This is a genomic window from Enterococcus sp. DIV2449a (genome assembly GCF_051711225.1).
Classification (GTDB): domain Bacteria; phylum Bacillota; class Bacilli; order Lactobacillales; family Enterococcaceae; genus Enterococcus_D; species Enterococcus_D casseliflavus.
Genome location: NZ_JBIOME010000001.1, coordinates 2803381 through 2918723, shown reverse-complemented (window position 1 = coordinate 2918723; position 115343 = coordinate 2803381). Strand labels below are relative to the sequence as shown.

The 115343-nt window shown below is 43.0% G+C and carries 103 protein-coding genes and 1 other annotated feature (1 of these 104 running past the window's edge); of the genes, 82 read left to right on the top strand and 21 right to left on the bottom strand.

All coding sequences use genetic code 11. The features are described 5' to 3' along the window. Positions 1–11 precede the first annotated feature (11 nt). Complete coding sequence (gene dapA / locus IGI76_RS13895; RefSeq protein ID WP_008380503.1) at positions 12–893, bottom strand: 4-hydroxy-tetrahydrodipicolinate synthase; 882 nt, start codon at positions 891–893, stop codon at positions 12–14. Positions 894–1115: 222 nt separating this feature from the next. On the opposite strand from dapA, the gene IGI76_RS13890 reads away from it, so the two are divergent. The 8 genes from IGI76_RS13890 (at position 1116) to IGI76_RS13855 (ending at position 8708) form a co-directional block, all read left to right on the top strand. Next, a complete protein-coding gene (locus IGI76_RS13890; RefSeq protein WP_008380505.1) occupies positions 1116–2285 on the top strand; it encodes a M20 metallopeptidase family protein in 1170 nt (389 codons plus the stop codon). A gap of 4 nt (positions 2286–2289) precedes the next feature. Then, positions 2290–3606 (top strand): diaminopimelate decarboxylase, encoded by a 1317-nt coding sequence (gene lysA / locus IGI76_RS13885; RefSeq protein ID WP_010749977.1) that lies wholly within the window; start codon positions 2290–2292, stop codon positions 3604–3606. A gap of 23 nt (positions 3607–3629) precedes the next feature. After that, positions 3630–4463, top strand: a complete 834-nt coding sequence (gene dapF / locus IGI76_RS13880; protein ID WP_005228261.1) for a diaminopimelate epimerase — start codon at positions 3630–3632, stop codon at positions 4461–4463. Positions 4464–4555: 92 nt separating this feature from the next. Further along, positions 4556–4790: a binding site (T-box leader), on the top strand. Positions 4791–4840: 50 nt separating this feature from the next. After that, entirely contained in the window at positions 4841–5698 is an 858-nt protein-coding gene (locus IGI76_RS13875) for a MetQ/NlpA family ABC transporter substrate-binding protein (RefSeq protein ID WP_060791470.1), read from the top strand. A 14-nt stretch (positions 5699–5712) separates the two neighbouring features. After that, entirely contained in the window at positions 5713–6738 is a 1026-nt protein-coding gene (locus IGI76_RS13870) for a methionine ABC transporter ATP-binding protein (RefSeq protein ID WP_060791469.1), read from the top strand. Further along, positions 6731–7390 carry a methionine ABC transporter permease gene (locus IGI76_RS13865; protein WP_016609383.1) on the top strand — a complete coding sequence of 220 codons (660 nt, stop codon included), beginning with the start codon at positions 6731–6733 and terminating at the stop codon, positions 7388–7390. Before IGI76_RS13870 ends, IGI76_RS13865 begins: the two co-directional genes overlap by 8 nt. 183 nt (positions 7391–7573) lie before the next feature. Continuing rightward, the gene (locus IGI76_RS13860; RefSeq protein WP_010749972.1) at positions 7574–7906 is read left to right on the top strand and encodes a zinc ribbon domain-containing protein YjdM; all 333 of its coding nucleotides are present in this window, start codon (positions 7574–7576) and stop codon (positions 7904–7906) included. A gap of 94 nt (positions 7907–8000) precedes the next feature. Next, positions 8001–8708: a zinc metallopeptidase gene (locus tag IGI76_RS13855; RefSeq protein WP_005228270.1), complete on the top strand. Its 708-nt coding sequence runs from the start codon at positions 8001–8003 to the stop codon at positions 8706–8708. 71 nt (positions 8709–8779) lie between these two features. Here IGI76_RS13855 and IGI76_RS13850 read toward each other — a convergent pair whose 3' ends face one another. Together IGI76_RS13850 and IGI76_RS13845 are read right to left on the bottom strand one after the other, a co-directional pair. Next, entirely contained in the window at positions 8780–9472 is a 693-nt protein-coding gene (locus IGI76_RS13850; protein WP_010749970.1) for an HAD family hydrolase, read from the bottom strand. A gap of 2 nt (positions 9473–9474) precedes the next feature. Further along, complete coding sequence (locus IGI76_RS13845; RefSeq protein WP_010749969.1) at positions 9475–10260, bottom strand: DeoR/GlpR family DNA-binding transcription regulator; 786 nt, start codon at positions 10258–10260, stop codon at positions 9475–9477. Between the two features lie 238 nt (positions 10261–10498). Here IGI76_RS13845 and lacG point away from each other — a divergent pair, with 238 nt between their 5' ends. The 5 genes from lacG to IGI76_RS13820 all read left to right on the top strand — a co-directional run bounded on the left by lacG (position 10499) and on the right by IGI76_RS13820 (position 17707). Further along, positions 10499–11899: a 6-phospho-beta-galactosidase gene (gene lacG, locus IGI76_RS13840; RefSeq protein WP_060791468.1), complete on the top strand. Its 1401-nt coding sequence runs from the start codon at positions 10499–10501 to the stop codon at positions 11897–11899. Between the two features lie 24 nt (positions 11900–11923). Then, positions 11924–12241, top strand: coding sequence for a PTS lactose/cellobiose transporter subunit IIA (locus IGI76_RS13835; RefSeq protein WP_010749967.1), 318 nt, complete (start codon positions 11924–11926; stop codon positions 12239–12241). A gap of 12 nt (positions 12242–12253) precedes the next feature. Then, positions 12254–13927 carry a PTS lactose transporter subunit IIBC gene (locus IGI76_RS13830; protein WP_010749966.1) on the top strand — a complete coding sequence of 558 codons (1674 nt, stop codon included), beginning with the start codon at positions 12254–12256 and terminating at the stop codon, positions 13925–13927. A gap of 15 nt (positions 13928–13942) precedes the next feature. Then, the gene (locus tag IGI76_RS13825) at positions 13943–15574 is read left to right on the top strand and encodes a glycoside hydrolase family 53 protein (RefSeq protein WP_438781638.1); all 1632 of its coding nucleotides are present in this window, start codon (positions 13943–13945) and stop codon (positions 15572–15574) included. Positions 15575–16099: 525 nt separating this feature from the next. Next, a complete protein-coding gene (locus IGI76_RS13820; RefSeq protein ID WP_060791466.1) occupies positions 16100–17707 on the top strand; it encodes a CTP synthase in 1608 nt (535 codons plus the stop codon). Positions 17708–17970: 263 nt separating this feature from the next. Here IGI76_RS13820 and IGI76_RS13815 read toward each other — a convergent pair whose 3' ends face one another. Beyond that, positions 17971–18426, bottom strand: a complete 456-nt coding sequence (locus IGI76_RS13815) for a YehR family lipoprotein (RefSeq protein ID WP_005233973.1) — start codon at positions 18424–18426, stop codon at positions 17971–17973. 368 nt (positions 18427–18794) lie between these two features. Between IGI76_RS13815 and IGI76_RS13810 the strand changes: the two genes are divergently transcribed. From IGI76_RS13810 to IGI76_RS13785, 6 genes are all read left to right on the top strand, one after another. Further along, the gene (locus IGI76_RS13810; protein ID WP_005228297.1) at positions 18795–19664 is read left to right on the top strand and encodes a class II fructose-bisphosphate aldolase; all 870 of its coding nucleotides are present in this window, start codon (positions 18795–18797) and stop codon (positions 19662–19664) included. A 173-nt stretch (positions 19665–19837) separates the two neighbouring features. After that, the gene (locus tag IGI76_RS13805; protein ID WP_060791464.1) at positions 19838–21097 is read left to right on the top strand and encodes a UDP-N-acetylglucosamine 1-carboxyvinyltransferase; all 1260 of its coding nucleotides are present in this window, start codon (positions 19838–19840) and stop codon (positions 21095–21097) included. Between the two features lie 2 nt (positions 21098–21099). Continuing rightward, a complete protein-coding gene (gene rho / locus IGI76_RS13800) occupies positions 21100–22395 on the top strand; it encodes a transcription termination factor Rho (RefSeq protein ID WP_005228301.1) in 1296 nt (431 codons plus the stop codon). 99 nt (positions 22396–22494) lie between these two features. Continuing rightward, entirely contained in the window at positions 22495–22758 is a 264-nt protein-coding gene (locus tag IGI76_RS13795; protein ID WP_005233979.1) for a type B 50S ribosomal protein L31, read from the top strand. 490 nt (positions 22759–23248) lie between these two features. Continuing rightward, the gene (locus IGI76_RS13790) at positions 23249–23875 is read left to right on the top strand and encodes a restriction endonuclease (protein ID WP_005228410.1); all 627 of its coding nucleotides are present in this window, start codon (positions 23249–23251) and stop codon (positions 23873–23875) included. Positions 23876–24102: 227 nt separating this feature from the next. Next, positions 24103–24348, top strand: a complete 246-nt coding sequence (locus IGI76_RS13785) for a hypothetical protein (protein WP_333718713.1) — start codon at positions 24103–24105, stop codon at positions 24346–24348. A gap of 27 nt (positions 24349–24375) precedes the next feature. On the opposite strand, the gene IGI76_RS13780 is transcribed toward IGI76_RS13785, so the two are convergent. Beyond that, positions 24376–25149, bottom strand: coding sequence for a MurR/RpiR family transcriptional regulator (locus tag IGI76_RS13780; RefSeq protein ID WP_060791463.1), 774 nt, complete (start codon positions 25147–25149; stop codon positions 24376–24378). Positions 25150–25329: 180 nt separating this feature from the next. On the opposite strand from IGI76_RS13780, the gene IGI76_RS13775 reads away from it, so the two are divergent. The 4 genes from IGI76_RS13775 (at position 25330) to IGI76_RS13760 (ending at position 29965) form a co-directional block, all read left to right on the top strand. Further along, entirely contained in the window at positions 25330–26901 is a 1572-nt protein-coding gene (locus tag IGI76_RS13775; protein WP_016612789.1) for an alpha-glucoside-specific PTS transporter subunit IIBC, read from the top strand. 28 nt (positions 26902–26929) lie between these two features. After that, positions 26930–28261 (top strand): 6-phospho-alpha-glucosidase, encoded by a 1332-nt coding sequence (locus tag IGI76_RS13770; protein ID WP_010749959.1) that lies wholly within the window; start codon positions 26930–26932, stop codon positions 28259–28261. 65 nt (positions 28262–28326) lie between these two features. Then, entirely contained in the window at positions 28327–29493 is a 1167-nt protein-coding gene (locus tag IGI76_RS13765; protein WP_201705288.1) for an MFS transporter, read from the top strand. 13 nt (positions 29494–29506) lie between these two features. Then, positions 29507–29965, top strand: a complete 459-nt coding sequence (locus IGI76_RS13760) for a PTS sugar transporter subunit IIA (protein ID WP_016612787.1) — start codon at positions 29507–29509, stop codon at positions 29963–29965. A gap of 55 nt (positions 29966–30020) precedes the next feature. Here IGI76_RS13760 and IGI76_RS13755 read toward each other — a convergent pair whose 3' ends face one another. The 3 genes from IGI76_RS13755 to IGI76_RS13745 are packed head-to-tail and all read right to left on the bottom strand — an operon-like array spanning position 30021 to position 32574. Beyond that, positions 30021–30794 carry an ABC transporter permease gene (locus tag IGI76_RS13755; protein WP_086295692.1) on the bottom strand — a complete coding sequence of 258 codons (774 nt, stop codon included), beginning with the start codon at positions 30792–30794 and terminating at the stop codon, positions 30021–30023. 5 nt (positions 30795–30799) lie between these two features. Next, positions 30800–31603 (bottom strand): ABC transporter permease, encoded by an 804-nt coding sequence (locus IGI76_RS13750; protein WP_005228415.1) that lies wholly within the window; start codon positions 31601–31603, stop codon positions 30800–30802. Next, positions 31600–32574 (bottom strand): ABC transporter ATP-binding protein, encoded by a 975-nt coding sequence (locus tag IGI76_RS13745; protein ID WP_060791460.1) that lies wholly within the window; start codon positions 32572–32574, stop codon positions 31600–31602. The genes IGI76_RS13750 and IGI76_RS13745 overlap by 4 nt, the downstream gene beginning before the upstream one ends. Positions 32575–32972: 398 nt before the next feature. Here IGI76_RS13745 and IGI76_RS13740 point away from each other — a divergent pair, with 398 nt between their 5' ends. After that, complete coding sequence (locus tag IGI76_RS13740) at positions 32973–33641, top strand: CPBP family intramembrane glutamic endopeptidase (RefSeq protein ID WP_151196525.1); 669 nt, start codon at positions 32973–32975, stop codon at positions 33639–33641. A gap of 48 nt (positions 33642–33689) precedes the next feature. Here IGI76_RS13740 and IGI76_RS13735 read toward each other — a convergent pair whose 3' ends face one another. After that, a complete protein-coding gene (locus IGI76_RS13735; protein ID WP_151196523.1) occupies positions 33690–34481 on the bottom strand; it encodes a helix-turn-helix domain-containing protein in 792 nt (263 codons plus the stop codon). 233 nt (positions 34482–34714) lie between these two features. Between IGI76_RS13735 and IGI76_RS13730 the strand changes: the two genes are divergently transcribed. The 3 genes from IGI76_RS13730 (at position 34715) to IGI76_RS13720 (ending at position 37493) form a co-directional block, all read left to right on the top strand. Continuing rightward, positions 34715–35728, top strand: coding sequence for an acyltransferase (locus tag IGI76_RS13730; protein WP_333718710.1), 1014 nt, complete (start codon positions 34715–34717; stop codon positions 35726–35728). Positions 35729–35905: 177 nt separating this feature from the next. After that, positions 35906–36970 carry a DUF1002 domain-containing protein gene (locus IGI76_RS13725; protein ID WP_201688392.1) on the top strand — a complete coding sequence of 355 codons (1065 nt, stop codon included), beginning with the start codon at positions 35906–35908 and terminating at the stop codon, positions 36968–36970. Between the two features lie 151 nt (positions 36971–37121). Continuing rightward, positions 37122–37493 (top strand): YccF domain-containing protein, encoded by a 372-nt coding sequence (locus tag IGI76_RS13720; protein ID WP_010749951.1) that lies wholly within the window; start codon positions 37122–37124, stop codon positions 37491–37493. 255 nt (positions 37494–37748) lie between these two features. On the opposite strand, the gene IGI76_RS13715 is transcribed toward IGI76_RS13720, so the two are convergent. Beyond that, positions 37749–38600, bottom strand: a complete 852-nt coding sequence (locus IGI76_RS13715; protein ID WP_333718709.1) for a MurR/RpiR family transcriptional regulator — start codon at positions 38598–38600, stop codon at positions 37749–37751. 152 nt (positions 38601–38752) lie between these two features. Here IGI76_RS13715 and gnd point away from each other — a divergent pair, with 152 nt between their 5' ends. The 11 genes from gnd (at position 38753) to IGI76_RS13660 (ending at position 48041) form a co-directional block, all read left to right on the top strand. After that, entirely contained in the window at positions 38753–39652 is a 900-nt protein-coding gene (gnd, locus tag IGI76_RS13710; protein WP_333718708.1) for a phosphogluconate dehydrogenase (NAD(+)-dependent, decarboxylating), read from the top strand. A gap of 11 nt (positions 39653–39663) precedes the next feature. After that, on the top strand, positions 39664–40665 hold the full coding sequence (locus IGI76_RS13705) for a D-isomer specific 2-hydroxyacid dehydrogenase family protein (RefSeq protein ID WP_010749950.1): 1002 nt from the start codon (positions 39664–39666) through the stop codon (positions 40663–40665). A gap of 15 nt (positions 40666–40680) precedes the next feature. After that, the gene (locus tag IGI76_RS13700; protein WP_005228431.1) at positions 40681–41784 is read left to right on the top strand and encodes an iron-containing alcohol dehydrogenase family protein; all 1104 of its coding nucleotides are present in this window, start codon (positions 40681–40683) and stop codon (positions 41782–41784) included. An 11-nt stretch (positions 41785–41795) separates the two neighbouring features. Next, positions 41796–42629 carry a PTS mannose/fructose/sorbose/N-acetylgalactosamine transporter subunit IIC gene (locus tag IGI76_RS13695; protein ID WP_005228432.1) on the top strand — a complete coding sequence of 278 codons (834 nt, stop codon included), beginning with the start codon at positions 41796–41798 and terminating at the stop codon, positions 42627–42629. Positions 42630–42648: 19 nt separating this feature from the next. Next, a complete protein-coding gene (locus IGI76_RS13690) occupies positions 42649–43506 on the top strand; it encodes a PTS system mannose/fructose/sorbose family transporter subunit IID (RefSeq protein WP_074535421.1) in 858 nt (285 codons plus the stop codon). Positions 43507–43524: 18 nt separating this feature from the next. Then, on the top strand, positions 43525–44031 hold the full coding sequence (locus tag IGI76_RS13685; RefSeq protein ID WP_005228434.1) for a PTS system mannose/fructose/N-acetylgalactosamine-transporter subunit IIB: 507 nt from the start codon (positions 43525–43527) through the stop codon (positions 44029–44031). A 103-nt stretch (positions 44032–44134) separates the two neighbouring features. Continuing rightward, positions 44135–45010, top strand: coding sequence for a hypothetical protein (locus tag IGI76_RS13680; RefSeq protein WP_005228435.1), 876 nt, complete (start codon positions 44135–44137; stop codon positions 45008–45010). A gap of 24 nt (positions 45011–45034) precedes the next feature. Then, complete coding sequence (locus IGI76_RS13675) at positions 45035–45490, top strand: PTS sugar transporter subunit IIA (RefSeq protein ID WP_289229944.1); 456 nt, start codon at positions 45035–45037, stop codon at positions 45488–45490. A gap of 20 nt (positions 45491–45510) precedes the next feature. Then, the gene (gene uxuA / locus IGI76_RS13670) at positions 45511–46608 is read left to right on the top strand and encodes a mannonate dehydratase (protein ID WP_087627934.1); all 1098 of its coding nucleotides are present in this window, start codon (positions 45511–45513) and stop codon (positions 46606–46608) included. After that, positions 46605–47222 (top strand): bifunctional 4-hydroxy-2-oxoglutarate aldolase/2-dehydro-3-deoxy-phosphogluconate aldolase, encoded by a 618-nt coding sequence (locus IGI76_RS13665; RefSeq protein WP_077452043.1) that lies wholly within the window; start codon positions 46605–46607, stop codon positions 47220–47222. The genes uxuA (IGI76_RS13670) and IGI76_RS13665 overlap by 4 nt, the downstream gene beginning before the upstream one ends. A 96-nt stretch (positions 47223–47318) precedes the next feature. Next, positions 47319–48041 carry an HAD family hydrolase gene (locus IGI76_RS13660; protein WP_333718707.1) on the top strand — a complete coding sequence of 241 codons (723 nt, stop codon included), beginning with the start codon at positions 47319–47321 and terminating at the stop codon, positions 48039–48041. Positions 48042–48303: 262 nt separating this feature from the next. Here IGI76_RS13660 and IGI76_RS13655 read toward each other — a convergent pair whose 3' ends face one another. Then, positions 48304–49098 carry a helix-turn-helix transcriptional regulator gene (locus IGI76_RS13655; protein WP_005228440.1) on the bottom strand — a complete coding sequence of 265 codons (795 nt, stop codon included), beginning with the start codon at positions 49096–49098 and terminating at the stop codon, positions 48304–48306. A gap of 266 nt (positions 49099–49364) precedes the next feature. Here IGI76_RS13655 and IGI76_RS13650 point away from each other — a divergent pair, with 266 nt between their 5' ends. From IGI76_RS13650 to IGI76_RS13635, 4 genes are all read left to right on the top strand, one after another. Beyond that, on the top strand, positions 49365–50981 hold the full coding sequence (locus IGI76_RS13650; RefSeq protein WP_333718706.1) for a glycoside hydrolase family 43 protein: 1617 nt from the start codon (positions 49365–49367) through the stop codon (positions 50979–50981). Then, positions 50978–52303 carry an ABC transporter substrate-binding protein gene (locus IGI76_RS13645; protein WP_333718705.1) on the top strand — a complete coding sequence of 442 codons (1326 nt, stop codon included), beginning with the start codon at positions 50978–50980 and terminating at the stop codon, positions 52301–52303. The genes IGI76_RS13650 and IGI76_RS13645 overlap by 4 nt, the downstream gene beginning before the upstream one ends. A gap of 128 nt (positions 52304–52431) precedes the next feature. Further along, positions 52432–53343 (top strand): carbohydrate ABC transporter permease, encoded by a 912-nt coding sequence (locus IGI76_RS13640; RefSeq protein WP_034858631.1) that lies wholly within the window; start codon positions 52432–52434, stop codon positions 53341–53343. Then, positions 53344–54177 carry a carbohydrate ABC transporter permease gene (locus IGI76_RS13635; RefSeq protein ID WP_005228444.1) on the top strand — a complete coding sequence of 278 codons (834 nt, stop codon included), beginning with the start codon at positions 53344–53346 and terminating at the stop codon, positions 54175–54177. Between the two features lie 55 nt (positions 54178–54232). Here IGI76_RS13635 and IGI76_RS13630 read toward each other — a convergent pair whose 3' ends face one another. Further along, positions 54233–55411 carry an ROK family transcriptional regulator gene (locus IGI76_RS13630; protein ID WP_015510297.1) on the bottom strand — a complete coding sequence of 393 codons (1179 nt, stop codon included), beginning with the start codon at positions 55409–55411 and terminating at the stop codon, positions 54233–54235. 250 nt (positions 55412–55661) lie between these two features. Between IGI76_RS13630 and xylB the strand changes: the two genes are divergently transcribed. The 10 genes from xylB (at position 55662) to IGI76_RS13580 (ending at position 71001) form a co-directional block, all read left to right on the top strand. Then, entirely contained in the window at positions 55662–57158 is a 1497-nt protein-coding gene (gene xylB / locus IGI76_RS13625; protein ID WP_333718704.1) for a xylulokinase, read from the top strand. Positions 57159–57275: 117 nt separating this feature from the next. Beyond that, on the top strand, positions 57276–58583 hold the full coding sequence (gene xylA / locus IGI76_RS13620) for a xylose isomerase (protein ID WP_333718703.1): 1308 nt from the start codon (positions 57276–57278) through the stop codon (positions 58581–58583). 140 nt (positions 58584–58723) lie between these two features. Continuing rightward, a complete protein-coding gene (locus IGI76_RS13615; protein ID WP_333718702.1) occupies positions 58724–60190 on the top strand; it encodes a glycoside hydrolase family 1 protein in 1467 nt (488 codons plus the stop codon). A gap of 36 nt (positions 60191–60226) precedes the next feature. Beyond that, complete coding sequence (locus IGI76_RS13610; protein WP_333718701.1) at positions 60227–61633, top strand: response regulator; 1407 nt, start codon at positions 60227–60229, stop codon at positions 61631–61633. A gap of 362 nt (positions 61634–61995) precedes the next feature. Further along, positions 61996–62826, top strand: coding sequence for a BglG family transcription antiterminator LicT (gene licT / locus IGI76_RS13605; RefSeq protein ID WP_010749938.1), 831 nt, complete (start codon positions 61996–61998; stop codon positions 62824–62826). Between the two features lie 111 nt (positions 62827–62937). Beyond that, the gene (locus tag IGI76_RS13600; protein ID WP_438781629.1) at positions 62938–64788 is read left to right on the top strand and encodes a beta-glucoside-specific PTS transporter subunit IIABC; all 1851 of its coding nucleotides are present in this window, start codon (positions 62938–62940) and stop codon (positions 64786–64788) included. Between the two features lie 10 nt (positions 64789–64798). Further along, on the top strand, positions 64799–66226 hold the full coding sequence (locus IGI76_RS13595) for a 6-phospho-beta-glucosidase (RefSeq protein ID WP_438781627.1): 1428 nt from the start codon (positions 64799–64801) through the stop codon (positions 66224–66226). A gap of 144 nt (positions 66227–66370) precedes the next feature. Next, positions 66371–67270, top strand: a complete 900-nt coding sequence (locus tag IGI76_RS13590) for an ROK family protein (protein WP_333718698.1) — start codon at positions 66371–66373, stop codon at positions 67268–67270. After that, positions 67267–69537: an alpha-xylosidase gene (gene yicI / locus IGI76_RS13585; RefSeq protein WP_430615817.1), complete on the top strand. Its 2271-nt coding sequence runs from the start codon at positions 67267–67269 to the stop codon at positions 69535–69537. Before IGI76_RS13590 ends, yicI begins: the two co-directional genes overlap by 4 nt. After that, complete coding sequence (locus IGI76_RS13580; protein ID WP_430615815.1) at positions 69538–71001, top strand: family 43 glycosylhydrolase; 1464 nt, start codon at positions 69538–69540, stop codon at positions 70999–71001. 58 nt (positions 71002–71059) lie between these two features. On the opposite strand, the gene IGI76_RS13575 is transcribed toward IGI76_RS13580, so the two are convergent. Both IGI76_RS13575 and IGI76_RS13570 read right to left on the bottom strand, forming a co-directional pair. Further along, entirely contained in the window at positions 71060–72856 is a 1797-nt protein-coding gene (locus IGI76_RS13575) for a sensor histidine kinase (protein ID WP_333718694.1), read from the bottom strand. Continuing rightward, positions 72853–73458 carry a YesL family protein gene (locus tag IGI76_RS13570; RefSeq protein ID WP_333718693.1) on the bottom strand — a complete coding sequence of 202 codons (606 nt, stop codon included), beginning with the start codon at positions 73456–73458 and terminating at the stop codon, positions 72853–72855. Before IGI76_RS13570 ends, IGI76_RS13575 begins: the two co-directional genes overlap by 4 nt. A gap of 235 nt (positions 73459–73693) precedes the next feature. Between IGI76_RS13570 and IGI76_RS13565 the strand changes: the two genes are divergently transcribed. From IGI76_RS13565 to IGI76_RS13540, 6 genes are all read left to right on the top strand, one after another. After that, complete coding sequence (locus IGI76_RS13565; RefSeq protein ID WP_333718692.1) at positions 73694–74635, top strand: ABC transporter permease; 942 nt, start codon at positions 73694–73696, stop codon at positions 74633–74635. Positions 74636–74650: 15 nt separating this feature from the next. Further along, the gene (locus tag IGI76_RS13560) at positions 74651–75583 is read left to right on the top strand and encodes a carbohydrate ABC transporter permease (protein WP_005228460.1); all 933 of its coding nucleotides are present in this window, start codon (positions 74651–74653) and stop codon (positions 75581–75583) included. 21 nt (positions 75584–75604) lie between these two features. Beyond that, the gene (locus tag IGI76_RS13555; RefSeq protein ID WP_333718691.1) at positions 75605–77353 is read left to right on the top strand and encodes an ABC transporter substrate-binding protein; all 1749 of its coding nucleotides are present in this window, start codon (positions 75605–75607) and stop codon (positions 77351–77353) included. A 142-nt stretch (positions 77354–77495) separates the two neighbouring features. Then, positions 77496–78152, top strand: coding sequence for an SGNH/GDSL hydrolase family protein (locus IGI76_RS13550; RefSeq protein WP_016608390.1), 657 nt, complete (start codon positions 77496–77498; stop codon positions 78150–78152). Next, positions 78149–79615, top strand: coding sequence for an alpha-L-fucosidase (locus IGI76_RS13545; protein WP_438781622.1), 1467 nt, complete (start codon positions 78149–78151; stop codon positions 79613–79615). The genes IGI76_RS13550 and IGI76_RS13545 overlap by 4 nt, the downstream gene beginning before the upstream one ends. Positions 79616–79625: 10 nt before the next feature. Beyond that, the gene (locus IGI76_RS13540) at positions 79626–80435 is read left to right on the top strand and encodes an alpha/beta hydrolase (protein WP_016608388.1); all 810 of its coding nucleotides are present in this window, start codon (positions 79626–79628) and stop codon (positions 80433–80435) included. 82 nt (positions 80436–80517) lie between these two features. Here the strand turns inward: IGI76_RS13540 and IGI76_RS13535 are convergent, their stop codons facing one another. Beyond that, complete coding sequence (locus IGI76_RS13535) at positions 80518–81735, bottom strand: amidohydrolase family protein (protein ID WP_231434927.1); 1218 nt, start codon at positions 81733–81735, stop codon at positions 80518–80520. A gap of 175 nt (positions 81736–81910) precedes the next feature. On the opposite strand from IGI76_RS13535, the gene IGI76_RS13530 reads away from it, so the two are divergent. The 13 genes from IGI76_RS13530 (at position 81911) to IGI76_RS13470 (ending at position 98594) form a co-directional block, all read left to right on the top strand. Beyond that, on the top strand, positions 81911–84052 hold the full coding sequence (locus IGI76_RS13530) for a glycoside hydrolase family 65 protein (RefSeq protein ID WP_311902593.1): 2142 nt from the start codon (positions 81911–81913) through the stop codon (positions 84050–84052). A 172-nt stretch (positions 84053–84224) separates the two neighbouring features. Then, complete coding sequence (locus IGI76_RS13525) at positions 84225–86105, top strand: BglG family transcription antiterminator (RefSeq protein ID WP_231434925.1); 1881 nt, start codon at positions 84225–84227, stop codon at positions 86103–86105. Between the two features lie 3 nt (positions 86106–86108). Further along, positions 86109–86894, top strand: coding sequence for a tyrosine-protein phosphatase (locus tag IGI76_RS13520; RefSeq protein WP_015510270.1), 786 nt, complete (start codon positions 86109–86111; stop codon positions 86892–86894). Between the two features lie 15 nt (positions 86895–86909). Further along, the gene (locus IGI76_RS13515; RefSeq protein WP_142968698.1) at positions 86910–88175 is read left to right on the top strand and encodes a PTS sugar transporter subunit IIC; all 1266 of its coding nucleotides are present in this window, start codon (positions 86910–86912) and stop codon (positions 88173–88175) included. 28 nt (positions 88176–88203) lie between these two features. After that, complete coding sequence (locus IGI76_RS13510) at positions 88204–88503, top strand: PTS sugar transporter subunit IIB (protein ID WP_010749922.1); 300 nt, start codon at positions 88204–88206, stop codon at positions 88501–88503. 1 nt (position 88504) lies between these two features. Beyond that, entirely contained in the window at positions 88505–88846 is a 342-nt protein-coding gene (locus IGI76_RS13505) for a PTS lactose/cellobiose transporter subunit IIA (protein WP_010749921.1), read from the top strand. Positions 88847–89002: 156 nt separating this feature from the next. Next, complete coding sequence (locus IGI76_RS13500) at positions 89003–90343, top strand: hypothetical protein (RefSeq protein WP_231434924.1); 1341 nt, start codon at positions 89003–89005, stop codon at positions 90341–90343. Positions 90344–90560: 217 nt separating this feature from the next. Next, positions 90561–91916: a guanine deaminase gene (guaD, locus tag IGI76_RS13495; protein WP_438781619.1), complete on the top strand. Its 1356-nt coding sequence runs from the start codon at positions 90561–90563 to the stop codon at positions 91914–91916. A 49-nt stretch (positions 91917–91965) separates the two neighbouring features. Continuing rightward, the gene (locus IGI76_RS13490; protein ID WP_231434931.1) at positions 91966–93249 is read left to right on the top strand and encodes a uracil-xanthine permease family protein; all 1284 of its coding nucleotides are present in this window, start codon (positions 91966–91968) and stop codon (positions 93247–93249) included. Positions 93250–93577: 328 nt separating this feature from the next. Further along, entirely contained in the window at positions 93578–94192 is a 615-nt protein-coding gene (locus tag IGI76_RS13485) for a LysM peptidoglycan-binding domain-containing protein (protein WP_005228480.1), read from the top strand. Positions 94193–94481: 289 nt separating this feature from the next. After that, a complete protein-coding gene (locus IGI76_RS13480; RefSeq protein ID WP_010749917.1) occupies positions 94482–94883 on the top strand; it encodes an MmcQ/YjbR family DNA-binding protein in 402 nt (133 codons plus the stop codon). Positions 94884–95112: 229 nt separating this feature from the next. Further along, a complete protein-coding gene (locus IGI76_RS13475; protein WP_060791424.1) occupies positions 95113–96822 on the top strand; it encodes an ABC transporter ATP-binding protein in 1710 nt (569 codons plus the stop codon). Positions 96823–96824: 2 nt separating this feature from the next. Then, a complete protein-coding gene (locus IGI76_RS13470; RefSeq protein WP_074535446.1) occupies positions 96825–98594 on the top strand; it encodes an ABC transporter ATP-binding protein in 1770 nt (589 codons plus the stop codon). 260 nt (positions 98595–98854) lie between these two features. Here the strand turns inward: IGI76_RS13470 and IGI76_RS13465 are convergent, their stop codons facing one another. The 3 genes from IGI76_RS13465 to IGI76_RS13455 all read right to left on the bottom strand — a co-directional run bounded on the left by IGI76_RS13465 (position 98855) and on the right by IGI76_RS13455 (position 100665). Beyond that, entirely contained in the window at positions 98855–99730 is an 876-nt protein-coding gene (locus IGI76_RS13465; RefSeq protein ID WP_317726542.1) for an IS3 family transposase, read from the bottom strand. Next, complete coding sequence (locus IGI76_RS13460; RefSeq protein ID WP_016249835.1) at positions 99700–100266, bottom strand: helix-turn-helix domain-containing protein; 567 nt, start codon at positions 100264–100266, stop codon at positions 99700–99702. The genes IGI76_RS13465 and IGI76_RS13460 overlap by 31 nt, the downstream gene beginning before the upstream one ends. An 81-nt stretch (positions 100267–100347) precedes the next feature. Continuing rightward, entirely contained in the window at positions 100348–100665 is a 318-nt protein-coding gene (locus IGI76_RS13455; protein ID WP_170927546.1) for an RNHCP domain-containing protein, read from the bottom strand. A gap of 513 nt (positions 100666–101178) precedes the next feature. On the opposite strand from IGI76_RS13455, the gene IGI76_RS13450 reads away from it, so the two are divergent. From IGI76_RS13450 to nfsA, 3 genes are all read left to right on the top strand, one after another. Further along, a complete protein-coding gene (locus tag IGI76_RS13450; protein WP_196043954.1) occupies positions 101179–101505 on the top strand; it encodes a hypothetical protein in 327 nt (108 codons plus the stop codon). 136 nt (positions 101506–101641) lie between these two features. Continuing rightward, positions 101642–102223, top strand: coding sequence for a TetR/AcrR family transcriptional regulator (locus IGI76_RS13445; protein WP_196043953.1), 582 nt, complete (start codon positions 101642–101644; stop codon positions 102221–102223). Positions 102224–102350: 127 nt separating this feature from the next. Then, positions 102351–103091 (top strand): oxygen-insensitive NADPH nitroreductase, encoded by a 741-nt coding sequence (gene nfsA, locus IGI76_RS13440; protein WP_231434922.1) that lies wholly within the window; start codon positions 102351–102353, stop codon positions 103089–103091. Positions 103092–103297: 206 nt separating this feature from the next. On the opposite strand, the gene IGI76_RS13435 is transcribed toward nfsA, so the two are convergent. Further along, positions 103298–104089 carry an L-threonylcarbamoyladenylate synthase gene (locus tag IGI76_RS13435; protein WP_034859003.1) on the bottom strand — a complete coding sequence of 264 codons (792 nt, stop codon included), beginning with the start codon at positions 104087–104089 and terminating at the stop codon, positions 103298–103300. A 322-nt stretch (positions 104090–104411) separates the two neighbouring features. Here IGI76_RS13435 and IGI76_RS13430 point away from each other — a divergent pair, with 322 nt between their 5' ends. Then, a complete protein-coding gene (locus tag IGI76_RS13430) occupies positions 104412–105332 on the top strand; it encodes a cation transporter (RefSeq protein ID WP_015510258.1) in 921 nt (306 codons plus the stop codon). Between the two features lie 58 nt (positions 105333–105390). Beyond that, complete coding sequence (locus IGI76_RS13425) at positions 105391–106227, top strand: YitT family protein (protein ID WP_015510257.1); 837 nt, start codon at positions 105391–105393, stop codon at positions 106225–106227. Positions 106228–106324: 97 nt separating this feature from the next. On the opposite strand, the gene IGI76_RS13420 is transcribed toward IGI76_RS13425, so the two are convergent. After that, a complete protein-coding gene (locus tag IGI76_RS13420; RefSeq protein ID WP_231434921.1) occupies positions 106325–106993 on the bottom strand; it encodes a GntR family transcriptional regulator in 669 nt (222 codons plus the stop codon). 188 nt (positions 106994–107181) lie between these two features. Here IGI76_RS13420 and IGI76_RS13415 point away from each other — a divergent pair, with 188 nt between their 5' ends. The 5 genes from IGI76_RS13415 (at position 107182) to IGI76_RS13395 (ending at position 112432) form a co-directional block, all read left to right on the top strand. Beyond that, complete coding sequence (locus IGI76_RS13415; protein WP_333718690.1) at positions 107182–108777, top strand: mannitol dehydrogenase family protein; 1596 nt, start codon at positions 107182–107184, stop codon at positions 108775–108777. 3 nt (positions 108778–108780) lie between these two features. Next, entirely contained in the window at positions 108781–109857 is a 1077-nt protein-coding gene (gene uxuA / locus IGI76_RS13410) for a mannonate dehydratase (protein ID WP_231434919.1), read from the top strand. Positions 109858–109873: 16 nt separating this feature from the next. Continuing rightward, on the top strand, positions 109874–111262 hold the full coding sequence (gene uxaC / locus IGI76_RS13405) for a glucuronate isomerase (protein ID WP_016608895.1): 1389 nt from the start codon (positions 109874–109876) through the stop codon (positions 111260–111262). Between the two features lie 139 nt (positions 111263–111401). After that, entirely contained in the window at positions 111402–111728 is a 327-nt protein-coding gene (locus IGI76_RS13400) for an MGMT family protein (RefSeq protein WP_005228493.1), read from the top strand. Further along, positions 111725–112432: a GntR family transcriptional regulator gene (locus tag IGI76_RS13395; RefSeq protein ID WP_005228494.1), complete on the top strand. Its 708-nt coding sequence runs from the start codon at positions 111725–111727 to the stop codon at positions 112430–112432. The genes IGI76_RS13400 and IGI76_RS13395 overlap by 4 nt, the downstream gene beginning before the upstream one ends. A 96-nt stretch (positions 112433–112528) precedes the next feature. On the opposite strand, the gene IGI76_RS13390 is transcribed toward IGI76_RS13395, so the two are convergent. Continuing rightward, on the bottom strand, positions 112529–113728 hold the full coding sequence (locus IGI76_RS13390) for an enolase C-terminal domain-like protein (protein ID WP_005234111.1): 1200 nt from the start codon (positions 113726–113728) through the stop codon (positions 112529–112531). A gap of 290 nt (positions 113729–114018) precedes the next feature. Here IGI76_RS13390 and IGI76_RS13385 point away from each other — a divergent pair, with 290 nt between their 5' ends. Then, positions 114019–115343, top strand: the 5' portion of a protein-coding gene (locus IGI76_RS13385; protein ID WP_231434918.1) for a glucose PTS transporter subunit IIA. 505 nt of this gene lie beyond the right edge of the window; only the first 1325 of its 1830 coding nucleotides appear in the window; the start codon lies at positions 114019–114021; the stop codon falls past the right edge of the window.

The following is a 115343-nucleotide window of genomic DNA, read 5'->3' as shown; positions in this document are numbered from 1 at the left end:
AAAACTCCTCCTTACAGCAATCCGTAATTGGTCATTTCTTCTTCTAAATGAACGAGGGTCGCATCTTCCGGGACACCCAAAGGCAAACGATAATGCAATTCGCATTTGCCTAGCAAGGAGACCGCTGCTTTGATCGGCACAGGATTTACTTCACTGAAAATCGCATCGATCAACGGTTTTTGTCGCAACTGCTCTTTGATGGCTGCTTTTACATCACCATTTAAGAAATCAGCAACGAGTTGTGCCGTTTGTTTCGGAGCGATATTGCCGATCGTTGAAATCACGCCAGAGCCACCTAAAGCTAAAATTGGGGTTACTTGATCGTCATTTCCTGAATAGATCGCAAAGTCATCATCCGCAAGACGAGCGATTTCTGCGATTTGCGAAATATCACCGCTGGCCTCTTTGATGCCTTTGATATTAGGGATTTTTTTTAGTTCTGCCACGGCTTCAGGTGTTAAATTTAAGCCGGTTCTTGAGCTGACGGAGTATAAGATCACTGGCAGCTCAACGCTTTGACAGATTGCTTCATAGTGAGCGACTAAACTTTTCTTGGTCGCTTTGTTGTAGTAAGGTGTTACAACCAATAATGCGTCAGCACCAACGCGCTGTGCTTCTTTTGAAAGATGGATCCCATGTTGGGTATTGTTGGAGCCTGTTCCTCCGATAACGGGGATTCGACCAGCAACTTGTTTTACCACCGCTTCGATCACCGCGATATGTTCTTCATCGTCTAACGTGGATGCTTCACCGGTCGTACCGCATGCAATGATTGCATTCGTTCCTTGCTGCACATGCCACTCCGCTAACTCCTTCAGCTTATCGAAATCCACCGAACCATCTTGAAGCATAGGGGTAATCAACGCAACGCCAGAACCTTTGAATATTGTCAAACTACGACACATCCTTTCAACCAATTTATTTTTCGTTACTCTACGTATAAGTGTACCAAAACGAGGGGTAAAATTTTCAATAAAAATCGAAACATTTCGACAATTTATACTATAGATTATTCGAATTATATACTATAATATTAAACAATATCAATGAAAAACTGAATATTCGCTGGTTTTTATGGATATTTTTAAAAGGAATGTATAGAAAGGTGTTTTAACATGCAAGTATCGCAAACAGTCACAGAATTAACCGAAGACGTGGTTCGTTTTCGTCGTGAATTACATACAATCCCTGAATTAGGGTTAACTGAGTTCAAAACAAAGGAATACTTGCTGCGTCAGTTGCAATCCTTTGGGATCAAAGAAATCTATCCAGTGATTGAAACCGGCTTGATTGCTGTCTTTCGCAGTGAGCGTCCAGGAAAGACACTGGCCTTTCGAACGGATATCGATGCACTACCGATCAAAGAAGAGACCGGTGTTTCTTTTGCTTCCAAACATGAAGGAAAAATGCACGCCTGCGGGCATGATGGCCATATGGCAACGATGCTAGGGTTTGCCAAATACTTAGCGACGCATCCTGAAGTGATTCGTGGAACGATCGTTTTGATTTTCCAACCAGCCGAGGAAAGCCCCGGTGGCGCTCAACTGATGATCGATGAAGGCATCTTACGAGATTTTGGCGTGGAAAAAATCGTGGGGCTGCATGTCTTCCCAGACTTTCCCGAAGGAGTCATTGCGAGTCGGAAAGGTCCGATGATGGCCCGTAACGGCGAGATCAATCTAACGATCAACGGCACGAGTGCCCATGGTGCCCAGCCTCATCAAGGACATGATGCCATTTTAGCCGCGGCTGCGATTATTCAAGGATTGCATTCGATCATTTCACGCAATATCAGCCCGCTTTCTGCTGGGGTCATCACTTTTGGGAAGATCCATGGGGGAGATGCGGAAAATATCATTCCCGGCAAGGTCGTTTTAAAAGGAACGATGCGGGCGTTTGAAGATGAAGTCTATGAAACGATGACGCGCAGAATCACCACCGTCGCACAAGAAATCGCCAAAGGATATGATTGCACGGCGGATGTCGAATTCGAGCACCTTTATCGTGTCGTGGACAATGATCCTGAGATGGTGGAAGTGTTGGAAAAAGTGGTCGGGGAGAGCTACCGAGAAACACCGCCATATATGTTGGCAGAGGATTTTTCGATGTACCAAAAGGAAATCCCCGGTGTCTTTTTCTTTGTCGGCACCCGAAATGAAGAAAAAGGCTATGTCCACCCTTTACACAGCAGCAAAATGAATTTTGACGAAAAAAATCTATTGCAAGGCATCGAATGCTACGTTCGTTTGATCGAGGCGTTGAACGAGCCGACAGACAAGGAGTAAAGCGATGGCAAAAGAAATCAAGAACAATCACTTATACATTGACGGTTGTGATACCGTTGAGCTGGCAAAAACCTTCGGAACCCCCCTTTACGTGTATTCCGTTTCGGAGATTCGCGAAGAATGCCAAAAGATTCAGGCGCAGTTTTTGACGCGCTACAGCAAGACACGGGCAGCCTATGCCGCTAAAGCTTTCTGCACCACAGCAATGCTGCAAGTGATCAAGTCAGAAGGACTCTCATTAGACGTGGTTAGCGGTGGAGAGCTGTATACAGCGATCCAAGCTGATTTTCCAGCAGAACACATCGAGTTTAACGGCAATAATAAATCGATTGAAGAATTAGCAGCCGCCCTTGATTATGGCGTAGGACGGATCATCGTTGATGGCATTCAAGAAGTCGGCTTGATCCGCGCGTTATGTCAAGAAAAGCAAGTCGTTGCTAAAATTTTGTTGCGCATCACACCCGAGGTTTCGGTCAGCACCCATCAATTTATCTCGACCGGACAAAAAGATTCGAAATTCGGGATTCCTTTAGATGAAGAAATCTTATTTCCGTTAGTGGAAGAAGTGATTCAAGCACCTGAATTGGATTTCTATGGCCTGCATTTTCATGTCGGCAGTCAATTGTCGGACAATCGCTCACATCTAGCGGCAGTTGATGCGGCTTTGGCCCTTGTCCAAACCATTCATGAACGCTTTGATTATTGGATCAAAGAACTAAATGTTGGCGGCGGCTTTGGCGTTCGATACACAGATGCAGATATTCGCCAACCCTACAGCTACTTTTTAGATCCTGTGATGGAAAAAATCGACGCCTTTTATGCGCAGCACCAGAGCGAACGTCCGACCATCGTTATTGAACCTGGGCGTAGTATCGTCGCAGAAGCAGGTATCAGTTTGCACACCATCGGCAGTATCAAGACATTGCCAGGAATCAGAACATACGCCAGCATTGACGGTGGCATGACAGACAATATTCGTCCAGGTCTTTATCAAGCAACATACACTGGAATCTTAGCCAACCGCGCTTCCGAAGCTGCGACACAAAAGATCACCATTTCTGGCAAAGCTTGTGAGAGCACGGACATCTTAGTAAAAGATCTTGCATTACCGCCCGTTGAAACTGGGGATCTGTTTGCTACGTTCGCAACAGGAGCTTATGGCTATTCGATGGCCAGCAGCTACAATAATTTACAGATTCCTGCAGTCGTCTTTGTGGAAAACGGCCAAGCGGAATTAGCCGTTAAACGCCAGTCCTACGAGCAAATGCTGCAAAATGAAGTGGTTCCTTCGTTTCTAAAAGAGGGAGCTTCCAGCAAGTAAAATTTTGAAAAGCAGGTGACAACATGACGATTCCTTATACAAAAATGCAAGGTGCAGGAAATGATTTTATCGTAATCGATAACCGCACATTGAAATTCTCCCATGAACAACTGTCGCAATTTGCTGCTCAGGTTTGCCATCGGAAATTTTCTGTTGGCGCGGATGCAGTCATGGCAGTGGATTTTCCCACAGGAACCGCTGATTTTCGGATGCGGTTTTACAATGCTGATGGGACCGAAGCAGAAATGTGCGGCAACGGCGCTCGCTGTATTGCCCGCTATGCCTTTGAGAAGGGAATTGCTGGCGAGCAGATGACCATCGAAACAGTTGCTGGCGATGTCCCCGCATGGCGCTTGTCGGCAAAACACTACAAAGTAACCTTGAATCCACCGACCGTGACTACATTTGATCAAGCGTACCCGAATCCAATGGTTTCTTTCGTGGACTATGTGGAATTGGGTGATCCAGGAATTCCTCATGCGGTGGTTCACTATCCTGGTCTGGCAGAAACTGAGTTGGAACAGCTGGCTGAACTTGCCAAAGAGATACGCTATTGGGAGGTTTTCCCCAAAGGGGCGAATGTCAATTTCTATGAAGAAGATGACAAGGGTGATCTGATCGTTCGCACGTATGAACGAGGGGTGGAAGGTTTTACCTATGCGTGCGGCACAGGTTCTGGTGCCACTGCGTATGTCGTGACCAAACGTCACCAGCAAGCGGCAGCGAATGTCTTGCTGCACGTGTTAGGTGGCGAGTTAACGGTAGAAGTTGATGTTGATCAGGGCGCATTAGAATTGATCGGTGATGCGGTTATGGTCTCTGAAGGCTTGATTTTAGATGAGAATTTGACTGTATAAACGCCGTGAAAATCATTGTAAAAAGATGGTTTTTTCGTGAAAAAAAGAATTGACATTCATTTGAGGCTATCGTATAGTTAAACACAACTTAAAAACACGCGATGATAAGAAGAGTAAGTCAGTTTCGATTGGATCAGAGAGCTCGGATTGGTGAGAAAGAGCACAGCCGTTTGACTGAAGATGGCCTTGGAGCGTTTGGACGTGAGCAAAAGCAAGCGTGCAGCGGGATTGCCCGTTACAGCAAAGCAGTTGATAAACTGATAAGGTTGGCAGCTTGTGCCAATGAATTAAAGGTGGTACCACGAACATGGTTGTTTCGTCCTTTCTCTATGATGGAGAAAGGACGTTTTTTTATTATAAAAAGGGGGAACTAAAAAATGAAACAGTTGAAAAAGGGAATCGTTGGGTTAGTTGCTGCTGCTGTCTTAATTACATTGGCAGCTTGTAGCAATACTAGCAGCACGGAGGATACACAGTCTGGTGAAAATAGTGTAGATGCAGTGGAAGAAAAAGTCGTTGGAGTGGCACCTGGACCATATGGGGATATGGTGACAGAGGTGATCTCTCCATTACTGGAAGAAAAAGGGTATCAACTAACGACCAAAGTGTTTAATGATTATATTCAGCCGAACAATGCCTTGGCGAATGGACAAATCGATGCCAATTTGTTTCAGCATACGGCCTATCTAGAAAAATTTTCGGCAGATAACCAGTTATCTCTTACGGCATTACAAAAAGTGCCAACATTGGGAATGGGCATCTATTCGAAGCAACTGTCCAGCTTGGATGAGTTAGCAGACGGGGCGACTGTTTCGATTGCCAATGATGCCTCAAATTTAGCTCGGACCTTGCAACTGTTAGCTGCCAATGAGTTGATCACCATCGCAGACAATATCGACGAAACGAAGGCAACGGTGAATGATATCGAAGAAAATCCGAAGAATCTGACATTTAAAGAATTAGACGCAGCCCAATTGGCTCGTTCGTTAGATACAGTCGATTTAGCTTTAGTACCAGGAAACTTCGCTTGGGCGGCTTCTCTTGATCCTGCAGATGCTTTGGCGTTGGAGTCGTTGAAAGAAGAATATAAAAATGTCTTTGTGGTGTCCACCGAAGAAGAAGACAGTGATTTTGCTAAGGCAGTTACGGAAGTATTAGAAAGTGACGCATTTAAAGAAGCGATTGCCGAATCACCGTTCAGCAACTTTGATCAACCGAAATTTTGGACTGAGTAAGAAGGGCATACCTTATGGCAAAAATAGAAGTAAAACAAGTATCAGTGACATTCACTCATAAAAAACAAATCAAAAAAGCAGTGGATTCCGTTGATTTTTCCGTTCAAGCTGGAGAAGTATACGGGATCGTCGGATTGAGCGGGGCTGGGAAAAGTACCTTGGTTCGTACGTTGAATCTACTGCAGGTGCCCTCTAGCGGTCAAATTCTGATTGATGGTCAAGACATCACGCAAGCCAAAGGCAAACACTTGCGTGAAGTACGACAAAAAATCGGGATGATCTTTCAGCATTTCAATCTGATCCATAATCGAACCATCAAGGAAAATTTAGCCTTTGCTTTGCGCGCTGGTGATTATCCGAAAGATCAGCAAGAAGCGAGGATCAAGGAACTGTTGGAAATGGTGGATCTGCCTCACAAAATTCACGAGTATCCGAATAATTTGTCTGGGGGAGAAAAGCAACGGATCGGCATTGCACGAGCGATTGCCAACGAACCTGAGATTTTGTTGTGTGACGAAGCTACCAGTGCGTTAGATGTTGAAACGACTGAAGAAATTTTGAAATTGTTGATCCGAATCAAGGAACAGACAGGCATCACCATCGTCTTTATCACTCATGAATTGGATGTTGCCCGTAAGTTTTTTGATCGGGTGGCAGTGATGGAAAAGGGGCGCATTGTTGAAGAACAAACGACCTATGGCTTGTTCAGTCAGCCTAAACAGCCTATTACAAAAAAACTGGTAGGCCGCTACTTGGATCTGACGCTTCCTGAAGAGATTCTAGCATCTTTCACGCAAGGCGACTTGCTGGAATTGCGCTACCAAGGTGAGTATACGTTAGAACCGCTGATTTCGACTGTAGCGAAAGCCTACGATGTGTCGATCAATATCATCCATGGGAAAATTGAGTATATCAAAAAAGATGTGATCGGTATTTTGTATATCTATTTGACGGGACCCGACGAAGAAGCAGCAAAAGCCCGAGAACACTTAGCTGCGAACGTCTTTTCTCTAAGAAAGATAGGTGAGAAAAATGGCTGAAACGATTGAGATTTTAAAAACAAACCTGCCTCAAGCACTATGGGAAACATTCTTTATGGTGGGGACCTCAGCAATTATAGGAGTAGTTTTCGGCTTATTGATTGGATTAGTCCTGTTTTTAGTCGGCAGTAACCTTTTTCATAAAAATATTTTCTTGCATCATCTGGCCGATTTTGTCGTCAATGCAATCCGTTCGCTGCCATTTTTGATCTTATTGATTACGCTGATTCCGTTATCAGCGATGCTGATCGGTGATCCTTATACCCCAGCGGGTGGTGCGATTGCTTTATCGATTGCCGCGATTCCTTTTTACGCCCGAATCGCTGAATCCGCATTTGCCGAAATCGACTATGGCGTCCTTGAAGCCAGCGTCGCTTCTGGAGCATCGACGAGACAGATCGTTCGCGAAGTGATTTTACCAGAAAGTCTGCCAGCTTTGATTCGCGGATTTGTGCTAACTTTGATCAGTCTTTTAGGCTACTCAGCGATGGTGGGAACAATTGGCGCAGGCGGCATTGGCGATTTAGCAATTCAGTATGGTTATTATCGCTATGAAACGGCGATTTTGATTGTGGTGATTCTCCTGCTGATTCTTCTGGTACAAATCATCCAGTGGGTCGGCGATGCTTGTGCGAATCATTTCTCAAAATAATACCCAACGCTTTGTAGTTCCTTTTCGAATACACTTGAGTTATCGCTTCTGTTATTACTCTACAGAAGCGATTTTTTTTACTTACAGGTCACTGATTTTTGGTTGCACCGCTAATGGTTTTTCGGTATGCTGATGGTGAGTTGTTTTTTTACAGCGAAAATTATATTTTAAAGGAGCAACACTATGACTCAAATTCCTAACTGTCCAAATTGCCAATCTGAATACGCTTATGAAGACCGCGGGCTGTTTGTTTGTCCTGAATGCGGAAACGAATGGCAAGAGCAACAAGCGATGGAAGAAGCACCCGTATATAAAGATGCCAACGGCAATATTTTAGTCGATGGCGATACAGTAACGGTCATCAAAGACTTGAAAGTCAAAGGCGCATCTGGCGCCATCAAACAAGGAACGAAAGTGAAAAACATCAAATTAGTCGAAGGCGACCACAACATTGATTGCAAGATCGATGGCTTCGGCGCAATGAAACTAAAATCAGAATTTGTAAAAAAAGGTTAAAAACAAAATCTTCCAGTCATCTTCATAATTTTTTCACCACTTTAATGGTAAAATAAGGTCAAAGATTAAAAGGGGGAATTTTATCGTGTATGGTATGGGCGGATACGGGTTCGGCTTTTTTTATGACCCGACTTTCATTCTTGTAATTATCGGTATGGTGATTTCACTAGCAGCGTCAGCGTACGTCAAAAGTACCTTTAACAAATATGACAAAGTCAGAAGTAAAAATAATATTACCGGCACAAAAGCGGCGCAGTACATCTTGCAAAGCCAAGGAATCAATAATGTGGGTGTGCAAGCGATCGCTGGTGATTTGACGGATAATTACAATTCTGGCAACAAAATGCTGAGTTTATCGCAATCCACTGCACAATCAACTTCGGTAGCAGCAATCGGTGTTGCGGCCCATGAGTGTGGACACGCAGTCCAAGATGCCAAAGGTTATTTTCCTTTGCGTTTGCGTCATGCGATCGTACCGATCGCTAATATCGGAACCAGCATCTCGATCCCATTGATTTTGATTGGGGTCCTATTACGAGGATCGTTTCTGATCAACTTAGGCTTGTTGGCTTTCTCATTGGCGTTTATTTTCCAATTAGTGACCTTGCCAGTCGAGTTCGATGCCTCAAAACGGGCGATCCGTATTTTGGCAGATGGTGGCTTGTTAACAGAAGATGAAGTACCACAAGCAAGAAGAGTGCTCTTTGCCGCAGCGTTGACGTATGTCGCAGCTGCCGTAGCAACCTTATTGCAGCTCTTACGTTTGATTATTTTATTCGGTAATAACAACCGTCGGAATTAGAAAATGGAAACAAATAATAACAAAGTGGCTCAATCAAGATTTCTTGGTTGAGCCGCTTTTTGTATGGAATATTATGATTTAACGAAAACTTTTGACAGGTGCTCTGTCCAAAAATCAGTAAAATCTTTGATGGTTCCATCTTTATTTAGCTGTGCCTGTTCAAATACTGATTTATTCTTACCGAATGGATCAATTGCGATAATTGTTCCAATCCCAGCACGCTTGGCAGCAAGCAAACCTGAATAAGCATCTTCGATAACAAGACAATCTGCAGGAGCTAAGCCCAATTTGCCAGCCGCTTTAAGAAAAATATCCGGTTGCGGTTTTCCAGGAAAAGAGCCATCGTCATAGACGATCTTATCCCAATCAAACCAGCGAGCTAAATCGAAAGTATCAAAATAAAAAGCAACATTCTCTTTAACAGTAGCGGTGGCGATCGTTAATGGAATCTGCTGGTCAGTCAGCTGATCAAGAGTCGCTTCAAGCCCCTTTGTCAATTGGAGATCGTTCTTATTTTGCAAGCAAAGCATACGATAATAGCTTTCTTTTTCTTCTGACAATACGGCGATCTCAGAGGCGGTCAAATGTTCTGAAATGAAATGTTTTAAAATCTCCGTATTCGTTCGACCATGGATATTTTTTAAAATATCCTCATCTGATAAACCATCTTTTGTATGATCATGAATCATGTGCAGCCAAGCAGCTTCATGTAGATGAGAGTCCAAAAACATTGTTCCGTTGAAATCAAAAATAATCCCTTTCATAGTTACGCTCCTATAGTGGTATTTTCGGTTGAATCAGCAATTTGCAGATCGACATATTGTGCATAGTGCTCTTGAACCTCTCGCGAGATCTGGCGATCCGTAATGAGTAAATCGAAATCATGTAAATTATAAAACACATAAAAATCATCCCGATTGAACTTTTTGTTATCAACGAGCAGATATTTCTTGCGAGAATTATTTAATGCGATCTGCTGCGCTTCTCCTTCTTCTGTACTGTAAGTAGAAATTGCTTCGTTGTGAACGCCATTTGAACTGATAAATGCTTTTGTAAACTTTAGTCTTCTTAAATTGTCGTTGGTGATTGGTCCAACAAATGCGCCGGTATTTTTACGGAAATCACCACCAATTAGTAAAATTTCTGGTCCATCTGCTTGCGCAAGAATATCAAAAACCGGGTAATTGTTTGTAATAATCCGAATTTTCTTGTTCAGTAAATGGGTCGCCAAAAGTTCGATTGTTGTACCTGGTCCTAAAAAAATTGTTTCGCCTTCTTGAATTGAGGAGGCTGCTGCGGCAGCAATTTCTTTTTTTTCTTGAATCTGCAGAGTGGCTTTTTCGGTGTGAGAAAGTTCTTGATCTAAAGTGTAGGAAAGACTTTGCGCCCCTCCATGGACACGTAGCAGCTTGCCCGATTTTTCTAATTCATCTAAATCTCTGCGAACGGTCATATCAGAAACATCTAATTGATTGATGATTTCATTAACGGTAAGGATTCCTTTTTTATTGACCATTTCTACGATAGTAAACAATCTTTCTTTTTTCAGCATCGTCTTCACCTCTAATTTAAGGATAATCTACCATATAATCGGATAACAGTCAATCTGTTTCAAACAAAAACAAACAATTATTTGCGTGATACATGTTTATTTCAATGGTTTTTATCATTTTTTCTTCGATTTTTGTGATTATTTATGTTTGTTTTTGTTGACAAATGTTTTGGATGCGATTACAATTCAATCAGTTAGAAAGTGTGGAAACTGATTATAGATTTGAGGAGAGATGTACATGCTTAAATTACCAGAAGATTTTATTTTTGGTGGAGCCACAGCAGCCTATCAGGTTGAAGGAGCCACTAAGGAAGGCGGCAAAGGCGCTGTTGCTTGGGATGATTTTTTAGAGGAACAGGGTAGATTCAGTCCCGATCCGGCAAGTGATTTTTATCATCAATATGCAAAGGATATTGAATTGTGTGAACGATTTGGTGTGAATGGGCTAAGATTATCCATTGCATGGAGTCGAATTTTTCCTGATGGTGATGGGGAACCGAACCCAGAAGGAATCGCTTTTTATCATCGTGTGTTCGAAGAATGTGCGAAAAGAAACGTAACGCCGTTTGTGACATTGCATCATTTTGATACCCCTAAACGTTTGTTTGACCAGGGAGATTTTTTGAATCGAGAAACAATAGAAGCATTCGTTTCCTATGCCATTTTTTGTTTTCATGAATTCAAAGAAGTGAAAGTGTGGAGTACCTTTAATGAAATCTATCCTGTTGCGACCAATCAATATTTGTTAGGCGTTTTCCCGCCAGGAATCAAATATGATTTTACAAAAATCATCGCCTGTCTTCATAATATGATGGTTGCCCATGCACGTGTAGTGAACTATTTCAAAGAAAACGAACTTCCAGGCGAAATCGGTGTCGTTCACTCATTGGAGACGAAATATGCGGCAACAGATGCTCCAGAAGATAAGCATGCAGCCTTTTTAGACGATGCATTGTCGATCCGCTTCTTATTAGATGCTACTTATTTAGGCTTCTATTCAACTGAAACCTTGACTGCTCTTGATGAGATATGTGAAGCAAATCAGGCCAGCTATCATTTTCCTGAAGAAGATTTTGTCGAATTGAAAAAAGCCTCCACGCGTAATGACTATTTAGGGATCAATCACTACCAATGCCATTTTGTCAAAGCTTACGATGGAGAAAACGCGATCCATCATAATGGCACGGGTGAAAAAGGGACCTCTGTTTATAAAGTGAAGGGGATCGGAGAACGCATTTATAAAGAAGGAATTCCTCGAACAGATTGGGACTGGCTGATTTATCCAGAAGGGCTTTATGACTTGTTGTTGCGAATTAAAAGCGATTACCCGCATTACAACAAAATCTATATCACTGAAAACGGCATGGGGTATAAAGACCAGTTTGAAGATGGCATCATTATGGATCAGCCGAGAATCGACTATTTGAGAGTCTATTTGGAATCCTTAAGCAAGGCGATAACAGCTGGGGTAAATGTGAAGGGATATTTTTTGTGGTCGCTTATGGATCTTTTCTCATGGACAAATGGGTATAACAAAAGGTATGGCTTGTTTTATGTTGATTTTGAAACCCAGAAGCGTTACCCGAAAGAGTCAGCATACTGGTACAAATTAGTTAGTGAAACCAAAACGATTATTTAATAAGTAATAATGGAGGAAGAAAAGATGAATAAAGAGGAATTACAAATGCTTGGTTTTGAGATCGTTGCTTATTCAGGGGACGCTCGCAGTACATTATTGAAATTATTGAAAGAAGTAAGACAAGGGAACTTTGAGCATGTTGATTCAGCACTGAAAGAAGCCGACGAAAATTTAACCCTTGCACACAATTCGCAAACGAAAATTTTAGCGGAAGAAGCATCGGGAAAAGAGATGGAGATGGGATTCATTTTTATCCATGGACAGGATCATTTAATGACCACTTTGTTGCTGAGAGATCTGATTCAAGACTTTATTGCACTGTACAAGCAGAATCAAGGATAGGAGAAGAACGCTATGGATGGAATCATTAAACAAATCGAAAAAGGGAAACCGTTTTTTGAAAAAATCTCACGCAATAGTTATCTGGGAGCCGTTCGTGACGGATTTTTAACAGCGATGCCGGCTATTTTATTCTCAAGCATATTCATTTTGATTGCTGCGGTTCCTGAGATTTTTGGTTACCAATGGCCTGAAGCTGTCTCCACTTGGTTGTGGAAAGTCTATAATTATTCGATGGGGGTTGTAGGGTTACTTGTTTCAGCAACCACTGCTCGCTGCTTGGCTGATTCGATGAATCGCCGCTTACCGAAAAACAAAGTAATCAACACGACTTCTGTGATGCTGGCTTCTGTGGTAAGTTTCCTGTTGTTAAGCGTCTCTCCAATCGAAGGCGGATTTTCAACGGAATACATGGGGACAAAGGGGCTTTTGGCGTCCTTTGTCGCTGCATTTTTAACAGTTAATTTATATAAGTTTTGTGTGCTGAAAGATATTACCATTAAGATGCCTAAAGAAGTTCCTGGTACGATTTCGCAAACCTTCCGAGATATTTTTCCTTTCTCTTTTTCAGTATTTGCGGCCGTTTTAATTGATTTAGGTATTCGGCAAATTTTCCAAATCTCATTTGCAGAAGCAATCATTACTGTGCTGCAGCCATTATTCACAGCAGCCGACGGTTATTTAGGAATCGCTATTATCTGGGGAGCGATGGCGCTATTTTGGTTTGTCGGTGTTCATGGACCGTCGATCGTGGAACCAGCAATTGCAGCAATTATCTATGCCAATGTGGAAACCAATCTGCAATTGTTCAATTCCGGTGAGCAAGCTTCAAAAGTACTGACAGTCGGTTTAGGAAATTTTGTAGGAACTATGGGAGGAACTGGGGCCACATTGGTCGTTCCTTTTATCTTCTTACTCTTTGCTAAGTCTAAACAATTGAAGGCAGTCGGGAAAGCTTCCTTTATTCCAGTAAGTTTTGCTGTCAATGAACCATTGTTGTTTGCAGCACCCATGATTTTGAATCCTTATTTTTTCATTCCGTTTTTGTTAACACCAGTTGTAAACGTTTGCTTGTTTAAGTTTTTTGTCGATGTGCTAGGCATGAACAGTTTTATGTACGTTTTACCTTGGGCAACTCCGGCACCGATCGGTTTGGTTCTAGGAACAGGCATGGGGGTGTTAGCCTTTGTTTTAGCAGCGGTTCTAATCGTCGTTGACTTCCTGATCTATCTACCATTTTGTAAAGCATACGATGCTGTTTTAGTAGAGCAAGAAGCACAAAAAGCGGAAGTGATCGCAACCGAAGAAGGTGCTTCTGCTGCTATACGTGAGGAAGTACCTGTGGCAGCGAGACAAATTATCAGCGATACAAATAAAGAAATCAATGTGTTGGTGCTTTGTGCTGGAGCAGGGACAAGTGCGATGTTAGCTAATGCTTTAAAAGAAGGTGCATCTGAATCGAAAGCACCGATCAGTGCAATGGCGGGTGCTTATGGTTCTCATTACGAAATGCTGAAGGATTTTGATATGGTGGTCTTAGCACCGCAAGTCAATTCTTACTATGATGATATCAAAGAAGATACCGATCGCTTAGGAATCAAGCTGGTTGCGACAAAAGGAGCAGAATATATCGGATTAACGAGAGATCCTGAAAAAGCCGTTCAATTTATTCTGAGCCAATTTCAATAAAGGAGGAGCAAATGAATGAAAAAGGGAGCTTGGTTGCGTAAAGTCGCTTTATTTGCAGCTGTGATAGGGACTTTGGGGGCTGTTTCAAAAACAGTTGAAGCATCTGCCAGCGAGTTTATTCGCGGAGCAGATATTTCAATCTTGTCAGATATGGAAAAATCTGGTGCAAAATATTATGAAGATGGTATTTCAAAAGATACCTTAGAGATTCTAAAAAATAATGGTGTCAACTATGTTCGACTGCGTTTGTGGCAGGATCCTTATAATAGTAACGGAGAAAGTTATGGGGCAGGGACAAATGATCTGGAAACGACGATTGCCCTTGCAAAACGAGCAAAAAGTCTTGGACTCAACGTGTTGCTAGATTTCCATTACAGTGATTTTTGGGTTGATCCTGGGAAACAGAATGTTCCTAAAGCGTGGCAAGATCTGACCTTTGAAGAAATGAATACGGCATTGTATGACTATACAAAGAACGTTCTGTCGGAAATGAAGCAGCTAGACGTTTATCCTGATATGGTTCAGATCGGCAATGAACTGAATAGTGGCATGCTCTGGCCTTATGGCAAGTCTTGGGGAGAAGACGGGGGAGAGTTTGATCGATTGGCTACTTTTTTGAAGTCTGGTGTCCAAGCTGTTCGAGACACTCAACCTAAAACAACTCCAGTAATGCTCCACTTAGCTGATGGTGGCGATACAGGAGCATTTACTTGGTGGTTTGATGAAATCACCAGTCGGGGTGTGTCATTTGATTTAATTGGAGTATCGTATTATCCGTATTGGCACGGTTCAATGAATGAACTTCAAACCAATATGAATACGATCAGTCAACGGTATGGCAAAGAAGTGATCGTAGTTGAAACAGCTTATGGGCATACAACAGCGAATGCAGATACTATGCCAAATGTCTTTGGCGAAGCCGAAGCAGCGGCGGGGGGATATGAACCAACGCCGTCAGGACAAGCAGAGTATTTGCTGGATCTAGCCGATCGTATTCAAGCGGTGCCGAATGATCGCGGGGCGGGCTTCTTTTACTGGGAACCTCTTTGGTACAACGGAAACGTGAGTTGGGCAACACAAGCAGGTATGAATTATCTCGGTGTTCAATCCACTATGGGAAACGAATGGGACAACCAGGCGATGTTTGATTTTGCTGGAAACGCCTTGCCAAGCTTGCGTGCGTTTAAACAAGCAGGGACGCAAACAAATCTGGTTAAAAATGCAAGTTTCGAGAGCGATGGACCAACGACCAGTCCTTCCGATTGGCAAACGTGGTTTCAACAAGGAACAGCTGAAGGTACGATCAAAACGGAAGCAGGGACTTTTTTTGGAGACTACAAATTAACTTTTTGGAAGGACCAAGCTTACGAGGCATCAGCTTATCAAAATATTAGTGGCATCAGCGATGGAACTTACACATTGAGTGCCTACGTAATGTCTGGGGGAGAGTTTGATACCAATCAGTTATATATCAAAAATTATGGTGGAGCGGAACTAAATACTGCGGTTGATAAAACCAGTGAATGGACAAAAATTACAATCAAAGACATTCCAATTACAACAGGTGTTTGTGAAATCGGGGTTTATAGCAAGGCTTCAGCAAATGCTTGGACGAACGTTGATTTTGTTTCGTTGGTGAAACAATAGTCTAAGGATTGCTGCGATTGATCCTCAGAGCTCCCATTCAACCGCATCACTAGCGTAGAAGGCAGGAATCGAACCTGCACCTCGTCTTTGCCAAAAATAACCAGAAATACGTTCCGATCATTTTTACCAAAACGAGTAAAGCGCCAGACTTCATCTACACTTTGTATTATGCCAAAGAGAGTTCAACGATTTCGTAAGAAGCAATGAAAAATTTGCAAAAAGTTGTGCAGAAAACATGAAGGTTGTTTAAGAAAGAATAATCATAGAATTTAGTCGAGAAAAAGAAGGAACCAGCTGTATCAATAAGTAAAGCGGTTTGTCTGGAAACTTCGTTTTTTTCTGAAAAAATCAAATAAAGTTTTCTTGACATTTGCTAGGTGAGAATGTATCATTCTGTTTGGGCACTCTTTACAAGAGTCAGAAAGTGATTTAGAATTTTCGCTCCCTATTCATTTATGGATAGGGAGCTTTTATTATTTTCTAAATGCTTTTCCTGTAAAATAGATTAAAGGAGTTTTTCAGTTTATGACAAAATATATTTTTGTAACCGGCGGTGTGGTTTCTTCTATTGGTAAAGGGATCGTAGCAGCATCATTAGGACGTCTGTTGAAAAATCGCGGCTTGAAAGTAACGATTCAAAAATTCGATCCGTACATCAACGTCGATCCAGGAACGATGAGCCCATACCAACATGGTGAAGTATTCGTAACCGATGATGGAGCAGAGACCGACTTAGACTTAGGTCACTATGAACGCTTTATCGATATCAATTTGAACAAATACTCAAATGTAACAACTGGAAAAATCTATTCAGAAGTTTTGCGGAAAGAGCGTAAAGGAGAATACTTAGGCGCGACTGTTCAAGTGATCCCGCATATCACCAACGAGATCAAAGAAAAAATCATGCGGGCAGCCAAAATGACTGATTCAGATGTGATCATTACAGAAGTCGGCGGTACAGTAGGGGATATTGAATCATTACCATTTCTAGAAGCTTTGCGTCAAATGAAAGCAGACGTAGGTTCAGACAATGTGATGTACATCCATACGACGCTGATTCCTTATTTGAAAGCAGCAGGCGAAATGAAAACCAAACCGACACAACATAGTGTGAAGGAACTGCGCGGCTTAGGGATTCAACCAAATATCTTGGTCGTTCGGACAGAACAACCCGTAGGACAATCAACGAAAAACAAATTGGCACAATTCTGTGACGTGGCACCAGAAGCCGTGATCGAATCTCGTGACGTTGAGACCCTTTATTCGATCCCATTGGCACTGCAAGCGCAAGGCATGGATCAAATCGTGTGTGATCATTTGAAACTGACTGCACCAGCTGCTGACATGACCGAGTGGCAAGCATTGGAAGAAAAGGTACTGAATTTGAAGAAAAAAGTACGCATCGCATTAGTCGGAAAATACGTGGAATTGCCAGATGCTTATCTATCAGTTGTCGAAGCTTTGAAACATTCTGGTTTTGCCTTTGATGCTGACATCGAGATCGATTGGATCAAAGCCCAAGAAATCACACGAGAAAACGTGGATTCTTACTTAGGTGAAGTAGACGGTATTCTCGTTCCTGGTGGATTCGGTGATCGCGGGATTGAAGGAAAAATCGAAGCGATCCGATATGCTCGGGAAAACGATGTGCCATTCTTAGGGATTTGTCTAGGGATGCAAATGGCTTGTGTGGAATATGCCCGCAATGTCGTTGGCTTGGAAAATGCCAATTCCGCAGAAACCGATCCTGAAACAGCCAACAACATCATTGATTTGATGGCTGACCAAGAAAACATCGAAAACTTAGGTGGGACATTGCGCTTAGGCTTGTACCCATGTAAAGTGAAAAAAGGCACCAAAACAGCTGCAGCTTATGACGGAGAAGAAGTTGTTCAAGAACGTCACCGTCATCGTTATGAATTCAACAACAAATACCGTGAAATCTTTGAAGCAAACGGGATGGTTTTCTCAGGTGTATCACCAGACAATCGTTTGGTTGAGATCGTTGAGATCCCAGAAAACAAATTCTTCGTGGGTTGCCAATTCCACCCAGAATTGATTTCTCGTCCAACTCGCCCACAACGCTTGATCAAAGCCTTTGTTGGAGCTTCATTGGATAACCGCCAACCATAATAATCGCTAGCGGCAAACCAAGCAATGAATGTGCGAAACTCCTCATCTCAAGATGGGGAGTTTTTTTGAGTTGCGCCATCCCAGTAGTCCGTAAAAGGTTGAAACTTGCATGAGCGTTGGTAGAAGGTATCCATTTCTGCACACAAAAAACTTCCGTCAAAACGACCGGAAGTTTTTGGCTGATGCATTATTTTTTTCGCTAGCAGTTTGAATGAAATCCGCCAGCGGGAAACCCATGTTGATTTGCTGGTGCCTAGAGAGGATTATTCTTTTAGCTTATACCCTTGATCTAAGAGCATTTCCTCTGTACGTTCCATGCTGATCCCATTTTCGGTGTTTCCTTCGAAACTAACCCCAGGCAATTGTTTCGCTGAATCATAATCCAACTCATCATAATTGATGGTCAATGATTCAGTCGCTTCACTATCTGTATAGTCGAGGGAATAGTCCAACCCTTTGACTTGCTGATACTGTTCTGCAATCGGATCAAGCACGGTTTGTGCTTCTTCTTTAGTCGTTACCCCGATCGCTGAATAAGGCATGACATTGTTCGCAGTCTGAGTTTTTACTTTATCGCCTTCATAAGTGAAGACCAGTTCCATCGAAACCCCATTTTGATCCATTGTGAATGTTTTGGTTTCTTCCTTGGCCCCCGAGCTACAGCTTGCCAAGAAAAGAACTCCGATGACTGCCAAAAATCCAATAAGCGCTTTTTTCATTTTATCCCTCCTTTTTTACATAATAATATAGCCGCTTTCACAAGGCTATTCTTATGCTCAAAAGAGAAGAAGAAAGGATTTGCTGGAAGATTATGATAAAATAACGAAAAAATATGTGAAATTTTTCTCGAATTTTCACATGCCGATTTGTTATCTAACGACCACAGACAGAAGAGCAAAACCTTACAGAATCCTAGACTTTCAGAAAAGATGATGAAAATGCTGGATTTTTATATTTGTGCAATCTTTTTTTGAAAAGAGAAATTCCTCTTTTTAGTAGCAAATACCGCAAATCTTTGCTAAAATAGCATTGTCGGTTAAGCATTGCTTAACAAATAAAGTTTTTCAAAACTTAGGAGGAATTTTTTATGCCAGTAGTATCAGGAGCTGAATTCTTAAAAGCTGCTCGTCAAGGCGGATATGCAGTCGGCGGATTCAACACAAACAACTTAGAATGGACACAAGCGATTTTAAAAGCTGCTGAAGCGAAAAAAGCGCCAGTTCTAATCCAAACTTCAATGGGTGCTGCCAAATATATGGGCGGATACAAAGTTGCTAAAGACATCGTTACAAACTTGGTTGATTCAATGAACATCACTGTTCCAGTTGCAATCCACTTAGACCACGGTGATTATGATGCAGCAATGGAATGTATCGAAGTTGGTTACACTTCTGTTATGTTTGATGGCTCTCACTTACCATTTGAAGAAAACTTGAAATTGGCTAAAGAAGTTGTCGAAAAAGCACACGCAAAAGGCGTTTCTGTTGAGTGTGAAGTTGGTTCAATCGGCGGAGAAGAAGATGGAATCATCGGTTCTGGCGAATTAGCTGACATCGAAGAATGTAAACAAATGGTTGCAACTGGTATTGATTACCTAGCTTGCGGAATTGGTAACATTCACGGTCAATACCCTGAAAACTGGAAAGGCCTTGCTTTTGACCACTTACAAGCAATCGCTGATGCAGTAGGTTCTGATGTACCATTAGTATTACACGGTGGTTCTGGTATTCCTCAAGACCAAATCGAAAAAGCAATCTCAATGGGTGTTTCTAAAGTAAACGTAAATACTGAATTCCAATTATCATTTGCTAAAGCAACTCGTGAATACATCGAAGCTGGCAAAGATAAAGAAGGTAAAGGATTCGACCCTCGTAAATTATTAGCACCAGGTGTTGCTGCAATCGTTAAAGATGCAGAAGAACACATCGACTGGTTCGGTTCAGCTGGTAAAGCTTAATCTTAATCAAAGATCAAAACTCTTAGAATCACCGATTCTAAGAGTTTTTTTGCTTTCCAAGAAAATATTCTTGATGCGGGGATCAAAAATATCCTGCATCTTTTTTCTTTGAGTGATCTGTGCTAAAATTGGAATGATACACATAAATTAAAAAAGAGTATAGGTGGAATTCCATGAAAAAAATTGTCATCAACGGCAATCGTCCCTTAAAAGGTGAAGTCACCATTAGCGGCGCAAAAAACAGTGCAGTCGCATTGATCCCGGCAGCGATCTTAGCTGATTCACCGGTCATTTTAGAAGGAGTGCCTGACATTCAAGACGTGCACTCATTAATTGAGATTATCGAAATCATGGGTGTGAAGACCCATTTTGAAAACAATACGCTAGAAATCGATCCGACAAACATCGTTTCGATCCCGATGCCTAACGGAAAAATCAATAGTCTACGAGCTTCTTACTATTTCATGGGGGCATTGTTGGCGAAGTTTGGTGAAGGCGTCGTTGGGTTGCCTGGCGGCTGCTTCTTAGGTCCGCGACCAATCGATTTGCATATTAAAGGCTTCGAAGCACTTGGCGCAAAAGTCACCAACGAACATGGTGCCATGTATTTGCGTACCGAAGAAGAAGGCTTGACTGGCGAACGTATCTTCCTAGATATGGTCTCCATCGGAGCAACCATCAATGTGATGCTGGCAGCAGTAAAAGCCAAAGGCAAAACGATCATTGAAAATGCCGCACGAGAACCTGAGATCATTGATGTTGCGACCCTTTTAAATAATATGGGAGCGAAAATCAGAGGTGCAGGTACCAATGAAATTCGTATCGAAGGCGTGGAAGAATTGCACGGTTGTCGTCATTCCATCATTCCAGACCGGATCGAAGCAGGAACCTACCTTTCTTTAGCCGCAGCAGCGGGGGAAGGCATTACTGTCAAAAATGTGATTTATGAGCATTTAGAAAGCTACATTGCGAAATTGGAAGAAATCGGCGTGCGGATGGATATCAGCGAAGATGAAATCTATGTGCATCCCTCAAAAGACTTGAAACCAGCGACTGTGAAAACTTATCCTTATCCAGGATTTGCCACAGACCTGCAACAGCCGATCACACCATTATTGCTAAAAGCAAAAGGAACGTCGGAGATCATGGACACGATTTACGCCAAACGGGTCAACCATATTCCTGAATTAGCACGGATGGGCGCACAAGCAACGACAGAAGGCAACATGATTTTTGTTAGCGGACCGAGCCAATTGCACGGAGCAGAAGTTGTCGCTTCTGATTTGCGAGCAGGAGCTTGTCTTGTCATTGCCGGATTGATGGCGACTGGCACGACCAGCGTCTTTAATGTCGAGTATATTTTGCGCGGCTATGATCATATCATCGAAAAACTAACGGCTCTTGGAGCTGATATTCAAATGATAGAGGAGTAATTATGAGCGATTATCTTACGATGGCAGAGTTGGAAAACAAAACCTTAAAAGAGATCTACACCTTTGCCAAAGAGTTTCGAATTCCTTATTACAGCCAGATGAATAAAAAAGAATTGTCATTGGCTGTGATACGGGCGCAGGCGGAAAAACAAGGCTTCTTTTATATGGAAGGAATCTTGGATATCGTAGGCCAAGAAGGCTACGGTTTTTTACGCCCAATCAACTACGGACCGAGTGCAGAAGATATCTATATTTCTTCATCACAGATTCGTCGGTTTAGTTTGCGTAATGGTGATAAAGTCGCCGGTAAGGCGCGCCCGCCCAAGGAATCTGAGCGCTATTATGGATTGATGCACGTTGAGTCTGTTAATGGCAAAGATCCAGAAGATGCCAAAGAGCGTCCGCATTTTCCAGCGCTGACGCCGCTTTATCCGAATCGTCATTTAAAATTAGAAACAACGTCAGGACGCCTTTCTACGCGGATGATCGACATGCTGTCGCCAGTGGGTTTTGGCCAACGGGGACTGATCGTTGCTCCGCCTAAAGCTGGGAAAACCAGCATCTTGAAAGAAATTGCCAATGGGATCACTGACAACTATCCTGAGGTGGAATTGATCGTTCTTTTGATCGACGAGCGCCCAGAAGAAGTGACTGATCTGGAACGCAGTGTCAAAGGCGATGTTGTTTCTTCAACCTTTGACCTGCAGCCTAGCAACCATACCCGTGTTTCTGAATTGGTACTAGAACGGGCGATGCGTTTGGTAGAAGACAAGCGTGATGTCGTGATTCTGATGGATAGTATCACTCGTTTGGCAAGAGCCTACAACTTAGTGGTACCGCCAAGCGGACGTACACTAAGCGGCGGGATCGATCCAGCTGCTTTGTACAAACCAAAGAAATTTTTTGGTGCTGCCCGTAATATTGAAGAAGGCGGCAGTTTGACGATTCTTGCCACCGCACTGGTGGATACCGGCAGCCGCATGGATGATGTCATCTATGAAGAGTTTAAAGGAACCGGCAATATGGAGCTGCAGCTTTCTCGCAGCTTAGCAGAACGTCGGATCTTCCCAGCGATCGACATCAAGAAATCTGGTACCCGTAAAGAGGAATTGCTGATGAGCAGCGAGCAATTGGAAGAAACCTGGCGCTTACGCAACAACATGTTGGGGGATTCCTTGGAGTTCACAGAACAATTCATTCAATTCTTGCGTAAAACGAAGAACAATGAAGAATTTTTAGCGGCTTTTCATGATGTCCATTTCGGAGACAAACGGCAAAAAAGAAATATAAAAAGATAATTGCATCTAAAAACCAAACATGGTAAGATAGTCATGTTGTAAAATCGACAAATCAACTCTGGTGAAGCAAATGAGCCAGGGCAAAGGAGAGAAGAAGAAATGAAACAAGATATCCATCCAGATTATCATCCAGTTGTATTCATGGACTCAACTACTGGTTTCAAATTCTTATCAGGTTCTACAAAGAATTCTCAAGAAACTGTTGAGTGGGAAGACGGCAACACGTATCCATTGATCCGTGTCGAAGTAACTTCTGATTCACATCCATTCTACACTGGACGTCAAAAATTCACACAAGCAGACGGACGTGTGGACCGTTTCAACAAAAAATACGGTCTCAAAGACACAAACGCTGCAGAATAAGACAAATAACTGCAAATGTTGTTTCGGCAACATTTCTGAGGTTTCCCTTTTACGAGGGAAACCTTTTTTTATTTTTATAGGTAATAGACACTCAACTGCTAAAGCGAAAGAAACCATTCAGAATCTGTTACAAGTAAAGTAAGAGGACTCAATAGATCAGTAAGACAAGAATGTGGAAATTAGCACTATAACGAATCCTATCTAAAAATTTTCTTAAATGAAGCAGTGATCAAGAGTGATTTGATTTAACCTTCGATTGTTATTGAATATTCAAGCTTCAATTGACTTTTAGCTTAAATAAAATTATCATTAAATTAATAATATCCCTATATAAGTTTCTTATTTTGACTTATTTCGCCGGATTCAAACGATTTTTTGAGAAAAGTAGATTTTTCCTCTCTTAGAACCAGTTTTATTCTACATAATCAAAGACCACTTACTAGCTAAGCTTTAACTAATCACATCCAAAACAATCAAGAAAGGAAGAGGCATGTTTTCATTTAAGAAAAAGAAGGAAGTTATTAATTTACCAGAACTAAGCAACTTTAATGAACGTACATACCCGAAAAAATTGAAAAAGATTGTGGCTCAATTAGAAACCTGTAAATCTGAGGATTTGAATTATATTGCTGAATGTATTTTACAAAAGATGGGATATACCGTCCAAAACATCGATGGTTACAAAGATGGTGGTATTGATGTGTATGCTTTTTCTAATAATAAAAAGGCAATAGCGGTCCAATGTAAAGCTTGGAATCCGCAAAAGACAACGGAGCGGATCAGTAAGCCACTCGTTGCCGCATTTAAAGGGATTTTTCCAGACAAAGGGTTTCCCAATGGGCTTTTCATCACTACACATTTTTTTACAGATCAAGCATTAGAAATAGCCGGTGATAATCTACTGTTGGTTGACAGAAAAAAGCTGATTGAGCTGCTTGCGCATTTTTATCCAGAAATGATCAGTGAGTTATTTTATTATAAAACCTTGACTGAATTAGAAGAATGCAAGAGTTGTAAAAATGGGAAGAAGTTGAAACTTTATAATAAGAAGAAACGCAACTATTACTATATCTGTGAAACATGTGGAGAGTATAGCTCGTTTAATTATTCATCATGAAAAAAAACAAGAGAAAAGCGTAATGAATGAACGGATATCCGTTATTCATTACGCTTTTTTCGCGACTTATGTCACAGTCATTTTTTTTCTCAAATTAATTTTAACAAATGTGTCCTATACGTCGGGTGTAATGACTAAAACAGCCTCGTTTGTTTCGGTAGGTTCGTAGCCAGCTTCCCGTGTTTTTGACGACTTAAAGTGTATTTGAATAGAAGAAAACGTAAGAAATGGCAATCAAGCAAACCAACAATAAACCAGAGAGTGACAGAAAAAGCAGCATGATTCGTTTCTTCTTCAATCCAAGTACAAGTATCACTACATTCAATAGAAAGAAAACAAGTAAAATCGCTAAATATTCCATAACTGGTCCTCTTTTACGTTTTTATTTATCTTACCAGAGATTGGCTGCTTTTCCTAGCAGAAATTGGCTGAAAATGGCTTATTCAAGCGTCTTGCAAAATACTGTAAGTTAAATGAATTAAGGAAAACCAAGAGAACTTTTATGGCTCTGAGACGCTTGCGGCTTGTTTTTGCCAAGCATCATATTTTAACAATAAGTACTCGATCACAAAGAAAAGTGTGGCGGTCGTTTGAAAGGGAGCGATCGCATTTTCGGTTGACTGGATCTCTGGATTTAAAAAGAAAATCGTTTCAGAACAGAGTTTAGAAACCGTTGAGTTTCTCAGCTTCGTGATCCCGATCGTGTTGATATTGCGCTGTTTCAGTTGCTTTGCTAGTTTGACAACGGTGGGTGACTCACCGTTTAAAGTAATCAAAATCACTAAATCATCTGGCTCGATGATGCGATAAAATTGTTCATTGACTGAGATCGCACCAAAATCGTAGACAAGTAGTCCATTAGGCAAAAATAAGAGTTTCATATAATTGGAAACAAGGTTTTGAATGTCCCCTGAACCATAGACAAAGATTCGTTTGGCATGAGCCATCATCTTGCACAATGCTGTAAAATCTTTCTTTTTTAAATTTTCAATCGTTTGAATATGATTGTCTAGAATTTCGCCTTCAATCTCAGAGAGTAGGGCATTTTCTTGTTGTACCTCGTTCTTTAAATGGTATTTGAATTCTGAAAAGCCATCAAAGCCGATTTTTTGACAAAAGCGCATAATCGTCGTCCTAGAAACGATGCACTCCTTGGCTAAATCATTGATGGACATTGCCAAGCAGTGCTTTTTGTGAGTGGTGATGTAGGACCAGATCAAAAAGTCATTCTCGGTTAATCTTGACTGGTAGGTAGTGATACGGTCTTGCAGCATAGGCTATCTCCTCATTTTATCTCTCCATTGATTCTGTGTGACAATTCACATTTTATGTGAAAAAAACCTTTCAAATGTGAGAAACTTTTAAACAACGGAAAAGGGTTTCATAGCATCATTTTAATAGTAAAATGAGAATCAGTAAAGCGCTTAACTAAAAAACGTGAAGGACGAAAAACTATGATGAAAAAAATTCAAAGGTTCGGCGGAGCGATGCTGGCACCGGTCATGCTGTTTTCCTTTTTTGGGATTGTTATCGGCTTTTCTCTGCTATTTTCGAATCAGACGATTATGGGGGATATCGCAGCACCAGATACCCTCTGGTTCAAATTTTGGAATGTGATCGCAGCAGGAGGCTGGACGCCCTTCTTCCAATTACCGCTTTTATTTGTAGTAGGGCTGCCGATCAGTCTAGCTAAAAAATACGCCGCTCGCGCTACGATGGAGGCACTCGTTACTTATATCGCTTTTAATTATTTTGTAAATGCAATTTTAACTTTGTGGCCAGAATCATTTGCGGTAGATTTAGCTCAAGGGGCAACTGCTGGTTCTGGGTTGACCTCGATTGCAGGAATCATCACCTTAGATACCGGCATGATGGGCGGCTTGCTGATTTCGGGAATCGTTGTCTATCTCCACAATCGCTTCTATGAAAAAGAATTGCCAGAAATGCTGTCGAATTTCAGCGGATCAGTCTTTGTAACCATGATTTCCTTTTTTGCCATGGTTCCTTTGGCAGTACTCATGTGTTTTGTCTGGCCAGTTATCCAAGAGGGAATGAGAAGCATGCAAGGCTTTTTCATTGAATCAGGAAACTTCGGTGTCTTTATTTATCAGTTCTTGCAAAAAATACTGATTCCAACAGGCTTGCATCACTTTGTTTATGCACCGTTTGCCTATGACAGTGCGGTTGTCGAAGGGGGAATGGCCGTTTATTGGGCCTCCCACATTGGCGAGTTCCAAACTACTGCGTTTTCGCTGAAAGAGCTCTATCCGTTTGGCGGTTTCTCACTATCAGGAATGTCGAAAGTCTTTGGAACGGCAGGTCTGAGTTTAGCGATGATCCAAGCGGCTCGGCCTGATAAAAAGAAAAAAGTGATCGCATTGATTGCACCGGCAGCATTGACGGCTATTTTGACCGGAATCACTGAACCAATCGAGTTTACTTTCTTGTTTGTTGCACCAGCATTATGGTTTGTTCATGCTTTACTGGATGCTTCGATCGCCACAATCTCCTATGCTTTCGGGGTTGTCGGGGACTTTGGCGGCGGATTGATCAACTGGTTAGGTCTAAATTGGCTGCCCTTGTGGAAATTTCACAGTTCAACTTATATTACCCAAATCATTATCGGGCTGATTTTTACCGCTATCTGGTATTTTGTGTTCTCCTTTATGATCAAGAAGTTCAACTTAAAAACGCCTGGACGTGAGGATGATACTGCAGCAATGCAGTTGTATACAAAAGCAGATTATGACAACAAAAAGCAAGATGAAAAATTACCAAAACATGTGCGGCAAGCACAGGCCTATATGCACTTGGTAGGTGGGAAAGACAATGTCATTGATGTAACGAATTGTGCGACACGGCTGCGTTTGACTGTTAAGGATGCCGACAAAGTTGCAGATAGTACGCAGTTTCAAGAAGCAGGTGCCTCAGGATTGGTCAACCCTGGAAATGGCGGCATTCAAATCATTGTAGGATTAACGGTACCAACGGTTAGAGAATCATTCGAAGAACTAATGGCCGAATAAAACAGAATCACAAGGAGGAACAAGTACCATGAGTAAGAAAAAAAGTTCAATTTTAATTGCAGGTGGCGGAAGTACCTATACACCATCGCTAGTTATGATGTTATTAGAAAGTCAAGAGCGCTTTCCAGTTAGAAAAATCAAATTTTATGACAACGATGAAAAGCGACAAGAAACCGTAGCAAAAGCTTGTGCGATCATTATTGCCGAGCGAGCGCCAGAAGTACAGTTCGAATATTCAACCGATCCAAAGGAAGCTTTTACGGATGTCGATATCGTAATGGCACAGCTTCGTGTCGGCAAATATGCTATGCGGGAACAAGATGAGAAAATTCCTTTCAGGCATAATGTTGTCGGACAAGAGACCTGCGGACCTGGTGGTTTAGCTTATGGCCTGCGCTCGATTGGACCGATCTTAGAACTAGTCGACTACATGGAAAAATACTCGCCAGATGCCTGGCTTTTGAACTATTCCAACCCAGCAGCAGTCGTTGCCGAAGCGACCAGAAGATTCCGACCAAATTCAAGAATCATCAATATTTGTGATATGCCAGTTTGTTTGGAAGATATCATGGCGCGAGTGATTGGGTTGAAGGATCGGAAAGAATTTGAGACGAGCTATTTCGGCTTGAATCATTTTGGCTGGTGGACCAGCATCAAAGACCATGACGGCAATGACTTGATGCCACAAATCAGTGCGCATGTTCAAAAGTACGGCTACACCGAACAAACACAAAAAGGCCAGCATAAAGAAAGCAGTTGGCTGGAAACGATGTGGGCGGCTAAAGATCTGCACGAAATTGAACCAGAATTTTTATCGAATACCTATCTGAAATATTATTTGATGGCTGATGAAACGGTGGCTCATGCGGACAAAGAGTATACCCGTGCCAATGAGATCATTGACGGACGAGAGAAGTATGTGTTTGATGAATGCCGACGAATCGTTGCAAACAACACAGCAGTTGATACAACATTTGCCTCAAACGAACATGCGTCCTTTATTACAGACCTTGCTTGCGCACTAACCTTTAATACGAAAGAACGCATGATTCTTATTGTTGAAAACAACGGCGCAATTGCCAACTTTGCCCATGATGCAATGGTGGAACTGCCTTGTCTAGTTGGAAAAGATGGCTACGAAGTCTTGTCGATCGGTGATATTCCAACATTCCAAAAGGGATTGATGGAGCAGCAGATCGCATCTGAAAAATTGGCAGTTGATGCTTGGGAACAAGAGTCTTACCAAAAATTGTGGCAGTCCTTTACTATGAACAAAACTGTACCAAGTGCGAAAGTCGCCAAAGAAATATTAGATGAAATGATTGTGGCGAACGAACCATATTGGCCAGAACTTAAATAGGTCCAGCAGGTAAAAAGGAAAGGGATCGGCTGAAGGAATTTCCTTCAGCCGATCATAAACAAAGAATGGAAATCAAACACAAATTTCAAGTAATCTATTTTGTTCAATATGCAACGATGGCGATTTTGATGACACAAATCGTTCCTTTTTTAACTGAGCAAGGCTATGATGCGCTTGAAAGAGGCTGGTTTTTAGCCTCCTACAGCATCACGACAATTCTTTTTCAGTTAGTGATCGGCTATTATTCGGACAAGAGCAAACGATTAAAACGTATTTCGATGCTTCTGATGATCTTTCTGGTTTTCTTCTCCATTAGTTTTTATTGGTTAGGAAAAGACCACTGGCTGATCCATTTTCTGGTATTGGCTATTGCGGGTGGATTAGCCAATACAACAGCAACGGTGCTCGATAACTGGGTATTATCGGAGTCCAGTACTTCAAAAAGAATTGCTTCAATCAAAGCAAACGGCTCTTTAGGGTGGAGTATGATGAGTGTCTGCGTGCCATTCTTTTTATTTTCCAATAATTATCGCTGGTTTAGTTTGCCGCTGCTCCTCTTTTTGCTTATCAATTATACATTTTCACGAACGATCCCAGAGAAAAACGCCTTACCGCAAAAGCAAGGAACAGCAACAAACAGCGGTGTCTCGCTGGCAGACATTCTTCTGTTATGCAAAGACCGACGCTTTTTGGTTTATACGGGACTGTTCTTTCTCTTGTACTTGACGATCGTTGCGAACAATACGGTCGTTATCGACAAGCTGATTACAATGGAAAGAGGCAGTGAATTTGTTGGTCTGAAATGGTCGATCCAATCCTTTTGTGAAATTCCAGCGTACCTTTTGCTGAATCGCATGATTGCTAAATGGAAAAATGAGCGCTTGATTTTGATTGCAGGCATATTTTTAACCTTACAATTTTTTGTCTATTGGCTTGCTAGTAGCCCATTCTTACTTTTGGCAGCCAGTTTTCTGCAGTTTTTCACTGTACCGGCATTTACCATCGGCAGTCGAATGATTATCAGTGCTATTACACCGCCAGCTGTTTTTTCTTCTGGACAACTGATATCGATCAGTGTGTACATTGGTGCGGCATCGTTTCTTTCGCCATTAGCTGGCGGCTTTCTTTCGCAGGTGCTGTCCCTCGATACTGCCATCTTTATCTTTGGTTTATTGCCCTTCGTAGCTTTTCTTATCTATTCTAGCTGTCAGAGAACACTGTCGGCAATCTAAGGAGGAATTACGGATGCTTTTTAAAAGAAAAATAGAAATTTGTGCACCGGCAACAGGCCGACTGCTACCGATCGAAGAAGTACCAGATGAGGTATTTTCGTCTAAAATGATGGGAAATGGATTTGCCGTTTCTCATCATCACGGAAAAATCTATGCACCAGCAGCCGGGACGGTTCGAACGATTTTTCCAACACAGCATGCCTTAACCGTTGAGTTGGTGGATGGCCGTTCCCTTTTGATCCACATGGGAATTGAAACAGTGGCGTTAGCAGGGGAGCCCTTCACGATCGCGGTCCAAGAAAACCAGTCAGTCACGACAGGTGAGCTGCTGGCAGAAATGGATGTAGCAGCAGTTGAGGAAATGGGCAAAGAGACCATGGTGATCGTTGTCTTCATGGAGGAACAAGGCGGGAAGTGCCTGCGAACTGACGGCGATATTCAGCAAGGAGAAGCTGTTTTTCACTTGAAATAACCGAATAAAAAAGGAGCGCATTCTCTTAGTTTCAAAGAGAGGCGCTCCTTTTTATTTACGAACCCGTAGAAATATAGTTCTTCAAACCTACTCGCCAAAAGAAGAAGGCGGGAAAGGCAAAGAGTAGACAAACCAAGGGTGATAAGATCCACCAAGGATTAGTTACGCGACCAATGACATACAGAAACGGATAATACTGAAACCAAGCCATCGGCACGACGTAGGTCAATAAACGCAAGACGTGTTTTCCGTAGATACTGAAGGGGTAGCGGCCGAACTCGCGGGCACCATCGGTAAAAATATTCATAAATTCAAGTCCTTGGATCGTAAAGAAGGAAATGGCGGCATACACTAAGAACAATAGGGCGAAAAAGAGGGCGCCGCAGACGATCATCAGAAAAAGAGTCAGGACATTTCCAAAATGCCAAGCAATTCCACTATTAGGAATCGCATAAGCAAACAACAGCAAGGCTTGAATAAAACGGCCGAGACGCGAGAATTCCATTTTGGAAGCTAAGACTTGAAAAATCAAGGAGCGAGGGCGCACGAGTGCTCGATCGAACTCGCCATTACTGATCATTTGCGGAAAAAGATCGAACCCGCGAAAGAAGCATTCCGCAATCGAAAAGGCAAACAAAACCGTCGCAAAGGAAAGCAGGACTTCCTCAAAGGTGAAGCCATTCACTTGATGAAACCGGGTAAACATAAACCAAATGCCTAAAAAAGCAGTAAAGGAACCTAAAAATTGTCCCAAAGCGGTTAACACAAAGGAAACTTTATACTGCATCTGACTTTTGAGATGAATACAAAAATAATGCCAATAAACCATATTCCTTAACCTCCTTGCACAACGACGCGTTTGAGCGCCTGCTGCAGCCAAATTTTTCCGATCACGATCAAAAGTACGAGCCAAAACGCTTGTAAGAGCAATGCTGAAACAAGCGCAAAGCCAGTCAGATCCCCGTTGTAAATTCGCAGCGGGACGTTTTGCATGGAAGCAAAAGGCAATAGTTCCACGAATTGGCGAAAAGGCTGCGGAAAGAAAGGCAGAGGAATGACCCCGCCAGCTAAAAATTCACCGATGGAGCTGATGACGATCCGCACCCCGATGGAGGATAATGTATAAAAAGTTGAGATGTAGACCAGCTGCGACATAGCGATCACTACACCTAAACTCAGCGCCATAGACAAGAGAAACAAGAACAAGGCAACGATGTTTGCTGGCAGAATTAAACGATAAGGTGCTGGCAGTAAAAAGGCAATCACAAAAATCGGTCCGCAACGCAAGACGGCTTTTGCTAAGCGATTGGCAGCCGATTGGCAAAACCAGCGATTGTATAGATCCATCGGCCGCACAAGTTCATAGGCGATCGACCCTGTGGTGATGGTATTGAAAATTTCTGCCTCAAAGAACCACAACATAAATAAGGATAAGAAGGCTTGCTGGAGCCAAACATAGGAGACGGTTTGTTGAAAGGTCATGGGAAAGGCACTAGGATCTGCTTGGTAAAAGGCGTGGAATGCCAGAATTTCCATCAAGCCCCAAGCTAGTTGCGTAGCCATCCCGGCAATCGCCGCCGAGCGGTATTGCAAGGTATTGATAAAGCGGATGCGGAAAAATGCCTGATACTTCCTCATATTTGATACTCCTGATACAGCTTAGCGACCATTTCTTCGGCGGTGATACTGGCAACGGCCAAATCAGTGATCTCGACTTGATTGCTGAGCAGACTGAGCAGCTGAGCGACCGACACTTCTTTGGGATCAAGCTTCAGAACAAGGCGACCGACGTCTTTTTGAAGCAGCTGGACGTTTTCTGGTAGATGGGGCTCATTCCCTTGATAGTCGACCTCCAGCGTTTTGACATCAGAAAAACGGTGCTTTAGTTCATCGAGGCGACCATCTAGCAAAATTTGCCCTTTGCCGATCAACAGAATTCGTTGTGTCAGCGCCTCTATATCTTGCATATCGTGGGTCGTCAGGATGACTGTGGTACCTTTTTCTTGGTTTCTTTTTTTGATGAACTGACGCACGGCGATTTTTGATACAGCATCTAAACCGATGGTGGGTTCATCAAGAAATAAGATTTTGGGGTCATGGAGTAAGGAGGCTGCGATCTCACAGCGCATACGCTGACCGAGACTCAAGGAACGAGCAGGGGTTTTTAAGATCTCACCTAAATCTAGTAAGGTGACTAATTCTTCTAGGTTGCGTTGATAACTAGCAGCGTCGACTTTGTAGATATCACGAATCAAATCAAAGCTGTCATTGACGGGGACATCCCACCAGAGTTGACTGCGCTGCCCGAAGACGACGCCGATGTCTTTGACATGTTGGATACGTTCTTGCCAAGGCGTACGACCATTGATGTGACAAACGCCTTGATCAGGGGTCAAAATCCCGCACATGATTTTTATGGTGGTACTTTTTCCAGCACCATTAGGCCCGATGTAGCCAACCATTTCGCCTTCATTGATGGTAAAGCTGATGTCTTGCAACGCATGGACGGTGGTGGTTTCACGAGAAAGAAAGGCTTTGGCTGCTTGGCGAAAGCCGCTTTTTCGCTTGGATACTTGGAAGGTCTTGCTGAGGTGTTCTACTTGGATCATTTGGATTCACTCACTTTCTTTTGACAAACGCGACAAAAAGAGCATTCGAAATCGAATACTCGCAACGAGTTGGTCCAAACGAACATGGTTGGGGCAGCGGTTCGTCAGCCAAACAAAAGTAGGAACAGTGTAGCATAAGAGAGCGCTTTTTTCAAACATTACTTATATTTTTTTTGAAAAGAATGGGAATGAAAAAGCGTGGTTTATTCGATAAAATGAGCAAAATAACTATTTTTATTTTTTATTAGTTGTAAATAATGAGGAAACTAAGTATCATTATAAGCAGCCGATAGTGGCTAAGCATTTTCTGGAAACATGGGGAACCAAATGATGGGCTGTGTCATGATTTGTCGTAACCCAATCCTGAAAAATGCAATGAGCAAACAATGGAGGAGAGCATGAAAGCAGTAAAGAATGTCTTTATTTTGATTGGCTTATTCTTACTTAGTCAAGTAGGGATGACCGCATTTAGCGTGGTAAAAATCTATTATTTGGAAGCAGGAGAACCGACGATTCCTGCGATGATCAGCTATGGGTTGATTGCCTTGCTTTTGGCAAACATTGGTCTACTGATGTTTTTGGCTAAAAAGTTAGGACTTGCCACCTTTGACTTTGGCTGGTCAACGAAGAAAAATTGGCTATGGATCGTCGGAGGGTTTGTTTTAGGTCGAGTCGTTGCAGTTGGCGGAACGCTCTATCTGCAGCATATATCCGATCAAGAGGCGACCGCCAATGATGCATTGTTAGGGGAACTGTTTACAGGCGAAAATCCGCTTTTGATCTTTTTATTGATCGCTGTTGCTGCGCCAATTATGGAAGAGATCGTTTTTCGTGGTGGGTTTATTGGCCTTTTATTCGAGAAATACCCAATAGTCGGGATCATTTCAAGTGTGGCGATTTTTAGCATCATCCATTCCGTCACCAATCTGGTCGAGTTTCTGATTTACGGTGCTATGGGACTGATTATGGCGTTGATTTATGTAAAAACTAAGCGTCTAGAAACAGCCATCGCCATGCATTTTCTTAACAACGCCTTGGCGGCGATCGCAATGATCTTGCTAGGATAAGAAAGTCAGCAAAAAACCACCAAATCAAAACGATTCGGTGGTTTTTGTTTACTCTGGCAGCTGTCCTTGTTCAAAGGGCAATTGCGCCAGTTTTTCTGCAGTAAAGAGGAGGTCGCCTTCATCTTCGATAGAAAATGCGACACCAGCTGCTGATTTTTGATAGACGCGCGCTTTATTCATATTACGAAGATAAAGATCCTTGCCTGCATTTAATTCTGGTGCAGCTAAATTGTCTTCGCGATTGCTGCGAATGACGATTTTGCTTGTTTGCGCGCCAAAATGAAAACCGCGATGACCAAAAGCCGTTAATTGGCTGGCATTTTCGCTGCTGTATTCTTTATAACCCGACAGACGATCCGTTTTTACCAGCGGCCGATCGATCGTATAAGTGATCAAGTATTCCGTATCCTCAGGTAGTTGAATCACTTGTCCGGTTGCCTCATTCGTTATCTCAGTGGCAGGCAAGCGATACTTTTTTATAGAAGTGATCGTTAGGTCTTCTTTTGTAAAAAAGACTGGATCGATCCAAAATGCTGCCAACAAAATCGTACTTAAGCTAATACTGAGAATAGTCAAAAGGGCGATCAATACGAGGCCAATTCGTTTGCGGTGGGTGGTCAGATTAAGTTCTTGGACCATCTGCTGATCTTCTTTTAATAAATAGTCCAAGGTCAATTCAAAATAGCTGCTCAGCTTGACTACTTGGTCTAGATCAGGATAGCTCTTGCCGTTTTCCCATTTTGAAATCAGTTGCCGAGTGACAAAAAATTCCTGCGCCAATTGTTCTTGTGTGAGATTTCGTTTGGTGCGTTCTTCTTTGATAATTTTCCCAATATCCATGTGTCTGTTTTGCCTCCATCATTCTTCTTATATTATAGCAAACTCTTTTCTATGCGAACGAGGATCTATGAAATTAGCGATGCAACAAAGGGTAACATCCTTTATTTATCAATGTTTCTACTTGTTGCGCTGCCTTTCTATCTTGGAAGCTTTCCGTGCTGGTCACAAAAAGAAAGGACCAGTAGAGTGAAGTATGTTTGATCAAATTTGACGGAGAAAGGAGAAACGATCGAATGAAGACAAAACAACCTATGGTTCCAATTGGCTACATCCAATTCATCGCTTCCTTATTGGTGATTCTCGTTCATTGTGGCCGACTGGCAGAAAACAATGGGCTTCATTTTTTGTTAAAGAGTCTCTTATGTCGTTTGGCGGTTCCTTTTTTTCTGCTGCTGAATGGCTATTTTTTTCAAAAGAGTACCTGTTCATGGCAGCAATGGTGCAAACGACAACTCAAGCTTTATTTGCGTTGGTCGATCGTGTATCTTCCCTTAGGCTGGTTTTACTTAGGGCAGCAAAATCTTGCTGATTCATTACGGGTCATCGGTTTGGCTACTGGCTTTTTTACAGTAGGGGTCTGGTACCATCTTTGGTATTTTCCAGCGTTGCTCTTTGGCATGTGGTTAGTAAGGAAAACCCGCTTTCTTGGCTATCGGTGGCAGTTTTTACTGGCGATCAGTTTGTATGTGATTGGCTGTCTTGAAACGTACAGCAGTTATTTAAGTGGACCTTTATTGGTATTTTATCAAAATTATCGGACCCTATTTTTTACAACGAGAAACGGTCTTTTTTATGGGTTTCTTTTTTTGCTGTGCGGGTTTTGTTTAGGTGAACACCAGAAACGTCCTTTTTTCACGAAGCATCTTGGCAGAAAATTCGCGGTCTCTCTTTGCTTATTAAGTATTGAAGGTCGACTCGTGTATCTCAATCAGGGGGACGATAAGAATTTCATGCTGTTCTTTGTGCCGACGACTCTTTTTTTCCTTACTTGTCTTATCAAGCAGCAACCACAAAAGCGGACTTGGCAAGCAAAACAAGCAGCTGAGGCTAGTCGATTGATCTTTCTGAGTCACCCGCTGTTTCTGGAATCCGGGAAAGTCTTTTTTTCACTAGGAGGGTTTCCGTTGTTCTTTTATACGATAGTTTTAACGGGAGCCTTTCTCGGCTTGAGGAAAGTGGGCAGCCGTTTAAAATCCTATGCTGTTGGGTTTGCTAAAAAAACAGTTGATGAAAAGAAAAGCGCCTAAAGTATTGCTGTACCAAGGATAATACCAAATTGCGCCTTTTTTAAATAGCAGCAGAGTTCTAAGTTTTTCTTCATTTCAGACCCTAGACGTAGGCTTTGCAAGAAAACCTATAGTACAATAACAGCAGTAAGAGGGAAAAATCCCTGAAAAAGAGATCAACACTTGGAGGATATAGTGATGAAAAAACAGACTCGAAAACCAGCGATGATTTTAGCGACTCTCTTGGTATCTAGCCAAGTTTTATTAGCAGCACCACAAGTTTTTGCTGACGAAACCAATTCAACGACGAGCAGTTCCACTGCAACAAGCAGTTCTACCGCAACGACAGCCACTACCGACAGTCAAACAAGTACCTCTGACAGCAGTTCAGATCGTTTGCAAGTCAATGCTGTGGCGATCGGAAATGCCTTGACGAAAGCACAAGAAGACTACACACTTGAGCGCTTAGGCATCCAAGGCGAAACACCGATTTATACGACAAACGGTAATGACTTGATGAAATACATTCCCGATGGCGGCTTTACTGCAGATTGGGCGGTCTATAGCTCGGTCAGAATGCAGACTTTAGAAAGCGGGGCAGGAATCACTGTCGATATCGCGACACCAGATAACATTACCCGCATCACTGCAGCCCAGTACCAAAATGCAGCGCTGACGGCAGGGATCACTGATGCGAAGCTAACGGTCGCTTCTGCTGTACCGATCGACGGTTCCGGAGCTTTAGCTGGGGTATACAAAATCGTTGAAGAATCAGGCGGTGTCATCAATCAGAATCGAGTAGCCGTAGCTCAAGATGAGATGGATGTGCTGTCTACGATCACCGAAGAGAATAAAGATAAAGAAGGCTATTCCGATGAAGCTTTGAATGCAGCGCAAGAACAAGCGAAAACCGATTTGGCTGCTCAAACTGCAGATGGTACGGAATTAACCCAAGCAGATATTCAAGAAACAGTAGAAAAAGCCTTGAAGGACAACGGACTGGAAGGAATCGTTACGGAAAATCAAATTTCTGAATTGACCTCTTTAATGAGCGACATGCGAGACAACAATATCTTCGATGACTTCATCAAAGAATTGGATCTGTCAGAAGCTCGCAAGCAAATCGAAGAAACCTCTAAGGGCCTTTGGCAAAATATCAAGAGCTTCTTTAGCGGCATCTGGTCTTCGATCACCGGTGTCTTCGGCAATGATTCAAATGAGTCTAACAATAGCAGCGAATCAACCGTTGATTCTGGGCAATAAGCATTTTACAAAATAACACATTTCGCTTGTATTAAGAAAAAAGAGAAGCGGAGCATCAGACGATAGCGCACGTCTGAGTGCTTTCGATGTCCTCTGCTTTCTTTGCTAAAACAGGAACAGTCTTTATTAAAAAAAGAAGGAGGGCAATCAGATGAATTTTTTAGGCAACGTGATTTGGTTTGTCTTTGGCGGCTTGATCGGTGCGATCTCATGGTTTTTGGCTGGGTGTTTATGGTGTATCACCATCATCGGCATTCCCATTGGTCTGCAATGTTTTAAGTTTGCGACGTTGTCACTCGCACCATTTGGGAAAGACATCGTTTACCGTGGCGGTGGCGTGTCCGTGATTCTAAATATTTTATGGTTGATTTTTTCTGGTATACCACTGGCTTTAGGCCATTTAGCTAGCGCAGTCATTCTAGCCATCACGATCATCGGCATTCCATTTGCGGCGCAATCATTGAAAATGGCGCGCTTAGCGTTGATGCCCTTTGGAGCAGAGATTGTGTCTAGTCGTTATTGATTTACCTAAAAAAAGATAGTCTTAAAAAACCACATTACAGAGCGGATAGCTTTGTGATGTGGTTTTTTTGCGAACATTAGCAAGAGTAAGGGACAAGATTTTTGGCAGGCTCAGCGCATTTGAGATTCAGAACTGAAAAAGTTGATAAGAAACCAAAGAAGAGTACAGAAAAAAGCACAAGTTTTTTTGCATATCAACTGTGATTCACAAAAGAATTAGCGAAACGCAGAAAAATGTAAGTTTTTTCTTCCCTTCTCAGGGTTCTTTGATTTTTGAAATGGAGCGCCGAATTTTGGCAATCGATTGTTGTGCTTTGTCTCGATTAATAAACATTAAGATGACATAGAGGGAATCCATGATGCTCAGTTGAGCGATTCTGGATGCCAATGCCTCTGAGCGAAACTCAGTTTCTTCGGAAATAGAGATGAAAACCACGTCGCCGAGTTTGGCTAAAGGGGAAGCAGCATGGCTAGTAATGACGATAATTTTGGCCCCATTGTTTTTGGCAACTTGAGCTAGTTCAATGGTTTCTCTTGATTTTCCAGTATGAGAGATAAAAATGCCGCAATCATCTGGCGTCAACAATGAAGCCTCCATCAGTTGGATGTGATAATCACTGCTGTGAAAAACAGTGATCGGCGAGCGCAAAAATTTGTGATAGGCATCGGTTGCCACGATCTCTGAACCACCAACGCCGAAGAAAAAAAGTCGTTTAGATTGATTGATCATTGCAACAGCAAGCTTTAAATCTTCTTCTTTCAAAAGATTTTTGGTATCAGTCAATGTGGTCATATTGGAATCAAATACTTTTTGAGCCATAGTCAATTCATTATCAGACTTCTGGATATTTTCATGGATCGAAATGGCAGAAAAATCATTTTCCTGCATCAGCATTGCCATTTTGAAGTCTTTAAATCCGTTGTAACCGAGTTTTTTTGTGAATTGAAAAAAGGTCGAATCAGCGATGCCTAATTCATTGGATAAATCACTGATTGAACTGTGGCTGACTTTACTAGGATTTTCCAAAATGTAGTCGGCAATCGCTTGTTCTTTGAGACTTAAGTCTTTATAAAGCGTTTTTATTTGCAGGCGAATCGAAACAGTCAAAGACGGTTACCTCCTTTATATGAACATTATTATCTTTGTATTGTTACGTTACCTCTTTTAAAGAAAAAAAGCAAATAAAAATTATTTTTATTTTTTATGTTTACAAAAAAATATTTTTTTGTATAATGAAAGTATGAAATGGAGGCGCTATCATGGAGATAGGAATTATCGGACTTGGAAAAATGGGATTGAACTTGGCCCTCAATTTAAAAGATCAAGGTTATCAAGTAAAAGGGCTGGATCTTTCGATACATGCGCAGAAAACAGCGCAAGAAGCTGGAATTACACTCTATCAAACGCTAGCTGATTTGACGAATTCTTTTAGCGGCCGACGGGTTTTATGGTTGATGCTTCCTGCGGGAACTGTGACTGAGGGGATTCTTGAAGAACTATGGCCCCTTGTATCAGCGAAAGACATCGTGATTGAAGGCGGAAATTCTAATTACAAAGATTCGATTCGCCGAGCAGCCTGGTTTAAAGAAAAAGAGGTGCATTACTTTGATTGTGGGACTTCTGGTGGGGTTTCCGGAGCTAGAAAAGATGCATGTTTGATGATTGGCGGGAATGAAATCGCTTTTTCAGAGGTGGAATCTTTGTTTGCAGATGTGGCTGTTTTAGGAGGCTACCTTTATGCAGGGGAATCAGGAAGCGGTCATTTTCTAAAGATGGTCCATAACGGTATCGGATACGGAATGATGCAAGCCATCGGTGAAGGCTTTCAATTGATTGAACAAAGTGCCTATGACTTTGATTTGGCTTCCGTCGCAGAGGTATGGAATCATGGATCGGTTATTCGCAGCTGGCTGATGGAAATCGCAGCGGCCCAATTTAATGAGAGCCCTAAGTTGGAGGAATATCGCGGGGTTGTTGCAGCTTCTGGTGAAGCTAGGTGGACAGTGGAAACGGCTTTGGAGATGAATGTTGCTGTACCGACGATCGCTATGAGTTTGTTTATGAGAAATTTGTCCCAAGAAGAAGACAGTTTCTCAGCAAAAGTCGTCTCTGCGCTAAGGAATGGTTTTGGTGGTCACGAGATTGTTGCAAAAGAGTAAGGAGGAGGAATATGGAACAGTTTAAGATCGCTATAGTGAATTCCAGCAGCTTTGGAAAAATCTTTCCGCAGCATATCGAGCGGTTGAAAGCAATCGGAACTGTCAGTCATTTCACGTTCGATAGCGAAATCAATGGGAAAGAATTGGCAGAAAAGCTTAAGGGATACAACATCATTATAGCAAGTGTTACCCCATTTTTTACCAAAGAGTTTTTTGAGTATAAAGATGAATTGCTACTGATCACACGCCACGGGATCGGCTATAACAATATTGATTTAGAAGCAGCGAAGGACCACCAAACGATTGTTTCGATCATTCCAGCTTTGGTCGAGCGAGATGCAGTAGCAGAAAATAATGTGACCAATCTATTGGCGCTTCTGCGCTGTACAGTTGAATCGAATACAAAGGTCCGCGAAGATCAATGGGAAAAACGAGCGAACTTTGTCGGACGCGCATTATTTAACAAGACGGTAGGGGTGATCGGTGTCGGCAATACTGGAAGTTGTGTAGTAGAAATATTGAGAAATGGTTTCCGCTGCGAGGTTTTGGCATACGATCCATATAAGTCCGCTTTGCATATTCAAAGCTATGGCGGAAAAAAAGTCGAGCTAGACGAGCTGCTAGCAAAATCAGATATTATTTGTCTATGTGCTAACTTGACGGAGGAAAATTATCATATGATTTCCTTTGAAGAAATTTCAAAAATGAAAGATCAAGTATATCTCTCCAATAGTGCCCGTGGCGCACTTTTGAATGAAGAGGCAATTGTAAGCGGATTAAAAAGTGGGAAAATCGCTGGTCTTGCCACCGATGTCTTAGAGGAAGAGCCTGGTCATAAAGATCATCCGTATTTAGCTTTTGAAAATGTAGTTATGACACCGCATACATCGGCTTATACTATGGAATGCTTAGAAGAGATGGGAAACAAATGTGTAACGGATATTGAACGAATCGTTAAGGGGCTGCTGCCAGACCGTGCTGTTCAAGCGGAAAGTCGGTTTTTGGCTGTATAAAGGAGAGTGAAACTCGTGCTAACGGATTTAAAAGTAAAGGTTGGACCGCAAGTTTATCGTTACCATGAAGGCGCGATCGACTATGTGCCGGAAGTATTAAAAGAGTACAAAGTAAAACGACTGCTGCTCGTACATGGAACGGTTTCATGGGAAAAAGCAAAACCAAAATTACTCTTTTTAGAAGATGCGCATTTGGAAATTTTTTATCATCGCTACACGGGAGAATGCAGCTATTATGGCGCTGGGCTGATTGCTGATCTTGTTGAAGAACTGGCGATCGATTTTATTCTGGGGGTTGGCGGCGGGAAGTTAGCCGACTTAGTGGGATATGCAGCACATGTAGTCAATCGACCCTTTGGACTGATCCCAACATTGGCCAGTAATTGTGCACCATGGACACCCTTGTCTGTCATGTATAAAGAGTCGGGAGAATCTGAAGGAAAGTCGGAACACTATTTAAGACAGGCTGCTTTTTTGATTACCGATCCGACGTTAGTGATCGATGCACCAGTCTCCTACTTCATCGCCGGTTTAGCAGATACGTTGGCAAAGTGGATTGAATCGGAAGCAATCTTAGCCCAACCACATTTGAAAAATGAGCCCTTCTTGCAAATGGCAGGCTATACAGCAAAATTATGCGAAACAGCTATTTTGACACAATCGAAACAAGCGATTGAAGATATGAAGCGGCAGGAAGTGACAGACGCCTTTTGTCACTTGTCGGAGATCGTTATTGCAGTTGCTGGAATGGTAGGCGGGCTAGGCGATAAATATGCCCGCAATGCAGCGGCGCATGCGATGCATGATGCCATCAGTAAATATCTGCCTGAAAGTCATCGTTTTCTTCACGGGGAAAAGGTTGCCTATGGGATGTTTTATCAATTAGCCCTTGAAGAAAAATGGACGGTCATCGATCAGTTGATCCCCTTTTATCAAGAATTGCACTTACCAATGAGTTTACATCAAATGGGTATTTTTCCTGAAGATGCACAAGTCATCGATCAGTTGGTGCAGTTCATAGATTCGAAAGAAAAAGTACACTTGATTCCAGTCTTAATCACCAAAGAACGCTTGAAAGAAGCTGTTCTTGATTTAGAAAACTATTTGAAAGAAGTTTAGGAGGAGGAAAAATGGATACATTAAGTGTTACACAAAGTTTACTGATTGCGCTATGGGTTGCAGCAGTCATGTCTCGTTGGCTCGGCGGAGGCGCCACACTGACTTTACGTTTTTCACCATTGATGACGGGATTAGTTGTCGGACTGGTGATGGGAAATGTGGCTCAAGCCATGATCGTTACTGCCGCTTTACAAATGATTTACATGGGGGTATTTTCTCCTGGCGGATCCATGCCAGCGGAACCTTCAATTGCTGCGGCGATTGCCGTACCGGTAGCTTTGCTAGGAAATCTGCAACCAGAAGCAGCGATTGCTGTTGCCGTTCCTGTTGGGTTGCTAGGGAGTTATTTGTATCAGTTCCGTTTCTTTATCAATACCTTCTTAGGAAAGTATACGGATAAAGCAGTAGAAGATCTTAATGCCAAGGCAATGACGCGTTCAATTATTTTATACCCAACGCTGGCTTCATTTATTTTATTTGTTCCGCTGGTATTTATTGCACTTTATTTAGGCGCTCCGCTGATTGCTGATGTCATCAATGCTCTTGAGGGGACAGTCGTTATTCATATTTTAGAAGTAGTCGGCGGAGGATTGGCAGCGATCGGGATTGCAACTACCGTCTATGTGATCGGTCGAAAAGATTATATGGTCTTTTTCTTCTTGGCCTATTTCATGAGTGTAGTTTTCAGTTCGCTGGAAATTACCATGGTCACCTATGCGATTTTTGGCATTTTGATCGCGTTGATTTTTGTTCAGTCACAAAAAGGAAAATTGGTCCCAGCCCCAGAAACGAATACAGCATCACCATCCTTTGATGATGACGATGACTATGATGACGGGTTCTAATCGATAAGGAGGAGCAGTAATGACCGAAACAATTCAAAAAGCGCAAGGCGCACCAGAAGAAATCACGAAGAAAGATGTCACAAAAGCATACCTAAGATGGCATTTCGCCAATGAGATCCCGCATTCATTTGAACGGTATTTATCACCCTCGCTTTTATACGCCATGATGCCGATTTTGCGCAAACTTTACAAAGACGATGAGGCACTGAAAGCTGCCTACAAACGCCAACTGCTGTTTTTCAATACCCAGCTGAGTTGGGGGGGCGGAGTCATCACTGGGCTGATGTCATCAATGGAACAACAGCGGGCCGAGGAAGAGCATGAGAAAAAAGAGATTTTGATGCAAGATGATCTAATGTACAACACGAAAGCTGGTTTGATGGGTGCTTTAGCAGGAATCGGAGATGCCATCGACTCAGGAACCGTTCAATATATCTTTATTGCGATTGCTGTTCCTTGGGCACAGCAAGGAAGTCCACTAGGTGCGTTGTTCCCATTCATTTGTTTTGCACTGTATCAAGTTTCTCTAGGAATGTTTTTCGCCCGTCAAGCATTTTCGATGGGGCGCAATGCAACTGGTTTGATGCAGAGTACAGGCGTCCAAACCGCAATTGAAACACTGTCGGTTCTCGGTTTGTTTATGATGGGGGTTCTGGCTGGAAACTATGTCAAAGTCAGTTCTTCGCTGCAGTTTGATATTTCTGGACGAGAATTTATTATCCAAGATATCCTTGATCAGATTGTACCAGGGATCTTGCCGTTAGCAGTTGTAATGGGCGTCTACTGGTTCTATACAAAGAAAGGATTAAAAGTCACGCAAGCATTACTATGGCTGACCTTGATTCTGATTATTTTAGCCGGTGTCGGTATTTTATAAGAAAAGGAAGTGGAAAAAATGGGTGTAGTAAATTTAGCACGAGTAGATGAACGATTGATCCATGGGCAGGTCATGATGACCTTGTCACAAAAAAGCGGAGTTAACTCGATTTTTGTAGTGGATGAGGTAGTAGCTAAGGATAAGTTCATGCGGGAATTATACAAAAATGCCGGTAGCCGCACAGGGCAAAAAACGATCGTCGTTACACCAGAAAAAGCCAAATTTTACTGGGATGAATACAACTTCAAAGATTACAACTGTATTTTGATCGCTAAAACCGTCAGTGTGATGTACGACTTAGTAAAACACGGCGTGCCAATGAAAGAATTGAACATAGGCGGTATCGCCCAAAAAGATCCCGAGAAAGATCTCTTGGTAACGAAATCTGTTTATTTAAATCAAGCTGATGCGCAAAAACTCAAAGAAATGAACGAAGCGTACGGTGTGGAATCAATCTATTTTCAAGCAACACCTTCTGCACCGAAATCAACCCTTAAAGATGTGTTGAAGCAGTTCAATTTGTAATCAATGAGCGCGTTCGTCATCTGTTGAAGAGGAAGGCGGAGGATCTTATAAAAAATAGAGTTCCTCCTTCCTTGTCAGTAATTTGTGAATAGGAGAGTCCGCCATGAATCAAACAGAAACATTTCGTGATTGGCTTTTTCGTTATCGGTATGTCTACCGATCGCGTTCCACGGATAAAAGCAAACAAAGATTTTTGAAGGCACTCATCGCAGATATCATTCCGTTTCGCAAAGATCTTCAGGTGATTGAGTATGATCACACGAAAAAAAACGCCTCACGCAATTTGTATGTTGGCGATCTGACCAAAGCAAAACGGATCATCTGCACATATTATGATACACCGCCACAGCATTTTGGCGATTACCATTTTTTTGATCGGCAGGAGCAAGGGCGTAAAACAAATCAATTTATTCTGACTGCTTCAGCAGTGATGATTCTTTTTGGGTTGTTGGGTACCTGGCTTTATATCCACTTTGCATCAGGGAGATTTCCCTTGTTGTCATGGCAAACAGCGCTTTTTGCTTTAGGAGTCGGTATTTATTTTCTGCTATTAAATCGCGTAAGCCGCGGGGCAGGATTTGAGCAAAATCTGACCCGCAATACGTCCTCTATCTTAGCGCTGCTGTCACTGATCAGTCAAAACAGTCAAACAGCGACTGCTTTTGCGTTTCTTGATGAAGGAAGTTTTGGAGAACGCGGGTTGGAAGTGTTACGTGATTCAGTAGGGCCGAATGCGAAGATTTATTATTTAGATTCTATCGGCGCCGATGCTCCGATTCGAGCTATCGGCAAGCAATTCAATGAAGGGCAACTGCAGCAGCTGGCGATCGAACACAGTAGTGAAGCGATGGGCAGCATCAACTATCTGTTTTGTGCAGAAAAGCAGCAGGATCAGACGTATGTGTTGCCTAGAAAACAATTAAAGCAAAAAGAGCTGAATAGTAGGAATATGCAAAAAGTCCTTGCGTTATTTGGTTAGGAAGCGAAAAAGGAGGAACAACATTTGTTAGGAATCGTATTGGCAACTCACGGACAGCTGAGTACTGGTTTTAAAGATGCTGCAGAGGTGATCATGGGCAGTGTCGAAAATATTGCGGTCGTTAATTTGAACCACGGAGAGGATATTCAACTTCTGGGAAACAAAATCCATGAAGCGATCCACGAAACAGATCAAGGGGACGGTGTAGTGGTGTTTGCTGATCTATTGAGTGCGAGTCCCTACAATCAGTCGGTTGTAACGATCAATCAATTAGAAGAATCTCTTCAGGAAAAGACGTATGTGATCGGCGGAGTGAATCTGCCGATGGTATTAGAAGCGATCAATCACCAATTTTTGGCAACACCGATTGAACAGGCGGTGGCAGCAGTGATCCAGCAAGGAGAAAATAGTGTAGCGCTTTGGCACAATTCTTCAGCAGGTGATAGTAGCGAAGAAACTGATGAGGACGATGATTTTTAAAAACGAAAGGATGACAGCAAATGCAATGGGGGTTTCGATGGTACGGGGAAGGGGATACGATCCCGTTAACGAATATTCGACAAATTCCAGGAATGCACGGCATTGTAGGAACACTTCTGAATAAAATGCCCGGAGATGTCTGGGAGATTTCCGAAATCAACGCACTAAAAGCATCAATTGAAAAAGAGCATCTTTCGCTATTAGGGATTGAGAGTGTGGCGATCCACGATGCGATCAAAGCTGGAACAGAGGAACGGGATCACTACATCGATCAATATATTCAAACGATTCGGAATTTAGCAGCTTGTGATGTACATATGATCTGCTATAGCTTCAAACCAATCTTCGGCTGGGCCAAAACAAATCTATTTTATCAAAACGAGGATGGCAGCTTCTCCTTGCTCTATGATCAAGCCGTTGTGGATGATATGGAACCTAGTGAGATGTATACGCTGATCCATAGCCAATCAAAAGGCTTTCAATTGCCAGGTTGGGAAGAAGAACGACTGAAAAAGTTCCAGCGTTTGATGGCAACTTATGAAGGGGTCACTCAAGAAATCCTCTTTGATAACTTAAGCTATTTCTTAAAGCGGATCATTCCTGTGTGTGAAGAAGTAGATGTGAAAATGGCGATCCATCCCGACGATCCACCTTGGGAAATTTTTGGCTTGCCACGAATCACCAAAAATTTAGAGGACTTGAAAAAAATCATGGCCATCGTGGATTCGCCTTATAATGGGGTAACGTTGTGCACCGGTTCGTTAGGTGCCGATCCAGAAAACGACATGGTGGAGATCGTTCATGCCTTAAAAGGACGCATCAACTTTGTTCATTTCCGCAATGTGTTGTTTATGGGAGAACGTAAATTTAAAGAGTCCGCCCATCTGTCCACCGAAGGATCATTAGATATGTATGCCATCATGAAAGCCTTGGTTGAGGTCGGTTTTGATGGCGTCATCCGTCCAGATCACGGGCGGACGATCTGGGGGGAAGTGGCGATGCCAGGCTATGGTCTGTATGATCGCGCGATTGGTATCAGTTATCTTCAAGGGCTTCATGAAGCCGTCTTGAAAGAACAAATGCAATCGAAGGAAACGAAGGGAGGAAAGAGTGTATGACACTCGATGAACAATTGGCAAAAACAAGGGTATTGCCTCTTTACACTGCAACAGATCTTACCTATTTGCCAGTAGTAGAATCACTGTTGATCGAACATGAACTACCCTTTATTGAAGTGACCTTCCGCAGTGACCTTGCTTTAGCAGCGATTGAAAAACTCTCTCAATCAGGCAAATTGATCGTCGGCGCAGGCACGGTGCGCACCTTAGAACAAGCGAAAGCAGCAGTTGAGAAAGGGGCGCGCTTTATTGTTTCCCCTGCTCTTGTACCTGATGTGGTGGAATTTTGTCTTGCCGAAAACATTCCAGTGTTTCCAGGAACAGCTACCCCAAATGACATTCAACGAGCAGCGACTTATGGCTTATCAGTTGTGAAATTTTTCCCCGCGGATATCTACGGGGGCTTGCCGGCAATCAAAGCCCTCAGGGGTCCATTTTATGATATTCGATTTGTCCCAACTGGCGGAATCAACCTCGAAAATATGCAAGACTATTTATCTGATCCGCAGGTGCTAGCAGTTGGCGGCTCCTTCATTCTTTCAGAATCATTAATAAAAGAAGGTCGGGAAAAGGCTGACAGCCATTTGGCGCATGTAAAATCATTGCTAAGTTGAGCAGTCAGCTGTAAATAAACAAGGTGAAGCAATGGGTGCCAAAGGATTTTGGTACCATTGCTTTTTTATTCGCAGAAAAGTAAAGGAGGCTATAGGATGAAAAAGATAAAACTGGTGATTTTTGATATGGACGGTTTGATGTTTGAAACAGGTCGTCTAGCTTACCGCGCTTATTTAAGAGCCGCGGAGGAATATGATTTTGAAGTTTGCCAAGAAGTTTATTATTACCTGACTGGCAGAACGGAAGCAGATATTCGTATAGGGATGCAGGAACTTTATGGCAATCAAGTACCAACGGATCGGTGGCGAGAAGCGATGAATCGTCAGAAAGAAGTGATTTTAGCTGAAGAAAAACGGGTGTTCAAAAAGCCCGGCCTTCTTGACCTGTTGGAAGCATTAAAAAAACAAGATTGCTTGATAGCCGTGGCATCCTCTTCATCGAAAGAAAAAATCAAGGCGTACTTTGAAATGGAACAGATGCCAGATTGGTTTGATACGGTGGTTTCTGGGGATCAAGTGCGAAAGGGCAAACCTGATCCAGAAATCTTTCTAACAGCTTGCCAACAATTAGGCGTAAAGCCTGAAGAAGCCTTGGTATTAGAAGATTCTCTAGCTGGCATAAAAGCCGCAAAACAAGCCGAGATCCCAGCTTTTCTGATTGCGGATGATTTGAGTGCTTTGCCAGTCAAGAAAAATGGGAAGTATCCTTTGCTTAAACAGCCAAAACTTGAGCAAGAAGTAGTTGCACAGGTGAAAACTTTTTCTGATCTGACGAAAGTCAAAGACTGGCTCGTCGTGAATCATTTTTCTTGGGATTGATCGATATTCCAAGAAGTATCAACAAAGCAAAAGGGTATGAAGCTAAAAAGTACGGTGTTTTAAAACAGGCATAGTTTTGTGGAATCAGTAAAACAACAAAGGTTCATTTTTGCAATTGGTTTTTTCCTGCTCATTTCTCTATGAAGAAGGGGAAGTTAGAGCGTTTTTCACTAGTTTCTAGGAATGAGGCAAAAGGCTGACTAGAAAAACGAGTAAGATTGTAGCAGCTCACTTTACAGCTAAGTGAAGCTGCTTTTTTACGCTATTCCTTCAGCAACGAAAAATGAGCATTGTGTTTTAAACGGTATTCTTTTGGCGTCAGTGAGGTCAATGCTTTGAAATTTCGATTGAAGGTTCGCACATTTTGAAAGCCTGCTTGTTCTGCTACTTCCGTAATCGGCAAGAGACTATGGGTCAGCAAAAAAGAGGCATGGCGTATTCTTGCTTGATTCAAAAGCCGAGGAAAGGTGCTTTTCAATTTATCGGTGATCATTCTGGAAACGTAGACGCTGCTATAACCGATACTGCTGCTTAGTTTTTCGAGCGTCAGTTCTTCTTTGAAATGGGATTCGATGTAAACAAGTAGCTGGATCAGGATATCCTCTTGATTTTTGGCTGGTAATAAAGTCGTTTGGTGTTCAAAAAGGTACAGGACTTGATACAGTGCCGATTTTCGTAAATAGAGGGAATCCGTTTCAAATAAAGGATAGTAGAGCTGCTTGGCAACAGATGAATCAATGGTGATCACCGGATCTGACAAAGCGAAATCTTTCGTTTTGGCGTAAAAATCTGGAATATACTCAGGTGAAAACACAAGAATATGCAATTGTGATTCCTTAGGGGTTTCAATGGCATGAGTCTGATAAGGCATGACTAATAACACTTGGCCTGTCGTAAGGACATAGGGACTTTCTTCGATTTTGACAACCGCTTCGCCATCACTACAAAAAAGCAATTCAAAGGAACGATGAAAATGTTCCATGTAATTAAGCGAGTAGGGATGGTAACTGGAAACGCCTAGGTATTCGCCGAAATGGTATTCTTCTAAAATGGTCACGCGATCTATCCTCCATTTTTTGTCTATCGATGTGTGGAAATCGTCCTGTGAATGATAGCGATTTCATTCTATAATTATGACAGTTCAGCTGAAGAAAGTAAATAGAACAATGATTAGTGAATATTTTTAAAATGAGCTGCAGCAGCAAGTTTCTTTTTTTTGTTAGGTATATTAGTAAAGAAAACTTACTAACTGAATGAAGCTCATTCCTACTGACACTCAGTTGAACCACAAAATGCCAAAGAGGGAAAGAGGAGGAAATTTTTTTGATTACCAATCCGATACTAACAGGCTTTCATCCAGACCCGAGTATTTGTCGTGCAGGTGAAGATTATTACATTGCTACGTCGACCTTTGAATGGTTTCCAGGTGTGCGCATCTTCCATTCGAAGGATTTGAAGAACTGGCGCTTGATCAGTACACCAGTCAATCGTGTCAGTCAGTTGAATATGCTGGGAAACCCAGATTCTGGGGGCGTTTGGGCGCCAAACTTAAGTTACAGTGATGGTCGTTTTTGGTTGATTTATTCAGATGTCAAAACACAATCTAATAGTTGGAAAGATGTGAACAATTATTTGATCACCTGTGAAACCATTGATGGGGATTGGTCAGAACCAATCTATATGAATTCTTCTGGTTTCGATCCCTCGTTATTTCATGACGACGACGGCAAAAAATATTTTCTGAACATGGTTTGGGATTATCGTCCGACAAACCATTCCTTTTATGGGATCGCTCTCCAAGAGTTTGATTGGCAAGCCAAGAAATTGGTGGGGCAGCCCAAAATCATCTTCAAAGGAACAGAGCGCAAATTGACGGAAGCACCGGTTATGTATAAAGTGAACGGCTATTATTATTTATTGACGGCAGAAGGTGGCACCAAGTTTGAACATGCAAGTACCATCGCTCGTGGGACGCACATCGAAGGGCCTTATGAAGTTCATCCTCAAAACCCTCTGATCAGTTCCTGGGGACAGCCAGAGATCCTGCTACAAAAAGCTGGCCATGGTTCATTTGTGAAAACGCAGACCGATGAATGGTATTTTGTTCACTTAACAGGGCGAGCGCTGAAGTATCCAGAAACGCCCCTCTTAGAAAATCGCGGTTATTGCCCGCTCGGACGAGAAACAGCGATCCAGTCTGTTTATTGGGAAAATGATTGGCCGTATATCACAGGCGGAAACTTTCCAAAAGAGGAAGTCCCACAGCCACAGCTGCCCGAACATCCGTGGGAAACAGAATCAGGCTTTGATGATTTTGAAGAGGCGTCGTTGGCACCAGTGTTTCAAACCTTGCGGATTCCTTTTTCTGAGAAAATCGGTAGTTTGACCGCACGACCAGGGTACTTGCGCTTGTATGGGCGAGAGTCGTTCAATTCCTTGTTCCATCAAGCACTAGTGGCAAGAAGATGGAGCGATTTTCGTTTCGAAGCAACGACTGCCGTCGAATTTTCACCGACCTCGTTTCTACAGTTGGCAGGCATGACGAATTACTACAATACACAAAACTGGTCGGCGATCTGCATCACTCATGATGAGACGAAAGGCAGAATCATCACTGTATTGGCAAGCGATAAGGGCCAACTGAAGAGTCAAAAAGCACCAGAAGTTGTGATACCAGCCGATGTACAAACAGTCTACTTCAAAACGATCGTTCATTATGCCCACTATCAATACGCGTACTCGTTTGATCAAAAAGAGTGGCAGGTCATCGATCAGCTATTTGACAGCTTGCAATTGTCTGACGACTATGTAGCAGAACATTACGGTGGATTCTTTACAGGGGCTTTTGTAGGGATGTTTGCGATCGATACGACCGGCAATCGTTTGGCGGCTGATTTTGATTCATTTGATTATCAAAAAATCGAGGAGGAAGAAAGATGAAAAATTGGAAACGGGTCTTACAAACAGCGTCAGTAGCGGGCTTAGCAGCTTTTATGCTTAGTGGCTGCGGGAATGGTTCTGGAAACAGCAGCTCAGATAATAGCGCAACGGGAAGTAGTGGCAAGGATGAACTCGTGGTTTGGACCTTTACTTCAGAATTATCAACAATGATCAATGATTACTATTTGCCGGCGCATGACGACTTGGCCTATGACATTCGGATCGTGGAGATTCCTTCTGACCAATTCGAGACCAAGCTCGATCCGATTCTCGGTTCCAAAGATGCACCAGATGTGATTGCTTTAGAATCTGCCTTTGTCAAAAAATATGTGGAATCAGGCATGATGGCAGACCTTGGTTCACTGGGGCTTGATGAAGCCGCGGCAGATACGTATCAATATGTCAAAGACGTAGGGACTTCAAAAGACGGGGTTCTTCATGCCTTGGCTTGGCAAGCTGCTCCTGGCGGGTTTTATTACCGGGCATCGATGGCAGAAGAGCTGCTAGGGATCGATGATCCAGCGGCTGCGCAATCGGCATTGTCAGACTACGACAAGTTCTATGAGCAAGCCAAAGCAGTCAAAGAAAAAAGTGGTGGAACCACCTATATGATCTCTAGTGTCCAAGATTTGGCAAAGCCTTTTTATGGTCAACGCGAACATGGCTGGGTTGAAGACGGCAAATTAGTGATCGACGACAGTTTGTATGACTTGTTGGATGTATCACGAAAATTTGTAGAAGAAGGCCTGACACAAGATACAGAAGGACAATCAGAAGCTTGGTTTGCTGGAATGAATGGCGACAATGTATTCGGTTATAGTTTGCCGACATGGGGGCTGCACTATTGGTTAAAACCAAATGCGACAGCTGCCGATAACTCCAGCTCAACAGAAGGGGACTGGCGCATGATCCAAGGACCGTCGTCGTGGTTCTGGGGCGGCACATGGATCGGTGCTACAGCAAATTCTGAGATGCAAGAAGAAGCTGCGCAATTGGTGGCTTACTTGACCACAGATCAAGCATTTTTAAAACAATGGGCCGAAGATACCGGTGATTTTGTATCAAATGAGCGAGTCGTTGAAGAAATTAAAGGCGAATATGAAGAGGAATTTTTAGGCGGTCAAAACCACTATGCAGAATTTGCCGATATGGTTCAAGACATCAATGCGAAAATTCTGACCGAGTATGACCAGACGATTGAAACCCTCTTTACGGATAGTTGTTTGACACCATTTTCAAAAGGTGAAGTGGATCAGGAAACGGCGATCCAAAACTTTAAAGATGCGGTCGTCAATGCTTATCCAGATGTTCAAGTAGATTAGGTGTTGTTGAAACCGGCACCGAAGACGGGGGCGGTTTCAACCTTTTCTAGGTATTATGCGCTGCTCAAATGGCTTGTCTTTACAGGCAGAAGTTGGCAGTAGAAGAAATAAATATCAGGGGGATTACGATGCAGAATAAGAGAAGATTTGAACAGTATCATCGCTATGGGCTATTATTTATCGCACCATTTTTTCTAGCATTCTTGGTTTTTCAGCTTTATCCAATTCTCTATACGATTTACCTAAGCTTTACGGATCTAAAAGGGTGGAATCCAGCTGCCAATCTTGTCGGACTGGATAACTATTTTGCGATTTTTCGCAACCCGTTATTTTTAAAATCCATCAGCAATACCTTTATTTTGTGGGGCGTAAACTTTGTCCCTCAAATTGGCTTGGCTCTGTTGCTGGCGGCATGGTTTACCAATATCAAGTTGCGCTTGCGGGGGAAAGGCTTCTTCAAAGTCGTTTTTTACTTACCCAACATCATTACTGCCGCTTCAGTAGCAATCTTATTTTTCGTTTTGTTCAGTTTTCCGTTAGGTCCGATCAACCTAGTCTTGCAGCATTTCGGTGTTTTGGACCAGCCCTATGACTTTTTCCGTAGTGAAACGGGCACTCGGCTGATCGTTTCCTTTATCCAATTTTGGATGTGGTATGGTCAGACAACGATCGTTTTGGTTTCGGGCATTTTGAGCATTGATGATGCTCTTTTTGAATCAGCAATGGTCGATGGAGCCAATGATGGTCAAATTTTCCGCAAGATCACGCTGCCTTTGTTAAAACCAATCTTGCTTTATACATTAGTGACATCCTTGATTGGCGGCTTGCAAATGTTCGACATTCCTTTTTTGCTGACAAACGGCAATCCCAACAATAGTGTCTTAACGATCACGATGTTTATCTACAACCAAGCCTTTACCGGGAGTCGGAATTTCAACGTTGCCGCAACCGCGTCGGTGCTATTATTGGTACTTTCGATCGTATTAAGCACGTTATTGTTTCAATTTTTCAAAGAAAACAGCAAAGTGGGGCGAAAATAAATGGAAAATAGCTATCGAGCAAAACGATTGTTGATCTATGTCTTTTTGGTGTTGCTGACCATCTTAAGTATTCTGCCCTTTTGGGTCGTCTTAGTCAATGCGACCCGTTCAGCAGAACAGATCCAGCAAGGGCTGTCCTTGTGGCCAGGCGGTAATCTCCAATACAACTGGTCCGTCTTAATGGGCAGAGGCTTCAATGTTTTCAATGGGTTTAAAAATAGTTTCTTGATTGCGGCTGGCGCTACCGTTCTCAATGTATATTTTTCGGCATTGACAGCATATGGCGTGATCGCCTATGAGTTTCGTGGCAAGAAAGTCCTGTTTGCTGTCATTCTTGGGCTGATCATGATTCCTCAGCAAATCAGCATGATCGGTTTTTATCAATTTATGAATCGCTTAGGGCTCTTAAATAATTTTCTGCCATTGATTTTACCAGCGATCGCATCACCTGCTACCGTTTTTTTCTTAAAGCAATACTTAGAAACGATCTATCATCCTGATTTGGCAGATTCTGCTCGTTTGGACGGAGCCGGCGAAATCAAAATTTTCCATCGCATCATGTTGCCCTTGATGAAACCGGGCTTAGCCACCATGGCGATTTTCTCGTTCGTGACCTCGTGGAATAATTTCTTGATGCCCTTGATCTTGATCAACGATACGGAAAAGTATACGTTGCCGATGCTGGTCCAATTGCTGAAAACCGATGTTTACCGTACTGAATTTGGCAGTATGTATCTAGGGATCTCATTAAGTATTATTCCTTTACTGCTGATTTACCTGTTTCTATCGAAATACATCGTGGGCGGTGTGACGGCTGGCGGAATCAAAGGATAGCGAGACCTTTTTACCAAAAGAAAACGCTGGACTGAGTCTTCAGTCCAGCATTCATTTAACGGATCACACGGGAGAGATCAAGTGCCGCAAAGCGCAAATCGTTGATATTCAAGAAATGTTTCGCCACTAAAACATTGCCGCCAAACAGCGGGGCCTGATCGCCTAATCGACTGTTTTTGATCTTCGTGTTTTTGGTGAACTGGCTGGTCAATTTTTGCTGCAGCGCTAGTAATAAATCAGGAATTTTGCGATAGACCGAGCTGTTGATATAGACTTCTTCGGGATCAGAAAAAGTGATGACATTGTTTAGCCCAATACTAAGAAACTCAACATTTTGTTGCGCCAACTCGACTGCTGATTTTTCTCCGGCATGATAGGCTTGTGCAAAGGTATCCGAATTAACGAACGCAGTTTTTGTATAGTGACTGTAGGTGTCAAACAAGACTTTGTTCGACGCGTATTGCTCTAAGCAGCCTCGATTGCCGCAAGGGCACAAGTTGCCGTGAGGAAAGAGCGTAGAATGACCAACTTCCCCCGCCATGCCGTGAGTACCGGTTTGCAGCTGCCCATCAACGATGATTCCGACACCGATCCCACTATGGACGCTGACGCTCAGTAAATTCGTGGAATCAGAAGAAAAACAGTACTCGCCTAAAGCCGTCAGATTGGCTTCGTTTTCTATATAGACCGCCGTATTGTATTTTTGGCTCAAAGGGGCGATCAAATCAAAGTGTTCCAAGTCGTAGTAGGGGGCAAAGGTGACCGTCTGATTGTGAACGATGCCGTGGATCGCCAAACAGATTCCTACTAATCCATGAGTGGTTTGCGGCATTTGCGGCCAAAACTCTTTCATCATGGAATCGATCGTCGCCAGTACATTTTCTTTGGTGATCAATTCATGGGAATGGTCGGCAGAGGCGATCATCTCGCCATTGATATAAGAGAGCATCCCTCGAACATAGTTATAGCCGATGTCAAAGGTAACAGCTAAGCTGCTACGGTGATTGAATTGCAATTGAATCGGTTTGCGACCACCGATCGAAGTGGAATCACCAATGCCGACTTCGCGCACGAAGTCCGTGTCGATCAGTTTTTTGGTTATTTGAGAAACAGACGCTTTATTGAGATGGGTCAAATTTGACACTTCCGCTCGTGACACATTTTCATTGTCAATGATCGTCTTCAATACAGCCGCTTCATTTTGTTCGCGTATGCCCATTTTATTGATAATCATGTGTTCTCCTCTTCGTAGATGTGATTAGTGTTAGTTTACCGTGCAAATTAATATTGTGCAAGCTGAAGAATAAAGAAAAGACGCAGAATGTAGGAGCAGCAGTTTGAGAAGGAAAAACCATGAAAGATTCGTTGAAAGCGCTTGACAGGAATGCGAGAATCGTTTACTATCCAATTAGTTAGTTTTGAATGCTAATTAACCGTTTAAGAGTCAATGGTTAACTGCTTCAAACAGAGGAAGGAGAGAAGAGATGGCTTATTTTTTAGGGTTGGATCTAGGAACAAGTGCGTTAAAAGGCTTAGTTTTTGATCAAACCGGGGAACTCCAAGGAACAGCAAGTGCTGACTATCCATTGTCATCCCCAAGACCGGGGTTCAGTGAGCAAGAGCCGGTGCACTGGCAACAGGCGGCAGATAAGGTGATCAAAACCTTGATCCAGCAGCTTCCAACGCTGCAAAAGGAATTGATCGGCATCAGCTTTTCTGGGCAAATGCATAGTCTTGTTTTATTGGATGAAGAAAACCGAGTCATTCGTCCGGCAATATTATGGAATGACGTTCGGACCACCAAACAATGCCAAGCGATCATGGCATCCTTTGGAGAGGAAATAAAAGCAATCACCAAGAATGTTGCTTTGGAAGGGTTCACCTTACCAAAAATTTTATGGGTCCAAGAACACGAGCCTGAACATTGGCAACAAGTTCGTCACATGATGCTGCCAAAAGACTACTTGGCTTTTTGGCTGACTGGGAACTATTCGATGGATTATTCCGATGCAGCGGGTACGTTACTGCTGGATATCGAAAAGAAGTGCTGGTCTGAAGCCATTCTAGAAAAATTCGCAATCGCATCGGATTTACTGCCGCCGCTTTTTGAATCAGCAGCGCCTGTAGGGCAAATGCGAAAAGAGCTGCAAGAAGCTTTTGGGTTTGAACAAGAGGTGACGATCTATGCAGGTGGCGCAGACAATGCCTGTGCTGCATTAGGTTCAGGGATCATCGCCGAAGGTGTCGGCATGGTGTCGATTGGCACTAGCGGTGTGTTCTTATCCTTTGAAGAAGCGCAAGAGGTTGATTATCAAGGAGATCTACACCTTTTCCGTCATGCGATCAAAGACAAGTTGTATTCAATGGGGGTCACGTTAGCCGCTGGAAATTCCTTAAGCTGGTATCGTGATACGTTTGCCCCCAACCAATCGTTTCAGGAATTGCTTTCAGCGATCAGTGAGGTAAACCCAGGGGCAGAAGGCCTGCTGTTTACGCCTTATATCGTGGGCGAACGCACACCGCATACCGACAGCCAAATCAGGGGTAGTTTTATCGGCATCGACACACGGCATCGCGAAAAGCATTTCAGTCGTGCGGTCTTAGAAGGGATCACCTTCTCTTTGAAAGATTCCCAAATGATCATGGAAGAACGGGCACAGCGGAAATTCACCCAGATCGTTTCTGTGGGGGGCGGTGCGAAAAATGCCGAATGGCTGCAAATGCAAGCCGATATTTTTAATGCAGAAATGCTGACTTTGTCTACTGAGCAAGGTCCAGGTATGGGCGCAGCAATGCTGGCAGCAATCGGCAGTGGCATTTATCCAGATGCAGCTGCCTGTGTTAACGCCTTTGTCAAATACGGCAAGGCCATTGCACCGATTCCTGAAAATGTCGCCAAATACCAAGAAATTTATGCGATCTACCGCACCGTCTACCAACAAACCGCCCCTATCTGCCATGCATTGGCGCAAATCGAGTAGCGTAATGGCAGCAGGCAATCTACTTGATCAAAGCGAGGAATCGTTTTTGGTTCTAAATGATTGGAAACAAGTAAGTTAGTTTATTACACTAAAAAACATAAAATGGAGGCAACAACAATGACTTATTTTCCAGAGATCGAAAAAATCCGCTACGAAGGTCCTAAAACAGACAATATGTTTGCATTTCGCCACTACGATGCCGAAGAAGTTGTTTTAGGCAAGAAAATGAAAGATCATCTACGTTTTGCAATCGCCTATTGGCATACGATGACGCAAGACGGTTCTGATCCTTTTGGCGCACCTGTCAACAAACGGACGTGGATCGGTGACACCGAAATGGAAACGGCGAAAAATCGAGTAGAAGCCTTCTTCGAGATTTGCGAAAAATTAGGGGCAGAGTTCTTCTGTTTCCATGATGTTGACGTGGCACCTGCAGGGGAAACGTTAGAAGAATTTTTCCAAAACTTAGACGAAATCACCGATTTGATCAAAGAAAAAATGGAACAAACGGGAATCAAACTATTATGGAATACAGCAAATATGTTCTCACATCCTCGTTTCAATAACGGCGCTGCTTCCACCAATAATGCAGAAGTTTATGCGTATGCGGCAGCCCAAGTCAAAAAAGGCTTAGACATCTCGAAAAAATTAGGCGGCGAAAACTATGTCTTCTGGGGTGGCCGTGAAGGCTATGAAACCTTGTTGAATACAGACATGAAATTTGAACAAGACAACATCGCCCGTCTATTCAAAATGGCGATCGCTTATGGCGAAAAAATCGGTCATAAACCGCAGTTCTTATTAGAGCCGAAACCAAAAGAACCATCAAAACATCAATATGATTTTGATGCAGCGACAACGATGGCCTTCATTCAGCACTACGGCTTAGAAGGAGATTTCAAATTAAACCTAGAAGCCAATCATGCAACTTTAGCTGGCCATACCTTTGAACATGAAATCGCCGTTGCCCGTAGCTATAACGCATTAGGCTCACTGGATGCCAACCAAGGAGATATGCTGTTAGGGTGGGATACGGATGAATTCCCAACCAACGTCTTTGACTCGATACTTGCTTTATACGAAGTCTTAGAAAACGGCGGCATTGCGCCGGGAGGAATCAATTTCGATTCTAAAGTCCGTCGTTCGTCATTTGAAATGGAAGATCTGTTGTTAGCCCACATCGCTGGTATGGATACGTATGCCCGAGCGTTGAAAGCAGCAGCGAAACTAAAAGAAGACCGCTTCTTAGACGAATTGAAGGAAAAACGATACGCCTCTTTCCAAGAAGGCATCGGAGCGAAGATCGTTGCTGATGAGGAAAACTTAGAAACACTGACAGATTACGCATTGGCGCATGATCAAATCGAATTAGAATCCAGCCACATTGAATATGTGAAATCTCGTTTGAATGATTACCTGTTTTAATAAGAAACGACTGTCGTTCTGAGGAGCGGCAGTTTTTTCACCTAAAAATATCTTTTGGCAATTGTTACGAATCAACCAACTTATGATACGATAAAATGTAACCGATTTATTTCGGTTTAGGAAATGAAGGAGGCAACTTGATGTTTCACACAAACTTAGATCCTTTCCCAGAAAACTTCTTATGGGGGGCAGCTTCGGCGGCCTATCAAATTGAAGGAGCATGGGCAGAAGACGGCAAAGGTCCGTCGATTTGGGACACCTATGCCCAAATTCCTGGCAATACTTTTGAGGAAACCAACGGCAAAGTGGCGATCGATCATTACCATCGGTACAAAGAAGATGTTGCTTTGATGAAGCAAATGGGCTTGAAAGCCTATCGCTTCAGCGTGGCGTGGTCGCGAATCTTGCCTGATGGCGAAGGCGCGGTCAATGAAGCGGGTGTGGCGTTTTACGAAAAGCTGGTGGACGAATTGCTTCGGCAAGGAGTAGAGCCGATTTTGACGCTGTATCATTGGGACCTTCCCCAGGCTTTGCAAGACAAATACTTAGGATGGGAAGGCCGAGAAACAGCAGAAGCATTTGAACGGTATTGCCGGATCCTTTTTGAACGCCTAGGAAAGAAAGTCACCTATTGGGTCACCATGAATGAACAAAATGTCTTCACTTCTCTTGGGTACCGTTGGGCGGCACATCCGCCGGGCTTGAAGGACTTAAAACGGATGTATGCAGCCAATCATATCATCAACCTTGCCAATGCTAAGGCGATCAATTTGTTCCATGAGCTGGTTCCTCAGGGCAAGATCGGTCCAAGTTTTGGCTATGGACCGATGTATCCGTTTAGCTGTGACCCAGAAGATGTGCTGGCAGCAGAAAATGGCGAAGCCTTCAACAACGCATGGTTTTTAGATGTCTATTGCAAAGGCGAATACCCAAAATTTGTCTACAAGCAATTAGCCAAAGTTGGCTTGGCTCCTGAAGTCACTCCAGAAGATCAAGCACTATTAAAACAGGCAAAACCTGATTTCTTAGGAATCAATTACTATCACGGTGGGACGGCCCAGCAAAACAATTTGCAAAAGCAGTCAGCTGAAAAGAAAGAATTTTCTAAAGTCGATCCGTATTTGATGCAAGCGGCAACTGGTGAGTTCTCACCCGAAGAAACCATGTTTGCGACAGCAGAAAATCCTCACTTGAAAAAAACGGATTGGGGCTGGGAGATCGATCCCGTTGGTTTCCGTGTAGCCTTGCGGCGCATCCAAGCCAATTATGACTTGCCGATTTTTATTACTGAAAATGGGTTAGGCGCTATCGATCAATTGACAGAAGACAAACAGATCCATGACCCATACCGCATCACCTATTTGCAGGAACATCTGGTGGAACTGCAAAAGGCCATCACGGATGGGGTTGAGCTGATCGGCTATTGTGCTTGGTCCTTTACAGATCTACTAAGTTGGTTGAATGGATACAAAAAACGCTATGGGTTTGTTTATGTTGATCGCGACAATCAAAGCGAACGTCAGTTGGCGCGCATCCCGAAAGATAGTTTTTATTGGTATCAAGAGGTGATTCGCACCAACGGGGCAAGTTTGACAAGTGAAACATGATGTAATGAAGGAGTAGCTGAAAATGGAGGTTGGAAAATGCGTAAAGTGTTGATCGTTGACGATGAAGCATCGATCCGAAATGGGCTACCTCTGATCATCGATTGGGAACGTCTGGGGTATCAAATCGTCGGGTCGGCGGAAAACGGCGAAGCTGGCTTGGCAATGATCCGCGAATTGAAGCCAGATGTTGTGATCGCTGATATCCGTATGCCGGGAAAAAATGGTCTTGAGATGGTGCAAGCAGCATCGGAGGAAGGGCTTTTGTTTTTTGCCATTATTTTATCCGGCTACTCAGATTTTGACTATGCCAAGCAAGCTTTGCAACTGGGCGCTGTGACCTATTTGCTGAAACCAGTTGATGAAGAAGAGCTGATCGGTATTTTGACGAAAATCGATCAAAAAGCCAAGACCGATCAGCAGAAAAATCAGAAGAGTCAGTTGATGGAGAAATTGTTTGGCGGGGATCAAACGGGAATCAAAGACGCACAAGCCATCAAGCTATTGCGTCTTTCCGAGGAGGCAGATGCCCAAAAGCTGGTTGAGAAATTGCAGGAGCAAGTGGCGCAAGTCGTCACCTTGATCCATCGGCATCATCGGTATTTGGTCTTGTTAAACGAGGAGCGCTTTCCCGACGAGGCGATCGATGCATGGTGCCGTAAAAAAATGGCTCACCAAGAAATCTTGATCTCCCGCTGGTTTGCGGCGCAAGATAACTTGAAGCCATTGATGATCGATATCCAGACATTAAGTAAATTGATTTTCTTATTTCCCAATCAAGTCATTTCTCACCATGTTTTGGATACGACGCAAGAAGCAGAAGAACGAAGCGATTTGCGTGAAGAATTAGTTAAGGCGATTTTGGCAAACGATCCGTTAGAACAGCCGTTATCCCGCTATTATCAAACCTTTTATCATTCATTGGCATTGGAAGAAGAGATCAAATGGCAAATCAATGGTGACATCGAATGGCTGCAGCATCAAATCAGTGAAAAAGTAGCCTTAGCAATCGAATGGTCGACAGACGAAGTGCATCAGCAGATTTTTCTCGCCCAGACGTTTCCAATGCTGCAAGAGGTGATCACCGCAAAACTAACAGACTTGCAAGCAACAGTCGCCAGCAGTTTGAACCAAATCGATATCATTGCAGAATTGATCCAATACACGAAAAAGCATTATCAAGAAGATTTGACCTTGAAAAAAATCGGGGAACGTTTCAATTACAATAGTGCCTATCTAGGCAAGAAGTTTCGCAAAGAAACTGGGAAAAATTATTTGGCGTTCTTGGATGAAGTTCGAATGGAAAAAGCGGTGGAAATCTTGCGTCATTCCAATCTAATGGTCTACGAAGTTGCTGAATTGGTGGGCTACAGCAATGTTGATTATTTCTACAAAAAGTTCAAACAATACCATCAGGTTTCACCGAATGAGTTTCGAAAAACATAAGAAAATTCGCTGATACATGAGCAGCTATTTTTCAGGAAAACAGTCCATCGCATAGGCAATGAAAAGAGAAATTTGTGAAAAGAAAAAGCGGCATTACAGGTTCGCATGGCGGCAGCAAGAGACAACACGTCTTTTTTTGTCGCCATTTTTTTGAATAATCTCGTCAGAAGCTCATACAAGAAAATGCTTTAAAAAAGCTATTGACGTCGTTTTCATTTTGAAGTATAGTAAGTGCATCGGATCGTTACTGATAATGCAGGCGTGACCACAGGTATGAGATTTTCTCCATTCGTTTGTTTTGGAAAAAGATCATAGCTAGTTGGTGACGTTATTTTTTTGTTTTATTTTAGGAGGTGTTGACCATGGAAATCGTCAAAGTATTTAATAATAATGCTTCATTAGTCCTGAACGACAATCACCAAGAAGAAGTTGTGATGGGGAGTGGCATCGGCTTTGGTTTGAAGCCAGGCGACACTGTCGATCAAAAGAAAATAGAAAAGCGATTCATCATTAACGACCAAAAAAGCATTGCAGATTTGGAACAGCTGCTTAAACGGATTGAATATCGTGATCTGCAACTGGCCAGCGATATTTTAAAATTGTTTGAGGAAGCGTTTCAATGCGAAAGCAATCCTGCACTGCTAGTGGCACTTGCAGACCATATCGGTTTTGCTCTGACGAGGGCAAGAGAAGGGATGAAAATTCAAACACCCCTAGAATGGGAATTAAAGCAGGTGTACCCGAAAGAATATGAAATTGGTCTTCAAGCGGTTGAGCTGATGCAAAAGCGAACACATCTGAATATTCCGCAAGATGAGGCTGCTTTTATTACGCTGCATTTCGTGAATTTTTTAGGCGATAACAACGGAATGGAAGAAACAATGCTGATTTCCAAAGTCATGAAAGATATTTTGACGATCATCAATTATCATTATGGTAAAGAATTCAGACAAGACTCTATTTATTTTTCCCGATTCATCACTCACATTCGCTACTTTGTTAAACGACAGATGAGCAATGAGCTACCAGCTCAACCAGCGTCTAGTTTATTAGATGTGATTCAACTGAAATATCCGTTGGATTATGAGTGTGCTATGAAAATCAAGCAATTTCTGGAAAATAGGTATCAGTGGGAAATCACTGAAGATGAAGTGTTGTATTTAACCTTACATTTAAATCGATTGGCATCTTAACGGATCGTTACTGGTAAAGCAGGCGTGACCTAGAGTGAGTACTCAAACGAGTCTTTTGTTTGAGGTGTATTCTAGATCACGCTTTTTATTATACGCAAAAGGAGAATAACTATGAAATTTGAAAACGAAAGTGCCGCGATCATTCGCTTGATCGGTGGTGAAAAAAATATCGACAGCTTGGTTCATTGTGCAACGAGATTGCGTTTTGGCTTGAAGGATGACGCCAAGGCCAATAAAGGGGAACTTCAAAAACTGCCCTATGTGATGTCTGTTGTACAAAGCGGAGGACAATATCAAGTCGTAATCGGCAGCAATGTATCAGATTACTATGCGACGATCTCAGCTATGGCTGGGTTATCAGATCAAGAAACAGGTTCTTCGAAAAAAACAGGTTTTAATTTGAACGCCGTATTTGAAATTATCTCAGGTGCTTTTTCTCCTTTAATTCCTGCTCTAGCAGGTTCGGGGATGCTAAAAGCACTGCTGACGGTTTTGACCCAATTTAATTGGTTATCAGCAGAATCTTCTACTTATGTCATTTTGAGTGCCGCGAGTAATGCAATATTTTATTTTTTACCGATTTTCTTAGGGATCACGTTGTCGAAAAGATTAGGTGCCAACATGTACGTTGGCGGCGTGATTGGTGCAGCATTGTTGGAACCTCAGTTTACTGGGTTGATTGGCGTGGAAAATACAAATTTCTTGGGGATACCAGTTCAAGCCGTGGACTATGCCACAACCCTATTTCCGATTTTTGCGGCTATTTTCATTTATCAATTTGTAGATAAATTTTTGAAAAAGATTATTTATAAAGACATTCAATTGTTTGCCGTACCAATGCTTAGTTTGATGATCATGATTCCATTGACCGTTATCCTTTTTGGTCCATTCGGCACCTTTTTCGGGGATCTTTTATCAGGAAGTGTAATGTGGTTATTTGAAAAAAGCCGAATCCTTTCAGGCATCGTTTTAGGGGGCGGGATGACCTTCATGGTTATGTTTGGTTTGCACTGGGGCTTTACACCTGTAACGTTAGATAATCTGACAAGATTAGGTGGAGACCCCATTGAAGGAATGGCATTGGCCGCTGTTTTTGCTCAAATCGGGATTGCAGTTGGCTTCTTCTTACGAGCGAAAAAACATTCGAAAATGCGGGCTTTGGCAGGCCCTGTTGCATTGACTGGCTTCTTTGCCGGCGTGACAGAGCCCATCGTCTATGGGATTATTCTTCGTTACAAAAGACTTTTGCCGATCGTAGCTATTTCCGGTGGTTTAGGCGGAGCGGTGTTAGGCGCTTTTGGTGTGACGATGAATGCGTATGTTTTCCATAATATTTTTTCCTTGCCTGTTTACAGTCCTTTGGTGGGCTATCTGATCGGAATCACCGTTTCATTGTTGTCAGGTGCTTTACTGGCTTATTTCTTCGGCGTGAAGGAAAGCGAACTGACAGAATTTGAAGCAGAGCCTGAATCAGAGGTAGAAAGTATCTTAACCAATGCAGCAACTCCGATTTACTCACCGGTAAAAGGACAAGTGATGCCTTTAGCAGAAGTGGAAGACGATGTGTTCGCCAGCGGGATCGCTGGACAAGGAATTGTGGTCATCCCCGATGAAGGAATCATTCGGGCACCTTTTGCGGGCACTGTTGTTGCTGTTTTCCCTTCTAAGCATGCGATTGGTATCAAATCTGATCAAGGGGTTGAATTATTGATCCACGTCGGGCTGAATACCGTGAATCTAAATGGTGAGTTTTTTGATGTTAACGTCGAAAATGGTGCGACAATTGCACGAGGAGATCGTTTGTTGACCTTTGACCGGCAGGCGATTCTGGATAAAGGCTATCAATTATCGACACCCGTGATCGTTACAAATTGTGGACCAGATACAGTAATCGAGTACGAAACAACGGCCGGAACAATTGAAGCAGAAGGGATTCTGTTTACCGTAAACAACGAAGGATAGGAGTTTGAAAATGAAAGAAAACTTTTTATGGGGCGGTGCGATCTCCGCTCATCAAGTGGAAGGTGCTTGGCAAGAAGGCGGGAAAGGGATCAGTATTGCCGATGTGATGACAGCAGGAACGAAAGACCGGCCTCGGAAAATTACCAACACAATCTTGCCTGAGGAATATTACCCGAATCATGAAGGCATTGATTTTTACCATCGTTACCCGGAAGATATCAAACTTTTTGCGGAAATGGGTTTCAAAGCTTTGCGAATCAGTATCGCATGGACACGAATTTTTCCTTTAGGAGATGAACAACTACCGAACGAAGAAGGGCTGTATTTTTACGATCAGGTCTTTGACGAGATGCAAAAATATGGAATAGAACCTGTTGTGACGTTGTCTCATTTCGAGATGCCCTATCATTTAGTTGAAACCTATGGGGCTTGGCGCAACAGAAAGATGATCGGATTTTTTGAACGTTTTGCGCAAACTGTAATGGAACGCTACAAAGAAAAAGTGCGGTATTGGCTAACATTTAACGAGATCAACAATCAGCGGATCATCGATAATCCAATTTACAGTTTTACCAATTCTGGTGTGATCTTTGACGAGGATGAGGAGAAACTAGCAGGCATGTACCAAGCCGCTCACTATCAGTTTGTTGCTTCAGCTCGGGTCGTCACAGCTGCGAAAAAAATCAATCCTGAGTTTCAAATTGGCTGCTGTTTAGCTGCCACACCTAATTACCCGCTGACTTCTGATCCTCGTGATCAATTGTTAGCACAACAAGAAGATAATAATCAACTCTATTTCACAGATGTACACGTTCGCGGACACTACCCAAAAAGAATTCTCAATGAATGGCAGAAAAAAGGGTACACGATCGATGTAACAGAAGCCGATCTTGATGATTTGGCAAAGGGCACCGTTGATTATATCGGGATTACTTATTATTTAAGCAATACAGTATCTACTCGCTCAGATGCAAACTATTTACATGATCCTCTGTTGGGCAGCAGTGTGCTGACAACGAATCCTTATGCAACGATGACGGAATGGGGCTGGACGATTGACCACATTGGTTTGCGCTATATGCTGAATCTCTTGCAGGATCGTTATGAACTGCCGATTTTCATTGTGGAAAATGGCTTTGGTTTTAATGACCAAATGACAGAAACCGGCATTCATGATCCCGAACGGATTGACTATCTAGCAGAACACATCAAACAAATGATGCTTGCCATCGAGGAAGACGGCATTGATGTGATTGGCTATACAGCATGGGGCTGTATTGATCTCAGCTCATTTACTACAGGTGAAATGCGAAAAAGATATGGGTTCATCTATGTAGACCGTGACAATGAAGGGAATGGTTCGTTTGATCGAATCAAGAAAGATTCTTTTGATTGGTATAAGGAAGTCATTGCTTCAAATGGAGCAATGCTGAAATAAAAAAGAAGTATCCTATGGCCTATCGGAGGCAGAAAAAGCTAATTTTTATAGTAAGAAAGTCTATTCTGAGAAGTAGGCTTTCTTTTTTTTCTTTTATATAATTTAAATGAAAACTGTAAGCGCTTTTCGAACGGAGGAGGAGAAATGACAGATGTACGCCTGTGCTTTGATGTAGGGGGGACCTATATCAAATTCGGGTTTTTTACCGAGAAGAATCAATGGCTGGACCGAGGCAAAATCAAAACCCCGAGTAATACGCGGGATGAATTTTTTGCTACCTTAGCTGCCAAAATAAAAGAAGTCGAGCAAGTGCATGTCATCGAAGGGATCGGGCTGAGTTTTCCTGGTTTCATTGATTCAGTCAATGGCCGAGCGATCATGGCGGGGGCGTTGGCTCCTTTACACGGCTGTGCTGTTGTACAAGAGCTGCAGCAGCGTTTAAACAAGTCCTATGCGATCTGGATCGAAAATGATGCGAAATGTGCTGCTTTAGCAGAACTTTCTACCGGCAATGCTGCTGACGTACAAGATTTTGTCATGATCACATTAGGCACCGGTATTGGTGGCGCGCTCGTTCATCAGCGCCAGTTGATTCACGGACATGGGTTTCGGGCAGGAGAATTCGGAATGATGATCACTGATTTTCAAGCATCTTCTTTTGCGACCCTCCATGATCTAGCTTCAACGAGAGGACTGATTGCTGCCTATCGGCGGGCAAAAGCGATTCCTGAATCAGAGGAGATTTTAGGCGAAACCATCATGCAACAGCGGTCGAGTGATCCTGAAACGCAGGAGATCCTGAATCAGTGGGCACGTTATGTCGCACTTGCGATTTACAACCTAGCTGTCACGATGAATCCCGAAAAAATACTGATCGGCGGCGGCATCAGCCAACACCCTGATCTATTAGCTATAATCAAACAAGCAATCAATGAGAACCCCCATTGGCCAGATTTCCAAGTGCCGATCGAGACTTGTCGTTACTATAATGATTCTGGTCTGTTAGGGGCGTTGACATTGATCCAACAAGGAGGAAAAAAATGAAATTTTCAGATGGCGGTTGGTTATTTCGTGAAGGATTTGATGTGAAATTTGCGGTGCATGTCTACGATGCCCGTAAAGAAGAAAACAAATTGGTTTTATATCTGCCTTATAGCTATGTCGGACATAAAGGGGCAACGCTGGATGGCGGATTGTTAACGATGGAAGTCACTACCCCTAGAAGCAATATCATTGGGATCACCCTCTATAACTATAAAGGGGTCCAAGCCAAAGCCCCCGATTTTGAATTGATGACAGAAGCGATCACTCCTGATATTTCAGAAGACGAGCAATCCTATGTTTTTCGCTCGGGAGACTTGCAAGTCGTAATCACCAAAGAGGAAAATGTGACAGCTTCGTTTTATTACAAAGAACAGCTGATTACCCAAAGCAAGCCTCGCAGCAAAGCCTTAGTGATCGATCCGCAAGCAAATACCCATATCAGCGAGCAGTTGACTCTGGATGTGGGAGAAACGATCTATGGTTTAGGGGAACGCTTTACTAATTTCGTGAAGAATGGCCAAAGTGTTGATATTTGGAATGCCGATGGGGGGACTGGTACAGAGCAAGCTTATAAAAATATTCCTTTTTATGTAAGTAATAAAGGGTATGGCGTCTTTGTCAATTCACCAAATCGGGTGCAATTCGAAGTGGGGAGTGAAAAAGTTTCGCGTGTTCAATTCAGCAATCCAGGACAATCGCTACAATACTTTGTGATTGCTGGTGATGAGCTGAAACAAGTGATCCAGCGCTACACTGATTTGACGGGAAAACCGTCGCTGCCGCCTGCATGGTCCTTTGGGTTATGGCTAAGTACCTCGTTCTTGACGGATTATGATGAACAAACCGTGACGTCTTTTGTAGACGGTATGGCAGAACGTGATATCCCTCTTGAGGTCTTTCATTTTGACTGCTTATGGATGAAAGAATACGAGTGGTGCAACTTCACGTGGGATGAACGAACTTTCCCAGAACCTGAAAAAATGCTGCAGCGCTTGAAAGCCAAAGGATTGAAAATCTGTGTCTGGATCAATCCTTACATTGGGCAAAAATCACCCTTGTTTGATGAAGGAATGACGAATGGCTACTTTTTGAAACGTGCCAATGGAGATGTCTGGCAATGGGACAAATGGCAAGCAGGTTTGGCGATCGTCGACTTCACCAACCCTGAAGCGGTCGCTTGGTACAACAGCAAGCTGCGTACCTTATTAGACATGGGGGTGGATTGCTTCAAAACGGATTTTGGTGAACGGATTCCCACCGATGCGGTGTACTATGATGGCTCTGATCCAGAAAAAATGCACAATTATTACGCCTATCTATACAATAAGGTCGTCTTTGACTTGCTGAAAGAAGTCAAGGGAGCAGAAGAAGCCATCGTTTTTGCGCGGGCAGCTTCGGTTGGTTCGCAACGTTTGCCTGTACACTGGGGCGGCGACAGTACCTCGGATTATCCATCGATGGCAGAGTCGCTGCGAGCCGGTCTATCCTTTGGATTAGGCGGCTTTGGGTATTGGAGCCACGATATCTCAGGGTTTGAAGCTGGCTCAACTCCAGACCTCTACAAGCGCTGGACACAATTTGGTCTGCTGTCTTCCCATAGCCGTTACCATGGCAGCTGGGAATACAAAGTGCCATGGGTCTATGACGACGAAGCCGTGGCGGTAGCTAAAGCCTTTACCAAGTTAAAATTGTCCTTGATGCCTTACTTGCAAGCCCAATCGGTGCTAACCGCTCAAACGGGGATTCCGATGATGCGGGCAATGGTCTTAGAGTTTCCTGAAGACGAGATGACCCATCATTTGGATCGCCAATACATGCTGGGGGAACACCTTTTAGTGGCGCCCATTTTTAATGATCAAGGAACAGTCTCCTTTTACGTACCGAAAACGAAGGGGCATTGGATCGACTATTTATCTGGCAAAGCCTACGAGGGCGGACGCTGGTACCAAGAAACCTATGACTATTTCCACTTGCCACTGTTAGTCCGACCAAATCAAGTCATTATCGAAGGCCATGAACAAACCAAAGCAGTCTATGACTATGCCCAACATCCAACGATCCATCTTTTTGATCCGCAAGACAAGACCGCTGCCGCTATCTATGATCACCACGGTGAGTGGCTTGGCGAGGTGGCTGTCGAAAGAGTCGATCAAGAACTGATCGTCAAGCTGACTGGCATCCAGCAAGCATCCTTGCAGATACACACGACTGCTGGAAAAACGAGCCATGAGCTGACGGCTGACCAAACCACGATAAAGGAGTTCTAGATGCCCATGCGAACCATCACGAATCCAATTTTACCTGGATTTCATCCAGATCCCAGTATTTGCCGTGTCGGTGAAGACTTTTATCTGGTGACGAGTACCTTTGAATATTTTCCTGGATTACCAATCTATCACAGTAAAAACTTGGCAGACTGGCAGCTGATTGGCCATGGACTTTCGCGACCTGAGCAGTTGCAGCTATCGACGAAAAACCCCAATGCTTTTGGTCTGTATGCCCCAACCTTGCGTTTCATCAAGGACCGCTTTTACCTCGTTTGTACTAACGTTGGCGCAAACGAAGGAGGAGAAGGCAATTTTCTGATTTGGACGGATGACATCGCTGGTGAATGGTCTGACCCGATTTGGCTGGACACCCCTGGGATCGACCCGACGATTTTCGTAGATGACGATGGGCAGACCTATTACTTAGGCACCCATAAGGAGATCTATCTGCGGACGATCGATTTGGCTTCTGGAGAACTAGGCCCGCGGCAAAATATTTGGACGGGCAGCGGAGCGGCTGATCCAGAAGGCCCCCACTTGTATAAAAAAGACGGTTATTACTACCTGTTGATCTCCGAAGGCGGAACGTCCTATGGGCATATGCTGACCATGGCCCGCAGCCGTTCCTTGACGGGACCCTATGAAGCATGCCCCAACAATCCAGTGATGACCAATCGCAGTACGAATCTGCCACTGCAAGCCGCAGGGCATGCGGATCTCGTGCAAGATACTAAAGGCAACTGGTGGGCAGTCTGTCTAGCAGTACGCCCCATCAGCTATCCTTTGAGGCATTTGTTAGGGCGGGAAACATGCCTGCTGCCAGTGGACTGGTCAAACCCATGGCCGGTGTTTGGCGAGGAAGGTCATCTACCAGAAACCATTCAGGTAGACACAGCGGCGGCACCAAAGGAAACACAAAAGAAGAGCAGCAAGCCTGATTACGTGACTTTATTCGAATGGGACCCGACGTTGATTGAAGAAGAGCCGCATGGCTTCTTGCTGCATCCTAATCAGACGGGTCTGTCTGATCAAGGCAAACTTGCGGCTGTGTTCCAACGGCAAACCGCCTTTGATCAACAATTTCAAGCAACCTTTGATTGTCGGCAACTAACGGATGGACAAGCGGGATTGACGGTTTTCTTAAATGCCACCCATCACTATGAGGGCTACTTGGAAAAAACGGCGTCCAGTCAGCAGCTAGTTTTCCGCCGACAAATCGGTTCCCTATGGAAAGTGGAAAAGAAACTGCCTTATGCAGCAGATACAGTCACCTTGCAGCTGAGCGCCAATAAAGAAACTTATCGTTTTTCTGTTGTTGATGAGCAAGGACAAGCACAGCCTTTAGGTAGGGGAGAAACAAAATATCTGACTACTGAAGTTGGTGGTGTCTTTACTGGGATCATGGTAGGCTGCTATGCCAGCGCCTCTTCATCCCAACAAACCCTTCGTGTGCGGGATTTCTAATCAATCAAAAGCCCCCCTTCGATTTCTGAAACAGGAATCGAAGGGGGGCTTTGCTGTTTTAGTGAGGAGAAGATGAATCTTGGCTTAGATCGTGGATCCGCAAGGTGACTTGTGTGCCGCTGCCCAACACACTCTCGATCGTCAAGCCGTATTCAGGTCCATAAAACATTTTGACCCGATGATTGACGTTGGCTAGCCCAATGTTCTTTTTGGCATGGGTGGAGGGCGTCTTGATTTTTTGCTGCAAGTGTTCGAGTTTTTCTGGCGGTATCCCGCTGCCGTTGTCTTGTACCACGATCACCAGATCATGGCCGTCTTTGGTGATTGTCAAACGGACAAATCCTGGATAGGTGATGCCTTCCAAGCCATGGGAGATGGCGTTTTCCACCAATGGCTGAATCAGGAGGGGCAATATTTGGACTTCTTTTTGGTCGATCTCATTGGAGACTGAATAGGAAAAGTTGACTCGATCACCAAAACGCATCCGCTGGATCTTGACATATACGTGAACGGCATCTAAGGACTCTTCTAAACTCGTTCGCTTGGTTCCGTGGGCTTCTAGCGTATAGCGCATCGATTTTGCTAGTAATTTGATGGCATAAACGACGTCTGAATTGCCGGAAGTCAGCGCCATCATGCGAATCGTTTCTAACGTGTTGAACAAGAAGTGGGGGTTGATCTGCCCCGCTAAGATATTAAATTCCATTTGCTGCTGCTGAGTCAATAGCTCTTGCTGTGCCAGACGCGAACGGTAGATCTCTTCTTCTTTTTTCTTGATTCGTTGAATGATCTTATGGAAATCAAGAGAAATCTGTGAAATCTCGTCTTCGCCGCTAATATTTTGAAAGAAATCATAATCCTCGATCGAGGCAAAGTAGACCGCCTGCTGCAGTTGAGAAATTCGTTTGGTAAAGAATCGAGCAAAGAGAAAGACGATGATGAAAGTAGTGATCAAAATCACCAAAACGATCGTGCTCCAACGGATCAGATTGGCGCGTAGATTACGATAGGCATTTGTATCCGCACTATAAATCGTGATGATATCTTCTTTGTTACTCATGGGTAAGGTGCTTTTGGTGAGCATCACCTTGGTACCATCATTTTTTAAAAAGGCAGCACTCGTTTGCGGCTCAGAAAGAGCTGTCAGCTGTCCCGGTTCCCCAACTTGATTGATTTTGTCACTATAAAAGATGACATCATCATTTAACTGTAATTCCAATTCATAGGATGAATTACGAAGTCGGTTACTGAGATAATTGTAATCGACTTGGATCTCCAAAACGGCTGTTTCTTTTGATAAAGGCAAAGGCAACGTCTTATAAAGACTCAAACGATTTGCTTTGTAATCCTCTGGCATCGTCATCAAAAAAGCATCGGGTTGCTTGAGAGCTCGTTGGTACCAGGCGGTCGCTTGAATCGTGTCATCTGCCTGTTGAAAATATTTATAGTTCGGAATGGTTTGATTCGTCGTATAGATAGTTAATTTCGCAATCGAGGTTTGAAGATTTCTGATCTCATCTAGTTGATCATAGCTATTGATGTACACAATCGCTTCTTGGTCGTCAAGGTAATTGGCAGTTAAAAGTTGACGTAGATGGGTATCGTTTGATAAGGAACTCGCCGTGTTTGTCAGCGTGTTTGTTGTATCAAAAAGAACAGATTTGACACGCTGAGCATTCAACTCTGCCAAGTGTTGGTAATTGCCTGTCAACTGTTTAGTTGAATCGTAGACCAATAAGAGACCTATAGTCACTGTGGATAAAAAAACAACAGGTAGATAAAGAATGAACAATTGTCGCCGAATGGAAAACTGACTCAGACGACGAAAAAGTGAGAGATGACTGATTCTTTTCATGCTTGTTGATTACGAAAGATAGAAAGCAACAGGAACGAACTACAATAAATAACAAAAGAAAAGCCAAAAATCAACAAGAGAAATTTAAACAACGGAAATAAAACAACAAAACAAAACGCAGCGATAGGAATAAGTGCGAGGGCTAACGAACGGATAGGGTCCGCGATCGGTAACAGAAACGCATTTTTTAGTGTTTGCCTAAAGCTGTTTTCATAACGTCCAATTAACGCAAGGCAATAGACTAACACAATAAACAGATAAATAGTTGTAACAATTAGAGCGAAAGCAAAAATACTGGCAAGAATGGTTTTTGAGGAAAACCAAAACAAGCTACTATACAGTAGTGCTACCATGGGGAGCCCAAGAAGGAGAAAACTACCGGTGGCTTTCATAAAGTTTGCTCGTAGCGCTCGCACATAGCCTACAATCAATTCACCACGCTCCTCATCCGCATAACGAATCGTCACTTCATAAAGGGCAGCTGTCGCAGCACCAATTGTAATAATTGGCAAACAGCTAATGATATATAGTAAATTTAACAATGTGAATTGTGAAAAAACGGTGCTTATTTTGTAAAGTTGACCATCAGGATTGTACTTCATTTTTATCCCTCCAAAATTGATATATTCCTATAGTACTCGCAAAAAACAAATTTTGAAAGCCTTACCATTTGAGCGATTTCTATCGATAACATTGATAGATCAACGTTCTTTATAAATAAAAGAAAAATGAAGTCTAAAATGTACGGATTGACCTCTATTTTTCACAGGTGGCAAATAAGCATTCAGGTGCTAGTATTAAAAATGTAAAAGCGGTTACAAAAAAAGGGGGAGGAAAATGGAAAGTAAACTAAGCAGTGTCCCAAGAAAAAATAAGCGGGTGACACGAGAAGGGAAGATTTTGTTTTTATGTATCGTTCCCTTTCTGATTCTCGTGTTTTTGTTCTCTTATTTTCCTTTGCACGGATGGATTTATTCACTTTATGATTACAAACCAGCATTAGGTTTAGCGCGCAGCGAGTTCGTAGGCTTCAAATGGTTTCGACTTCTTGTCTCTAGTCCAACACAAGTGGATCAGATCGTACAAGTAATGAAAAACACCTTTGCCATGAGTTTTTTAGGGATCGCCACTTCGATCCTACCAGTAGGCTTCGCCATTTTACTGAACGAAATCAAGTGCAAATGGTTTAAAAACTTGGTCCAAACGCTGACCACGCTGCCGAATTTTATCAGTTGGGTTTTGGTGTATACGATTGCCTTTAGCTTGTTTTCTTCAACAGGGCTGGTAAACACGTTGCTGCAAGAATGGGGCTTCGTTACCGATCCAATCAAATTTTTGGATAGCGGCAATCATACGTGGCTGATGATGTGTCTTTGGAATATTTGGAAAGGCTTGGGCTGGGGTGCCATCATGTATCTTGCAGGTATTTCAGGAATTGACCCCGAATTGTATGAATCGGCACGAATCGATGGGGCGAATCGTTTCCACCTGATGCGTCATATCACACTACCTGCCTTGATGCCGACGTTCCTTGTGATGTTGATGCTGTCTATCGCCAACTTGCTGAACAACGGAATGGATCAGTACTTTGTCTTCCAAAATGCATTCAATCGAAATACGATCCAAGTCCTTGATTTGTATGTCTACAATTTAGGGATGGGCGGAAATAGTCTGTCGCTAGCGACCGCGATCAGTATGCTAAAAAGTGTCATTTCTGTTGCCTTGTTAGCCATCGTCAATATTGCTTCGAAAAAAATTCGGGGGACATCCATTATTTAGAAGAGGAGGATATCAATGGAACTATCGATTAGTGAAAAGAAAAAGGCGAAAAAAGTACGCAAACGTGAAAACCTGACGTTTAGTATCCTCAATTATACCTTTTTCTTTTTGATTACGTTGATTTGCGCGTATCCCTTTTATTACTTGATCATTAATTCAATCAGTAATAATGAGTTGAGTGCGTTAGGCCAAATTCGCTTTTTTCCACAAGAGATCCATTTTGAAAACTATAGTCAAGTGTTACAGCTAAAAGGATTGCCTCTAGCCGCAACAGTTTCGGTGGCTAGAACGGTGATTGGTACCGCCGCGACTGTCTTAGCTTCAGCGTTTTTAGGCTTCATGTTTACCCAAGAAAAAATGTGGAAACGAAAATTTTGGTATCGCTTTGTCGTAATTACAATGTATTTCAATGCAGGGTTGATTCCATTATTCATCACCATGAAGACATTAGGTTTAACGAATAACTTTTGGGTCTATATTTTGCCGGCTGTCGTTCAGCCCTTTAATATCATCTTGGTGAAAACCTATATTGAGTCGATCCCCAAATCATTGCAAGAAGCAGCTGAAATGGATGGAGCTGGCATCATTCAAGTATTCTTTCGGGTAATTTTACCCAACTGTACCCCGATTTTAGCAACAGTAGCGATTTTCTCGGCAGTGGGTCAATGGAATTCCTTCCAGGATACACTGATTTACATTACGGATCAAAGTCTCTACTCCTTGCAATACCTTCTTTACACGTATATCAATCAAGCCAATTCGTTAGCACAAATGGTCAAAAATACATCGGGATCACTTTCTAGCATCGCTTCAGCAGCAACAACGCAGACGCCGACGTCGATCCGCATGACCGTTTCAGTCATTGTTGTTTTACCAATCATGTTCATTTATCCGCTATTCCAGAAGTATTTTGTTAAAGGAATTATGTTGGGTGCGGTGAAAGGCTAATAAAAAGAAAGAGGGAAGAAAATGAAAAAAATGTCCAAATATGTAACAACAGGTTTGTTAGGCATGACATTGCTAGGTAGTTTAGCCGGCTGTGGAGGAGCGGCTGAATCTGAGACAGATGCTGCTTCCAGTGAAAGTGGCTACGATGAAACGATCACGATCGATGTCTATAATGGGCTAGCCAACTATATGGGAATGCAAGAAGGTTGGTTTGCCAAAATCGTGCGGGATAAATTCAATATGGAATTGAACATCATCGCACCAAACGTTGCTGGAAACGGTGATACCCTTTATCAAACGAGAACGGCAGCAGGCGATTTGGGTGATTTGATCATTGTTGATAATGGCCAACAATACAACGAATTGGTTGAAGCAGGTTTGTTGACCGATGCGAGCGAGTATTATGAAACTATGGAAAACGTTCAGCGCTTCGATGCGGCTGTTCAAAATCTAAACAAAGATGCCGATGGGCTGTATGGCTTTCCAACTTCTGTTTCTACCTTAAAGGCCACCGATCCTTCAGAAGGATTAGATCCTACATTTGGTGCTTATGTGCGTTGGGATCTTTATGGGGAGCAAGGATACCCAGAAATCGGGACATTGGAAGACCTGCTTCCTGTGATTCAAAAAATGCAAGAAGACAATCCAACAACAGATTCTGGCAAAAAAGTGTATGGGTTTTCTCTATTCAGCGATTGGGACGGCAACATGATGAATGCAGGCAAACAGCTTGTCACCTACTATGGGTACGATGAATCAGGATTTGTCTTGGCAAAAGCCGATGGATCTGATTATCAAAGCATTCTCGATAGTGACTCTGAATATATTCGTGCACTTAAGTTTTACTTCGAAGCCAATCAAATGGGCTTAGTTGACCCAGAATCAACGACGCAAAATTACGATACACTTTTTGCAAAATTCCAAGAAGGACAAGTGTTATTCTCATGGTGGCCTTGGTTAGGTCAAGCGGCCTTTAATACGACCACGAACTTGACTGAAGGAAAAGGATTTATGTTGGCACCGATCCAAGATCAAAAAATCTTCTCTTATGGTGCGGAAGTATACGGTGGCAAACAATTTATCGGGATCGGTTCTAATGCCGAAGACCCAGAGCGAATCGCAGCCTTCATTGACTGGCTCTACTCTTCAGAAGGTGTGTTAGCAAATTCTTCTCAAACAAGCGGCAGTAGTGGTCCAGAAGGCTTGACTTGGGAAATGAAAGACGGCGAGCCTGTCTTAACTGAGTTCGGAAAACAAGCATTGCTAGATGGTGATGGGGATGTGCCAGAAGAATACGGTGGCGGAAGTTACAAAGATGGCGTATCTGCACTCAACGTCAATACGGTATTACCGATCGATATCAATCCTGATACCGGCTTCCCATATGCTTACACAATGTGGGAAAGCTATCAAAATGAAACAACCGATCCAGTAAAAGAAGATTGGTCAAAAAATATGGGTAGTGCAGAATCCACCATTGGCTATTTAGAGGAGAACGACCAATTGTTAGTTGCCCCTGGTGCCAGCTATGTAGCGCCAGAAGATAGTTCAGAGATCTCTACGTTGCGTAACCAAGCCAAAGCGACGATCATCGAGTACTCTTGGCGAATGGTTTTTGCCAAAGATGAAGCAGAATTTGATCAATTGCTAAAAGAAATGCAAGAAACAGCAGATGGTCTTGGCTATCAAACCGTTTTGGAATTTGACATGAACAATGCAAAAGATCAAAACGAAAAACGGATAGAAGTAGCGAAAGAATTTGGGGACTAATCAAAAACAAACAAAGAATCGCTCGAGTGATTTGCCAACGGTTCCTTGGCAAAAGTGAGTATACAGCCTTTGGATAAGCAATCACTTAAGAAGATTGATCCAGCACCAGCGGATCAGTCTTCTTTCTTTAAGGAGGAAAACAATGATAGTGGAAAAAAAAGATCGTTTGCTTTTTATGGGGGATTCGATCACAGATAGCAATCGAAATTATCAAGCGATACCCGCAGGTTGGTCTTCATGGGGGGACGGCTATGTTCATCTGATCAACGCCTATACCACAGCATTACTCCCGCAAATGGAATTAATGATCGTCAACCGGGGTGTCAGTGGGGATACGGTTGTCGATTTGAAGAAGCGCTGGAAGGATGATGTGTTGGCATTTCAACCAGATTGGGTAACGATCATGATCGGTGTGAATGATGTGTGGCGGCATTTTGATGGAACCTTTGCTCAAACGGAACTAGTGGGGATCGAGAGATTTGAATCAGAGCTGCGTGATTTGATCGAGCAGACCTTGCCAAATGTCAAAGGGATGATTCTTTTGAGCCCGTTTATGGTTGAAGCCAACAAAGAAGATCCATTAAGAAAAATGCTTGCCAATTACCAACAAGTGCTTGCCAAAGTAGCGCAAGAGTATGGTATCCTTTTAGGGGATACGCAGGAAAAGTTTGATGATTTTTTGCTTTATCAATCATCCTATGTCTTAAGCAGTGATCGCGTGCACCCCTCGACTGCAGGACATGTGTTGATTGCAAAAACATGGCTGGAAACAGTCGGTATTTTGGAGGAAAAACAATGATCACAGTAGAAACGATCCAGCAAGTCGCACATCAAGGCCCCTTTTTTCCAAATTGGCAGTCATTGGGCGCTTTTGTTCTACCGGAATGGTTCCGCAAAGCAAAATTTGGGGTCTTCATTCATTGGGGACTGTACAGTGTTCCAGCCTTTCACAATGAATGGTATTCAAGAAATATGTACATCAAAGGCCATCCAGAATATGATCACCATATTGAAACCTATGGTCCACAAAAAAACTTTGGCTACAAAGACTTTATTCCGATGTTTACCGCAGATAAATTTGATGCAAATGAATGGATTCGCTTGATCAAACAAGCCGGTGCCAATTATCTTTTTCCCGTTGCAGAACATCATGACGGGTTTCAGATGTATAAAAGCGAACTGTCTGAATGGAATGCGTCAGTTATGGGGCCGAAAAAAGATATTCTTGGGGAACTAAAAGAAGCCGCAGAGGAGCAAGGCCTGCATTTTTGTACCTCATCTCATCGTGCCGAACATTGGTTTTTTATGGGACACGGTAAGGATTTTGACAGTGATATGAAGGAGCCGTTGGCAAAAGGCGACTTTTACTGGCCAGCGATGCCAGAGCCAGACCATGAAAGTCTCTTTAGCGAGCCATACCCGTCAAAAGAATTTTTAGATGATTGGCTGCTTAGAACCTGTGAACTCGTCGACAACTATCAACCAGAGCTGCTGTATTTTGATTGGTGGATCCAACATGAAGCCTTCAAGGAGCATTTGCAACTTTTCGCTGCTTACTATTACAATCGTGGGGCTGAATGGGGCAAACAAGTTGGTATTTGCTACAAGCACGATGCCATGATGTTTGGTAGCGGTATCGTGGAGATTGAACGGGGGAAATTTGCCGAACCACAACCTTTTTACTGGCAAACAGACACAGCAATCGCTCGTAATTCATGGTGCTATACCACGACATTGGATTATAAAACAACACGTGAGATTTTACAGGATTTGATCGAAGTCGTCAGTAAAAACGGCAATCTCCTTTTGAATATCGGGCCGAAAGGGGATGGTTCGATCCCAGAAAAAGATCAAGCGATCTTAAAAGAAATCGGTGCGTGGCTGGATGTAAATGGTGAAGCCATTTATGAAGCGAAACCATGGCGCAAAGCAGGGGAAGGGCCCACGACCGTAGTTTCGGGCCAATTTCAAGAAGCACAGGCGACGACATACACGAGCCAGGATTTCCGCTTTACGGTTCAGGGGGATGCGTTGTATGCGATTGGCATGGCAAGTCCTGAGAATGGACACGCAAGGATCCAAGCACTGGCACAATCCAAAGACCAAAATTTGCCAGAATTTCACGGCATCATCAAAACCGTCACGATTCTAGGATACGAAGAACAGCCTGTTGATTGGCAAGTGACCGATGAAGGCTTGCAACTAACTTTTGAACCAATTGAAACCGACCAACCAATTGTCTATAAAATTACAATGAAATGAGGCGCAACCCGTGATACATGAAAAAAGATCTGCACTTTTACCAGAAAGCCAAGCAAGTTTAACTACCTATGTCATCGAAAATTCTCCTGAAATGGAACCAGATCGTGTCCGACCAGCTGTCATCATCTGTCCTGGCGGCGGCTATGAAATGTTGTCGGATCGAGAAGCGGAACCTATCGCCATCAAAATGATGAGCTTTGGTTTCCAAGCCTTTGTGTTGCATTATAGTATCAAACCGGCTGTCTATCCGTTAGCCTTAAAGGAATTGGCTGCTGCCGTTCGTCTTGTCCGCACCAATCATGACACCTGGCACGTCGATCCTGAAAAAATCATCGTTGCTGGTTTTTCAGCTGGTGGCCATTTAGCTGCTAACTTGGGTGTGTCTTGGCAGCAACCTTTTCTAGCAGAGGCTTTACAAGGAGCCAATGAAGAATGGCGGCCTAACGGGTTACTGTTGAGCTACCCAGTATTATCTAGTGGAGAACTTGGGCACCAAGATTCCTTCCGTTCATTATTAGCAGATCGTTACGAAACAGAAAAAGCCGTCTTGTCTTTAGAGACTTTAGTCAATGAACAGACACCACCAACGTTTCTTTGGCATACGTTAGAAGATGGATTAGTCTTGGCGGAAAACAGCCTCCTTTTTGCCGAACAGCTGCGCAAATTTAATATACCTTATGAGCTACACATTTTCCCTCGGGGCGGTCACGGGTTAAGTTTAGGAACGCCAGAAACCGCCAACAGCGATCAACACGGGATCGAAGCGTCGGTTGTCCGTTGGCCAGAATTATTTGCTGATTGGGTAAAATGGAATTTTTGAGAAACGTTTAATGATCGAAAGAAATAAGCCATTGTCTGCTGAGTTCAGACAATGGCTTTTCTTTTCGTTGTTATCAGATAGTTTATTCAGCTGAAAAGACAACCGCTCCTTGATAAAAACTTTTGCTGACGAAGCCTTTGCGGGCGACAAATTCTGCCGTACAAGCAGCTGGTGTCAGCAAGAAATCAGCCGAATCACCAACCTTAGGCCATTGCTGCGTACCGTTTTTATCTAATGGCACTTTGCCATCAGTAACCAGACCTAGGGCTTGCGTCAAGTCTTCCTGACTTTTGACGGCAAACATCTCTAAATAGCGCGCCAGTTTTTCTTGTAAAGAACCGTCGCCAAGAGAAGACCAAGAATCATAGACATTGTCGCAACCGATATGAACAGCCACGCCATAGCTTTGCAATTCCTTCAGTGGCGGGATCGTTCCTGGGCTGATGGGAATACTTGAAATGATATGGATCTCTAAGTCTGCTAAGGCTTGAAAGACTTCTTTGCGTTCTTCTCCCTCAAAGTCATTTAGACCAAAGGCGTGACTGATCGCCACTTTTCCTTGCATATTGAATTCCTTCGTCAAACGAATCATTTCTTTAACGGTCGCTCTGCCAGCTTCTTGCCGATCATGAAGATGGAGGTCAATACCGACATGCCCTTTTTGAGCAAGTTCAAAAGTTGTTCGTAAGGAAGTTTTATAATCTTGATCGAGTGTATAAGGATCAACACCGCCAATATAAGAAGCTTTGCCCGTTGCTAAGGCTTCTTCAATCAAAGAAGCTGCATTTGAGCGCAATAAGCCATGTTGTGGGAATAAGACCAACTCCGAGCCAAAAGGTTGTTCGGCGACTAATTCGGTAATCGCATCAAAATAGCGCAGCTGAGTCATTGGTTCAATATCGATATGTGAGCGGAACATCACCGCACCGTGAGGTAGTTCTAAATCAATCAGCGCTTGTCCGCGTTCTTTGATCGATAACGGTAAGGCATCTAATTGGGGAATCTCAGTTTCAAATCGTTCCACCAAGCTAGCTGCTGGCGTTACTGGACGCCAAGGAGTACCTAATTTACTTTTGTCCAAATGACAATGTTTTTCGATCAATCCTGGCAACAATAACTGATTTTCCCCATCAATGATCGTCGCCTCACTTGATGCCTGCCATTCAGTCATCGGCACGATCTCCGCTATTTTTCCATCATTGATCCCGATTGCTGTATTTTCTGTTTTGGTTCCATAAGACCAGTCGCCTTCTTTTAAATAACTCGTCTCAAGTTGAACATTTGTAAGCCATAAATCCAAGAAATCGCCTTCTTTCGTGTTTGCTTCATGGTATCATACATTCGCTGCTCGGCTCTAAAGAGATGCTTGTGGCAAAAGGACTAAGAGCTGAGCCTTGCAATCATTGGCTAGAAGTGTAGGATAGAAACTAAGTGAAGATAACGAGGAATAAACCAAAAGACTTGGAGGATAAAGGATGAAGAAAAACGACTTTCTATTGACAGCTGATGAGCTGTCCCATCAGAAAATGGAGTATCTAGAAACATTGTTCGCTTTAGGAAATGGGCAAATCGGCGTCCGTGCAGGGCATCCTTTGAAGGTCAATCAACTGTATCCAGGAAATCCTGGGGCGTTTGTCAACGGCTTTTTTGACAGCGAGCCGATTCAGTATGGCGAATGGGCTTATGGGTATGCAAAAGAACATCAAACGATTTGCAAATTGCCAAACTTGCGTGGAGTTATTTTGAAAATCGGCGAGGAGGATTCTTCGGTTGAGGAATGGCAAGTCGAACGAACGCAAATGAGTCTTGCATTAGCTGACGGGATTCTGACGGAAAGTTATCGGATCAATACTCCGACCGGAAAGTCTTTTGAGTTGGGGTTAACTTCGTTTGCGTCAATGACGCGTAGTGAACTCTATGTTTGCCGCTATGAAGTGATAACAGCCGATTTTTCAGAACCGATCGAACTATCCCACAAATTAAATCAGCAATTCTCTGTCAATAAAACAGATGATCCTCGAGTTGCCAGTAAGAATCATCAATTGGAAAAAGAACAAATGGGCGCATACCAAGTATGGACAGCACCAAATAGTCAAAAGCAAATCGCTATTCGGCTGCATCAAGAAAAGCAGTATTTGACAGTTGGAGAACCGTCAACTTCGATTTTTCAGGTCAAATTGCTGCAAAGGTTTGGTGAGACACCATTTGAGCAGAAAGTCGACGAGTTTTCTGTCTTATTAAAAGAACAAGCGGATTACTATCGATCTTTCTGGCAAGCCAGCGATATTCAAATCGTGGGGGATGACTATTTGCAAAAAGGGATCCGTTTCAATTTGTTTCATTTGAACCAAGGTGCAGGGCGTGATGGGAAAACGAATTTCGCCGCAAAAGGGCTGACGGGTGAAGGATATGAAGGACATTATTTTTGGGATACAGAAATGTATCTACTGCCTTTCTTCGTTTATACGAACCCCGAGATAGCCAAAAGCTTGCTTTCCTATCGTGCAAGTATTTTGCCGCAAGCCAAAAAACGAGCAAAAGAATTGAATCAAGCTGGGGCATTGTTTGCTTGGCGTACGATTGACGGTAATGAAACGAGTGCCTATTATCCAGCAGGTACAGCACAACTGCATATCAATGCCGATATCGTTTATGGTTTTCAATTATATGAACGTATCACGGGTGATCAACCCTTTATTGAAGAAATTGGTAAAGAAGTCGTTTTTGAAACAGCGAAATTCTGGTTTCATTATGGCACGTTTGTTGTAAAAGAAGGACAAGAGCGGTTTTGTATTCATGGAGTGACAGGACCAGACGAATACAGCGCTTTGGTAAACAACAATTTTTATACAAACAAAATGGTACAAAATAACTTACGCTATGCGGTCGAATTGGCCAACCGATACCATGTCTATCAAGAATTGATTGCCGATTGGGAAAAAGCAGCTGACTTGATGTACTTCGGTTACGATGAAGAGCGGCAGCTAACGAAACAAGATGATTCCTTCTTAGATCAAGCGCTGTGGCCATTTGAGGAAACACCTGCTGAGAATTATCCGCTTCTGCTTCACTATCATCCAATGATCATTTATAAGTATCAAGTATGCAAGCAAGCAGATACTGTTTTAGCAGAGATGCTGTTTACCCATGAATTTTCAGCAGATCAATTAACAAGAGACTATGACTATTACGAGCAGGTGACGACCCATGACTCCTCGTTGTCTCGTTCCATCTTTAGTGTGATGGCTAGCCGAATCGGCGACACTGAAAAAGCGTATCGCTACTTCATGGATACCGCACTGATGGATCTCAATGATTTGCAAAAGAATGTTGTAGACGGTGTTCATGCTGCCAATATGGGCGGCAGCTGGTTGAGTTTGATTTATGGTTTTGCTGGTCTGACCTATGATCGCGGACTTCACTTGGCGAATCATTTGCCACAGAAAATCGAATCACTGACCTTTACGATCACTTATCAGCAAGAAGCAATCAGAGTGAAGCTTCAAGGGGGAGAAATCGAATGCCGGTTGCTGCCTGACAGCAAGTTGCGTATTGTCAAAGAGGGGCATGGACTTTGGATTCAGCAACACACCACGACTATCGATGCCTATCCGTAAGAAGACTGATCAATCGGATAGAACCAGAACCGCCGCAAGGATTTTCGCCTGCGGCGGTTTTTTTGACTCGTTCCATAAATCTTCTTGTAGAAATTTCCCTTAATGAAAGGGAAGATATACCTATGGAGGTTGCTTGAGTTTGACTCTAAACTAGTAAGCGAGGGAGAGAGAGATGGAAAAATTAAGCCTATTGTTGTTAAGAACACTTTCGAAGCATGACGGTTTTATGACGAGTAAAGCGGCTGCTGCCGAGTTGGGTGTTAGCAGGAAAACCGTTCGCCGTTATGCAGAAGAAATCAACCAGCATCAAGAACGATACGGTTGTATGATCCAAGCGAAAAAAGGGAGTGGGTTGTATTTACAAATAACGAACGAAGAAGCTTTTCAGCGAAGTAAAGAACAAGCGTCACACAATGACGACTTTGTTTCTAGAATTATTGAATTCTTTATTCAAGAAGAAACGTATATTAAGTCCGAAATGCTTTGCGAACGCTTATTCATTTCTCAGAGTAAGCTATCTCAAGAATTGAAAAAGCTGCGACGTATACTAAGCCATTACCAGCTCTCCATTCAAACGAAGCCGTATTACGGAATGAAACTTAGCGGCAGCGAATTTGACTTGAGACGGTTTATGGCTAGTAATTATTTGCAAAGAACCCATATCAAGCAGTTAGAAGAGGGCACAATCAGCGAAGATACACCGTCGCTTCTTCATCAGCAGATAAAAGCGATCGTTTCGTCGGAGTTTTCGCAAAAAGCCTACCCCATGTCGGAGGCTATTTTGAACAATCTGGTGAATCATTTAGCGATCGCTGTCTTACGCATGCAAAGCGGCCGCTACTTGGATCGAAATCTGCCAATCAGCGGCAGGACCAATGATGAACAGACGTTACTAGGAGAGCGAATCATAGCCAGAATTGAAAAAGAATGTGCTGTACACTTTACCGAATACGAGCGAAATTATGTTTTAGGGCAAATCGTTGGCAAACGAGTAGTCCCTAGAAATGAAAAGATGACTGTTTCAGATGAAGCAGCAGAATTGGTCAGCAAAATTTTAAAAGCGATCAAGGAAAGCCGCCAAATCGATTTCAGCAAAGACTTGGATCTGCAAACGATGTTGATGTTGCACTTTGCTCCGCTGATCGATCGGATCGAATTGGGGATCGAGCTGAAAAATCCTTTGTTGAATGAGGTGAAGGTACACTGTAATGTCGCTTATGATTTAGCCATCATTGCCGGTCAAGTCATTGCAAAGCAATTTGAAAAGACCATCAGTGATCATGAACTCAGCTATTTGGCGATGCACTTTGATGTGGCTTTAAATAAGAAAAATTCGCAAACACAGCGCAAGTATATTTTAGTGGTCAATGACCTAGGCCGAGCGGCCAATACCTTCCTTAAAGAGAAATTTGAGTTTTATTTTCGCAATTATATCAAGAAAGTCACGGTATGCAATCAATATGAATTTTTGCAAATGATCGAAGAGCAGGAGTTCGATTTCATCTTTTCTTCGATTCCCCTTCCTTACGAAGGAACGATTCCTGTTATGAATGTTGATTATTTTATGCAACCGGATATGATCAAAAAGATCGAAGCCGCATTGGCCGCTGTCTTCACAGAAGAAGTGCTTTTGAACTACTTTAAGGAATCATTATTCATCTGTGAACAAGAATTTGAAACAAAAGAAGCGGTATTGCATTTTTTATGCCAACAAATCAAAGAACAGTATTCAATGCCTGAGAATTTTGAAACATTAGTTTTTGAACGAGAAGCCTTTTTTGGAACCGATTTCTTACCGTCGGTCGCTTTCCCTCATCCCAATGCACTGATTGGTTCAGAAACGGTGATTGCTGTTGCAAACTTGAAAAAGCCAGTGTTCTGGTACAAACAGTCGGTTCGTCTCGTTTTCTTATTAGTGATAGCTGAACAAGATCACTTAAAAGTGAAACCGCTGAATGATCATTTGATCAAACAATGTTCTTCGTTGGATAAAGTTAACAAACTAGCTGCAACAACGGACTTTATGTCGTTCATTAATTATTTAAAGGAGTAGTATATGACAAATGAAAAAGTAACCTTAGAAGGTGCATATAATTTTCGCGATTTTGGCGGCTATCGGACCAAAGAGGGAAAATATGTGGTGACTGGAAAACTATACCGCTCAGACGAATTGAGCAAATTGACAGAAGCCGATCAGAAAAAATTAGCAGCTCTGGGAATCGAGAAAATTATTGACTACCGTAATGCCCAAGAAAGAGTAGACAATGAAGACAAACCCATTGGGAATGCTCAGGTGCTTTATTTGACACCGATTGCTGATATTGCTGCTTTAGCTTCTTCAGAAGAAGGGGAGCCAATGGCGCTTTCTGCAGAAGAAATCACCGCCGAAGTTGCAAAAGAATTGATGATTCGGCAAAATCATGAATTTGTTGAAAACAGTCAATGCAAGACCGTTTTTAAAGAAGTATTGGACATTCATTTGGAAGCTGAAGGTGCAGTGGTTCAGCACTGCCGTGGTGGCAAAGACCGCACCGGTTATGGGGTTGCCCTGATTCAGTTACTGTTGGGTGTCAGTTATGAAGAGGTCATGGAAGATTATCTGCTGACCAACGAGTACAAAAGAGAGAAAAATACCAAGAGTCTCAAGCAGATACAAGAAGAAACGAACAACCCCGATTTTGTGGCAGCAATGCGATACTTCAAAGAAGCTGATCGGTGCTTTTTACAAACCGCTTTGGATTTGATTGAGGCTCATGGGGGGATTGAAACGTATGTAAAAGAAGAACTGGGTTTTTCACAGCAGAAAATCCAGCTGCTTAAAGATAAATACTTGCGGGATTAAGTGAAGGAGGACCTTATGAATACACTGAAAGATAAAATACTAGCTGCAGCCATTCAAGTACAAAACAATATTTATATGAAAGCCATTGCCAATGCAATGATGGGCTTAATGCCCGTCATGATGATCAGTTCCATTGCTTCCTTGATCAATGCGATCGATATTGGGGCAACGCAACAGATAATGGAACAAATTGGTTTGAAAGCACTATTAACCCAAGTCAACGCGATGACGATCGATGTCGTTTCCGTTTATGTCGCCTTTCTAGTTGGATATAAATTAGCCGAACATTTAAATGCGGATCAACTAAATGCCGGTATCATGAGTTTGGTCTCATTTTTGATCTTGAGTCCGATTTCGACTTTAGAAGAAACTCGTACGATGGAGTTGTCGACCCTTGGCTCCGGTGGGATGTTTGTCGCCATGTTTGGTGGATTGTTGGGTGCCAGAATTTACATTTTATGTGTACAGAAGAATTTGATGATCAAAATGCCGGATTCGGTACCGCCGATCGTCAACAAATCCTTTGCAGCGATCGTGCCAGCAATTATTGTTTCAGCCATTATGGGCATCATCTACGTGGGCATGGCGGCAACCCCTTATGGCACGCTGACAGATATGATCTATACTTGGGTACAAGCTCCACTGACCTTGCTAGGAGCGAATATTCTTGCCTGCATGATCATTGTGGCTTTTATCGAATTTCTTTGGTTCTTTGGCATTCACGGAGTGTTGGCTGTTTATCCGATCTTGATGCTGGTCTTTTACCAACCAGGACTTGATAATCTGGCGGCGTACAGTGCCGGTCAAGCATTACCACATTTGTTTACGATTGGGTTTATTTTGAACAATCGCGGGGCTCGCTCATTTGCAGTCGCTTTACTGGCTATTTTTGGCTGCAAATCAGAGCAACTAAAAGCTGTTGGTAAAATTGGTTTGATCCCTTCCATGTTTGGTATTTCTGAGCCAATCAAATTTGGGATTCCTCAGGTGATGAATATCAGAATGCTGCTTCCCTTGATGTTAACACCGGCTGTTTCCGTGTTGTCAGCATATCTCTTAACAATTGTGGGCTTTTTGCCTTATCACAATGGAGTCAATATCCCAACTGGATTTCCGATTATTTTCGGTGGCTTCTTAGTGAATGGCTGGCAAGGAATCATTGCACAATTGATTCAATTTGTCTTATGTGTCCTCATCTATATCCCTTTTATGCGTCTGCAAGACAAAGCAGCACTAGCTGAAGAAAAGAATCTGCAAACCCAAGCGACAGTCGTTGAGTAACAAATAACGAGAAAATGGAGGAACAATGATGAAAAAAATAGTATTAGTTTGCGCTGGCGGCATGTCTACTGGTGTCTTAGTAAATAATATGAAAAAAGCAGCGCAAGAAAAAGGAGAAACGGTGGCGATCGATGCGTTCTCCATTGAATCAGTAACGACTGCAGCAAAAGATGCTGATTGCGTACTGTTAGGACCGCAAGTTTCATACCGATTAAATGAAGTTCAAGGTTTAGTTGCTTGTCCAGCAGCCAGTATCGACATGCGCACCTATGGCATGATGGATGGAAAAAAAGCATTGGAACAAGCACTTGAACTAATAGGAGAGTAGAATGGAAGAAAAAGAACAAATTTGTTTTCAGATTATTTCGCAAGCGGGTATGGCAAGAAGTTGCTTTTTTGAAAGTATTCAAAAAGGAAGAGAAGCCCAGAATCTGGCTGCACTGCAAGCAATCGAAAAAGGAAAAGAACATTATCATGAAGCCCATTTGGCACATCGGAAGTTAGTTCAACAAGAAGCCCAAGGGGAAAAAGTCTGGATGTCCTTACTATTAAGTCATGCGGAAGATCTTTTGATGAGCGCAGACATCATGAGTGAGCTTGCAAAAGAGTTTCAAGGGTTGTATGAAGAAATTCAGGCAATTAAGCAAACGATTCAGTCTACTGGCTCCTAACCGAAAATCGCAATAAGAAAAAGAAACGAAGTGTCAGTCCTTTGACAAAACACTTGGTTTCTTTTTGCTTAAATTTGGTACGCACGTTGACAGGATTGCTTGAAGGTGTAGGATAGAAGAAAGATGGAGCCTTAAATCAAACCAAGGAGTCGGACGATGAAAGCTTTCAAAACCCATACCGCACTTTTGATCATCAGCAATACGATCACGATCATTCCGTATCTTTATTTTTTATCTTTGAGCAAAGAGCAGTCGCTAAGTGCAGCATTAGCCTTTGCGCTGTTTTATACCTTTCGCATGACAGGGGTCTTTTTCTTACAGACGCTTACGGCGCTTTTCGCACCATCGCTGTTAGCAGCAAGTGTCTTGATCGGCGGTGCCGGCGCATTGGTGGGTATCTTGAGCACTTGGTGGAGCGTGGCACTCTTGCCAGCTGCTGGTTTGTTGGGGATCAGTGCTTCTTGGCTGCCGCCAGCTGATCTGATGGTACGCCAAAAAGCCAAGCTCACTGAACAGCCGCTGAAAAATGATTGGAAGGAGGCGCTGTTCTATCTTTTGGTTTTACTCTTTGCCTTACGGTTGCCTGATGACCTTCAAGGCATTGGTCTATTTGGCAGTTATTTTGCACTCTTTGTGCTGGCGGCTAAGAGTAGTCAAACCTTCAACAACCTCCCAAAAAGACCGTTGATGCAGCGCAACCAGTTATTCAACAAGCAGTTTTTGTTGTATTTCTTTTTCTTTCTCTTACTGTTTGGCTTGCGAGCAGCAAGGCTGATCAAGTCGAATGCCCTGTTTGAATGGGCGATCACTGGCTTCTTGTTTCTCTTTGCTTTGCTGCTGATCACTTTAACGAAACGCAGCCGCTGGTGGAAACAGCCACTTCATCTAAATGTGCTCACCTTCATTCGTGGGGTGATCGGAAACTTTCTTTTTCTTTTCGGCTCGGTGTATGTTACCGGTCGATTTGGAGCACAAGCGCTAAGCACGCACGTTTACTTACCATATGCACTGGGCCTTTTTGGTGCCATGTTTCTCGGAGGAAAACTCGCTCATCGTTTAGAAAAACAGCTGGTACCAACATATTTACTTGGGCTGATGGCAGGTGTTCTTCTGTTCAGCAGCGACACACTGATTCCAATAAGTTTATTCGTCATTAGCTTCTTTAATGCGGGATTGAATCAATGGCTCACGAAACAGTATTTGACGGCAAAACCCGAAGCAATCGAGCAGCAGAGTTTAGCCAAGTATGCCACACAAAGCAAAGGGAGTCTGGTACATCAATTTCTTTTGATGACACTCCTGTTTGTCATTCTTCGTTTTGAACATCAGCCGCTGGCTTTCTTGTTTCAGCTATCAGGAACGACGGCAACGAATCAGACCTCAAGGATCCAAAGCTTTTTAGAGCCAGCAAAATGGGGCTCGATTGCAGGAGTACTCTGTTTGCTAGTAGGTGGACTGGTGGTATTTTATCGGCAATTAAAGAAAACAAAAGTATAAGCGTCGTTAACTGACACTGTCTTATTTCTAGACGGTGTCTTTTTTTGAAATCGCATAAAAACCGAACGTTCAGCGTTTTATCTTCCTTTATGATAGTGAATTTTATTGCACTATTTTCGAATAGCGTTAAAATAAGAACATCGTGTTAGTGAAAAAGGAACATTAAATGAACGGCTTTTTCCTGACAATGTCTTAGAGAACGGGGGAAATCAAACAAATGGCAACCATTCGCTATTTTAAAGGAGATGTTTTCCATACGCCAACTGATGGAAAACTAGAATATATAGAAGATGCATTGATTCAAGTCGATGATGCAGGGATCATCACGAAAGTCACTGCCAAAACAGATCAAGGGTATGAGGCAGAGCTGGCAAAAGCATCAGAGAATCTTCAGGCTTTATCTGAAGGCCAGTGCTTTTTACCAGGGTTTGTCGATCTGCATGTCCATGCACCGCAATGGCCGCAAGCAGGGATCGCGTTAGATGAACCGTTAAATGTCTGGTTAGATGAATGCACGTTTCCGCTGGAGGCAAAATATGCCGATCCAGCATTTGCCAAAGCTGTCTATCAAGATTTGGTGGCACAGCTATTGGCAAGAGGAACGACAACGGTTCTTTATTTTGCAACGATCCATCTAGAAGCGAGTCTTCAATTGGCGAAGACTTGTGCCGCTCTTGGTCAACGGGGATTAGTCGGAAAAGTCGTCATGGACGATCCCCAAGCCAATCCTGCTTTTTATCGGGACGCGTCAACAGAAGAGGCATTAGCGGATACAGAACGTTTTATTCAAGAAGTACAAGCAATCGCAAAGACCGCACCACAAGGCGTTTATCCTGTGGTCACTCCGCGATTTGTCCCCAGCTGTACCGATGAAGGCTTGGCAGGGTTAGGCGCATTGGCTGAAAAATATGATGTTCATGTTCAGACCCACTGCAGTGAAGGGCAATGGGAACATGACTTTGTTCAAGAACGATTTGGTAAAACGGATACCGAAGTGCTGCAAGATTTTGGCTTGTTGCGTGAAAAAGCAGTGATGGCTCATGGCAATTTCATCAGCCCAGCTGACGGCGCCCGTTTTGTCGAAACCGGCGCCGCAGTTGCGCACTGTCCCATCTCAAATGCCTACTTTGCCAATGGCGTGATCCCAATCAAGCGCTTGAAAGAACAAGGGGTCACGATTGGTTTAGGAACGGATATCTCCGGCGGTTTTTCACCGAGTTTGTATGACAACATCAAACAAGCTGTGATGTCTTCGAGAATGTTAGAAGATGGCGTGGATGTCACGCTTCCTCAAAACACACGAGGAGTAGCTGATTCTCGTATATCCGTGATCGATGCGTTCTCATTGGCGACAATAGGCGGCGGTGAGGCACTGAGATTACCAGTAGGTGTCATCAAAGAAGGGTACGCGTTTGATGTGCAAGTGATCGATACGCGACAAAAAGAAAATCCTTTGCCTGACTTCGGTGTGTTTACTTCACCCGAAGCAAGATTACAAAAAATCCTGTACTTAGCAACGATGCAAAATATTCGCCAAGTCTGGGTCCAAGGAAAAAAAGTACACGAAAAATGAGGAGAATGAGACAGTGGAATCAACGAAAAACAAACATTTAACGATCGGAATGAATGAAGACATTCCCTTTGGTCAAGCAGTACTTTTAGGATTACAGCATGTGTTGGCAATGGACGTGTATGTGCCGCCATTTATTATCGCAACCGCGGTGGCGATGTCCTCTTCAGACGCATCAGGTTTGATCCAATCGACCTTTTTAGGAGCAGGGATCGCTTCTTTGATCCAAGTCCTCTTTTTCTTGAAATTACCCGTATGTCAAGGACCATCCTTTGTACCCGTTGGAGCGATCATCGGTATTTATTTTGGTGCCAACGGCATGGACACGGTGTTAGGTGCCAGCATTGTTGGTGCCGCAGCAGTCATTTTACTAGGTTTTACTGGCATCTATAAGTATATCGTTCGTCATTTTATTCCTACGATCGTCAGTGGAACGATCATCATGATCGTTGGTTTGACGCTGTTGCCAACGGCATTTACTAGCAATATCTATCCTGCCACTGAAACACTAAGTGCCAATCAAAACATGTTGCTAGCTGCGATTACTGCGGCGATTTTGATCTTGTTTTCCATGTTAGGCGATTATTTTCCAGGAATGGGAAAATACTTCCGAATCAGTTCGGTCATTATTGCTTTGGTTATCGGTACCGTGATTGCTTCCTTTATGGGAGGCGTTGATTTTCAGTCGGTGGCGGATGCTTCTTTCTTTAGTCTGCCAAAACTGGTATTTCTAAACTATGGCCTGCATTTTGATGTTTCAGCGATCTTAACGATGCTAGTGATCTATATGGTTCTCCTAGCAGAAACAACAGGAACTTGGTACGCGGTCAGTTCTGTGACAGAAGAACCTGTTACGGATGAACAGATCAATAAAGGCGTGATCGGTGAAGGGTTAGGCTGCTTGGTTGCCGCCTTAGTTGGAACGACCCCTGTAACTGGTTATTCTACCAATGCAGGGATCATTTCGATCACAGGGGTTGCTAGTAAAAAAGTCTTTGTGATGGCGTCCGTCTGGTTTATCATATTGTCCTTCATGGGAAAACTTTCAGCCTTGATTCACGCAGTACCTTCTGCTGTCATCGGCGGCGTGTTCGCGGTCGTCTGCGTCATTATTTTGTTGAGCGGCTTTCGGGTCATTAAGAATGAAGAGTTTTCCGAGCGGGAGTTGTATATTATCGGGGTACCGTTGATTATTGCCATCGGCTTGTTGTTTATGCCAGCAGAAATCAAAGAATCCGCGCCTCAATTCTTACAATATTTATTAGATTCACCGATTGCTTTAAGCGCTATTGCGGCGATCGTCATGAATAAATTGATCCCAGTGAAGAAAAAATAGAAAGTAAATGAGGAATGAGACCTTGTCTCGTTCCTTCTTTTGTTACAATCCTGTGTAAAAAGAGGGTTTTTTGTAATATAGGAAAGGTTTTCTAAGGTTAACTGGTTTACCTGAAAACAAAATAACTGTAATGTTAAAAATTACAGCAGAACAAAGCTTGATATGATAGGATTCTCAAATTCTTACGAAACGTAAGGCAACTGTCGTTTTCGTAATCATCTGTAATGAATTCTTTACCTATGAAATATTCTTCGATGTTAGACTTGTTTATGCGCTTGAGTCATCTCAAATGACGCAAAATGAGTTTCAAAGAAGGAGATTTAATTATATGAAGTCTTTAAAAACTGTTTTACTTAGTACAGCTGTCCTTGCCGGTTTCGGCCTTTTCTTAGGTGGGAAAGACGCCTTTGCAGACGAACAATACACTGTTCAATCTGGTGATACATTATCAACAATCGCTACTAACTTTTATGGTTATAGCTCTGATGATACGATCAATGCGATCGTTGAAGCAAACGAGATTGCTGATAAAAACTTGATTTTTGTTGGGGAAGCATTGATCATCCCTACAGATGGCACTGCAACTTATACAGAATCTGCAAGCACGACTGCTGCAGCAAGTGTACAACAACCAAGTGAACCAGCAGCTTCACAATCAAGCAACACACAATCTGCTGCAAGCACACAAAGCAGCTCAAGCTACAGCTCTTCAGCTAGCGGCTCAGAAGCTTCAGCAAAAGAATGGATCGCCAACAAAGAATCTGGTGGTTCTTACACAGCGACAAACGGACAATACTATGGCCGTTACCAATTAACCAACTCTTACTTAAATGGTGACTATTCAGCTGCTAACCAAGAAAAGGTTGCCGATGAATATGTTGCATCACGTTATGGTTCTTGGTCTGCTGCCAAAGCATTCTGGGAAGCAAATGGTTGGTACTAAGATTCTCAAATGAATCTTGTCCGTGACATCTAGTAATCAGTTGCCCTTATTGGCGAGTACAACTTACTCGCTGATGAGGGCTTTTTTGTGTCTTCTGAGAAAGGTGAATGAATGTAACGCCGCTTACAGCTGCATGTAACGTCATTATCAGTCGACATGCCACTGATAAAAAATCCCTTTTTCCACGACAACCATGTATAATAGTAGGAAATAGAGCAGAAAGCGATTCAATCTGTCAAAACTGAGACAGAAAATGGCGATTTTGATAGCAGAAAGTGGGGGAAACACAATGAGTACATCGATTGAAGAAAAAATTGCACAAAAAATGCAGCGATTTCAAGCATTTGGGGAAGGCTTGCCGGGAGCCAAAGTCTATTATCGCGAAGATTGGGATGCAATCTACTTTGATTTAGTAGGAAAGCAGTTTGGAATCATGAGTCCACAACCAGAAGAAACAGCGTTTTTGACTTTGAAAAATCTGCCCGAGGTCAACGAAACGCTGCGAGAGCAATTTCCTGACGTGATCATTCCAGGGTATTATGCCAATAAGACCCATTGGAATACCATCAAGTTGGCATCTGATGCCTTGATGGAAGAAAACATCGAACAAATGATTTTGGTTTCCTACGATTTAGTCAAACAAAAACTGACAAAAAAACAAAAAAGTGAGCTGGAAAACAGCGAATCGTAAGTCAAAGATTTAGCGACAAAAAATAATGAAACCAGTATCGAGGATCATCATAATCCCTTTACTATTCGTTATTTTCGACAACATTTATGCAATATTTTCAAAGAGCTTTCATGAAAGCTCTTTTTGTTTTATTTGTTCGCTTGTTTCCCGTCGTGATCCATGGTAAATTGTTGTGCAACCGAAATTTTTTGGCAGTCTTTTCTGCTAAACACAAAGGAGTGGTACGTATATGGATCTGGTCTTACGCCATGTCAAAAAGTACAAAGCGGCAACCGGCATTGCCTTATTATCGGTCATTTTAATGGTCGTTGCTGCATTATGGCAGCCGAAGCTCTTGCAGCAAGTGCTAGAATCAATTATTACCGAAAACAATGATGAAATGAAAAAAATTGGTGTGCAGCTGATTGGGCTAGCATTGCTAGGCCTTGTTGCAGGGATTATCAACACGATTTTTTCTGCGAAAGTGGCGCAAGGCGTTAGTGCCGATATTCGGGAAGAGATGTTTCGGAAAATCCAGACATTCTCATTTGGTAATATCGAAACCTTCTCGGCAGGAAACCTAGTGGTGCGCTTGACCAATGACATCACGCAAATTCAAAACTTAGTGATGATCTCGCTGCAATCGTTGTTTCGCATCCCGTTCTTATTTATCGGTGCCTTCATTTTAGCGATGACAACCATGCCGCAACTTTGGTGGATCATCGTCTTACTAATTATCGCTGTCCTAGTGATTACGGCACTCTCCTTTACACGGATGGGCAAACACTTTATGATCATCCAGAACTTGATCGACAAAATCAATGGGATTGCCAAAGAAAATTTGATGGGGATTCGTGTGGTGAAATCTTTTGTTCAAGAAGAAAACCAGCTACAAGGCTTTTCCAAAGTCAGTGAAACGTTAACGAAGCATAATATTATCGTAGGAACCTTGTTCTCTGTAATGATCCCCTCCTTTATGCTGGCAGCCAACTTAGCCGTCGTCGGCGCGATCTTCTTTGTCAGTGATCTAGCGAAAGATGACCCAACCTTGATTGGGGGAATTGCCTCATTCATGAATTATTTGATGCAAATTATGATGGCGATCATTATCGGCGGCATGATGATGATGATGACATCGCGGGCTGCAGTTTCGCTAAAACGGATCAAAGAGATTCTAGATACCGAACCGGATCTGCAATACCAAGATGTCCCAGAACAAGAGTTGTCTGGAAGTGTCGCTTTTGAAAACGTCAGCTTCCGTTACCCTGGGGATGAAAAAAATGCCCTAACGGCTATCAGTTTTACCATCAAACCTGGCGAAATGATTGGGATCGTAGGGGCGACTGGTGCCGGCAAATCAACGTTGGCGCAGCTGATTCCCCGTTTGTTTGACCCAACGGAAGGTGTCGTGCGAGTTGGCGGCGTTGACTTGAAAGAAGTCAATGAACAAAGCTTGCGTAAAACGGTCGCTTTTGTCTTGCAAAAAGCGATCCTCTTTTCAGGAACGATTGCCCAAAACTTGCGGCAAGGGAAAAAAGACGCCTCAGAATCTGAGATGTCTCGCGCAACGGAAATCGCCCAAGCCAGTGAATTTATTCAAAAATTGACCGCTGGGTTTGAAGCGCCGGTCTCCGAGCGCAGCAGCAATTTTTCTGGAGGGCAAAAGCAACGCTTATCGATTTCTCGAGGGGTGATCGGTGAACCGAAAATTTTGATTTTGGATGATAGTACGAGTGCATTAGATGCTCGTTCGGAAAAATTGGTTCGCGAAGCGTTTGAAAAACAATTAAAAGACACGACAACGATCATCATCGCGCAAAAGATTGCCTCTGTTGTGAAAGCCGACCGCATCTTCGTTTTAGATAATGGACGTCTGGTTGGTGAAGGAAGCCATGAATTTTTAGCCAATAACAATGCCATCTATCAAGAAATCTTCGCAACACAGAAAGGAGAGGAGTAACCATGACAGATTTGTTCAAAGCGAGTAAATTTTTCTACCATTACTTAAAACAATACAAGTGGTCGTTTCTATTCATTTTTGTGACGGTGATTCTGGCAACGTATCTGCAAGTGCAAGCGCCAGTCTTTGTCGGAGAAGCGTTCCAAGAGTTGGCGAATTATGTTGGTGGTTTGATGCAAGGGGTCGATGATAAATCAGCTTTTCTATCGATCATTTGGAAATTGTTGATTTTTTATGTCTTAGCCAGTGCAGCCAATTTTGTTTATAGTATCTTGTTCACGCAAGTGGTGGGGAAATCAACCAACAGAATGCGGATCGGTTTATTTAATAAACTGGAAAAATTGACGATCAAATTCTTTGATTCTCATCAAGACGGTGATATTTTGAGCCGTTTTACCAGTGACTTGGATAACATCCAAAACAGTCTGAACCAAGCATTGTTGCAAGTGCTGACCAATGTAGTCTTAATGGTGGGAATCTTGATCATGATGTTCCGTCAAAACGTTGAATTGGCATGGGCAACGATTGCTTCTACCCCGATTGCGGTCTTAATCGCGGTGATCGTGATCCAAAAAGCCCGCAAATATGTCGATCTGCAGCAAGATGAAGTCGGAAAATTAAACGGCTATATCGATGAAAAAATCAGTGGTCAACGAATCATCATCACCAATGGACTGCAAGAAGAAACCATCGATGGTTTTCTGGTCCACAACCAACAAGTCCGCGAAGCTACCTACAAAGGGCAAGTCTACTCTGGGCTGCTTTTCCCATTGATGCAAGGGATGTCCTTGTTGAACACGGCAATCGTGATTTTCTTTGGTGGCTGGTTAGCATTAAACGGTGACTTAGAACGTTCCGTTGCTTTAGGATTAGTTGTGACCTTTGTCCAGTATTCGCAGCAGTATTATCAACCATTGATGCAGATCTCTTCTGGTTACAGCATGATTCAATTGGCGATCACCGGTGCGCGCAGAATCAATGAAATGTTTGATGAACCCGATGAGGTCAAACCAAAAGACGGGATCAAAGTGAAGGGCATCAAAGAGGCGGTTGCTTTGAATCATGTGGACTTTGGGTATGACAGTCAAAAATTGGTCCTAAAAGATGTGTCGATCACAGTCAACAAAGGCGAAATGGTCGCATTAGTCGGACCGACGGGTTCAGGAAAAACGACCATCATGAACCTGTTGAATCGCTTCTATGATGTGAATGGTGGTTCTGTGACCTTTGACGGCATCGACATCCGGGAGCTAGACTTGGATCTGCTGCGTTCTCAAGTGGGAATCGTTTTGCAAGAATCCGTGTTGTTCTCAGGGACGATTCGCGAAAACATTGCTTTTGGGAAACCAGAAGCGACTGAAGCCGAAGTCATTGCAGCAGCGAAACAAGCCAATATCCATGAGTTTGTTATGACGTTGGAAAAAGGCTATGACACGGAGATCACCGAAGAGAATAATCTTTTCAGTACTGGTCAAAAACAATTGATGAGTATTGCCCGAACGATTTTGACCAATCCAGAATTGTTGATTTTGGATGAAGCTACCAGTAACGTTGATACCGTGACTGAAGCGAAAATTCAACGAGCAATGGATGAAGCGATCAAAGGACGAACCAGTTTTGTGATTGCCCATCGCTTGAAGACGATTTTGAATGCCGATCGCATCGTTGTCTTGAAGGACGGCGAAGTCATTGAAGAAGGCAATCACCATCAATTGGTGGCTGCCGATGGCTTTTATGCGGAACTGTATCACAATCAATTCGTTTTTGAATAAGCGCAAACCAACGTAAAATCATCAAGAAGACACTAGCAGGACAGCCCGCAATTTCGTCAACCAATCGACGAAACAGCGGGCTGTTTTTTTAGGTTAAAGCAAGCGCTTCTTATGACGACAATGTTTATGAGCAGTTAGTGGTATAAGGGGTCCGTTGTTCTGATAACCAAAAAAGACCAGCCTTAATGTAGTGACCCCAAAAAGTTAGACTTTTATGGAGTGGAGAAATCCACTCCTTTTTTGTACGATAAAATTAACAGTTAGACAGCTGTTTTTACAGCTTCTCGAAACTGAACCGGACTTCGCCAATTTAATTTCTTTTTGATGCGTTTATGGTTGTAATAATAGATATATTGGTCAATTTTTGTTTTCAATTCATCTAAACTCCGATAGACTTCTCCATGAAAAATCTCTTGCTTTAATAAACCAAAGAAGTTTTCCATAGGTGAGTTATCTAAACAATTCCCTTTACGAGACATACTCTGGAAGATTTTATGCTGCTTCAATTTATTCTTATAAGCATTCATTTGATAGGCCCATCCTTGATCTGAATGGAAGGTTCTACGAAATGGACAATCATTTGTCATCTGGATTGCTTCTTCTAATCCTTCCATTATGGCTAGTGCGTTTGGTTTTTCAGAAATCCGATAAGATAGAATTTCACTATTGTAGAAATCCATGAAAGGATCTAAATACAGCTTTTTCTGACGAACGACACCTGTGGTGTCTACTTCATAATACTTAAACTCTGTGGTATCAGTTGTAATTTTTTGGTGACAGATATTTGTATAAAACCGACGATGAATACGATTTTTGGCGACAGTGCCAACCTTCCCACGATAAGAATTGTACCGTCGAGATTTTCGAGTGTAAGACTTTACTTCGATACCTAGTTTTTTTATCAGACGTTGAATCTTCTTTTTATTGACATGAATCCCTTGATTCTCTAATTCTTTTTTTAGTCGCAGACAGCCATAATCTTTATGCTCTTTGCGAATTTCAAGCATTTTTTCTTCAATTTCTTGGTCTGGGTTTGGTCTGTCAAACCGTTTCTGCCAATACATATAGGTTGCTTTAGGAAATTTCAATGTTTCAAGAAGCTCAACTAGTTTGAATGATCCTCGGAGGCTGGCGATGATTCGTGCGATTGATTCTTGCGTCTTTGCTGGGCTTCCTGTTTTCGCAGCTTCCTCAACTCTTTTAAAAAGGCATTCTCAATTTGAAGGGATCGGACTTGCTTTTCTAATGCCTTGATACGATCGCGTTCTTCAGTTGTTGTATTTTCTTTTTTGTTTTCTTTTTTTCTAGTCAAAGTAAGTGGTCGCCCTTTCTCTTTTGAGAGCCCCTCAATACCTGCTTCTCTGAAATTACGCATCCAATTGGCAATAAGCGCAGGGTTGTTCATTTCTAAAGTGCTAGCAACTTCTCGATAGGACATCTCACTTGTTTGATATAACTCTAGCGCATTTAACTTAAATTGAACAGAATATTTCTGATTTTGATGTTTTCTCAATAGACCTTCCTCTCCGTATTCACGATAGGCATTCACCCAATTACTTACTTGAGACTTGCTTGAAATACCGTATTTGTTGGCAAGATACCGATATCCGCCCACGCCACTAAGATATTCTTTAACGATTTTTAGTTTTAATTCAAAAGGATATTTTGCCATACAAATAACGACCCCCAAAAGTTAGATTTTCTGGTCTAACTTTTGGGGGTCGCTTCATTAAGCATGGTCTTCTTTGGTTTTTTAGTGATACGCAGCGGTTTGAGTCAACCACTCAATAAAATGGTCTGGCTGTTGCGTATCCTGTGCCACGATATTCCACTGCTGGTTTTTGCAGCGGGTGCATTCATGCAGCAGCTGATAGCCTTTTTTGGAATGTTGGCGATAGTCAATCGGTCGCATCAAGCCATGGCAAGTATTTTGACGATCACCCGGGCGAATATCCACGTGTAACGAGTAGAGACACTGGGGACAATGGTTGCGGTAAGAACCATTGGTCAAGGGTGCCACAGGCGTACTGCAGTTTTTACAAACAAAGGTCGTATTTTCATCTTTTCTCATTTTGCTTTCCTCCAAAAGAATGATTTCTTTTGAGAGAAAAGGGTTCCGTTCGTTCTTCATCAGGCTTCTTTGGCTAGGGACACATTCACCGTCCGTAACGATTACTTCTGCTTCCAGCTTCATGCGATTTCGCAATCCGTACCACGCTTAGTTTTTTCGTTTTGTGCTAAGCACTGTGTTGCGGCAGCCCACAACCCAGCAGTAAGTGTAGTCCAAAGTCACTGTCATTGGCGTCGTCCCCTAGAAAGCAATTGAGGAATGCTTTTTCATCGAGTACCTCCTATGTGTTTACGAGGGTATTATAGCAGAAATAGAGTTGGAATTCTAAGACAGATGAAACCTGATCGTAATTCATTCCTTTTTTATCGTTAAAAACAATAATATGTAGATAATAATGCTATTTTGTGACAAAATATTTACATGTAGGTTTCGCTCGATTTTATTTTGGTCACTGAAGAAGAGACACGGAATCACAAAATGAAGGAAGGATGACCTAACGAAAGGAGAACAAAAATGTTTGGTACGAACAAGAAATCCGAAAATTCGAATGGTACACAAGGCAAGAAACGAAAAAAGCGTTTGACTGTAGAAAATCTGATCAACCAATATCTTGAAGAAAAAGAGATCCATGAATTGAGTGATGGTCTGTCTGTCCAGATCTTTAATGACTTATCTGCACACCGAATACATTTCATGGAGATCCCCAACCTTAGTTACAAAAATCTCGGAGCAGCTATCCAAATCGATCAAAACTGGATTAAAATCAAGCAACAAGATACGATCATCAAACAGCAGGCAGAGATCATTCAGCTTTTGAAAGAAACACGAGAAATAAACTAATAAATGAAGCTTAACAATAGCATTTGTGTAAAAGAGAAGGGACAGGCAGGTGAAAACTCAAAATAATATTTGACTGGTTGGTACATAAATGATATTCTGTTTATGTACTGATCGGTAAAGAAAAGGAGCTGGAAAGATGCGAGGACGTCCTAAAAAACACAATAAGGAAGAAGCAGTGAAGATTGCTATGCATGAATTTTGGTCCCATGGCTATGAAGCCTGCTCAACCGAGAATCTATGTCGCGAAACAGGGTTGGGGAAAGGTAGCTTTTATAACACATTTGGTAGTAAGCACGATTTATACGTAGAAACACTGCGTGTATATCATGAGCGCTGGATTCAAGAGCAAAAGCAATTATTGGATCAGGAAAAAGGGCTTTTAGAAAAATTAACAGCATTATTAAATTGGGCAATTGAAGTAGATTTTCAAGAAAACAGCAATGGCTGTTATTTGATCAATGCAGCAATGGAAAGAGGCAGTATTGATCCAGCCGTGGTGTTATGGTCCGAACAACATGCAAAGGAACTTGAGGCAGAAGTTGAAAAGCATATAGAAAAAAGTCTGCTTAGTGGAGAGATCAAAACGACAAAGACAGCCAAAGAACTGTCTCTTTGTTACCTTAATGCCTATTATGGACTGCGAACCTTGAATGCTTCGATGAGAAACAAGGCGATGGCACAACAAATTGCTGAAATTACGATAAAGAATTTATTGTAGTGGTCCAATTTCTAAGCAACAATCTAGTAATTTCACAAGCTTTGCTAATGACAAAGACACACAAGTACGATGTGAAAATAAAGAATAGGTCGAGAGAAAATGTATCTATTCGAGAAAGAAGGGTATTATGAACGAAACAGTAAGCACGATTCTTAATCATGTATCAGTTCGCAAGTTTAGTGAGCAAAAACTTACACAGGAAGAAATCAAGACACTCGTTGCAGCGGCTCAAGCAGCTTCGACCGCAAGCTATCAACAATCTTATTCAATCATCGGTGTTGAAGATCCACGTCTGATGAAAGAGATTGCTGCAGTCGCTGGAAATCAACCTTTTATTGCAGAGGGAGGGCACTTTTTTGTTTTTTGTGCTGATTTGTATCGCATAAAAAAGATGGCAGAGGCAAAAGGAATCGATTTGACAGAAACGTTGTCAGGAATTGATGCCTCAATAGTGGGTGCTGTTGATGCTTCTCTGGCAGCCCAAAATTTGGCGATAGCTGCGGAATCAATGGGGTTAGGTATTTGCTATATCGGCGGGGTGCGAGATGCAATCATCGAAATTACTGAGCTACTAGATTTACCTGATTATGTCTATCCTGTATTTGGAATCGCTATAGGTCATCCTATTGAAACAAATGAAAAAAAACCACGGATACCATTTGAAGGAATTTATCATGAAAATACATATTCTCGCAATAAAGAAGACATCATTCATGCCTATGATGATGAAACAAAGTGCTATTATGCGAAACGGACAAAAACCAATGCTGAACGCTCCTGGTCTACAACAGCAATAGGCAGCTTTTCCCGCTTGCCTCGACTGTTTATGAAAGAGTATTTAAATCAAAGAGGATTGAGCAAACAATAAGGCTCTTTGTCGCTTGTTACATTGCTCTATTTTTGAACTAGGAAAACAGGAAAGTGATGATGCTGAGCGCATGATCGCTTTTCTTATGAAGTACGATAGAAGAAAAGTATTTTTTTCAATTAAAAAACCGAAGAACGAGCTGAGCGGTTCTCCTAGAAAAGGAGGGCAGCTAGCTGGTTCTTCGGTTCCTTGTTGACAATGAAAGATCAATAGTACTCCCCGTGGCGATAGTCCCATGAGTTGAAGTGATCAGAAAGGTACATTTGGATTTTTTCAACATCGAGTCCTTTACGGATCAAGACAGGTGCGGGAGTGATGGAGCGTTGGTCTCCTTGCTCTGGAATCAAGTTGCCGTCTTTATCAACGAAAGAAACCATGACTCCTTGTTCATAGCGGGTTTCCAGCGTTTTGTCTGGTTGGATCGATGCAACATAGTCGTTGCCTTCAATGATTAGATCGGCTTCTTGCGCGATTTGTTCGCCGATCCCTTCAACAAGTCCGCGGTTTCCTTTGCCTGAAGGGTTCGCTGAGCTGGCGAAAAGCAATTTCTTTTTCTGATCCCAAAGTTCTTTTGAAATCTGCTCACCAGGGACACCGAATTTGATCACAAAACAGCTGGTTCCCCGAACGTCCGTCATCAATTCTTCTGAACCATCATTTGGGATATAGGCTTTTCCTGATTCTTTCCAAGGCAAAATCGCACCGAATAACACGTCATTGTTCCAGCAAGTTTCGTAAACGGCGGCGGTTTCCGCATTTAATTCGGCTAATTCATGTAGCTGTTCCAATGAGCTGCAAAGAACGACGCCTGGTTTGTTACGCTTGCGATTCTTTGCTGAAAACTTGCGTTCCAGCCCCTTTTTATCAGAGACGGCAATGATATAGCCGACTTTGGTTGGGCAAACGATCACTTTGCCTTCTTCATTCAAATAGTTGATCGCACGTTGATTTGGTTCTCCTGTCCATGGGACTTGTTTTGTTTCTTTCACTCTCTTCATCCTCCCTGTCTTCCAATGAATCGCCGTCATGAAAAATATAACGGAATATTCTGAAAATTCTGATTGAATATGGTTACCCTTGATGATAAGGGAATCAATCTGTGTAGTCAAGGGGATTTACACCAGAATGTAAAAAGAGAGGAAGAGGAAAACCGTATATACGTCATTAGAGAATAGAGTGAATGATTGACAGCAACACTATTTTTTTCCGCTTTGTATGAAAAAATTGACTGTTTTTCATGTTATTTATATGGGAAGATAGGCTTATAGATAGAACAACGCAATCAAAAGAATAGTTTTTTTATGAAAGATGAGGAGTATCATGAGTGAAAAGAAAAAAATACGCAAGCTTTTGTTGGCATCGATTGTCGCTGGGAGTATCTATGGTGGCGGTGCCTTGCTTTTTGGGTTGCTGGTCAGTTATAACGTCCTCTTGTTAGATGGGGTCTATACATTGATTGGGGCAGTGATGTCACTGATTGCTTTGTACGTGGCAAAATATATCCAAGCCCAAGATTTTGAACGTTTCCCATTCGGTAAAGAGGCATTGATGCCATTAGTGGTATTTATTCAATATAGTATCATCCTGCTGATCTCAATTTATGGAATCATTGAATCTGCTTTTAGTTTATTACACGTCAGTGATGGCATGATTGATCCAATCGGTTTGTATTTCTCGCTGGTTGGTACGATCTACTGTTTCTCTTTTTACTTGTACTTAAAAAAGAAACCACTGACCCATCCCTTTTATTGGGTGGAACTAGAACAATGGCGTTTCGGCTTTTTCTTTAGTCTGGGTGTCGTCGGTTCATTTCTTGTGTCCTGGCTGATCCAAGCCAGTCCCTATGGGAATTTTGCGATGTATGTCGACCCAATCATCTCCATCGGGATCACCTTGTTCTTTATCCAGCTTTCGATAAAAGAGTTGAAAGCAGCGATTTTAGAATTGACTTCTTCTACTCCAAAAGAAGAACTGAGGGAGACCATCATGACGATCGTTGAAAAAGAATTGCGCGCAGAAGAAGTGGTGGACTTTGTGTTACGTACCGCCAAAGTCGGTAATCAAGTCATTGTGGAATTAGATGTAGTGATTTTACCTGCAACGCCTCTCGATACAGTAGGTCAGCAAGATCCCTTGCGAGAACGATTGAATCAAGCAATCAGCCAACAGATTTCCGGTTATTCCCTCTGGCTAAACATAAATTTTGTCGGTGACATCAAATGGGCGTATAGTGAGGAGTAAGAATGGCTGCAAAGCAGCTTGAATAAACCGTTTAAATGACAGAGAAAAGAGGAAACAAATGACAATTCTGAAAACCTATGGAAAAATCACCGCAGCACTTTTCTTGTTAGCGGCAAGCATCAATTTATTTTTAGGACCGCATCATGTGGCAGCTGGCGGTGTCAGCGGAATCGGTATTTTATTAGAGTCAGCACTCGGTTGGGATCGAGCGGCTGTGATCATGGTCTTGAATATTCTCATGCTTATTCTTGCCTATGCCTTTTTAGGGAAGGGGCCTTTTATGAAAGTCCTCTATGGTAGTTTTGCTTTTCCAGTAGCAATTGCTTTAGTTCCGGAATATATGGTGGCTGAAGACCGGTTGCTTTCCGTGATTTTTGGCAGTGCGATTTTTGCTTTAGGAGTAGCGATTTTGTACAAAAATCAGTCTTCCAGCGGCGGCACAACGATTCCACCGCTGATTTTCAAGAAATACTTTAATTTGAATCCAGCGATTGGCTTGCTGGCGACCGATGCGATCGTTGTTTCCATGAACTTGTTCGTTTTCGGGTTTGAAGAGTTCTTGTTTGCGATCTTATCGATCGTGATCACCTCTGGTGTGATGACCTACATTGAAACCGGCTTTAACCGAAAGAAATCTATCATGATCTTAAGTGAGAACCACGTGAATGAGATTCGAGAAGCGGTCTTTGATAAAACAGCTCGGGGTGCGACCCTGTTGGCTGCCCAAGGCGGTTACCAGCAAGCCGACAAGCAAGTGCTGCTGATCGTTGCCAGCGACCAAGAGTTTATGCAGATCAGACAAATCATTGAGACTATTGACCCAAAAGCGTTTGTGATCGTCAATAATGTCTCAGAAGTACTGGGGCAAGGTTTTAGTTATCACCCGATTGAATGATCGTATTCTCGCTTGTTCAGCATATGAAACCACCCTCGTCAAGTAGGCTATCTACTCGACGAGGGTGGTTTTTAAGGTCCATGATTTTCAAATAGCTTTACTCCGTAAAATAATCGGGAAAGGCTTTTTCCACAAAAACCAAATCGTTATCAATGACATCAATGTGTTGTCCGACCAAGGGAGCAATTTTGGCTTGGTCTTTTTCTTTTAAGGTTGCTAAGATTTCTTCATGATCTCGCAAAATAATTTCCCAAGACAATTCCTCCACCTCTAAACGTAAGAAGCGGAAGCGATTTAATGGCAGATTGATCGTTTGTAGCCAATTCCAGACATTCTCTTTGTCGGCGATTTTATAAATCAACTGATGGAAGGCCTCGTCGAGTTGGAAAAACTCGATTTCATCTTTCAATTGGGCATAGGTCCGCTGCAAAATAACGAGTTTTTCTAGTTCTTTCAGCTGTTCTTCTGTAACGGCTTGGCAGGCCGCTATGAATACTTCTTTTTCAAGCGTCTCTCTGACAAAGCGAGCTTCTTCAATTTGTTTGATGCTGATTTTAGAAATATAGGTGCCGCTTTGGGGAACGACATGGATCAATGCTTCACGGCGCAGACGAATAATTGCTTCACGGATCGGCGTCCTGCCGATGGTTAGACGTTGCTCCAATTCCTTTTCAGATATTTTTTGACCGGGAATCAGCTTGGCGGTTAAGATCAACTCTTTGATTGATTCATAAGCTTGTGATTGAAAATTTGTAGGGTTCAACATAAACGCTTCTTTCTGTATCAGGCATTCAATTCCCTTCGAAAGAAAAACTCTGAAGGAAAGTGCCTAGGGATAGTTTTGAGTAATAAAACTAGTATATAAGTTGAATAACCTTTTGTAAAGGCTTGCAATTCAGCACGAAATGAACTAGAATACTAATATATCAGTTTTGAGGAAAAGGAGGAAGTAGGATGTTTGATTTTGCTGCCTTGAAGCAGGCAGGAGTTACGATGCCGGTCGTTCCCAAAGAAGTGAGGGATCAATCAGATACTCAGTTTCAATGGTTACACTTTGGTGGGGGAAATTTGTATCGGGCATTTCACGCAGAAGTAGCCCAAACGTTGATCAATCAACAAGCGTTGTCAAAAGGAATCGTAGTGTGTGAAACCTTTGATGAACAAGTGATCGATCAAGTGTACGCGCCTTACGAGAATGACATTTTAGAAGTGATCATGCACGAAGGGGGACGGTTGGAGAAAAAATTGCTCCAGTCAACGGCGGCTAGTTATTATTGCCATCCTTCCCGCACTGCGAGTTATGAGCATATACGCAAAGTATTTCGTGAGCCGTCACTACAATTGGTCACCGTAACAATCACAGAAAAAGGTTATGGCTTAAAAGACAGTCAGGGGAATTTTTTGCCTGTCGTCCAAGCGGATCTCGCTGCGGGTCCTCATCAGGTCAACCATACAATGAGCATTTTGGCTAGCTTTTTATGGGATCGTTTTCAATCAGGGGCTCTTCCGATCGCTATGGTCTCTACCGACAATTTTTCGCAAAATGGGCTCCGTTTCCAAGCGGCGATTGTCACCATCGCAAAAGAGTGGCAAAAGCTGGGGCATGTTTCAGAAGCGTTTGTCCGATACTTAGAAAACAACGCGCAAGTGACGTTTCCGTGGTCAATGATCGATCGGATTACGCCAAATCCTTCAACAGCAGTTGCAGAAGAATTAGCAGCAGCTGGCATTCAGCAGTTGCCAGTCATTCGGACCGATAAAGGAACGACGATCGCTCCGTTTGCTAACACAGAAGCGACTCATTATTTAGTGATTGAAGATGATTTCCCGAACGGTCGCCCGAATTTAGACAAAGCGGGGGTGATCTTGACGAGTCGAGAGATCGTAGACAAAACCGATAGTATGAAAGTCACAACTTGTTTGAATCCACTGCATACGGCAATGAGTTTGTTCGGCTGTTTACTCGGCTATACATCCATTGCTGCGGAAATGACCGATCCAGATATTGTCGCTTTGATCAAAGGAATCGGCTATCGTGAAGGCTTACCGGTAGTGGAAGATCCTGAGATCATTCAGCCAAAGAAATTTATCGATGAGGTGGTCGGTCTTCGTTTACCGAATCCGCTGATTCCTGACACCCCACAGCGGATCGCCGCAGACACCTCACAGAAAATCGCCATCCGTTTTGGCGAAACCATCAAAAAGTATGTGGAGAAAGAAGGCTCGGCTTCTGAGCTGACTTTCATTCCCTTAGCGATTGCTGGCTGGTTGCGTTATCTCTTAGCGATCGATAATGAAGGCCATCTATTTGTCCCAAGTCCTGATCCCCTCTTAGCAGAATTGCAAGAGATTTTACGGGAGTGTCAGTTAGGGACAGCCGCCGATGTTCAAGGGATCATTCGCCCAATCTTAGCAAATCCGCAGATTTTCGGGTTGGATCTCTATCAAGCAGGAATCGCTGAAAACGTGGGTCACTTGTTCGCTAAGATGCTAGCAGGAACCGGCGCAGTCCGTAAAACATTACATGAAACAGTAGAAGGGATTGAATAAAAAATGGAAATGACATTTCGTTGGTATGGAAAAGAATACGATAAAATCAAGTTAGCAGATATCCGTCAAATTCCTGGGATAAAAGGCATCGTCGGTACACTCTTTGATTTGCCTGCTGGAGCAGTTTGGCCCAAAGAACGGATCAAGGCGCTCGTGGAAGAAGTCGAAGCAGCTGGACTTTCTCTGAAGGTGATCGAAAGTGTCAATATTCATGATGACATCAAGATTGGCTTGCCTTCGAGAGACCTGTATATCGAAAACTACAAAGAAACGATTCGTAATTTGGCAGCATACGGGATCGAAGTGATCTGCTATAATTTTATGCCGATTTTTGATTGGATCAAAACGGATCTCGATTATCGCTTAGCCGATGGTTCTTCTACGATGGCATTTGAAAAAGCAGGGATCGACAAAGACCCAGAAGAGATCGTCAAAGAAGTTGAGGAGTCAAGCTCTGGCTATACCTTGCCAGGCTGGGAACCAGAACGTTTGGCTCATGTCAAAGAATTGTTTGCTGCGTATAAGGATGTCGATGATGACAAATTAAGAGAAAACTTTGCTTATTTCCTAAAAGCCATCATTCCCACCTGCGAAGAGGTCGGCATCAAGATGGCTGTTCATCCAGATGATCCTCCCTATTCGATTTTTGGTCTGCCGCGTATCGTTAAAAACCGTGATGATCTGGATTGGGTCTGTAACGTGGTCGACAGTCCGTCAAATGGTATCACACTTTGTACTGGCAGTATCGCCGAAGACCCAGCCAATAATGTCTATGAGATTTTGGCTGAGTTTTGTCGCCGGGATCGAATTCCTTTTGCCCATGTTCGTAACATTCAATACTTGGGCAATGACAAAGACTTTTATGAAGCACCGCATCTCTCCTCTGAAGGCTCGTTAGACATGTATCAGATCCTAGAAGCGATGTACAAAAATGGCTTTGACGGCTATATTCGACCAGATCATGGGCGAATGATCTGGGGAGAAACGGGACGTCCAGGCTATGGCTTATATGATCGGGCGATCGGCGCTTCCTACTTATTAGGGTTGTGGGAAGCCATCGACAAGAGCGTGGGGCGTTAAGAAAAGGAGCGAAGAAATGTTTTTAACTGACGATTTTATTTTGAAAAACAGCTTTGCCAAAGAGTTATACCATGGGTATGCAAAAAAGCAGCCGATCATTGATTACCATTGCCATTTAGATCCGAAAGAGATTTTCGAAGACCAAAACTTCACCAATCTGACCCAAGCGTGGCTGGCGGGGGACCATTACAAATGGCGCTTGATGCGAGCCAATGGTGTTGCAGAATCTTTGATCACTGGCGATGCTGATGACTACGAAAAATTCTGTGCTTGGGCGCAGACCTTGGAGGCTTGCATTGGCAATCCATTATATGTCTGGACCAATTTGGAATTGAAGCGAATCTTTGGTATTGATGAGCGGTTGACACTAGCCAATGCAGCAAGCATTTGGGAAAAAGCCAATCAACAGTTGCAGACGAAGGAATTTTCACCACGAGGGCTGATCAAAAAGATGGCCGTTGAGGTGATCTGTACGACGGATGATCCCATTGATTCGTTGACGTATCATCAAAAGCTGGCAGAAGAATCCTTTGCTGTGTATCCTACCTTTCGTCCTGACAAAGCAATTAATCTGCAGAATTCAGAATTTCCAGCATACCTTAAGCAATTGGCTGCAGCTGCGAGCAAAGAAATCACTAGCTATCAAACGCTGGTTGAAGCATTGACCGTGCGTATTTCCTACTTCCAGCAACGGGGCTGTCGTTTAGCAGATCACAGTCTGTCACGTCTTGGAGAGGAAGCCTACGATACCGCTGCACTTGAAGCGATTTTTCAGAAGCGTTTGACCACTGGGACACTGACTAATGAAGAAATCAGACAGTTTCAAACCGGCTTGCTGATTGACTTGATGCGCCAATACGCAAAGCAAGGCTGGACCGCGCAATTGCATCTGATGGCGACTCGCAACAACAATCAAAAACTTTTCCAACAACTAGGACCTGATAGCGGCGGTGATGCGATGGGGGACGATCGTCTAGCGAGCGGCTTAAGTCGGACATTGGCGCAGCTTCAGGCGGAAAGCTTATTGCCGAAGACGATTTTGTATTCACTGAACCCCAAAGATTATCCAGTGTTGACTGCGCTGATGGGGGCGTTCCAAGAAGAGAGCAAAGGCAAGCTGCAATTAGGCTCTGCTTGGTGGTTCAATGATACGTATTCTGGTATGCGGCATCAGTTGACGACCCTAGCAGAAGGCGGGATTCTTGGAAACTTCGTCGGCATGCTGACGGATTCTCGCAGCTTTTTGTCTTATCCTCGCCACGAGTATTTCCGGCGGATTTTGTGTCAGGTGATCAGTGAATGGGTAGAAGACGGACAACTACCAGCAGATGAAATATATTTAGGGCAGATCGTCGCAGATATCTCTTATCACAATGCGAAAACCTACTTTGATTTTCCAAACTAATGACTACTCGATTCGTTCTTGGCTTGCTAGAGAACGAATCGAGTGTTTGTATGGCTATTGCTAAAGTTGCGTCTGTTCATTTACTATTGGCAGGGAATCCAGTACTATGATAGAAAGAATCAAAGAAGGAGCGAACAATATGAATCCATTCTATGAAGAAGTCTATGCGCTGGCGCGGCAGATCCCTTTTGGTAAAGTCGTCTCCTATAGTCAGATTGCGTGGAAATTGGGACAAATCAACGGCGCGCGAGCAGTCGGTCGAGCGATGCGCTTGAGCCCTCAGGATGTCCCTGCCCATCGTGTCGTGCGGGCAGATGGCGTCTTAGTTGGTCCCTCCGCCAATGTGCGAAAAGCAGCACTCGTCGATGAAGGGGTGGTCTTCAAAGCCAGTGGTCGTATCGATATGAAGGCTTGCAGTTGGTCCATGAGCGAGATCGCTCCCGCTCAAATGAAGGAGCCGTTATGAAAAAACGTGAATTTATCGTACAAGATCTGTTGAGTAAAATCTATCAGGAAGAATTTTCTGCCGGCAAACTACCCAACCAAAGAACTCTTGCGCAAACCTATGGTGTTTCTCGGTTTACGATCCAGCAAGCAATCAAAAACCTTGAAGAGATCGGGATCGTCAAAGTGGTTCAAGGTTCAGGGATTTTTATCCATGAAAAATGGGTCAAAAATCCAATGATCTTTAATTCCTTGACCCGCACCCCTTATGACCGCATCCATTCCAAAATGATTTCCTTGAATAAGGCGGTAGCAACGTTGGATGAACAGCAGATTTTCCAAATAGGCCCAGACGAGGAAGTCTGGACCTTTGAACGAGTGCGGATCGTCAATTATAAAATCGAACAGCTGGAAACCTCTAAATTGCCCGTCAGCCTATTTCCTGAATTGACACAAGAAATCGTGGAGCACTCGATCCAACGCTATGTCGAAAGCTGCGGATACCGCATTTCCCACTACATCACAAGCTATACCCCCATCACCACATCGACCGCGCAATCGGGTATTTTATTGTGCAAGCGGGGAACACCGGCAATGCAGATCAGCAATCGGGCGATTTTAGAAGACGGCCGCGTGTATGAGTTCAGCAATATCGTTGCCATTGATTATGCCGTGACCTACATCCGTCCCTTTGACCGTGAGATCCATCGCTCACGCATCGATTGATTTTTAGGAAAGCAAATGTGCCAGTTGCGTCGTCTTTACCCAGAGAGAAGAAAGACATCCCCTGTCGATTGGACAGGGGATGTCTTTTGTTGTGTTTTAAGGAGTGATCAAAGTGCCGTCTGGTGTACGGCTCTGGGTCCATTCGTGAGGACGGTAAACCACGGGAAATTCCGCAGCTGCTGCTTCATCGAACGTGATTCCGATCCCACTTTTCTCGATGGGATAAAAATAGCCGTTTTCAGGTTGTGGACTACCACCAAAGACCGACTGGGTATTTGCTGGGATCGCAATCGTTTCTTGGATCGCGGCATTGTGGAGATGGATATTTAGATGGGTGTTGACGGCTAAGCCGACAGGGCTGATATCAGACGGCGTGTGCCAAGCGATCCGAATGCCCATCGCATCGCAAAAGTGAGCCAATTTCAATGCTGGCGTGATCCCACCGATTTGTGAGACATGGGCACGCATAAAGTCAATCTGTTGATTTTTGACTAGCTCTTGCCATTCCATCGGATTATTGAACAATTCGCCGGTCGCGATCGGGGTCGCCGACTGGCTGCGGAGTTGCTGCAGCCACTTGTTTTGATCCGGCGGCAAAATATCTTCTAGGAAAAAGAGATTGAAAGGCTCAGCGGCTTTTGCAAATTGAATCGCTTGGTTTGGATGCAGCCGTTCATGCACGTCATGCAGCATTTGAAATTGATTGCCGTATCGTTCTTGGATCGCAGCAAACATTTTCAGTGTTGTGTCCATGTAGTCTGTTTGATCAAAATAGGAACCAGCGATGGGCTGATCGGGTGTTTGCAGTTGGCTAGGATTTCCACCATAAAAGCCTAATTGGCAACGGATATAGCGATACCCCTCAGCCAAGAAGCGATCGATTTCTTGATAAAGGTCTTCGAGATTATCTGCCACGGCATGGGTATAGGCGGGAATCGCCGTACGCGCTTTTCCACCTAACAGTTGATACAATGGCATATCGGCTAATTGTCCCTTGATGTCCCATAAAGCCATGTCGACTCCTGAGATGGCATTGTTGGTGATCGGACCATTCCGCCAGTAAGAATTGACATTCATCACTTGCCAAAGATCTTCGATTTGATTGGCATCGCGGCCAAGTAAGAGGGGGCGTAAATACTCGTCAACGACGGTTTTTACGGCTAGTGGGCGAAACTGGAAGGTTGCGCAACCTAACCCAGATACGCCTTTGTTCGTTTCTACTTTAACGACAACAAGGTTATGACGATCAGGTTTGATCGCAAAGGCTTTGACGTCGGTGATGATCGTTGGTGTCATTTCATTCACTCCAATTTTTGTCTCTAGTTGCTATAGCCATTGAAACATGCTTGGCAACCGCTGTCAATTTGGTCTAATAAAAACTGGATATACACCATAAAACCAGTCCAATTTTTGCCTATTTTATAATAAAACGTTGATATATAGCGTTTTTATTCTGGTTTTATCAAAAAAGGACTGGTTTTACAAGTCTGTGTGAGCATGCTACTATGTGTGTGAAAACGGAAACACCTGAAAGGGCGCCCGTCAAAAGGATCAGGACCGTTAGCAAACAACAGGGGGAAAAAAAGATGACCAAAGAAGACATCGTAAAACAGATCATTAAAGATGTTGGCGGATCAGACAATATCAACAATGCATGGCACTGTATGACTCGCTTGCGTTTTGATTTAAAGGATGAGAAAAAAGTCGACTATGCGGCGTTAGAAAAAACACCCAAAGTCGTAGGAACAAAATATCAAAGCAATCAGCTGCAAGTAGTGATAGGAACGGATGTTGCTGATTATTATGCACCTTTAGCCAAAGAATTAGGACTTGATGAAGCGAACCAAGGGGAAACATCAGAGAAAAAAGGAGCCGTTTCCTTATTTATGGATACCGTTTCTGGCGTTTTTGGTCCGATCGTTCCAGCTATCGCTGGCGCAGGAATGATCAAAGGATTGATGGCTGGATTGGTAGCATTGAATGTCATCTCTAATCAAACAGATACCTATTTAGTGATCGACATGATTGCGAGCGGCGTATTCACATTCTTGCCATTTTTTGTTGCTGCTTCTGCCGCTCGGATTTTTAAAACCAATCAATATTTAGCGATCGCAATCGCGGCAACGCTGCAATTTCCAACGATGACCAATGCGGTAGCCGAAGGGAGCATTTCCGCCTTTCGTTTGTTCGGCGTCTTGCCAGTACCCGTCTTTAACTATGCAGGGACAGTGATTCCCATTATCTTTGCCGTGCTGGCACTCAGCTATATTTACCGTTGGGTCGATAAACTCTTACCACAAGTGCTGCGTACCGTGTTTACACCGACGATTTCGTTGTTTGTCGCTGGTATCTTGACATTAACGGTCATTGGCCCAATCAGTATCCATCTAGGAAACTTATTGGCTGCTGGCGTGGCTGGATTATTCACTATCTCGCCTGTCTTAGCAGGAATCGTGGTAGGGGCGATTCGACCAATCGCAATCTTCACGGGACTGCATCATGCCATGACCCCGATCGCTTTGCAAAACTTTGCCAATCAAGGATATGATATGCTGATGCCAATGATGTTTATGGCAAATATGGCAATCACCGGCGCAACAGCAGCTATTTATTTCAAAGTCAAAACCAAAGAAGAAAAATCGATCATTCTATCGTCGGCGGTTTCAGGCTTGTTAGGGATCACAGAACCTGCGTTATTCGGGATTTTGTCGAAGTATAAAAAAGCCTTTATCGCAGCAACAGTTGGTAGTTCTGTAGCTTCTGCCTTCATCAGTTTCTTCGGTGTTCGTATTTATGGGTACATTCTTTCAAGTATCTTTAGTTTGCCAGCCTATATCGGGGAATACTTTGTCTACGCCGTTCTAGGGATCATCTTGGCGATCGGCTTATCTTTTGCCATGAGCTGGTTCTT

What these genes read in the sequence shown, in the direction of transcription:
- IGI76_RS13890 (WP_008380505.1), top strand. Translation starts at nt 1,116, where the DNA reads ATGCAAGTATCGCAAACAGTCACAGAATTAACCGAAGACGTGGTTCGT.
- lysA (WP_010749977.1), top strand. Translation starts at nt 2,290, where the DNA reads ATGGCAAAAGAAATCAAGAACAATCACTTATACATTGACGGTTGTGAT.
- dapF (WP_005228261.1), top strand. Translation starts at nt 3,630, where the DNA reads ATGACGATTCCTTATACAAAAATGCAAGGTGCAGGAAATGATTTTATC.
- IGI76_RS13875 (WP_060791470.1), top strand. Translation starts at nt 4,841, where the DNA reads ATGAAACAGTTGAAAAAGGGAATCGTTGGGTTAGTTGCTGCTGCTGTC.
- IGI76_RS13870 (WP_060791469.1), top strand. Translation starts at nt 5,713, where the DNA reads ATGGCAAAAATAGAAGTAAAACAAGTATCAGTGACATTCACTCATAAA.
- IGI76_RS13865 (WP_016609383.1), top strand. Translation starts at nt 6,731, where the DNA reads ATGGCTGAAACGATTGAGATTTTAAAAACAAACCTGCCTCAAGCACTA.
- IGI76_RS13860 (WP_010749972.1), top strand. Translation starts at nt 7,574, where the DNA reads ATGACTCAAATTCCTAACTGTCCAAATTGCCAATCTGAATACGCTTAT.
- IGI76_RS13855 (WP_005228270.1), top strand. Translation starts at nt 8,001, where the DNA reads ATGGGCGGATACGGGTTCGGCTTTTTTTATGACCCGACTTTCATTCTT.
- IGI76_RS13850 (WP_010749970.1), bottom strand. Translation starts at nt 9,472, where the DNA reads ATGAAAGGGATTATTTTTGATTTCAACGGAACAATGTTTTTGGACTCT.
- IGI76_RS13845 (WP_010749969.1), bottom strand. Translation starts at nt 10,260, where the DNA reads ATGCTGAAAAAAGAAAGATTGTTTACTATCGTAGAAATGGTCAATAAA.
- lacG (WP_060791468.1), top strand. Translation starts at nt 10,499, where the DNA reads ATGCTTAAATTACCAGAAGATTTTATTTTTGGTGGAGCCACAGCAGCC.
- IGI76_RS13835 (WP_010749967.1), top strand. Translation starts at nt 11,924, where the DNA reads ATGAATAAAGAGGAATTACAAATGCTTGGTTTTGAGATCGTTGCTTAT.
- IGI76_RS13830 (WP_010749966.1), top strand. Translation starts at nt 12,254, where the DNA reads ATGGATGGAATCATTAAACAAATCGAAAAAGGGAAACCGTTTTTTGAA.
- IGI76_RS13825 (WP_438781638.1), top strand. Translation starts at nt 13,943, where the DNA reads ATGAAAAAGGGAGCTTGGTTGCGTAAAGTCGCTTTATTTGCAGCTGTG.
- IGI76_RS13820 (WP_060791466.1), top strand. Translation starts at nt 16,100, where the DNA reads ATGACAAAATATATTTTTGTAACCGGCGGTGTGGTTTCTTCTATTGGT.
- IGI76_RS13815 (WP_005233973.1), bottom strand. Translation starts at nt 18,426, where the DNA reads ATGAAAAAAGCGCTTATTGGATTTTTGGCAGTCATCGGAGTTCTTTTC.
- IGI76_RS13810 (WP_005228297.1), top strand. Translation starts at nt 18,795, where the DNA reads ATGCCAGTAGTATCAGGAGCTGAATTCTTAAAAGCTGCTCGTCAAGGC.
- IGI76_RS13805 (WP_060791464.1), top strand. Translation starts at nt 19,838, where the DNA reads ATGAAAAAAATTGTCATCAACGGCAATCGTCCCTTAAAAGGTGAAGTC.
- rho (WP_005228301.1), top strand. Translation starts at nt 21,100, where the DNA reads ATGAGCGATTATCTTACGATGGCAGAGTTGGAAAACAAAACCTTAAAA.
- IGI76_RS13795 (WP_005233979.1), top strand. Translation starts at nt 22,495, where the DNA reads ATGAAACAAGATATCCATCCAGATTATCATCCAGTTGTATTCATGGAC.
- IGI76_RS13790 (WP_005228410.1), top strand. Translation starts at nt 23,249, where the DNA reads ATGTTTTCATTTAAGAAAAAGAAGGAAGTTATTAATTTACCAGAACTA.
- IGI76_RS13785 (WP_333718713.1), top strand. Translation starts at nt 24,103, where the DNA reads ATGGCAATCAAGCAAACCAACAATAAACCAGAGAGTGACAGAAAAAGC.
- IGI76_RS13780 (WP_060791463.1), bottom strand. Translation starts at nt 25,149, where the DNA reads ATGCTGCAAGACCGTATCACTACCTACCAGTCAAGATTAACCGAGAAT.
- IGI76_RS13775 (WP_016612789.1), top strand. Translation starts at nt 25,330, where the DNA reads ATGATGAAAAAAATTCAAAGGTTCGGCGGAGCGATGCTGGCACCGGTC.
- IGI76_RS13770 (WP_010749959.1), top strand. Translation starts at nt 26,930, where the DNA reads ATGAGTAAGAAAAAAAGTTCAATTTTAATTGCAGGTGGCGGAAGTACC.
- IGI76_RS13765 (WP_201705288.1), top strand. Translation starts at nt 28,327, where the DNA reads ATGGAAATCAAACACAAATTTCAAGTAATCTATTTTGTTCAATATGCA.
- IGI76_RS13760 (WP_016612787.1), top strand. Translation starts at nt 29,507, where the DNA reads ATGCTTTTTAAAAGAAAAATAGAAATTTGTGCACCGGCAACAGGCCGA.
- IGI76_RS13755 (WP_086295692.1), bottom strand. Translation starts at nt 30,794, where the DNA reads ATGGTTTATTGGCATTATTTTTGTATTCATCTCAAAAGTCAGATGCAG.
- IGI76_RS13750 (WP_005228415.1), bottom strand. Translation starts at nt 31,603, where the DNA reads ATGAGGAAGTATCAGGCATTTTTCCGCATCCGCTTTATCAATACCTTG.
- IGI76_RS13745 (WP_060791460.1), bottom strand. Translation starts at nt 32,574, where the DNA reads ATGATCCAAGTAGAACACCTCAGCAAGACCTTCCAAGTATCCAAGCGA.
- IGI76_RS13740 (WP_151196525.1), top strand. Translation starts at nt 32,973, where the DNA reads ATGAAAGCAGTAAAGAATGTCTTTATTTTGATTGGCTTATTCTTACTT.
- IGI76_RS13735 (WP_151196523.1), bottom strand. Translation starts at nt 34,481, where the DNA reads ATGGATATTGGGAAAATTATCAAAGAAGAACGCACCAAACGAAATCTC.
- IGI76_RS13730 (WP_333718710.1), top strand. Translation starts at nt 34,715, where the DNA reads ATGAAGACAAAACAACCTATGGTTCCAATTGGCTACATCCAATTCATC.
- IGI76_RS13725 (WP_201688392.1), top strand. Translation starts at nt 35,906, where the DNA reads ATGAAAAAACAGACTCGAAAACCAGCGATGATTTTAGCGACTCTCTTG.
- IGI76_RS13720 (WP_010749951.1), top strand. Translation starts at nt 37,122, where the DNA reads ATGAATTTTTTAGGCAACGTGATTTGGTTTGTCTTTGGCGGCTTGATC.
- gnd (WP_333718708.1), top strand. Translation starts at nt 38,753, where the DNA reads ATGGAGATAGGAATTATCGGACTTGGAAAAATGGGATTGAACTTGGCC.
- IGI76_RS13705 (WP_010749950.1), top strand. Translation starts at nt 39,664, where the DNA reads ATGGAACAGTTTAAGATCGCTATAGTGAATTCCAGCAGCTTTGGAAAA.
- IGI76_RS13695 (WP_005228432.1), top strand. Translation starts at nt 41,796, where the DNA reads ATGGATACATTAAGTGTTACACAAAGTTTACTGATTGCGCTATGGGTT.
- IGI76_RS13690 (WP_074535421.1), top strand. Translation starts at nt 42,649, where the DNA reads ATGACCGAAACAATTCAAAAAGCGCAAGGCGCACCAGAAGAAATCACG.
- IGI76_RS13685 (WP_005228434.1), top strand. Translation starts at nt 43,525, where the DNA reads ATGGGTGTAGTAAATTTAGCACGAGTAGATGAACGATTGATCCATGGG.
- IGI76_RS13680 (WP_005228435.1), top strand. Translation starts at nt 44,135, where the DNA reads ATGAATCAAACAGAAACATTTCGTGATTGGCTTTTTCGTTATCGGTAT.
- uxuA (WP_087627934.1), top strand. Translation starts at nt 45,511, where the DNA reads ATGCAATGGGGGTTTCGATGGTACGGGGAAGGGGATACGATCCCGTTA.
- IGI76_RS13665 (WP_077452043.1), top strand. Translation starts at nt 46,605, where the DNA reads ATGACACTCGATGAACAATTGGCAAAAACAAGGGTATTGCCTCTTTAC.
- IGI76_RS13660 (WP_333718707.1), top strand. Translation starts at nt 47,319, where the DNA reads ATGAAAAAGATAAAACTGGTGATTTTTGATATGGACGGTTTGATGTTT.
- IGI76_RS13645 (WP_333718705.1), top strand. Translation starts at nt 50,978, where the DNA reads ATGAAAAATTGGAAACGGGTCTTACAAACAGCGTCAGTAGCGGGCTTA.
- IGI76_RS13640 (WP_034858631.1), top strand. Translation starts at nt 52,432, where the DNA reads ATGCAGAATAAGAGAAGATTTGAACAGTATCATCGCTATGGGCTATTA.
- IGI76_RS13635 (WP_005228444.1), top strand. Translation starts at nt 53,344, where the DNA reads ATGGAAAATAGCTATCGAGCAAAACGATTGTTGATCTATGTCTTTTTG.
- IGI76_RS13630 (WP_015510297.1), bottom strand. Translation starts at nt 55,411, where the DNA reads ATGATTATCAATAAAATGGGCATACGCGAACAAAATGAAGCGGCTGTA.
- xylB (WP_333718704.1), top strand. Translation starts at nt 55,662, where the DNA reads ATGGCTTATTTTTTAGGGTTGGATCTAGGAACAAGTGCGTTAAAAGGC.
- xylA (WP_333718703.1), top strand. Translation starts at nt 57,276, where the DNA reads ATGACTTATTTTCCAGAGATCGAAAAAATCCGCTACGAAGGTCCTAAA.
- IGI76_RS13615 (WP_333718702.1), top strand. Translation starts at nt 58,724, where the DNA reads ATGTTTCACACAAACTTAGATCCTTTCCCAGAAAACTTCTTATGGGGG.
- IGI76_RS13610 (WP_333718701.1), top strand. Translation starts at nt 60,227, where the DNA reads ATGCGTAAAGTGTTGATCGTTGACGATGAAGCATCGATCCGAAATGGG.
- licT (WP_010749938.1), top strand. Translation starts at nt 61,996, where the DNA reads ATGGAAATCGTCAAAGTATTTAATAATAATGCTTCATTAGTCCTGAAC.
- IGI76_RS13600 (WP_438781629.1), top strand. Translation starts at nt 62,938, where the DNA reads ATGAAATTTGAAAACGAAAGTGCCGCGATCATTCGCTTGATCGGTGGT.
- IGI76_RS13595 (WP_438781627.1), top strand. Translation starts at nt 64,799, where the DNA reads ATGAAAGAAAACTTTTTATGGGGCGGTGCGATCTCCGCTCATCAAGTG.
- IGI76_RS13590 (WP_333718698.1), top strand. Translation starts at nt 66,371, where the DNA reads ATGACAGATGTACGCCTGTGCTTTGATGTAGGGGGGACCTATATCAAA.
- yicI (WP_430615817.1), top strand. Translation starts at nt 67,267, where the DNA reads ATGAAATTTTCAGATGGCGGTTGGTTATTTCGTGAAGGATTTGATGTG.
- IGI76_RS13580 (WP_430615815.1), top strand. Translation starts at nt 69,538, where the DNA reads ATGCCCATGCGAACCATCACGAATCCAATTTTACCTGGATTTCATCCA.
- IGI76_RS13575 (WP_333718694.1), bottom strand. Translation starts at nt 72,856, where the DNA reads ATGAAAAGAATCAGTCATCTCTCACTTTTTCGTCGTCTGAGTCAGTTT.
- IGI76_RS13570 (WP_333718693.1), bottom strand. Translation starts at nt 73,458, where the DNA reads ATGAAGTACAATCCTGATGGTCAACTTTACAAAATAAGCACCGTTTTT.
- IGI76_RS13565 (WP_333718692.1), top strand. Translation starts at nt 73,694, where the DNA reads ATGGAAAGTAAACTAAGCAGTGTCCCAAGAAAAAATAAGCGGGTGACA.
- IGI76_RS13560 (WP_005228460.1), top strand. Translation starts at nt 74,651, where the DNA reads ATGGAACTATCGATTAGTGAAAAGAAAAAGGCGAAAAAAGTACGCAAA.
- IGI76_RS13555 (WP_333718691.1), top strand. Translation starts at nt 75,605, where the DNA reads ATGAAAAAAATGTCCAAATATGTAACAACAGGTTTGTTAGGCATGACA.
- IGI76_RS13550 (WP_016608390.1), top strand. Translation starts at nt 77,496, where the DNA reads ATGATAGTGGAAAAAAAAGATCGTTTGCTTTTTATGGGGGATTCGATC.
- IGI76_RS13545 (WP_438781622.1), top strand. Translation starts at nt 78,149, where the DNA reads ATGATCACAGTAGAAACGATCCAGCAAGTCGCACATCAAGGCCCCTTT.
- IGI76_RS13530 (WP_311902593.1), top strand. Translation starts at nt 81,911, where the DNA reads ATGAAGAAAAACGACTTTCTATTGACAGCTGATGAGCTGTCCCATCAG.
- IGI76_RS13525 (WP_231434925.1), top strand. Translation starts at nt 84,225, where the DNA reads ATGGAAAAATTAAGCCTATTGTTGTTAAGAACACTTTCGAAGCATGAC.
- IGI76_RS13520 (WP_015510270.1), top strand. Translation starts at nt 86,109, where the DNA reads ATGACAAATGAAAAAGTAACCTTAGAAGGTGCATATAATTTTCGCGAT.
- IGI76_RS13515 (WP_142968698.1), top strand. Translation starts at nt 86,910, where the DNA reads ATGAATACACTGAAAGATAAAATACTAGCTGCAGCCATTCAAGTACAA.
- IGI76_RS13510 (WP_010749922.1), top strand. Translation starts at nt 88,204, where the DNA reads ATGAAAAAAATAGTATTAGTTTGCGCTGGCGGCATGTCTACTGGTGTC.
- IGI76_RS13505 (WP_010749921.1), top strand. Translation starts at nt 88,505, where the DNA reads ATGGAAGAAAAAGAACAAATTTGTTTTCAGATTATTTCGCAAGCGGGT.
- IGI76_RS13500 (WP_231434924.1), top strand. Translation starts at nt 89,003, where the DNA reads ATGAAAGCTTTCAAAACCCATACCGCACTTTTGATCATCAGCAATACG.
- guaD (WP_438781619.1), top strand. Translation starts at nt 90,561, where the DNA reads ATGGCAACCATTCGCTATTTTAAAGGAGATGTTTTCCATACGCCAACT.
- IGI76_RS13490 (WP_231434931.1), top strand. Translation starts at nt 91,966, where the DNA reads ATGAATGAAGACATTCCCTTTGGTCAAGCAGTACTTTTAGGATTACAG.
- IGI76_RS13485 (WP_005228480.1), top strand. Translation starts at nt 93,578, where the DNA reads ATGAAGTCTTTAAAAACTGTTTTACTTAGTACAGCTGTCCTTGCCGGT.
- IGI76_RS13480 (WP_010749917.1), top strand. Translation starts at nt 94,482, where the DNA reads ATGAGTACATCGATTGAAGAAAAAATTGCACAAAAAATGCAGCGATTT.
- IGI76_RS13475 (WP_060791424.1), top strand. Translation starts at nt 95,113, where the DNA reads ATGGATCTGGTCTTACGCCATGTCAAAAAGTACAAAGCGGCAACCGGC.
- IGI76_RS13470 (WP_074535446.1), top strand. Translation starts at nt 96,825, where the DNA reads ATGACAGATTTGTTCAAAGCGAGTAAATTTTTCTACCATTACTTAAAA.
- IGI76_RS13460 (WP_016249835.1), bottom strand. Translation starts at nt 100,266, where the DNA reads ATGGCAAAATATCCTTTTGAATTAAAACTAAAAATCGTTAAAGAATAT.
- IGI76_RS13455 (WP_170927546.1), bottom strand. Translation starts at nt 100,665, where the DNA reads ATGAGAAAAGATGAAAATACGACCTTTGTTTGTAAAAACTGCAGTACG.
- IGI76_RS13450 (WP_196043954.1), top strand. Translation starts at nt 101,179, where the DNA reads ATGTTTGGTACGAACAAGAAATCCGAAAATTCGAATGGTACACAAGGC.
- IGI76_RS13445 (WP_196043953.1), top strand. Translation starts at nt 101,642, where the DNA reads ATGCGAGGACGTCCTAAAAAACACAATAAGGAAGAAGCAGTGAAGATT.
- nfsA (WP_231434922.1), top strand. Translation starts at nt 102,351, where the DNA reads ATGAACGAAACAGTAAGCACGATTCTTAATCATGTATCAGTTCGCAAG.
- IGI76_RS13435 (WP_034859003.1), bottom strand. Translation starts at nt 104,089, where the DNA reads ATGAAGAGAGTGAAAGAAACAAAACAAGTCCCATGGACAGGAGAACCA.
- IGI76_RS13430 (WP_015510258.1), top strand. Translation starts at nt 104,412, where the DNA reads ATGAGTGAAAAGAAAAAAATACGCAAGCTTTTGTTGGCATCGATTGTC.
- IGI76_RS13425 (WP_015510257.1), top strand. Translation starts at nt 105,391, where the DNA reads ATGACAATTCTGAAAACCTATGGAAAAATCACCGCAGCACTTTTCTTG.
- IGI76_RS13420 (WP_231434921.1), bottom strand. Translation starts at nt 106,993, where the DNA reads ATGTTGAACCCTACAAATTTTCAATCACAAGCTTATGAATCAATCAAA.
- IGI76_RS13415 (WP_333718690.1), top strand. Translation starts at nt 107,182, where the DNA reads ATGTTTGATTTTGCTGCCTTGAAGCAGGCAGGAGTTACGATGCCGGTC.
- uxuA (WP_231434919.1), top strand. Translation starts at nt 108,781, where the DNA reads ATGGAAATGACATTTCGTTGGTATGGAAAAGAATACGATAAAATCAAG.
- uxaC (WP_016608895.1), top strand. Translation starts at nt 109,874, where the DNA reads ATGTTTTTAACTGACGATTTTATTTTGAAAAACAGCTTTGCCAAAGAG.
- IGI76_RS13400 (WP_005228493.1), top strand. Translation starts at nt 111,402, where the DNA reads ATGAATCCATTCTATGAAGAAGTCTATGCGCTGGCGCGGCAGATCCCT.
- IGI76_RS13395 (WP_005228494.1), top strand. Translation starts at nt 111,725, where the DNA reads ATGAAAAAACGTGAATTTATCGTACAAGATCTGTTGAGTAAAATCTAT.
- IGI76_RS13390 (WP_005234111.1), bottom strand. Translation starts at nt 113,728, where the DNA reads ATGACACCAACGATCATCACCGACGTCAAAGCCTTTGCGATCAAACCT.